Origin of the sequence: Rugosimonospora acidiphila (genome assembly GCF_039543385.1) — a bacterium.
GTDB lineage: Bacteria > Actinomycetota > Actinomycetes > Mycobacteriales > Micromonosporaceae > Rugosimonospora > Rugosimonospora acidiphila.
Window position 1 is genome coordinate 1 of sequence record NZ_BAABJQ010000009.1, and the last position, 115,343, is coordinate 115,343.

At 71.8% G+C, this 115,343-nt stretch carries 90 protein-coding genes, 2 pseudogenes and 1 riboswitch (1 of these 93 running past the window's edge); of the genes and pseudogenes, 41 read left to right on the forward strand and 51 right to left on the reverse strand.

Annotated elements, in window-relative coordinates; translation table 11 throughout:
* Nucleotides 1-144 precede the first annotated feature (144 nt).
* A complete protein-coding gene (locus ABEA87_RS17080) occupies nucleotides 145-1,227 on the reverse strand; it encodes an aldo/keto reductase (protein WP_345630681.1) in 1,083 nt (360 codons plus the stop codon).
* 129 nt (nucleotides 1,228-1,356) lie between these two features.
* Here ABEA87_RS17080 and ABEA87_RS17085 point away from each other — a divergent pair, with 129 nt between their 5' ends.
* From ABEA87_RS17085 to ABEA87_RS17100, 4 genes are all read left to right on the forward strand, one after another.
* Complete coding sequence (locus ABEA87_RS17085; RefSeq protein ID WP_345630683.1) at nucleotides 1,357-2,292, forward strand: AraC family transcriptional regulator; 936 nt, start codon at nucleotides 1,357-1,359, stop codon at nucleotides 2,290-2,292.
* Nucleotides 2,293-2,468: 176 nt separating this feature from the next.
* Complete coding sequence (locus tag ABEA87_RS17090) at nucleotides 2,469-4,010, forward strand: Na+/H+ antiporter (protein WP_345630685.1); 1,542 nt, start codon at nucleotides 2,469-2,471, stop codon at nucleotides 4,008-4,010.
* A 352-nt stretch (nucleotides 4,011-4,362) separates the two neighbouring features.
* On the forward strand, nucleotides 4,363-5,232 hold the full coding sequence (locus tag ABEA87_RS17095; protein ID WP_345630687.1) for an SDR family NAD(P)-dependent oxidoreductase: 870 nt from the start codon (nucleotides 4,363-4,365) through the stop codon (nucleotides 5,230-5,232).
* 45 nt (nucleotides 5,233-5,277) lie between these two features.
* Nucleotides 5,278-5,607 (forward strand): YbaB/EbfC family nucleoid-associated protein, encoded by a 330-nt coding sequence (locus ABEA87_RS17100; RefSeq protein WP_345630688.1) that lies wholly within the window; start codon nucleotides 5,278-5,280, stop codon nucleotides 5,605-5,607.
* A 61-nt stretch (nucleotides 5,608-5,668) separates the two neighbouring features.
* On the opposite strand, the gene kdpA is transcribed toward ABEA87_RS17100, so the two are convergent.
* The 4 genes from kdpA to ABEA87_RS17120 all read right to left on the reverse strand — a co-directional run bounded on the left by kdpA (nucleotide 5,669) and on the right by ABEA87_RS17120 (nucleotide 10,966).
* Nucleotides 5,669-7,324, reverse strand: coding sequence for a potassium-transporting ATPase subunit KdpA (gene kdpA, locus ABEA87_RS17105; protein ID WP_345630689.1), 1,656 nt, complete (start codon nucleotides 7,322-7,324; stop codon nucleotides 5,669-5,671).
* A 295-nt stretch (nucleotides 7,325-7,619) separates the two neighbouring features.
* Entirely contained in the window at nucleotides 7,620-8,453 is an 834-nt protein-coding gene (locus ABEA87_RS17110; protein ID WP_345630690.1) for an SDR family NAD(P)-dependent oxidoreductase, read from the reverse strand.
* 561 nt (nucleotides 8,454-9,014) lie between these two features.
* Nucleotides 9,015-10,229, reverse strand: a complete 1,215-nt coding sequence (locus tag ABEA87_RS17115; protein ID WP_345630692.1) for an ROK family protein — start codon at nucleotides 10,227-10,229, stop codon at nucleotides 9,015-9,017.
* A 98-nt stretch (nucleotides 10,230-10,327) separates the two neighbouring features.
* Nucleotides 10,328-10,966, reverse strand: a complete 639-nt coding sequence (locus ABEA87_RS17120) for a TetR/AcrR family transcriptional regulator (RefSeq protein ID WP_345630693.1) — start codon at nucleotides 10,964-10,966, stop codon at nucleotides 10,328-10,330.
* 85 nt (nucleotides 10,967-11,051) lie between these two features.
* Between ABEA87_RS17120 and ABEA87_RS17125 the strand changes: the two genes are divergently transcribed.
* A complete protein-coding gene (locus ABEA87_RS17125) occupies nucleotides 11,052-12,080 on the forward strand; it encodes an SDR family oxidoreductase (RefSeq protein ID WP_345630695.1) in 1,029 nt (342 codons plus the stop codon).
* Nucleotides 12,081-12,086: 6 nt separating this feature from the next.
* Here the strand turns inward: ABEA87_RS17125 and ABEA87_RS17130 are convergent, their stop codons facing one another.
* From ABEA87_RS17130 to ABEA87_RS17140, 3 genes are read right to left on the reverse strand one after another with little or no spacing between them, the layout of a single operon-like run.
* Nucleotides 12,087-13,862 (reverse strand): ABC transporter permease, encoded by a 1,776-nt coding sequence (locus ABEA87_RS17130; RefSeq protein ID WP_345630696.1) that lies wholly within the window; start codon nucleotides 13,860-13,862, stop codon nucleotides 12,087-12,089.
* Nucleotide 13,863: 1 nt separating this feature from the next.
* Nucleotides 13,864-14,628 (reverse strand): ABC transporter ATP-binding protein, encoded by a 765-nt coding sequence (locus ABEA87_RS17135; RefSeq protein WP_345630698.1) that lies wholly within the window; start codon nucleotides 14,626-14,628, stop codon nucleotides 13,864-13,866.
* Nucleotides 14,625-15,149: a PadR family transcriptional regulator gene (locus ABEA87_RS17140; protein WP_345630700.1), complete on the reverse strand. Its 525-nt coding sequence runs from the start codon at nucleotides 15,147-15,149 to the stop codon at nucleotides 14,625-14,627. The genes ABEA87_RS17135 and ABEA87_RS17140 overlap by 4 nt, the downstream gene beginning before the upstream one ends.
* A 96-nt stretch (nucleotides 15,150-15,245) precedes the next feature.
* Between ABEA87_RS17140 and ABEA87_RS17145 the strand changes: the two genes are divergently transcribed.
* The 8 genes from ABEA87_RS17145 (at nucleotide 15,246) to ABEA87_RS17180 (ending at nucleotide 24,000) form a co-directional block, all read left to right on the forward strand.
* Complete coding sequence (locus tag ABEA87_RS17145; RefSeq protein ID WP_345630702.1) at nucleotides 15,246-15,560, forward strand: MmyB family transcriptional regulator; 315 nt, start codon at nucleotides 15,246-15,248, stop codon at nucleotides 15,558-15,560.
* A gap of 573 nt (nucleotides 15,561-16,133) precedes the next feature.
* Complete coding sequence (locus tag ABEA87_RS17150; protein WP_345630704.1) at nucleotides 16,134-18,785, forward strand: M14 family zinc carboxypeptidase; 2,652 nt, start codon at nucleotides 16,134-16,136, stop codon at nucleotides 18,783-18,785.
* Between the two features lie 132 nt (nucleotides 18,786-18,917).
* Nucleotides 18,918-20,165, forward strand: a complete 1,248-nt coding sequence (locus tag ABEA87_RS17155; RefSeq protein WP_345630705.1) for a threonine synthase — start codon at nucleotides 18,918-18,920, stop codon at nucleotides 20,163-20,165.
* The gene (locus ABEA87_RS17160; RefSeq protein WP_345630706.1) at nucleotides 20,162-20,935 is read left to right on the forward strand and encodes an amino acid ABC transporter ATP-binding protein; all 774 of its coding nucleotides are present in this window, start codon (nucleotides 20,162-20,164) and stop codon (nucleotides 20,933-20,935) included. Before ABEA87_RS17155 ends, ABEA87_RS17160 begins: the two co-directional genes overlap by 4 nt.
* A gap of 32 nt (nucleotides 20,936-20,967) precedes the next feature.
* Complete coding sequence (locus ABEA87_RS17165; protein ID WP_345630708.1) at nucleotides 20,968-21,897, forward strand: transporter substrate-binding domain-containing protein; 930 nt, start codon at nucleotides 20,968-20,970, stop codon at nucleotides 21,895-21,897.
* Between the two features lie 4 nt (nucleotides 21,898-21,901).
* Nucleotides 21,902-22,582 carry an amino acid ABC transporter permease gene (locus ABEA87_RS17170; RefSeq protein ID WP_345630710.1) on the forward strand — a complete coding sequence of 227 codons (681 nt, stop codon included), beginning with the start codon at nucleotides 21,902-21,904 and terminating at the stop codon, nucleotides 22,580-22,582.
* Nucleotides 22,582-23,238, forward strand: coding sequence for an amino acid ABC transporter permease (locus ABEA87_RS17175; protein ID WP_345630711.1), 657 nt, complete (start codon nucleotides 22,582-22,584; stop codon nucleotides 23,236-23,238). Before ABEA87_RS17170 ends, ABEA87_RS17175 begins: the two co-directional genes overlap by 1 nt.
* A 90-nt stretch (nucleotides 23,239-23,328) precedes the next feature.
* Nucleotides 23,329-24,000 carry a GntR family transcriptional regulator gene (locus ABEA87_RS17180; protein ID WP_345630713.1) on the forward strand — a complete coding sequence of 224 codons (672 nt, stop codon included), beginning with the start codon at nucleotides 23,329-23,331 and terminating at the stop codon, nucleotides 23,998-24,000.
* Nucleotides 24,001-24,290: 290 nt separating this feature from the next.
* Here ABEA87_RS17180 and ABEA87_RS17185 read toward each other — a convergent pair whose 3' ends face one another.
* Nucleotides 24,291-24,701, reverse strand: coding sequence for a hypothetical protein (locus ABEA87_RS17185; protein ID WP_345630714.1), 411 nt, complete (start codon nucleotides 24,699-24,701; stop codon nucleotides 24,291-24,293).
* Between the two features lie 168 nt (nucleotides 24,702-24,869).
* A pseudogene (locus ABEA87_RS17190) lies at nucleotides 24,870-25,076 on the reverse strand (CocE/NonD family hydrolase C-terminal non-catalytic domain-containing protein); the annotation flags it as partial.
* Between the two features lie 180 nt (nucleotides 25,077-25,256).
* On the opposite strand from ABEA87_RS17190, the gene ABEA87_RS17195 reads away from it, so the two are divergent.
* Nucleotides 25,257-26,279, forward strand: coding sequence for a DUF4331 family protein (locus ABEA87_RS17195; protein WP_345630716.1), 1,023 nt, complete (start codon nucleotides 25,257-25,259; stop codon nucleotides 26,277-26,279).
* Here ABEA87_RS17195 and ABEA87_RS17200 read toward each other — a convergent pair.
* Nucleotides 26,261-26,983 carry a TetR/AcrR family transcriptional regulator gene (locus tag ABEA87_RS17200; protein WP_345630718.1) on the reverse strand — a complete coding sequence of 241 codons (723 nt, stop codon included), beginning with the start codon at nucleotides 26,981-26,983 and terminating at the stop codon, nucleotides 26,261-26,263. The genes ABEA87_RS17195 and ABEA87_RS17200 overlap by 19 nt on opposite strands.
* Before the next feature lie 94 nt (nucleotides 26,984-27,077).
* On the opposite strand from ABEA87_RS17200, the gene ABEA87_RS17205 reads away from it, so the two are divergent.
* Complete coding sequence (locus tag ABEA87_RS17205; protein WP_345630720.1) at nucleotides 27,078-27,761, forward strand: NAD(P)-dependent oxidoreductase; 684 nt, start codon at nucleotides 27,078-27,080, stop codon at nucleotides 27,759-27,761.
* Nucleotides 27,762-27,788: 27 nt separating this feature from the next.
* Here ABEA87_RS17205 and ABEA87_RS17210 read toward each other — a convergent pair whose 3' ends face one another.
* From ABEA87_RS17210 to ABEA87_RS17220, 3 genes are all read right to left on the reverse strand, one after another.
* Nucleotides 27,789-28,625: an SAM-dependent methyltransferase gene (locus ABEA87_RS17210; protein ID WP_345631037.1), complete on the reverse strand. Its 837-nt coding sequence runs from the start codon at nucleotides 28,623-28,625 to the stop codon at nucleotides 27,789-27,791.
* Nucleotides 28,626-28,831: 206 nt separating this feature from the next.
* The gene (locus tag ABEA87_RS17215) at nucleotides 28,832-29,656 is read right to left on the reverse strand and encodes a methyltransferase domain-containing protein (RefSeq protein WP_345630722.1); all 825 of its coding nucleotides are present in this window, start codon (nucleotides 29,654-29,656) and stop codon (nucleotides 28,832-28,834) included.
* Between the two features lie 93 nt (nucleotides 29,657-29,749).
* A complete protein-coding gene (locus tag ABEA87_RS17220) occupies nucleotides 29,750-31,678 on the reverse strand; it encodes an adenylate/guanylate cyclase domain-containing protein (RefSeq protein ID WP_345630724.1) in 1,929 nt (642 codons plus the stop codon).
* A 308-nt stretch (nucleotides 31,679-31,986) separates the two neighbouring features.
* On the opposite strand from ABEA87_RS17220, the gene ABEA87_RS17225 reads away from it, so the two are divergent.
* Both ABEA87_RS17225 and ABEA87_RS17230 read left to right on the forward strand, forming a co-directional pair.
* Entirely contained in the window at nucleotides 31,987-35,097 is a 3,111-nt protein-coding gene (locus ABEA87_RS17225; RefSeq protein WP_345630726.1) for a helix-turn-helix transcriptional regulator, read from the forward strand.
* 167 nt (nucleotides 35,098-35,264) lie between these two features.
* Nucleotides 35,265-36,032, forward strand: coding sequence for a DUF5995 family protein (locus tag ABEA87_RS17230; RefSeq protein ID WP_345630728.1), 768 nt, complete (start codon nucleotides 35,265-35,267; stop codon nucleotides 36,030-36,032).
* Nucleotides 36,033-36,038: 6 nt separating this feature from the next.
* On the opposite strand, the gene ABEA87_RS17235 is transcribed toward ABEA87_RS17230, so the two are convergent.
* The 4 genes from ABEA87_RS17235 to ABEA87_RS17250 form a co-directional block, all read right to left on the reverse strand.
* Complete coding sequence (locus ABEA87_RS17235) at nucleotides 36,039-37,034, reverse strand: DMT family transporter (protein ID WP_345630730.1); 996 nt, start codon at nucleotides 37,032-37,034, stop codon at nucleotides 36,039-36,041.
* A 369-nt stretch (nucleotides 37,035-37,403) separates the two neighbouring features.
* Nucleotides 37,404-38,540, reverse strand: coding sequence for a toprim domain-containing protein (locus ABEA87_RS17240; protein ID WP_345630732.1), 1,137 nt, complete (start codon nucleotides 38,538-38,540; stop codon nucleotides 37,404-37,406).
* A gap of 67 nt (nucleotides 38,541-38,607) precedes the next feature.
* Nucleotides 38,608-39,657: a zinc-dependent alcohol dehydrogenase family protein gene (locus tag ABEA87_RS17245; protein ID WP_345630734.1), complete on the reverse strand. Its 1,050-nt coding sequence runs from the start codon at nucleotides 39,655-39,657 to the stop codon at nucleotides 38,608-38,610.
* A gap of 313 nt (nucleotides 39,658-39,970) precedes the next feature.
* Nucleotides 39,971-40,645: a TenA family protein gene (locus ABEA87_RS17250; RefSeq protein WP_345630735.1), complete on the reverse strand. Its 675-nt coding sequence runs from the start codon at nucleotides 40,643-40,645 to the stop codon at nucleotides 39,971-39,973.
* 236 nt (nucleotides 40,646-40,881) lie between these two features.
* On the opposite strand from ABEA87_RS17250, the gene ABEA87_RS17255 reads away from it, so the two are divergent.
* Nucleotides 40,882-41,439: a phosphatase PAP2 family protein gene (locus ABEA87_RS17255; RefSeq protein ID WP_345630737.1), complete on the forward strand. Its 558-nt coding sequence runs from the start codon at nucleotides 40,882-40,884 to the stop codon at nucleotides 41,437-41,439.
* A 42-nt stretch (nucleotides 41,440-41,481) separates the two neighbouring features.
* Here ABEA87_RS17255 and ABEA87_RS17260 read toward each other — a convergent pair whose 3' ends face one another.
* Nucleotides 41,482-42,933 carry an aminotransferase class V-fold PLP-dependent enzyme gene (locus ABEA87_RS17260; RefSeq protein ID WP_345630739.1) on the reverse strand — a complete coding sequence of 484 codons (1,452 nt, stop codon included), beginning with the start codon at nucleotides 42,931-42,933 and terminating at the stop codon, nucleotides 41,482-41,484.
* A gap of 32 nt (nucleotides 42,934-42,965) precedes the next feature.
* Nucleotides 42,966-43,083: riboswitch (SAM riboswitch) on the reverse strand.
* Nucleotides 43,084-43,414: 331 nt separating this feature from the next.
* Between ABEA87_RS17260 and ABEA87_RS17265 the strand changes: the two genes are divergently transcribed.
* The 6 genes from ABEA87_RS17265 (at nucleotide 43,415) to ABEA87_RS17290 (ending at nucleotide 49,452) form a co-directional block, all read left to right on the forward strand.
* A complete protein-coding gene (locus ABEA87_RS17265) occupies nucleotides 43,415-44,140 on the forward strand; it encodes a DUF1684 domain-containing protein (protein ID WP_345630740.1) in 726 nt (241 codons plus the stop codon).
* 66 nt (nucleotides 44,141-44,206) lie between these two features.
* On the forward strand, nucleotides 44,207-45,715 hold the full coding sequence (locus ABEA87_RS17270; RefSeq protein ID WP_345630741.1) for an ABC transporter substrate-binding protein: 1,509 nt from the start codon (nucleotides 44,207-44,209) through the stop codon (nucleotides 45,713-45,715).
* Nucleotides 45,716-45,781: 66 nt separating this feature from the next.
* A complete protein-coding gene (locus ABEA87_RS17275; RefSeq protein WP_345630742.1) occupies nucleotides 45,782-46,747 on the forward strand; it encodes an ABC transporter permease in 966 nt (321 codons plus the stop codon).
* The gene (locus ABEA87_RS17280; protein WP_345630743.1) at nucleotides 46,744-47,601 is read left to right on the forward strand and encodes an ABC transporter permease; all 858 of its coding nucleotides are present in this window, start codon (nucleotides 46,744-46,746) and stop codon (nucleotides 47,599-47,601) included. The genes ABEA87_RS17275 and ABEA87_RS17280 overlap by 4 nt, the downstream gene beginning before the upstream one ends.
* Nucleotides 47,602-47,704: 103 nt before the next feature.
* Nucleotides 47,705-48,517: an ABC transporter ATP-binding protein gene (locus tag ABEA87_RS17285; protein WP_345630745.1), complete on the forward strand. Its 813-nt coding sequence runs from the start codon at nucleotides 47,705-47,707 to the stop codon at nucleotides 48,515-48,517.
* A complete protein-coding gene (locus ABEA87_RS17290; RefSeq protein WP_345630747.1) occupies nucleotides 48,517-49,452 on the forward strand; it encodes an ABC transporter ATP-binding protein in 936 nt (311 codons plus the stop codon). Before ABEA87_RS17285 ends, ABEA87_RS17290 begins: the two co-directional genes overlap by 1 nt.
* Nucleotides 49,453-49,537: 85 nt before the next feature.
* Here the strand turns inward: ABEA87_RS17290 and ABEA87_RS17295 are convergent, their stop codons facing one another.
* Complete coding sequence (locus tag ABEA87_RS17295; protein WP_345630748.1) at nucleotides 49,538-50,500, reverse strand: DUF2332 domain-containing protein; 963 nt, start codon at nucleotides 50,498-50,500, stop codon at nucleotides 49,538-49,540.
* A gap of 278 nt (nucleotides 50,501-50,778) precedes the next feature.
* Nucleotides 50,779-51,747 carry a carbohydrate kinase family protein gene (locus ABEA87_RS17300; RefSeq protein ID WP_345630749.1) on the reverse strand — a complete coding sequence of 323 codons (969 nt, stop codon included), beginning with the start codon at nucleotides 51,745-51,747 and terminating at the stop codon, nucleotides 50,779-50,781.
* Between the two features lie 99 nt (nucleotides 51,748-51,846).
* Here ABEA87_RS17300 and ABEA87_RS17305 point away from each other — a divergent pair, with 99 nt between their 5' ends.
* A complete protein-coding gene (locus ABEA87_RS17305; protein WP_345630751.1) occupies nucleotides 51,847-52,722 on the forward strand; it encodes a GNAT family N-acetyltransferase in 876 nt (291 codons plus the stop codon).
* 156 nt (nucleotides 52,723-52,878) lie between these two features.
* Complete coding sequence (locus ABEA87_RS17310; protein ID WP_345630753.1) at nucleotides 52,879-54,702, forward strand: RICIN domain-containing protein; 1,824 nt, start codon at nucleotides 52,879-52,881, stop codon at nucleotides 54,700-54,702.
* Between the two features lie 108 nt (nucleotides 54,703-54,810).
* On the opposite strand, the gene ABEA87_RS17315 is transcribed toward ABEA87_RS17310, so the two are convergent.
* The 3 genes from ABEA87_RS17315 to ABEA87_RS17325 form a co-directional block, all read right to left on the reverse strand.
* Complete coding sequence (locus ABEA87_RS17315; RefSeq protein WP_345630755.1) at nucleotides 54,811-57,084, reverse strand: sigma-70 family RNA polymerase sigma factor; 2,274 nt, start codon at nucleotides 57,082-57,084, stop codon at nucleotides 54,811-54,813.
* A 91-nt stretch (nucleotides 57,085-57,175) separates the two neighbouring features.
* Nucleotides 57,176-57,589 (reverse strand): hypothetical protein, encoded by a 414-nt coding sequence (locus ABEA87_RS17320; protein ID WP_345630756.1) that lies wholly within the window; start codon nucleotides 57,587-57,589, stop codon nucleotides 57,176-57,178.
* Nucleotides 57,590-57,678: 89 nt separating this feature from the next.
* Nucleotides 57,679-57,828: a hypothetical protein gene (locus ABEA87_RS17325; RefSeq protein ID WP_345630758.1), complete on the reverse strand. Its 150-nt coding sequence runs from the start codon at nucleotides 57,826-57,828 to the stop codon at nucleotides 57,679-57,681.
* A gap of 58 nt (nucleotides 57,829-57,886) precedes the next feature.
* On the opposite strand from ABEA87_RS17325, the gene ABEA87_RS17330 reads away from it, so the two are divergent.
* From ABEA87_RS17330 to ABEA87_RS17340, 3 genes are all read left to right on the forward strand, one after another.
* Complete coding sequence (locus tag ABEA87_RS17330) at nucleotides 57,887-58,660, forward strand: class I SAM-dependent methyltransferase (RefSeq protein ID WP_345630760.1); 774 nt, start codon at nucleotides 57,887-57,889, stop codon at nucleotides 58,658-58,660.
* Nucleotides 58,661-58,793: 133 nt separating this feature from the next.
* Complete coding sequence (locus ABEA87_RS17335; protein ID WP_345630762.1) at nucleotides 58,794-59,486, forward strand: hemerythrin domain-containing protein; 693 nt, start codon at nucleotides 58,794-58,796, stop codon at nucleotides 59,484-59,486.
* Nucleotides 59,483-60,142, forward strand: a complete 660-nt coding sequence (locus ABEA87_RS17340) for a TetR/AcrR family transcriptional regulator (protein WP_345630763.1) — start codon at nucleotides 59,483-59,485, stop codon at nucleotides 60,140-60,142. The genes ABEA87_RS17335 and ABEA87_RS17340 overlap by 4 nt, the downstream gene beginning before the upstream one ends.
* Before the next feature lie 37 nt (nucleotides 60,143-60,179).
* Here the strand turns inward: ABEA87_RS17340 and ABEA87_RS17345 are convergent, their stop codons facing one another.
* Nucleotides 60,180-61,211, reverse strand: coding sequence for a nitronate monooxygenase (locus ABEA87_RS17345; RefSeq protein ID WP_345630765.1), 1,032 nt, complete (start codon nucleotides 61,209-61,211; stop codon nucleotides 60,180-60,182).
* A 356-nt stretch (nucleotides 61,212-61,567) separates the two neighbouring features.
* On the opposite strand from ABEA87_RS17345, the gene ABEA87_RS17350 reads away from it, so the two are divergent.
* Entirely contained in the window at nucleotides 61,568-67,819 is a 6,252-nt protein-coding gene (locus ABEA87_RS17350) for an RHS repeat-associated core domain-containing protein (protein ID WP_345630767.1), read from the forward strand.
* A gap of 368 nt (nucleotides 67,820-68,187) precedes the next feature.
* Nucleotides 68,188-72,534, forward strand: coding sequence for a LamG-like jellyroll fold domain-containing protein (locus tag ABEA87_RS17355; RefSeq protein WP_345630769.1), 4,347 nt, complete (start codon nucleotides 68,188-68,190; stop codon nucleotides 72,532-72,534).
* Nucleotides 72,535-72,600: 66 nt separating this feature from the next.
* Here the strand turns inward: ABEA87_RS17355 and ABEA87_RS17360 are convergent, their stop codons facing one another.
* Complete coding sequence (locus tag ABEA87_RS17360) at nucleotides 72,601-72,993, reverse strand: PH domain-containing protein (protein ID WP_345631038.1); 393 nt, start codon at nucleotides 72,991-72,993, stop codon at nucleotides 72,601-72,603.
* Nucleotides 72,994-73,116: 123 nt separating this feature from the next.
* Entirely contained in the window at nucleotides 73,117-74,778 is a 1,662-nt protein-coding gene (locus tag ABEA87_RS17365) for an FAD-binding oxidoreductase (RefSeq protein WP_345630770.1), read from the reverse strand.
* A 273-nt stretch (nucleotides 74,779-75,051) separates the two neighbouring features.
* Between ABEA87_RS17365 and ABEA87_RS17370 the strand changes: the two genes are divergently transcribed.
* Nucleotides 75,052-75,606: a GNAT family N-acetyltransferase gene (locus tag ABEA87_RS17370; protein WP_345631039.1), complete on the forward strand. Its 555-nt coding sequence runs from the start codon at nucleotides 75,052-75,054 to the stop codon at nucleotides 75,604-75,606.
* A 28-nt stretch (nucleotides 75,607-75,634) separates the two neighbouring features.
* On the opposite strand, the gene ABEA87_RS17375 is transcribed toward ABEA87_RS17370, so the two are convergent.
* Both ABEA87_RS17375 and ABEA87_RS17380 read right to left on the reverse strand, forming a co-directional pair.
* Complete coding sequence (locus ABEA87_RS17375; protein ID WP_345630772.1) at nucleotides 75,635-76,405, reverse strand: hypothetical protein; 771 nt, start codon at nucleotides 76,403-76,405, stop codon at nucleotides 75,635-75,637.
* A 225-nt stretch (nucleotides 76,406-76,630) separates the two neighbouring features.
* Nucleotides 76,631-77,299: a hypothetical protein gene (locus ABEA87_RS17380; protein ID WP_345630774.1), complete on the reverse strand. Its 669-nt coding sequence runs from the start codon at nucleotides 77,297-77,299 to the stop codon at nucleotides 76,631-76,633.
* Between the two features lie 333 nt (nucleotides 77,300-77,632).
* On the opposite strand from ABEA87_RS17380, the gene ABEA87_RS17385 reads away from it, so the two are divergent.
* Nucleotides 77,633-78,706 carry an asparaginase gene (locus tag ABEA87_RS17385; protein ID WP_345630776.1) on the forward strand — a complete coding sequence of 358 codons (1,074 nt, stop codon included), beginning with the start codon at nucleotides 77,633-77,635 and terminating at the stop codon, nucleotides 78,704-78,706.
* 41 nt (nucleotides 78,707-78,747) lie between these two features.
* Here the strand turns inward: ABEA87_RS17385 and ABEA87_RS17390 are convergent, their stop codons facing one another.
* Nucleotides 78,748-80,286 carry an MFS transporter gene (locus tag ABEA87_RS17390; protein ID WP_345630777.1) on the reverse strand — a complete coding sequence of 513 codons (1,539 nt, stop codon included), beginning with the start codon at nucleotides 80,284-80,286 and terminating at the stop codon, nucleotides 78,748-78,750.
* A 296-nt stretch (nucleotides 80,287-80,582) separates the two neighbouring features.
* Nucleotides 80,583-81,551 (reverse strand): NADP-dependent oxidoreductase, encoded by a 969-nt coding sequence (locus tag ABEA87_RS17395; protein WP_345630779.1) that lies wholly within the window; start codon nucleotides 81,549-81,551, stop codon nucleotides 80,583-80,585.
* A gap of 93 nt (nucleotides 81,552-81,644) precedes the next feature.
* Here ABEA87_RS17395 and ABEA87_RS17400 point away from each other — a divergent pair, with 93 nt between their 5' ends.
* A complete protein-coding gene (locus tag ABEA87_RS17400) occupies nucleotides 81,645-82,265 on the forward strand; it encodes a TetR/AcrR family transcriptional regulator (RefSeq protein ID WP_345630781.1) in 621 nt (206 codons plus the stop codon).
* 48 nt (nucleotides 82,266-82,313) lie between these two features.
* On the opposite strand, the gene ABEA87_RS17405 is transcribed toward ABEA87_RS17400, so the two are convergent.
* From ABEA87_RS17405 to ABEA87_RS17430, 6 genes are all read right to left on the reverse strand, one after another.
* Complete coding sequence (locus ABEA87_RS17405) at nucleotides 82,314-84,344, reverse strand: beta-galactosidase (protein WP_345630783.1); 2,031 nt, start codon at nucleotides 84,342-84,344, stop codon at nucleotides 82,314-82,316.
* Between the two features lie 8 nt (nucleotides 84,345-84,352).
* Entirely contained in the window at nucleotides 84,353-85,060 is a 708-nt protein-coding gene (locus ABEA87_RS17410; RefSeq protein ID WP_345630785.1) for a DUF624 domain-containing protein, read from the reverse strand.
* A gap of 90 nt (nucleotides 85,061-85,150) precedes the next feature.
* Complete coding sequence (locus ABEA87_RS17415; protein WP_345630786.1) at nucleotides 85,151-86,812, reverse strand: ABC transporter substrate-binding protein; 1,662 nt, start codon at nucleotides 86,810-86,812, stop codon at nucleotides 85,151-85,153.
* 42 nt (nucleotides 86,813-86,854) lie between these two features.
* Nucleotides 86,855-87,784: a carbohydrate ABC transporter permease gene (locus ABEA87_RS17420; RefSeq protein ID WP_345630788.1), complete on the reverse strand. Its 930-nt coding sequence runs from the start codon at nucleotides 87,782-87,784 to the stop codon at nucleotides 86,855-86,857.
* The gene (locus ABEA87_RS17425; protein WP_345630789.1) at nucleotides 87,781-88,698 is read right to left on the reverse strand and encodes an ABC transporter permease; all 918 of its coding nucleotides are present in this window, start codon (nucleotides 88,696-88,698) and stop codon (nucleotides 87,781-87,783) included. The genes ABEA87_RS17420 and ABEA87_RS17425 overlap by 4 nt, the downstream gene beginning before the upstream one ends.
* Nucleotides 88,699-89,392: 694 nt before the next feature.
* Nucleotides 89,393-89,923, reverse strand: a complete 531-nt coding sequence (locus ABEA87_RS17430) for a GNAT family N-acetyltransferase (RefSeq protein WP_345630791.1) — start codon at nucleotides 89,921-89,923, stop codon at nucleotides 89,393-89,395.
* A gap of 450 nt (nucleotides 89,924-90,373) precedes the next feature.
* Between ABEA87_RS17430 and ABEA87_RS17435 the strand changes: the two genes are divergently transcribed.
* On the forward strand, nucleotides 90,374-91,405 hold the full coding sequence (locus ABEA87_RS17435; protein ID WP_345630793.1) for an ABC transporter substrate-binding protein: 1,032 nt from the start codon (nucleotides 90,374-90,376) through the stop codon (nucleotides 91,403-91,405).
* 50 nt (nucleotides 91,406-91,455) lie between these two features.
* Here ABEA87_RS17435 and ABEA87_RS17440 read toward each other — a convergent pair whose 3' ends face one another.
* The 5 genes from ABEA87_RS17440 to ABEA87_RS17460 form a co-directional block, all read right to left on the reverse strand.
* Entirely contained in the window at nucleotides 91,456-91,869 is a 414-nt protein-coding gene (locus ABEA87_RS17440) for a hypothetical protein (RefSeq protein WP_345630794.1), read from the reverse strand.
* Nucleotides 91,866-92,300, reverse strand: a complete 435-nt coding sequence (locus ABEA87_RS17445; protein ID WP_345630795.1) for a MarR family winged helix-turn-helix transcriptional regulator — start codon at nucleotides 92,298-92,300, stop codon at nucleotides 91,866-91,868. The genes ABEA87_RS17440 and ABEA87_RS17445 overlap by 4 nt, the downstream gene beginning before the upstream one ends.
* 134 nt (nucleotides 92,301-92,434) lie before the next feature.
* Nucleotides 92,435-93,838 (reverse strand): nickel pincer cofactor-dependent isomerase, group 22, encoded by a 1,404-nt coding sequence (locus ABEA87_RS17450; RefSeq protein WP_345630796.1) that lies wholly within the window; start codon nucleotides 93,836-93,838, stop codon nucleotides 92,435-92,437.
* On the reverse strand, nucleotides 93,835-94,713 hold the full coding sequence (locus tag ABEA87_RS17455; RefSeq protein ID WP_345630797.1) for an NAD(P)-dependent oxidoreductase: 879 nt from the start codon (nucleotides 94,711-94,713) through the stop codon (nucleotides 93,835-93,837). The genes ABEA87_RS17450 and ABEA87_RS17455 overlap by 4 nt, the downstream gene beginning before the upstream one ends.
* Nucleotides 94,714-94,715: 2 nt before the next feature.
* A complete protein-coding gene (locus ABEA87_RS17460) occupies nucleotides 94,716-96,212 on the reverse strand; it encodes a four-carbon acid sugar kinase family protein (RefSeq protein ID WP_345630799.1) in 1,497 nt (498 codons plus the stop codon).
* 99 nt (nucleotides 96,213-96,311) lie between these two features.
* On the opposite strand from ABEA87_RS17460, the gene denD reads away from it, so the two are divergent.
* Nucleotides 96,312-97,283: a D-erythronate dehydrogenase gene (gene denD / locus ABEA87_RS17465; RefSeq protein ID WP_345630800.1), complete on the forward strand. Its 972-nt coding sequence runs from the start codon at nucleotides 96,312-96,314 to the stop codon at nucleotides 97,281-97,283.
* A gap of 62 nt (nucleotides 97,284-97,345) precedes the next feature.
* On the opposite strand, the gene ABEA87_RS17470 is transcribed toward denD, so the two are convergent.
* Nucleotides 97,346-98,380, reverse strand: a complete 1,035-nt coding sequence (locus tag ABEA87_RS17470) for a LuxR C-terminal-related transcriptional regulator (RefSeq protein WP_345630802.1) — start codon at nucleotides 98,378-98,380, stop codon at nucleotides 97,346-97,348.
* Nucleotides 98,381-98,549: 169 nt separating this feature from the next.
* Here ABEA87_RS17470 and ABEA87_RS17475 point away from each other — a divergent pair, with 169 nt between their 5' ends.
* On the forward strand, nucleotides 98,550-99,533 hold the full coding sequence (locus ABEA87_RS17475; RefSeq protein ID WP_345630804.1) for a helix-turn-helix domain-containing protein: 984 nt from the start codon (nucleotides 98,550-98,552) through the stop codon (nucleotides 99,531-99,533).
* A 99-nt stretch (nucleotides 99,534-99,632) separates the two neighbouring features.
* Here ABEA87_RS17475 and ABEA87_RS17480 read toward each other — a convergent pair whose 3' ends face one another.
* Entirely contained in the window at nucleotides 99,633-103,934 is a 4,302-nt protein-coding gene (locus tag ABEA87_RS17480) for a carboxypeptidase regulatory-like domain-containing protein (RefSeq protein WP_345630806.1), read from the reverse strand.
* A gap of 436 nt (nucleotides 103,935-104,370) precedes the next feature.
* Here ABEA87_RS17480 and ABEA87_RS17485 point away from each other — a divergent pair, with 436 nt between their 5' ends.
* Both ABEA87_RS17485 and ABEA87_RS17490 read left to right on the forward strand, forming a co-directional pair.
* Entirely contained in the window at nucleotides 104,371-108,531 is a 4,161-nt protein-coding gene (locus ABEA87_RS17485; RefSeq protein ID WP_345630807.1) for a carboxypeptidase regulatory-like domain-containing protein, read from the forward strand.
* Nucleotides 108,532-108,644: 113 nt separating this feature from the next.
* On the forward strand, nucleotides 108,645-109,448 hold the full coding sequence (locus ABEA87_RS17490) for an Fpg/Nei family DNA glycosylase (RefSeq protein ID WP_345630809.1): 804 nt from the start codon (nucleotides 108,645-108,647) through the stop codon (nucleotides 109,446-109,448).
* A 7-nt stretch (nucleotides 109,449-109,455) separates the two neighbouring features.
* Here the strand turns inward: ABEA87_RS17490 and ABEA87_RS17495 are convergent.
* The 3 genes and pseudogenes from ABEA87_RS17495 to ABEA87_RS17505 form a co-directional block, all read right to left on the reverse strand.
* A pseudogene (locus tag ABEA87_RS17495) lies at nucleotides 109,456-110,322 on the reverse strand (haloalkane dehalogenase); the annotation flags it as partial.
* Nucleotides 110,323-110,350: 28 nt separating this feature from the next.
* Nucleotides 110,351-110,743 carry a pyridoxamine 5'-phosphate oxidase family protein gene (locus tag ABEA87_RS17500; RefSeq protein ID WP_345630811.1) on the reverse strand — a complete coding sequence of 131 codons (393 nt, stop codon included), beginning with the start codon at nucleotides 110,741-110,743 and terminating at the stop codon, nucleotides 110,351-110,353.
* Nucleotides 110,740-111,561, reverse strand: a complete 822-nt coding sequence (locus tag ABEA87_RS17505) for an NAD(P)H-binding protein (RefSeq protein WP_345630813.1) — start codon at nucleotides 111,559-111,561, stop codon at nucleotides 110,740-110,742. Before ABEA87_RS17505 ends, ABEA87_RS17500 begins: the two co-directional genes overlap by 4 nt.
* A 117-nt stretch (nucleotides 111,562-111,678) precedes the next feature.
* Between ABEA87_RS17505 and ABEA87_RS17510 the strand changes: the two genes are divergently transcribed.
* Nucleotides 111,679-112,068: a winged helix-turn-helix transcriptional regulator gene (locus ABEA87_RS17510; RefSeq protein ID WP_345630815.1), complete on the forward strand. Its 390-nt coding sequence runs from the start codon at nucleotides 111,679-111,681 to the stop codon at nucleotides 112,066-112,068.
* A gap of 147 nt (nucleotides 112,069-112,215) precedes the next feature.
* Nucleotides 112,216-112,824 carry a glycogen debranching N-terminal domain-containing protein gene (locus ABEA87_RS17515; RefSeq protein ID WP_345630816.1) on the forward strand — a complete coding sequence of 203 codons (609 nt, stop codon included), beginning with the start codon at nucleotides 112,216-112,218 and terminating at the stop codon, nucleotides 112,822-112,824.
* Between the two features lie 12 nt (nucleotides 112,825-112,836).
* Here the strand turns inward: ABEA87_RS17515 and ABEA87_RS17520 are convergent, their stop codons facing one another.
* The 4 genes from ABEA87_RS17520 to ABEA87_RS17535 all read right to left on the reverse strand — a co-directional run.
* Complete coding sequence (locus ABEA87_RS17520) at nucleotides 112,837-114,009, reverse strand: zinc-dependent alcohol dehydrogenase (RefSeq protein WP_345630818.1); 1,173 nt, start codon at nucleotides 114,007-114,009, stop codon at nucleotides 112,837-112,839.
* Nucleotides 114,006-114,641 carry an SRPBCC family protein gene (locus tag ABEA87_RS17525; protein ID WP_345630820.1) on the reverse strand — a complete coding sequence of 212 codons (636 nt, stop codon included), beginning with the start codon at nucleotides 114,639-114,641 and terminating at the stop codon, nucleotides 114,006-114,008. The genes ABEA87_RS17520 and ABEA87_RS17525 overlap by 4 nt, the downstream gene beginning before the upstream one ends.
* Before the next feature lie 219 nt (nucleotides 114,642-114,860).
* Entirely contained in the window at nucleotides 114,861-115,058 is a 198-nt protein-coding gene (locus tag ABEA87_RS17530) for a ferredoxin (RefSeq protein WP_345630822.1), read from the reverse strand.
* 8 nt (nucleotides 115,059-115,066) lie between these two features.
* Nucleotides 115,067-115,343, reverse strand: partial view of a cytochrome P450 gene (locus ABEA87_RS17535; protein ID WP_345630824.1) — the end only. Its footprint extends 914 nt past the window's final position; the window shows 277 of its 1,191 coding nt (coding positions 915-1,191); its start codon lies off the right edge, out of view; the stop codon is at nucleotides 115,067-115,069.

Consider the following 115,343-nt stretch of genomic DNA (forward strand, 5'->3'; position numbering starts at 1 on the left):
ATCGGCCGGTGAGCCGAGACGGCGGCGCCGGCCGGACTCGTCCGACCCGCACCGCCACATCCAAGCGCGATCCCGCGCCTGAGCGCGATCCCGCGCCTGAGCGCGATCCCGTATCCGAGCGCGGATCCCGCGCCCGGGCGGCGGTCAGTACCGCTGGTCGCTGGCGGTCAGCAGGGGCAGCACCGAGGTGCGCACCCCGTCGACGGTGGCACCGGCGAAGCCGAGCGACGGGGCCAGCATCCGGTTGTTCTCCGCGGGGAAGTTGAGGGCCGGCGCCGACACCTCGTCAAGCGCCGCGATCTGCTCCTCGGCCAGGCGCACATCGAGCGAGGCGAGGTTGGCCCGGAACTGGTCCAGCCGGCGCGCGCCGATCAGCGTCGAGGTGACCCCCGGCCGCTGCCGTACCCAGGCCAGCGCGACCGCCGCGGGGGTGGCCTCGACCTCCCGGGCGACCCGCTCCAGCACGTCGATGACGTCGTAGTCGCGCTCGGTCGGCCCGCCGACCAGCTCGGCGCGCCGGGTGTCCACCGCGCCCGCCCGCGAGCGCGAGTACTTCCCGGACAGCAGGCCGCTCTTGAGCGGACTCCACGGCAGGACACCGATGCCGTGCTCCCGAGCCATCGGGATCAGCTCGCCCTCGCTGGTGCGCTCCAGGAGGGAGTACTCGGCCTGCAGCCCGATCACCGGCGCCCAGCCGCGGAACCGCGCCAGCAGCTGCGCCTCGGCGACCTTCCAGGCCGGCAGGTCGGAGACCCCGACGTAACGGATCTTTCCGGCCGTGACCAGGTCGTCGAGGGCCCGCATGGTCTCCTCGATCGGTGCCGTCCGGTCCCAGTTGTGCAGCCAGTAGACGTCGACGTAGTCCGTCCGCAGCCGTCGCAGCGAGTTTTCCAGGGCGGCCACGAGCGACTTGCGCCCGGCGCCGCCGCCGTTGGGGTCACCCGGGAAGAGGTTGGCGAAGAACTTGGTACCGATGATCACCCGGTCCCGCAGCCCGGGCCGTGCCGCGAACCAGTCGCCAATGATCTTTTCGGAGTGGCCATTGGTGTAGATGTTCGCGGTGTCGATGACGTTGCCGCCCCGGTCGAGGTACTCGGCGATCATCGCCTCGGACTCCTCGACCGAAGCCCCCCAGCCGTGGTCCTCGCCGAACGTCATGGTACCCAAGGTCAACGGGCTGACCCGCAGGCCGGACCGGCCGAGACTGACATACGAATCCAGAGACATGCTCCACATGCCTTTCTTTCCTGAGAGTTTTCGCGCTCTTCCAGTACATCCGCCGGGGCGGCGGCGCGGTAGGCGAGAAGTTCCAAGCTCTTGCACGATCCTTCCAACGCAGGCAGAATTGGTACCGCTATGGATCAGCTCGACGAACATCCCGCCCTGGCGGAGCTGCGGTCGCTCATCGCCCGGCACGCCGAGGGCCGCTATCGGCGGACCCGCCTGCCCGGGCTGATGATCATGGCGTCGCCGGCGCCCACCGAGCCGCTGTCCGCGGTGTCCCAGCCGTCGTTCGCGATCGTCGCCCAGGGCGTGAAGCGCACGATCCTCTCCGACCGGGTCTTCGACTACGGCCCCGGGCAGTACGCGGTGATCTCGCTCGACCTGCCGGTGACCGGCCACGTCCTGCGCGCCGGACCGGGCCAGCCGTTTCTCGGCATGGGCCTGACCCTGAACCCCGCCTCGATCGCGGCCCTGCTGCTGGGGCCCGGTGCCGGCACCGGCACCGCCACCACCACCGGCGCCGCCGACAGCACCGCCGGGATCGCGGTCAGCGACGCCGGCGGCGACCTGCTGGAGTCGAGCGTCCGGCTGCTGCGCCTGCTCGACCGCCCGGAGGACATTCCGGTGCTGGCGGCCTCCATCGAACGGGAGATTCTCTGGCGCCTGATCACCGGTGACCAGGGCGCCACCATCCGCCAGATCGGCCTGGCCGACAGCCGCCTCTCCCAGATCGCCCGGGCGATCCGTCACATCCGGTCCGGCTACGCGCAGCCGCTGCGCATCGAGGACCTGGCGAGGGTCGCCAGCATGAGTGTCACCTCGTTCCACCGGCACTTCCGGGCGGTCACCGCGATGAGTCCACTGCAGTTCCTCAAGCAGATCAGGCTTCAGGAGGCCCGCACCCGCCTGGTCATCGACGCCAGCGACGTGGCGGCGGTGGGCAGGTCCGTCGGGTACGACAGCCCGAGCCAGTTCAGCCGGGAGTACCGTCGCCTGTTCGGCGCGCCGCCGCGCCAGGACGCGACCCGACTCCAGTCCCTGCCGGCCAGGGACCCGAGCATGGTCTGACGCGCCAGATCGCGTCCTGCCCGCCACCCGTCCCGCGCCATCGCAGAGACCGTCAAGAACTCGTCGAAACCGCAGGCCAGCGGCTAAAGTGTCAGCGGCGCGCCGGGAAGTCTGGTCGGCACGGATCCCTCTTGATAGACGGATCTCGACGGGTCTAGTGCGTGGAAAGGGTCCCGGTGCGCGGAGTCGAGGTCATCCTGCTGCTGGTCGTGCTGGCCACGGCGGTCGCGGCGTCCGCCCGGCGGCTCCGGGTGCCGGCACCCTCGCTGCTGGTGGTCGCCGGGCTGCTGGTCGCCTTCCTGCCCGGCGTACCGGCGGTCCAGCTCGCCCCCACCACGGTCAGCCTGGTGGTGCTACCGCCGCTGCTGTACGCCGCCGGTCAGGACCTGTCCTGGCGCGAACTGCGGCCGGTGTGGCGGCCGGTCACCATCCTCGTAGTGGGCCTGGTGCTCGCCTCCGCCGCCGCGGTCGGCCTGGTGGCCACCGCCCTCGCGGGCCTGCCGGCGTCGATGGCGTTCGTGCTGGGCGCGGTGCTGGCCAGCACCGACCCGGTCGCGGTCAGCGCGCTGGGCCGGCGGCTGTCGCTGCCGGCCCGGCTCAACGCCCTGATCCAGGCCGAGAGCCTGTTCAACGACGCGACCAGCCTGGTGCTGTTCCGGGTGGCGATCGCCGCCGCGGTGGCCGGTGGCTCGGTGTCAGTGGCGCGGGGCGTGGGTCAGTTCGCGCTGCTGGCCGGCGGCGGCGTACTGATCGGGGCGCTGGTGGCCGGCGGGGTCGGGCTGATCCGCCGGCGCACCGAGGATCCCGTGCTGGAGACGGTGGTAGCGCTGATCACCCCGTACGCCGGGTACGTCATCGCGGAGGCGCTGCACGTCTCGGGCGTCACGGCCGTCGTGGTGGCCAGTGTGATCCTGGCCGGCCAGGCCACCCGGCTGACCAACGCGCAGATCCGGCTGCAACTGCACGCGGTGTACGACACGGTGGTGTTCGTACTCGAGAGCGTGGTGTTCGGCCTCATCGGGCTGCAACTGCCGACCCTGATCCGGGCGGGGAACGGGCGCACCTGGACCTGGCTGCTCCAGGCGGCGGCGATCGCCGCCACCCTGCTGGCCATCCGGGCGCTGTGGGTGTTCCCGCTGTCGCTGGCCATCGGGGCCCGACGCGGCGCGCCGGCCTCCTGGCGGGTGCCGGCCGTGGTGTCCTGGGCCGGGGCGCGGGGCGTGCTGCCGCTGGCCGCCGCCCTGTCCATCCCGCTGACGACCGGGCACGGCGCCCCGCTGGCCGGCCGCGACCATGTCCTGCTGCTGACCACCGCGGTCATCGTGGCCACCCTGGTGGTGCAGGGATTCACCCTGGGCCCGCTGGTGCGCCGCTCCGGCATCGCCATGCCCGCCCACCACACCCGCGGCGAGGAGACGACCGCCCGGACGGCCATGTCCCGTGCCGCGCTGACCTACCTCGACCAGGTGGAGGATCAGGAGGCCGCACCGGCCGTCGCGGTGGCCCAGCTGCGCCAGATCCAGCAGTCCCGGCTGGAGGCGCTGGAGCACGGGACCGACACGCCCGGACAGCCGGCGCTGCGGCAGCTGCGCCGCGACCTGATCGCCGTCGAGGCGGCCGAACTGACCCGGCTGTACGAGGACGGGACGATCGGCGCGCAGACCTGGCGGCGGCTGCAGCGCCGCCTCGACCTGGAGGAGACGAGCCTCGGGGATTGACGCCGGTCTCCGCAATCCATCACGGGTGCGGCATAAAATCCTTATAGTTATTGAACTTCAGGGCTTGTGTCCCGGTGGCCGACCCCGTTGACTGGACGCATGACAGGTGCGCGGGCGTCATTCGCCCCCGACCTCGGCGGCGAATGTCGACTCTGCCGGGGCGGTCGTTTCCTGCTGCCTCCCGATCGGGTCTGACTCGCACCGGCCCCGTCGCGGGCCGGCCGCCCGGGCACCGTGCGGCCTCGGCCGCGCCAGCGCCCAGTCCCCCGCTCATCGACCCTTGCCCCTCGACGGTGGTCGCGTCGCCCGACGGCATGCGCCACCGCGTGGCACCCTCCTTTGTGGACCGAATATGCACACCAGAGCACGCTCCGACCGGGTCGCCGTCGTCACCGGCGCCAGTCACGGCATCGGGTACCAGATCGCACATACCCTGGCCACCTCCGGAAACACCGTGATCGTGCACGCCCGTACCCGCGCGGAGGCCCATCAGGCCGTCGCGCACCTGGTGAACGACGGCGCCGATGCACTGGCACTGCAACCGGTCGTCGCCGACTTCGGCCGCTTCGCCGAGGTGCGGGCCATGGCGCAGCGGATCCGCGCCACGCACCGGCACGTCGACCTGCTGGTCAACAACGCGGCCACGGTCGGCGGCACGCACCGGCGGCTGACCGACGACGGGTACGAGCTGACCTTCCAGGTCAACTACCTCGCCCACTACCTGCTGACCCGGCTGCTGTGGCCGCAGCTGAGCCAGGCCCCGCACGGCCGCGTGGTCAACGTCTCCTCCGCCCTGCATCGCAACGGGTACCTGACCTGGAACGACCTGGACAAGACGGCGCGCTACGCGTCCGTCGCGGCGTACGCCCAGTCGAAGCTGGCGCTGACCATGCTCAGCCGGGCGCTGGCCAGCCGCGACCCGCACCCCGCGGGTGCCATCGACACGGTCAGCGTGCACCCCGGCGTCATCGCCACCGGCACCATGCGCAGCATCTACGGCAGGTACGGCGCACCGGTCTGCGACGGCGCCGATCCGGTGCTGTACCTGTGCGACGCGGGCAACGAGGTCGTCAACGGCGCGTACTACGAGGGCAGGATGCTGGCCACGCCGGCCGCCCTGGTGTACGACCACGCCTGCGTCGACCGGCTCTGGCGGCTGTCCGCCCAACTGACCGGCCTGGGCGGCACGGCCCCTTCCAGCTACGCCCATTCCATCTCCTGAGCGGCCCGCGCAAGCGGCAGCCACTCGCAGAAAGGCACTCTCCTCATGACACCCGCACCACTACCCGAGAACGAGTCGGCGACCCGTTGGGTCGGGCAACGCACCGGTACCGCCTCCGCGCGCCGCGCGTTCGAGGCGACGCGCGACGAGCAGGCGGCGCGGCGGCCGGCCGAGAGCCGGACCACCACCAGCGACCCGCACGGATACGTCACCGCCACCATCGGCGCCGACGGTCGGCTCGATGGACTGACCATCAACCCACACGCGATGTATGACCTCACCGCGGCGGAACTGGCGAAGGCGTGTACGGCGGCGGTCAACGCCGCCTGGGCACGGCGATCGGGGCTGCCACCCCGCTTCTCCGACCCGAACTGACGTTTCGCCACGCACCGCGGGCCAGGCCGACCGGCCTGGCCCGCGGTGTTCGTACCCGGTTCTAGTGCAGCCCTTCGGCCACCGGACCCAACGCCAGCACGAGCACGAAGTCCAGCGCCGAGAAGATGAGCACGCACACGGTCAGGAGGCCGATGAACAGCGGCTTGTGCGAGGGCAGGGTTCCCGAGGTGACCACGCCCCGTCGCTGCCGGGCCAGGCTGCCGGCCAGTCCGAGCACGAACACGATCGGCAGGTAGCGGCCCAGCAGCATCGCCACCGCCAGGACCACGTTGTAGTACGGGGTGTTGCCGGTGAACCCGGCGAACGCGCTGCCATTGCTGTTCGCGCTGCTGGTCAGGGCGTAGGCGGTCTCCGTCAGGCCGTGCGCGCCCGGGTTGCCGATGCTGGCCCGCCCGGTGGGCAGCGCGATCGACAGCGCGGTACCGATGAGGATCAGGGCCGGCGCGGTCAGGATGTACAGGGACACCAGCTTGATCTCGCGTGCCTGGATGCGCTTGCGGAGGTACTCCGGGGTCCGGCCGATCATGAGCCCGCCCAGGAACACCGCCAGCAACGCCAGCACGATCAGCGCGTACAGCCCACTGCCGGTGCCGCCCGGACTCACCTCGCCCAGCATCATCGTGGCCAGCAGCAGCCCGCCGCCGATGCTGGTGAAGCTGTCGTAGCTGGAGTTGCCGGCGCCGTCCGCGCTGCTGGTGGCGGAGGCGCCGAACAACGCGCTGCCGGGTACCCCGATCCGGGTCTCGGTGCCCTCGGTGGCGGCGCCCACCGCGGTCGGGACCGTGTTGTGGTGCAGCACCTCCGCGGTGGTGGTGCCGGCGACCGACGCGACGAACAGCACCCCGGCGACGGCCAGCAGCGCCCAGCCCTGCCGGCGGTCGCCCACCATCCGACCGAAGGTACGGATGAACGCCGCGGGGATCAGCAGCATGAGCACGATCTCGAAGAGGTTCGTCAGCGCGGTGGGATTCTCGAACGGGTGCGCGCTGCTGGCGTTGAACGCCCCGCCGCCGTCGCCCGACATCAGCTTGATGGGTTCCCACGAGGCGATCGGGCCACCGAGGATCGACTGCCGCGCACCGGCGAGCGTGGTGTGCGCCTGCCAGGATCCGAGGTCCTGCACCACCCCGAGGGCGATCAGCACGACGGCCGACACCGCGGCCATCGGCAGCAGGATCCGCAGGCTGCCGCGGACGAGGTCGACCCAGAAGTTCCCGAGCCGATCGGCGCGGTGGCGCGCCAGGCCCCGAATGAGCGCCACGCCGACCGCGAGCCCGACGGCCGAGCTGGCGAACGCCTCGGTGCCCAGGCCGGTGGCCAGCGCCAGGTGCCCCAGCGTCGACTCGCCGGCATAGTTCTGCCAGCTGGTATTGGTGGTGAAGCTGACGGCGGTGTTGAAGGCCAGCGCCGCCGGCATGCCCGGGTGCCCCAGGCCCAGCGGCAGCCGGCCCTGCAGCCGCAGGATCGCGTACAGCACCAGCACCCCGGCCAACGAGAACGCCAGCACCGACCGCAGGTAGGCACCCCAGCGCTGTTCGGAGTCCGGGTCGATGCCGCAGACCCGGTACACGAGCCGTTCGACGCGCCAGTGCCGCGCTCCGGTGTAGACCCTGGCCATGTAGTCGCCCAGCGGCACGTGGAGCACACCCACGAAGGCCAGCACCGCGGCGATCTGCAGCCACGCAGCGACGCCCATGTCGTTTCACTCCTACCGTTGCGGATGGTTCGATCGGACCCGAGAGGACTCACCGGAACCGAGACCCACAGTGAAGCGGTCGGGCGGGTCGGCCGACAGGGTCTGTGACAGAAAAACAACGGCGGACGGGCGCGCTTTTTATGGCGCTCGCGCGATGCGGTCGCTAAAACGGCGGGGCCGGTGGGAAGACTCCCACCGGCCCCACCGGGTCAGTGCCCCGTGCCCGGTCGCTTGCCGTGATTGGCCTTCTTCTTGCGCCGAGCGTTCTTCTTCCGGGAAGACTTGGACATCGTCGTTACGCCGCCCTCGATGCCAGAAACCGATCCTGGCCTAGTAGTTGGTAGGTGAGTTTCCACAGCCGGACCACGGCGGAGTCGTTGTTCACCAGGGCGGCCGGCGTGGCCGGCACGGACCCCTCGTAGTACTCGCCGTTGGCCAGCTCGACGCCGGGCGAGGCCAGCCGCGCCAGCACGGCCGCGGCCTCGTCGACCGGGGCGCCGACCCGGCTGTAGACCGGCAGCAGGCCGGATCGCACGATGCCGGGATGCACGCTCACGGCCGTCACGCCGTCCTGGGTGAGGGCCAGGGCCCGGGCGAACATGGTCAGCGCGAGCTTGGACTGGGCGTAGGCGGCCAGCGGGGTGTAATGCCGCCGGCGCTGCGGGTCCGACCAGTTGATGTTGGCGGTGCGGTGCAGGATCGACGAGACCGCCACCACCCGGCCCCCGGCCGCGCGCAGCCGCCCGGCCAGCAGCCGGGTCAGCAGGTACGGTGCGAGGTAGTTGACCTGAAAGGTCAGCTCGTTGCCTTCGGCGGTCACGGTGCGGCTGCCCGGCCCGGCGATCGCGGCGTTGTTGACCAGCACGTCGAGGTGGTCGAACCCGGTGGACACGTCGCGGGCCATCGCCGCCACGTCGGCGAGCTGGCGGAAGTCGGCCGCCACCGGCTGGACCCGCCCGGGGTCGGCGCCGGCGGCGATCAGATCGCGGGCGGCCCGCTCGGCATCGGCGATGGTCGGGCCGTGCACGATGACCGTCGCGCCGTCGCAGGCCAGGTTCCTGGCGGTCGCGTACCCGATGCCGCTGGTGGCACCGGTGATGAGGATGGTGGGAGACACAGGTTCAGGCATCGCTTCTTCCAGCGGGCAATGCTCCGCCACGGCGGAGGCAGGGCGCACCCGGGTCGGGTGCGGGGACATCGGCCGGTACGGCCGGATCGGGACGCCGCGCGGATCGTGGCCCGGCGCCCCAGGCCCGTCCGGGCCGGCGCGTCGAGCCGCGTTATTCGCTGAATCCGCGGCCGCCGAGGAATGACGCCGAGGAATGAGGCGTCACGGTCTGGGCGGCCACCCGTCGACGGGGTCGGGCGAGCCATCGCTCGCGACGGTCGCGCTCAGGCGGCGGCGGCCGGTCCCGGCGGTTCGTCTTCGTGACGCTGGCCGGGGTGCGTGACCACCGGCGCGAGGCGGAGCGCGGCACGTTCCCGCGGCTCACGAGCAACCCTGGTCACGGTAATCCATTACACGGACCGGGATCGGGAATGTCCAGGCGCCGCCGCGATTATTGACGAACTCTCGACGCCCGCCGGGCCCGAACCACCCCGCCAGGCCCGAACCACGCCGCCAGGCCCGAACCACCCCGCCAGGCGCGAACCACGGCGCCGGACACCGAGCTGCGCCGGTGGGCGCGGGTCACGCCGGCAGTCCGGCCAGCACCTCCAGGGGGCGCTCCAGCAGATCGGCGAAGGCGAGTTCGGCCGCGCCGATCAGCGTGGTGTCGTCGCCGAGCGCCGAGACCGCCAGCCGCACCCGCTCCCGGGAGACCGCCAGCACGTTCGCCCCGATGCGCTGGCGGATCTGGGCCGCCGCGCCGGGGTACACCTCGCGCAGCATGCCGCCGAAGACCACCAGGCCCGGGTTGAACAGGTTGATCAGATTCGCCACCCCGATGCCGAGCCAGTCGCCGATGCGGCCCAGCGCCGCACGGGCGACCGGGTCGCCGCGATCGGCCGCGTCCACCACGCCGCGGATCGCGGCGCGCCCGATCGAGGAGGGCGAACAGTGGGCCGCGTCGAGCAGCGCCCGCTCGCCGGCCTCCGCCTCCAGGCAGCCGCGCGACCCGCAGCCGCAGGGCCGCCCGTCGTACGGGTTGACCAGCATGTGCCCCAGTTCGCAGCCGTACCCGGCGTCCCCGTCCAGCAGCTTGCCGCCGACGATGATGCCGCCGCCCACGCCCACGTCCCCATGCAGATAGATCAGGTTCTGCACCCCGACGCCCGCCCCGCGCTCGTGCTCGGCCAGGGCGCCCAGGTGGGCCTCGTTGCCCACCGAGACCGGCCGGCCGAGGCCCAGTTCGCGGCCGAGTTCGATGCCGAACGCCTGGTCCACCCAGCCCATGTCCGGCCCGAACCGCACCATCCCGTCGGCGCGCCGGATCATCCCGCAGTACGACGCGCCGACCCCGACGCACACCGAGCCGGGCGGCGCCGTGACGTGCACCCGGCGTCCCAGCCCGGCGAGTGCGGCCACCACGCTGTCGAGGTCCACGCCGGCCCGCGGCCGGACCGCCTCGCCGCGGTCGAGCACCACGCCGCCCAGCCCGACCCGGGCGGCCACCAGCCGGTCCACGGCGACGTCGAAGGCGAGGACGTACACCCGGTCGGACCGCGGCCGGACCACCAGTGACGGCCGGCCCGGGTGTCCGGTGTCGGTCGGCAGCGCCTCGCTGACCAGGCCGGCCGAGGCCAGCTCCGAGGTGAGCGCCATGATGGTGCTGCGGTTGAGGCCCATCCGGTCGGCCAGCGCCGCGCGGGAGATCGGGCCGGTCAGGTGCACGTGGCGCAGCAGACTGCCGAGATTGTGCCGGTGGGGCGACTCGGCCTTGAGTATCGTCCGGCTGTCCCGCATCACGTAGACCCTGGTGGTTGGCAGATCTTGTCAGCTGGAGGCGTGTCGTTAGCTGGAAGCGTGTCGATGTAAAGCTACGTCACGCGCCCGGGCCCGAGCTACCGCGTGTCGGGATCGCGGCCCGGCGGCACCGGCGGATCCGTCGCCGCACCGGGCGCGAGCAGCTGCCGGAACAGGGGTTCGAGGATGGCCGCCAGATCGTCCGGGTCGGCGTGCGCCAGCGCGGACAGCCCGATCATCTGGCGCATGACCTGCACGCCGGCCACCATAGCCAGCAGTATTCCGGCCCGCTCGCCCGCGAGGTCTCCGCCCAGCGTTTCGGTCAGCGTTCGGTGGTAGTGCCGCTCGATCTGTTCGCGCCCGATCTCGGCGGCCCGCTCGCTCGACGACGAGTGCAGCATGATCAGGAAGCCGTCGAGCGGCGTCGCGCCCGCCTTCGTGATGTCCACGAGAATGCCGGCGATCCGCGCCGCGAAGTCCGGGGATTCGAGATTCGTCCGGGTCAGGATCTCCGGCTCGGCCATGTAGGAGGCGATCGCCTCGGCGAACAGCCGCTCCTTCGATCCGAAGTACCGGTTGACCATCATCGCGGTCACCCCGGCGCCGGCCGCGATCTCGCGCACCCCGGCGCCGTCGTAGCCGGCCCGCGCGAAGGCCCGCCGGGCCGACGCGAGGATGGCCGCCCGGGTGGCCGAGGCGTCCCGCCGCCGCGCCGCGGGCATGCCCGGGTCCGTCATCGTTCCTCCTGCTCGCCCGCTAAGTATACAGCCGTAGACAATCCCGTTCGGGAACGGCTAGTCTACAGCCGTATACCACCCTGAGATGAGGCGGAACGTGACCGAAACCGTGCTGGTCACCGGCGGGACCGGGTTTGTCGCCGGCTGGTGCGTCGTCGAGTTGCTGGAGCGCGGGTACGCGGTGCGCACGACCGTCCGCGATCCGGCGAAACGGGAGGCGGTTCGCCGGGCGACCGGCGGCGGCGACCGGTTGACCTTCGCCACCGCGGACCTGACCGGCGACGACGGGTGGGACGCGGCCATGGCCGGCTGCGACTACGTGCTGCACGTCGCCTCCCCGCTGGGCGCCGACGGCCACGGCGGGCCGGACGCGCTGACCGGCCCGGCACGCGACGGGACGCTGCGGGTGCTCCGCGCCGCCACCCGTGCCGGCGTCCGGCGCGTGGTGATGACCTCCTCGACCGCGGCGGCGACGCCGAGGCTGGCCAGCGGGGTCAGCGACGAGACCGTGTGGACGGACCCCGACGACCCCAACCTCACCGCGTACCGGCGCTCCAAGGTGCTCGCCGAGCGGGCCGCCTGGGACTTCATGGACGCCTATAACGGCGGTACGACGCTGTCCACCGTCCTGCCGGTCGCGGTGTTCGGGCCGCTGCTCTCGCCCGGCAACGCGAGTTCGGTCGACGTCATCGCGCGGCTGCTGGCCGGGCGGCCGCCGGTGGTGCCCCGCTTCGGGTTCGCCATCGTCGACGTGCGGGACCTCGCCGACCTGCACCTCCGCGCGATGACCTCGCCGGCCGCCGCGGGCGAGCGCTTCATCGGCGCGGGCGAGTTCCGCTGGCTGTCCGAGATCGCCGAGACGCTGCGGTCCCGGCTCGGCGACCGGGCGGCCAGGGTGCCGACCCGCGGCGTACCCGATGTCGCGGTGCGGGCGCTCGCCCGGTTTGTTCCCGCGCTGCGTACGCTCACCCCGCTGCTCGGTCGCGAGCTGGCGTTCAGTTCGGCGAAGGCCCGGCGAGTGCTCGGCTTCTCGCCGCGCCCGGCCGCCGAGACGGTGGTCGACTGTGCCGAGAGCCTCGATGCCGCACCGCTGGCGGCCGGCCGCCCGGCGTGAGCGCCGTCAGGCCGCCACCGACCGGAGGGTGTCCGCCACCGGGCGCCGCGCGGCGAGCATCGCCGGGACGGTGGTGAGCGTGCTGATCGCGAGCAGGATGCCCAACCCCAGGGCGAGGAACCAGAACCCGGGCGGATGCAGGATGTTCGGCGGGCTGATGCTCTCGTAGAGTTCGATGCCGGCCGGGATGCCGACGACGACGCCGGGCAGCGCGGGGAGCAGCTGCGCCAGCGCCAGGCCCATGGCGGCCTGTCCGGGCGTCGCGCCGAGCGTGCGGGCGACGGCCAGCGGCTGCCGGGCGTCGAGGACCGCGGTCCAGGTGTTCACGACGGCGTTGATGAGCGCGAGCACGCACAGCACACCGGCGACGATGAACGCGGCCTGAAAGGTGCGCGTGTTTTCCGGATCGGAGAGCTGCGCACCGCCGAGGTCGACCTGCTTGTCCTGCGCCTCGAGCATGAGCACGGCGGCGAGCGTGGTGGTGGTGATCAGCGTGTTCACCATGGCGAGCCGGGCGCGGCGGGGCCGGCGGGCGTTGATGCGTACCCCGATCATCAGGGCGGTGGGCAGCCGGCGGGACAGCCAGACGCGCCACCGGCGGCGCCGGGGTGGCGCGGCGGCGTCGGCCAGCGCGTGGACGGTGTCGGTCGTCGCGGCCCGGATCACGGGCCCCAGGGCCGCCGCGACGGCGATCACGAGGGCGAGGGCCGTCGCGACGAGCACGGTGGTCAGCGCGGGCGGATGGGCGCCGACCGAGCCGACGAGCCCGGCGCCGGGGCTGGTCAGTGCGGGTGCGGCGAACCAGCCGACGGCCAGGCCGATGCCGGCGGCGGCCAAGCCGATCACGAGGTACTCGACGAGGTGCACCACGGCGACCATGGCCGGCCCGGCACCGACCGCCTTGAGCAGCCCCAGCCGCCGGCGCTGGCCGATGACCCGGGCCGCGACGATGCCGGCGACGCTGGCCACCGCGAGGGCGGTGAGCAGCCAGCTACCGACCAGCATGGCCTTGCGCGCCTTGGCGACCACCTCGCCGTCCGTCTCGGCGATCGCCGTCCAGCTCGTCATCGCGATGCCGTCCCTGATCTGGTGGCGGAACGTGGTGCTCGCCCGCGGGTCGGCGAACCTCAGGTTCAGCGTGTACGACAGCGGCTGGGTGCCGGCCACCGCGCCGATCTGGCCACGGTCGACCCAGACCAGGCCGCCGGAGTCGCTCAGGATGCTGCCCGGCTCGTGCCAGTCGACGCGCGGGTAGGCGGGCCGGGCGGCGGTGACCGCGGTGCCGACCACGCGCAGCGCGTGGCCGCCGATGCTGACCGGGTCGCCGAGGCGCACGCCGAGGGCTTCGGCGAAGGTGCGTTCGACGACCACGCCGCCGGGGCGTACCCAGGTGCCACTGGTCACCGCCGGCTGGTCGAGCGCCGCCGGAGCCTGGTCGCGGCCCTCCACCACCGCGTTCACCGTCCTGCCGCGAGAGGTCAGCCTCAGGAAGGCGAGCGGGAACGGTCCACTGTGGGCGGTGACGCCGGCCTCGGTGGCCAGCGGAGTGAGTGTGGCCAGGGACTCCGGGCCGCCCCCCACCGGTTCCGCCACCACGTCCGGGCCCGCGGTGGTGGCCCGGGTCTGCTGGTACGGCCGGTCGGCGACCCCGGACAGGGCCAGCCCGAGGGTCAGCGTGCCGGTCGCGGCGCTGATGGCCAGCAGCAGCAGTATGATCTCGGTCGGCCGGCGGCGCAGGTCCCGCACCAGCAGCCGGCACACCAGCAGCAGTCGACCGGCCACCTCAGCGCCCCCCGCCGTAGACCGTGCCGCTGCCGTAGACGGTGCCGGTGGCGTAGCCGGTGCCGCCGGCGGAACCTACGAGCCGGCTGTCGTCGGCGAACGCCCCGTCGCGCATGGAGATCATCCGGTCGGCGACCGCCGCGATGCGGGCGTCGTGGGTGACCACCACGAGGGTCTGCCCCGCGGCGCGCAACTCCTCGAACAGCCGCAGCACCTCCACGGTGGCGGCGCTGTCCAGGTTGCCGGTGGGCTCGTCGGCCAGCAGGATCAGCGGTTCGTTGCTCAGCGCGCGGGCGATGGCGACCCGCTGGCGCTGGCCGCCGGACAGCGCCGAGGGCAGGTGCCCGGCCCGATCGGCGACCCCGACCCGGTCGAGCAGGTGCAGGGCGCGCCTGCGGGCCCGGCGCGGTGACTGTCCGGCCAGCAGCGCGGCCAGCTCGACGTTCTCCACCGCGGTCAGCTCGTCCATGAGGTGGAACGACTGGAAGACGAACCCGATGTGATCGCGCCGCAGCCGGGCCAGCGCGCGTTCGCTCATGGCGTCGATCCGGTGGTCGGCCAGCCAGATCTCGCCGCCGGTCGGGCGTTGCAGCCCGCCGAGCAGGTGCAGCAGGGTGGACTTGCCGCAGCCGCTGGGTCCCATGACCGCGACCGTCTGCCCGGCGGGTACCTCCAGGTCGATCTCGTCGACCGCGCGGACCAACGCGCCGTCCCGGCCGTACCGCATGGTCAGCGCCCGCGCCGCCAGTATCGTCGATCCGGTCACGCCCCGGCCTTCCGCTCGGTCCACATGCGTTCGCAGGCCTCCAACCACTCCAGGTCGGCCCGCAGCCGCAGGACGACACCCTCCAGCAACAATCCGGCGACCGGGTCGACCGACCGGTCCATCGCGGCCCGCTGGGCGTCGCGCAGCCGGCGCAGCACCTCCCGCCGCTGCGCGTCGACCAGGGCCACGGGATCGGCCAGCCGGGCGGCCGCGGCGGCCACCAGCTTGAGATGGAACTCCGTGAGATCCGGCTTCGGCCAGCCCACCTCGGTCAGCCAGGCGGCGACCCGCTGCTGGCCCGCCGGGGTCAGCGCGTAGACCCTCCGGTCGGGCCGGTCCGGCAGGCCATCGGCCCGCTCCGAGGTCACCAGGCCGGCCTTGGCCAGCCGGGTCAGCGTCACGTAGATCTGGCCGGCGTTCATCGCGTCGCCGAGCGGGCCGAGCGCGCCACGCACCCGGCCGCGCAGTTCGTACCCGTGCGCCGGCTCCTTCGCCAGCATGGCCAGCACCACGTCCTGCACCCCGGCACACCCCTCACGTCGACCCGACTATAGATAACGGCTAGCTATAGGAGTGTCAAATCGACGGAAGGGATAAGACTGCGCCGCTACGCCCGGGTGCTACCGCGGGCGACCAGCGCGCTCGCGGCCGACCAGCTCGCCGAGCTGCGCGCCAGGGCCGTGCAGGACAACGGCGGGCAGGCCGGCCGGCTGGTCGAGACGCTGCGCGCCCGCAGCCGCGAGTTCGAGCAGTTGCGGCAGGAACAGCGGGTGGCGATCTGCCGGTCCGGCACGAAGACCCTGCTGCATCCCCGCATCGGCACGGTCGACCTGCAGTGCCAGATCCTGCGGCACGAGGGCGTGGGGCAGTTGCTGGCCGCCTTCACCGCCCCCGCCGGCAGTTCCGAGGCCGCACGGCTGCGCGAGCTGTGAACGCGAGTCCGCGCGAGCTGTGAGCGCGGCGCCCCGAGCTGATCGCTCCGCCAGCCGCCCAGCCCGCACCGCCACGGTTCGACACTTGTCCGACCGGAGTACCCCACCCGTTCGACATTCGCCCCTACCGATTCGCTCCGCCCCTGGTGAGCGTGCGGGGCGTCGCGGTCGACGCCCCTGACCTCTACGAACAGCAACAGGTTTTTAACATTAAATCTAAATTAGATTGTTGCATCGAGCCTCGTCAACCTGGTAAACCCTTGTGAGGCAAGGCTCCCGAGACGGGGTTTCTACCTTGATCGATGCAACCTGCTCCCCCTGTGATGCTCGCTCGCCACCGCGCGGCGAGCTGCCCAACCCGGTGAAGGCGACGAGTCACCGCGCCCAGTAAGGCGCGCACAGCAGTACCCCAACGGCAGAAACGACGCGGCCGCAGCGCCGCGCCGCCATGTCGTGCTGTCCAAACACGCGACGCACCGCGGAGGCCCGCAGGCCGCTCCGCGGCAGATGACGGCCGTCCAGAACGGCCGTGGGAGGCGATGTCGGCAGATGTCCAACAGCGACAGATCAGGCTTGTCCCGCAGGACGCTCCTCAAGACTACCGCTGCGGCCGGTGCCGCGGCGGGCGTGGCCACGGTCGTCGACCCAGATGGCGCCGCCGCGGCCCCGGCGACCACCGCGAAGACCGGCGCGGCCGCGCAGGCCGCCGCCAAGGCCGGCGCCATCCCGACCCCGGAGCAGTACTTCGGCTTCCAGATCGGATCCGACGGCCACCTCGCGACCTGGGACAAGATGGTCCCCTACTTCCAACTGGTCGCCTCGAAGAGCAACCGCTTCGTCTACGAAGAGGTTGGCAAGACCACGCTGGGCAACCCGTATGTGCTGCTGACCATCAGCTCGCCGAAGAACCTGGCGAACCTCGACAACCTGATCGCGGCCAACAGCAAGCTGGCCGACCCGCGCGGACTGTCCCCGACCGACGCCCAGACGCTGGCCCAGACCGGCGTGGCGTTCTACTACGTGCAGGCGGGTATCCACTCGACCGAGGTCGGCAACTCGCAGGCCACCATCGAGTGGGTCTACCGGCTGGCCACCGAGCAGTCGGACTACATGAGCTCGCTGCTGGACAACCTCGTCATCCTGATGGTGCCGTGCCAGAACCCGGACGGGCTGGTGCTCGTCAACGACTACTTCGTGTCCACCGCCGGCACGAACTACTCGCGCACCTACCCGGACCTGTACCACCACTACTGCGGCCACGACGACAACCGTGACTGGTTCATGCTCACGCAGGTCGAGAGCCACATGAACGTGCAGATCCAGAACAAGTACCACCCGCAGGTGTTCCAGGACTCGCACCAGGCCGGCTCCTCCGCGCCGCGCATGTTCACGCCGCCGTACCTGTCGCCGTACGACATCAACATCGACCCGATCACGGTGCAGCAGACCGACGTGGTGGGTCTGGCGATGCAGCGCGGCATGACCGCCGCCGGCATGAAGGGCGTCGGTTGGGGCGCGGAGTACGACTACTGGACCCCCTCGCGGCAGTACTGCGTCTACCACGGCGCGGTGCGCATCCTCACCGAGGCGGCCAGCTGCTCCAACCTGGCGTACCCGCTGGTGAGCAACAACCCGATCGGTCAGCAGACCACCGACATCAACTTCATCGAGCCGTACGACCAGAAGACCTGGACGCTGCGCCAGATCGTGGACTACGTCTCGGTGGCGTTCTACTCGGGCCTCGAGACCGTCGCCCACGACACCTACAACTGGCTCTACAACTTCTACCGCATCGGCACCAAGGCGGTCACCCGTACCAGCCCGTACGCCTACGTCATCCCGGCCGGCCAGCGCGACCCGCAGGCCGTGCGCGACACGCTGGAGATCTTCAACCTCGGCGCGGTCGAGATCAAGCAGGCGCAGGCGGCGTTCAGCGCGGGCGGCAAGCAGTACCCGGCCGGCTCGTACATCATCTACCTCGACCAGCCCTACGGCGGGTTCGCCAAGACGCTGCTCGAGGTGCAGGACTACCCCCTGCTGCTGCAGTACCCGGGCGGGCCGCCGCAGACGCCGTACGACGTCACCGCGCAGACCCTGCCGATGCTGCTGGGCTTCCAGGCCGACGCGATCCCCAGCTCGTTCTCGGTCAGCACCAAGGCGGTGTCCACCGTCAAGGCGGAGCCGGTCACCATGCCGGACGCGCCGGCGTCCGGCGGCGCGTACGCGGTGGGACCGGAGTCCTACGGCGTGTACCAGATCGTCTCCAAGCTGCAGAAGCAGGGCATCCCCACGTTCCGCGCGGCGGAGCAGTTCACCGACGGCGGGCGTACCTTCCCGGCCGGCACGTTCGTCCTCCCGCCGACCGCCGCGGCGCGGCAGGTGCTGCAGAACCAGTCGAAGAACACCGGCATTCCGGTGTCGGCGATCGGGGCGGTGCCGGCCGTGTCCGGCGTCCAGCTCAAGGCGGGCACGAAGATCGGTCTGCTCAAGCCGCCGGACAACCTGCCCTCGGGCTGGCTGATGTACATCTTCGACCAGTACGGCGTGAAGTACTCCATCGTCGAGGCGAAGGACTACAAGAACCTCTCCGGCAAGTTCGACGCCATCGTCATGCCGCAGGGCGTGAGCAAGAACTCCATCACCAACGGGCTGAACGCGAACAACTACCCGGCGGACGACTGGAGCTGGGCCTTCGGGGTGGGCGACGCCGGCTGGACCGCGCTGCACGACTTCGTCACCAACGGCGGCACGCTGGTGGCCTACGGCAGCGGCAGCACCACGGCACAGTCGCTGTTCTCCCTGCCCATCAGCTCCATCCTGCCCAACGACTCGACCAAGTTCTACTGCCCCGGTTCGCTGCTGAGCCAGGAGCTTGACCCCAACAACCCGGTCGCCTGGGGCATGGACCCGAACCACCCGGTGTGGTTCAACGAGGACCGCGCGTACCAGCTGACCTCCACCACGACCTACCCGGTCGAGGTGGTGGCCAAGTACCCGGACAGCGGCGACCAGTTGCAGAGCGGGTGGCTGATCGGCGGGCAGTACCTCAACGGCGCGGTCAACGGTCTGTCGTGGACGGTCGGCAAGGGGTACGTCGTCACGTTCGGCAGTGAGATCGGGTTCCGTACCTGGAACCGCGGCGAAGAGAAGATGATCTTCAACGCCATGTACTACGGGCCGTCGGCCAAGCTCACCGCGGCCCAGTTCCAGCGTCTCGGCCAGTAAGACAAACCGACCACCCGCGGCGGGGCGCGCAAGCCTCCGACCGGTCTGGCTCGGCGCGTCTAGCGCCGCGCCGCGACCCAGACCGGTCGCCGCCGCGGGTGGTGGCGTTTCAACCCGAACAGGAGGCACCGGTTGTACCCCGACGACGGGAGCTGGACCAGCGCGCTGACCCACCTGGAGTGTGGCAGGTGCGCGGAGCGCTACGACGCCGACGAGCCGCAGAACGTGTGCCGGTGCGGTTCGCCGCTGCTGGCCCGGTATGACCTGGACCGGGTCCGGTCGGCGGTCCGGCCGGCGGATGTCGCGTCGCGCGGCACGGATCTGTGGCGGTACCGGGAGCTGCTCCCGGTACGGGATCCCGGCAAGGTGGTCACCCTCGGCGAGGGGATGACCCCGATCGTGCCGCTGCCGGAGTACGGCCGCCGGGTCGGGGTGCCGAGCCTGCTGGCCAAGGACGAGGGGCTGCTGCCGACCGGCAGCTTCAAGGCCCGGGGCGCCGCGGTCGGCGTGTCCAGGGCGCACGAGTTGGGGGTGGGCCGGCTGACGCTGCCCACGAACGGCAACGCCGGCGCCGCCTGGGCGACGTACGCGGCCCGGGCCGGCATGGACTGCCTGGTCGTCATGCCGCGGGACGCGCCGTGGGTCACCCGCAAGGAGTGCCTGGCGAGCGGCGCCCGGGTGTACATGGTCGACGGGCTCATCGGCGACGCGGGGCGCATCGCCGGCCAGGCCGTACAGGATGGGTGGTTCTCCGCCGCCACCCTGCGCGAGCCGTACCGCATCGAGGGCAAGAAGACGATGGGTCTGGAGATAGCCGAGCAGTTCGGCTGGCGGGTACCGGACGTCGTGGTGTACCCCACCGGCGGTGGGGTCGGCCTGATCGGCATCCGCAAGGCCCTCGACGAGCTGGCGGCGTTGGGTTGGATAGCGGGGCGGCTCCCCCGGTTCGTCGCCGTGCAATCCACCGGCTGTGCGCCGATCGTGCGGGCCTTCGAGTCCGGCGCCGAGACGGCACAGCCTTGGCCGGCCGACCAGGCACGCACGGTCGCGTTCGGCATCAACGTCGCCAGCGCGCTCGGCGATTTCCTGATCCTGTCGGCGCTGCGGGACAGCAAGGGCACCGCGGTCGCCGTGGACGATCAGGAAATCCTTGAGGAACAGCTGGCCTGCGCCGCCTCCGATGGCGTTCTGATGTGCCCGGAGGGCGCGGCCACGCTGGCCGCCGTGCGCCGGCTGCGCGCCGAGGGCTGGCTGGAAGGCAACGAGGAGGTGCTGGTGCTCAACACGGGCAGCGCCCTGAAGTACGCGGACAGCCTGCGGGTCGCCGACCCGCCGGAGCTCGCCCGCGACGCCGATCTGCCGGCCGAGGCGGCGCTATGACCACCCCGCAGACCGTGGACGGCTCGACCGCGCAGGACACCGCGATGGTCGAGCTGCGCGGAATCCACAAGGCATTCGGCAGCGTCGAGGTCCTCAAGGGAGTGGACCTGACCGTCGCCCGCGGCGAGGTCCTGGTCATCATCGGCCCGTCCGGAGGCGGCAAGAGCACCCTGCTGCGCTGCGTCAACCTGCTGGAGCCGGTCAGCCAGGGCCAGGTGCTGCTGGAGTCGGAGGACCTGACCCGCCCCGGCGTCGATCTCAACCGGGTGCGCAGGCGCATCGGCATGGTCTTCCAACAGTTCAACCTCTTCCCGCACCTGTCCGCTCTCGACAACCTCACGCTGGCGCCCCGCAAGCTGCTGGGCACGCCCCGGGCCGAGGCGGAGACGCGGGCGCGCGCGCTGCTGGCCCGAGTCGGTCTGGCCGACAAGGCCGGCAACTACCCGCGCCAGCTGTCCGGCGGCCAGCAGCAGCGGGTGGCCATCGCCCGCGCCCTGATGATGGACCCGCACGTGATGCTGTTCGACGAGGTCACCTCCGCGCTGGACCCGGAGCTGGTCAGCGAGGTCCTCGACGTGATGCGCGACCTGGCCCGCTCCGGAATGACGATGTTGTGCGTCACCCACGAGATGGGTTTCGCCCGCGAACTCGGCGACCGCCTCGTCTTCATTGACGGCGGCGTGATCGCCGAACAGGGGCGGCCGGCCGATGTGCTGGACCACCCGACACACGAACGCACCCGCCAATTCCTGCACAAGGTTCTGAGATAACCCGCGGTCGCGCGGTGGAAGGAAGTTCAGCGATGAGACTGAGATTTGGCATCTTTGTGAGCGCGGCGATGGCACTGGTCCTCGCCGCCGGCTGCTCATCCTCGGGCGACGACTCGACCTCCGGCTCCTCGGGCGGCTCGTCGGGCGCCGCCGCCGCCGGGAATCCCGTCGACGTGGGCGTCGCCCTGCCCGACGAGGTGAAGAGCAAGGGCAAGCTGGCGGTCGGGGTCAAATGCGACTACCCGCCGTTCGGGTACATCGACGAGGCGTCCAAGAACGCGGGCTTCGAAATCGACATCGCGCACCAACTGGCGAACATCGCCTTCGGCGACCCGAACGCACTGACCCTGACCTGTGTCACCGGCTCCAACCGGGTGTCCTTCCTGACGTCCAACCGCATCGACCTCATCGAGGCGACGATGAACTACACGGCGGAACGGGCGCAGACCATCGACTTCACCACGCCGTACTTCGACAGCGGAGTGAAGCTGCTGGTACCCAAGGCCTCGTCGGTCACGTCGTTCGACCAGTTGGCCGGCAAGAATGTCATCACCATCACCGGCGCCACCGCGAGCCTCTGGCTCACCCAGTGCATGAAGAACGTCAAGCAGACGCTGTTCACCGAGACCAGCCAGGCGCTGACCGCGCTCACCCAGAAGCGCGGCGTGGCCTTCGCTCAGGACGACACCCTGCTGCTCGATCTGGCGTCGAAGAACCCCACCCTGAAGGTGGTCGGCGACGCCAAGGCGGACAGCCCGTGGGGCATGGGGGTGCGCAAGGGCGACACGGCGATGCTCGACTGGACCAACGCGGCGCTGAAGCACCTGCAGGACAGCGACTTCTTCTGGACCGACTTCCAGAAGACGGTCACGGACAAGTCGGTGCAGGACCAGTTCGCCAAGTACGTGCCGCGGCCGGGTAACAGCCTCAGCTACCCCAGCGGCTCGACCATGCAGTGTTGAGCCGATGATCCTCGCCTCCGGGTATCACTTCCAACCCGACTTCATCTTTCACCACCTCGGTGACCTCGGTACCGGCCTGCTGCGGACGCTGGCGATCAGCGCCATCGGCATGGCCGGTGCCCTGGCCGTCGGCGTGGTACTCGGCGCCCTGGCGGCGCTGAGGGTTCCGGTCGTACGGCAACTGATCACCGTGTACGTCGAGGTGTTCCGTAACACCCCGCTGCTGGTGCAGATCTTCTTCCTGTTCTTCGCGCTGCCCGAGACCGGGCTGCAGCTCAGCGGCTTCACCGTGGGCTGGCTGTCGCTGCTGCTGTGGGGCGGCGCGTACAACGTCGAGAACTTCAGGGCGGGCTTCGAGGCCGTCGAGGGCGGGTACGTCGAGGCGTGCCGCGCCCTGGGCTTCCCTCGAATGGCCGCCTTCCGTCAGGTGGCGCTGCCGCTGGGCAGCCGCATCGCGCTGCCCTCGGTCACCAACATCCTCATCTCGGTCTTCAAGAACTCGTCCTTCATGATCGCGATCAGCTACCCGGAGCTGACCGAGACCGCCGTCAACCTCGTCGCCGTCACGTTCCGGGTGTTCGAGATGTTCCTCGCGATCGGCATCATCTACCTCGGGCTGGTCTGGCTCATGTCGCTGGGCACCCAGGCCATCGAGCGTCGCTTCGCCATACCGGGAGGTCACTGATGCCCGCGTGGGTGTCTCCGGTCGCCAGCTACCTCGCCGGCGGGCTGCGCACCACCGCGCTGCTGGCAGTGGTCAGCATCGTCGCCAGCGTGGTGGTGGGCATCCTGCTCGGCACCCTGCTGACCCTGCCGAGCCGGGCGGTACGCGCCGTGGTGCGGGTCTACGTCGAGATCTGGCGCGGCCTGCCCATCATCATCATCCTGTTCTTCATCTTCTTCGTGCTGCCCATCATCGGCATCCGGGTCGACACCTTCGTCGCCGCGGCGGTCGGGTTGAGCCTGTGGGGCAGCGCCAACATGGCCGAGGTGGTCCGCGGTGCCGTGCAGTCGGTTCCGCGCGGGCAGGCGGAGGCCGCCTCGGCGCTGGGCTTCTCCTGGCCGAGCCGGATGATCCACGTCATCCTGCCGCAGGCCGCCCGGCGGGCGCTGCCGCCGCTGATCGGACTGGTCGTCAACCTCACCCAACAGACCTCACTCGCCGCCGTCATCGGTCTGCTGGACATCCTGGAGGCCAGCCAGCGCTCCATCGAACGGCTCACCCTGGCCGGCGGCGGTGGCCACGCCGTACCGATCCTGACCGCGGTACTTCTCGTCTTCTTCATCATCTGCCTTCCGCTGACCCTGCTGTCCCGCTGGTTCGAACGGCGACTCCAATGAATATTCACCGGTGCGTCGTGCCCCCATCGTCGGCAGAACAGGAGCCATACTCGTCCCATCAATTTCCGCGAGAAGGGTGTCCCAGAGACCATGACCGTCCAGCGCCGCACCCTGCTGAGCGCTGCCTACGACAACCTGCGGGCCGCGGTCCTCGACGGCTCCCTGGCACCCGGCTCCCGCGTCACCGTGCGCCCCCTGGCCGAACAGCTCGGGCTCAGTCCCACGCCGATCAAGACGGCGCTGGCCGCGCTGGAGCGCGAGGGCTTCCTCGTCGCCGTCCCGCACCGCGGCTACTTCGTGCCCGAGGTGAGCACCGAGGACCTGCTGGAGCTGTACGAGCTGCGTGAGGCGGTCGACGGGATCGCCGCACGCCGGGCCGCCGGGGCAACCAACCACGCGCAGATCGCCACCCAGCTGCGCCGCCTGCTGGCCCGGCAGCGCAAGGCCATCCAGGCGAACAACCTGCACTCCTACGGCGATCTGGACCTCATGTTCCACCGCCTCATCTGGGAGGGCTCCGGCAGCCGGCGACTGATCCCCATCGCCGAGAACCTGATCGCCCAGGTGCGCCTGGGCAACCGGTACTCGGCCCAGGCACCCGGCCGGCTGCCGGTCGCCATCGAGGAGCATGAGGCGATCCTGGAAGCGATCAGCGAGGGCGACGCGCGCACCGCCGAGCGGCACATCCGGCGCCACGTCCGCGAGGCCGGCCTGGCGCTGCGGCGCTACCTGGGCTCGCCCGACAGATCGGATCGCGCGTGACACCCGCCTCGCCCGGCCCTGGGCAGGCCAGGCCACGCTGGGGTAGTTGACGGTTCCGGCCTGACCGCGCCGGCTCGCGCCCCTCTCCGGTTGCCTGACCACGCGCCTGCCGGCCAGCGTTCAGATCCTCCCACGGTCTTCGGGAGCGAGACGCGCAGACCGGACGCGGACCCATCGGATCCGGGCCGCCCGCACGGTCAATCAGGTTGGTAGGGATTCATGGGGCCGGGAAGACGCGAAAACGGTGGCGGGCGCGACGCCCACCACCGTTGTCCGGGGTTTGATGATGCCTAGGCGGCCTGCCGGGTCGAGCCTGTTCCGACCTCCACCGGGCTGTTCTTGACCACCAACTCGTGCACCACCCGCTCGGTGGTCACCTCGTGGGCGGCCAGGTCGGCCAGGGCCACCGCCGCCAGCGCGGCCGCGTCGGCGAACACCAGCCAGGTCAGGGCCGTACCCGAGAAGGTCAGCGCGGCGATCAGCGACCACAGGCCCGCCACCGCGACGATGCCGTGGCCCACCTTCCAGCCGACCTGACGGGCCAGGATGGCGCTGAGCCCGGCGACCACGGTGAGCCCCGTGGCGACGGCGAACGCCAGGTGACCCGCGCTCACCGATGAGAACGCGAACGACGACACCATCAGAAACACACCGCCGGCCAGGAACAGCGTGTCAAGAGCGAATCGCGGGGTCATCTTCATGACAATGCACCTCCTCGACGTCACCTCATCGTGACGCCGGTTGTGATGAGGCGGGTCGTGGCGGGCATTGCCCCGGGACGGCTCGTCGGATCCGGCCTCGTTCACCCGATCCACCGGCAAGAACCTGATGACCCCACGATTCGATGCCCGATCGACGTGTCTCGCTGCTCACACTCCTCGATGGATCGCCCCGGCGTCGCCGGGGCCGTCCCCGGCAGGCAGCACCGGAAGCACCACGCGGGACCCGGCGCCGAGGTGGACCCGGTTGGTGGCCACCACCCTGCGCCGGTCGCCCACCTCCGGCTCGCCGGTGTTGGCGTTCACGTCGAAGCGCGGGAAGTTGCTCGACGACACGTCCAGCCGCAGCCGGTGCCCGGCCCGGAACGAGCACCGCCCTGGCGCCGCCGGCCCGCACCGGTCAGGTCGCTACTTCCGGGACCGAATCCCCTGAAACCGTCCCGAGGCCGTGCGCTGGAAACCATCGATAGCCTGCGCCGCGCGCCGGGTACCGCCTAGCGTTGGCCTCAGGAGGCTTGTCCCTGAAGGAGTCCACCGATGTCCCACCACCTCGACACCCCGCTCGCGGCCCAGAACGGCCAGCTGTACATCGACGATCTGTACGTCTTCAACGGCGACCGCGGCACCGTGTTCATCATGGACGTCAACAGCTCGGTGACCGGGGATGACATCCAGCACGGCTTCCATCCGGAGGCACGGTACGAGTTCAGGGTGCACCTCGACGGCGCCGCCCTCGAGGAGCTGACCTACCGGGTGGCCTTCAGCCCGCCTGATGTCGAGGGGCAGCAGGCGTTTTCGCTGTACGCCCTGGTCGGCTCCGAGGCGCGCGCGGACGACGCCGCCGGCACCCTGCTGGTCGAGGGGCGCACCGGCGACCTGGCCAGCAACAACGGCGTACGCATCTGGGCCGGCCGGGTCGCCGATCCGTTCTACGTCGACCTCGACCAGCTCGCCGTCATCGACGCCGCGCTGAGCAACGGCGCCAAGGTGGACGCCTCGAAGTGGCGGCCGGAGAACGCGAAGAACAGCTTCGCCGGCAAGACCGTGCAGTCGATCGTCATCGAGGTCGCCGAGCAGGACGAGCCGCTGACGCCGGGCACCCACCTCGGGGTGTGGTGCACCACCAAGCTGGCCACCGACGCGGGCGGGTGGCGGACCATCAACCGGGCCGGCCACCCCATGATGTGGCCGATCTTCTGGCCGAAGGACACGGACTTCTCCGACCCGGCCAACGCCAGGCACCCGTCGGACGACCTGAGCGCCGAGGGCGACGGCTTCGCCTCGCTGATCGCCCGCGTCGTCGCCGCGAACGGCACCTCCGGCGATCCCGAGGGGCACGGCCGGGCCGTCGTCGGGCGCATCTTCCCCGACGTGCTGCCGTTCGAGGTCGGCTCGGCGGCCGGGTACGGCTTCGCCGTCCACAATGGACGCACTCTGTCGGACAACGTGGCCGAGGCGATGTTCTCCCTGGTGCTCAACGCAGGTGTGACCACCGGCCTGACGGCCGTGGTGACCGCGCAGGCCCGGGACACCAAATTCCCCTACGTCGTACCGGCCTGATCTCCGAGGCCGAGCGACGCGGCCAGATCCAGCAGTTCGGCGCGGTACAGCTTCTCCGGGCTGGTCGTCTGCGCGCGCAGGTGTCCGTAGACCTCCAGCGCGACCAGTCCGTGCATCCGTCCCCAGAGCCGCAACGCGAGCGCGACGGCCTCGGCCGGAAGTTCCGGGAATGCCTCGCGAATCGAGTCGGACAGGGCCGGCGCGAAGTCGGACCAGCGATGGCCGGCGGAGGGCTGCCCGGCCCGGACGTGCGGCCAGGCGGCGGAGACGAGTTCGGCGAGCCCGATGCACGCACGGTGCGCGGCCTCGGGAGCCGCGCCGCCCTCCGGGACCCGGTAGCCGGTCACCGGGTCGCCGTAGACGAGCCGGAACCCGGCGGGATTGCCGATTGCCCAGACCCGGAACGCCTCGCCCCAGGCGAGTAGCCGGCCGGCCGCGTCGCTGCGCGGGTACGCGTTCCGCGCCGCCTCCATGGTGTCCACCAGCGACGTGTACACGTCGTTGATCAACGCCGTGATCAGATCGTCCCGGGTCGGGTAGTAGCCGTAGATCGCGCCCGCGGTCATCCCCATCTCGCGGGCGATGGCGCGCAGCGAGACGGCATCCGGGCCGCCGCCGGCCAGCAGCCGCAGGGCGACCCGCTTGATCTCGCTTGCCGTCTCGGCACGCAGCCGTTCACGCCGGCTCGGGGTCGCACTGGTCACGTTGACAGGATACCGCGTTCACTATGTAATCGCCGTACACGAACTAAACGGCGTGTAGTTAATGAGCGCCGTTCAAACTTTGGGGAGAGCGAACGTGAGGGTCGGGATTTTCGGTGCCAGCGGCGTCATCGGCAGCCGGGTGGCCGCCGAGGCGGCGGGGCGCGGGCACCAGGTGACGGGCTTCACCCGCGACGCGTCGCGGGTGCCGCGCGACGAGGCGGCCATCCAGTGGCAGGTCGCCGACGTGCTGGACGCGGCAAGCGTCGCGCGGTGTCTGGCCGGCATCGACGTAGTGGTGAACGCCATCAACACGGGGCGGGACATTCCCGAGACCATCGCCAACGCCGACGTGCTGCCGAGCGCCGCCGACGCGTTGCTGACGGCGCTGCGGGAGTACCCCGCGGTCAGGCTGATCGTCGTCGGCGGGGCGGGCAGCCTGGAGGTGCGGCCCGGGCAGCAGATCGTCGACATCGACGGCTTCGCCGAGGGGCTGCCCGACACGCTCGGTGTTCCGCCCGAGTACGTCAGGGTCGTGCGGGCGCACCGGGAGGCGCTCAACCGGTACCGGACGTCCAACCGGAAGTGGACCTACCTCAGCCCGTCCGCCGGCTTGATCACCCCCGGCGAGCGGACCGGCCGGTTCCGCGTCGGTGGCGACCAGCTCCTGGTGACGGCCGACGGGACCAGCGCCATCAGCGCCGAGGACCTGGCCGTGGCAATTCTCGACGAGGTGGAGTCGCCGCGATTCGTCCAGCGCCGGTTCACCGTGGGGTACTGATCGGGCCCGGCGCGGCCCGCCTCGTGGCTACTCCTTGCGGCCGAGCCCGGCCCACTCCCCGCAGCGGGTCGCGTCGCCACCGAACGGATCGGGCAGGGCGCGCTCCGGGTCGGGCCACTGGTACAGCCAGACCACGCCGGGGGCGACCAGTTCGAGGCCGGCGAAGAACCGCACCATCTTCGACTTGGTGCGCGACGCGGCCGACGTGGTGGTCCGCTGCCGGTACACGTCGATCACGGCCTGGGTCTGCGCGCCGCTGGGCGCGAAGCTCTCGGCGGCGGCGGCCGAGATGGCCAGGTAGCTGCCCGGCGGCAGCGCGTCGACCAGCCGCCCGACCACCTCGTACGCCTTGGCGTCGTCGGGCACGAAGTGCAGGACGGCGGCCAGCAGCAGCGCGATCGGCTGCTCGAAGTCGAGCAGCTCGCGCACCTGGGGGTGCTCGAGGATGCGCTGCGGGTCGCACAGGTCGGCCCGGATCGCGATGGCCAGGTCGTTGCCCTCGAGAATCTCCAGGCTCTCCGCCACGGCGACCGGATCGATGTCGACGTAGACGACCCGGGCATCCGGCACCTCGGCCTGCACGATCTCGTGGACGTTGCCCACGGTCGGGATGCCGGAGCCGATGTCGAGGAACTGGCGCACTCCGGCGCCGGCCAGGTGCCGCACCACGCGATGGAGGAAGGCACGATTCTCACGGGCCACGGCCGGGAACAACGGGAACTGCGCGATGATCCGCTCCGCCGCCTCGCGGTCGGCCGGGAAGTTGTGGACACCGCCGAGGTAATAGTCGTACATCCGTGCGGCGGTGGCTGGTTTTCGTTGCCTGCCCTGCTCGGCCTGCCCAACCTGCCCGACCGTGTCCATCGTGCCGCTCACCCCACCTGTCGTCGCCGACGTTGGCCCCGATCGCGCGTGCCCGCCGGGCCGGCCCTCGTAGACCGCGTCGCACCCGGCAGCCAATCATGTTCCTCTCTGCAATGGCTTCCGGATAGATGCGGATTCGTTTCTTGAGCCGATCGCGACGCTTGCCGGCAATTCGGGGCAAGTCAGTTCAGGCGCGGGTGAGCCGGTCAGTTCGGACGGGTCCCGACCACTACCCAGATGGTCAGCGCCGCGAGGAATTCCCCACGCGCGGCGGCCGCCTCGACGGCGGTGAACCATTCATCGTGAATATCGTCGGGAATTATTCCGATCCTACCCGCCAATTGCGGGTCGAACATCGGCAGTACCGAAATGGACGCACCGGGGGTGGCGAAATAACACGTCACCGGCATCGCCTCGATGTCCACCGCACCCGCGCGGGTCAAACGGCGCCGCAGCGTGCGCCCGATGCCGGGCTGCTCGCGCATCACCCGACCGTACAGGTGCGCCTTGAACAACGTCACCAGGTGGTCCGGAAGCCCGTCGACGGTCATCGACTCCCAGTCGGTGTCGACGAGGCAGACCCGGCCGCCCGGCCTGGTCACCCGGACCAGTTCGGCGACCGCGCGATCGGGGTCCGGGACGTGCTGTAGGACCCTTTCGCAGCGTACGCCGTCGAAGTGGGAGTCGGGGAAGTCGAGCGCGGAGATGTCGCCCTCGATGTAGCTGACCTTACTGCCGTCGTGCCGGTCGACCGCCGCCGTCAGGGTCGCCGCGGACAGATCCAACGCGACCACCTCGCCCGGTTCGACCTCGCCGGCCAACTGGCGGGCGACCTCGCCGGCGCCGCATCCGGCATCCAGCAGCCGCTGTCCGGGCGCCGGGCGCAATGCCTCCCGCGCCACCTGACGGACGCGTTGAATTTCCGGCACCACCGCCATCGCCTCCAGAGCCGCCAGCAATAACGCCACGAACTCCGGTGGTCTTTTATCGATGTCGGAAAATGGAGTGAGAGCGGCGGGGTCCGACGTCATCAAACCATTGTGGCGGCACATTCTGACTTCTCCTCGGGAATTGTGAGCGCCGGTCGCTCATCCGACACGCGGGGGAACATCGACCACCGTCGGCTATCCGGAGCGGGGCGGTGGGCGGGCCGCCTCGCACACCCGCCGGCCCGAGCCGCCGCGGTTGGCCGGTGCCGCGGTGGCGCCGCGGTTGGCCGGTGCCACCGTGCCGCGGCGGTTGGCCGGTCGTCCGCCGGCGCGGCGGGCGGGACGGGTCGCGGCCCGTGCCGCCCGGCCGTTCGCGGCGCTCGGGCGCGCGGGCCGGGTGGCGTCGGACATGGCCCGCCAGGCGGCCTCGCGGTACGGGGTGCCGTCGCGGTGCAGCACGTGGGACAGGCGCAGCACGGCCAGCCAGTGCCGGACCCGCCGCCCGGCCAGGGTGGAACACCGGGCGCGCGGGTGCGCGTCGAACCACTCGGCCGCGCGACGGTGGTACTCGGCCCGCGCCCGACGGGTCAGCCGGGCGTACGCGACCGCGCGCACGGCCGGGTCCACGAAGGCGTACCGGGGCCCGGACTCCCCCGCCGACTCGACCAGCAGGCCGGCGCCGCGCAGCCGGGCGAGGACTCCGCGCAGCTGATCGTCGTCCAGGCCGAGCAGGGACGCGAGCGCACCGGCCGGCACCACGGCACCGAGCACCGCGGCGGCGAGCACCGCCCGGCGGTCGCCGCGGCGCAGCCAGTCGAGCCGGGCAGAGACGGCGGCCCGGACCGGCTCGGGTACCGGCAGGCAGCCGGCGCCCCCCACCGGCAGGCCTCGCTCGGCCACCACGCGGACGTAGGACTCGGCGTACATCGGGTTGCCCGGTACCACCGGCAGCAGCCGGCGGGCGAGGGCGATCGGCAGGCCCGCCCGGCGCAGCAGGTGGCGCAGCAGCCGGCCGGTGTCCGCGTCGTCGAGGGCGCGCAGGACGATCCGGCACTCGGGGACGAGCCCGTCCGGTTCGGCGCGGTCACCCGCGTCACCCCTGGACGCGTCGGTCAGGGAGGTCAGGACCACCGCCAGCGGTGAGCTGCGCGCCACCGCGGTGGCGCGCAGCTCACGCAGGAACCGGACGACGGCCGCGCCGGCCCGGTGCCGGTCCTCGACCACGAGCACGGTGGGCCGGTGCGTCGCGGCCAGCCGGGAACCCTGCCGGACCAGGTCGAGCAGGGCCCGATCCGGGCCCCCGCCGGGCAGGCAGCGGGCGACGAGCCAGTCGACCCCGTCGGCCGCGCCGATGCCCGGGTACCGGGACAGCTCCCGCACCAGGCGGGACCGGCCGGAACCGGCGGCACCGGTGACCGACACCAGCTGCGGTACCCCCTGGTGGACGGCGCGGGCGACGGCGCGCGCGGCGACGGCCAGTTCGGCGGCGCGCCCGATCAGCGGCGTCTCGTCGTCCGGCGCGGTCTCGACCGGTCCGGACAGCGGTCGCCAGACCTCCAGCGGTTCGGTCCGGCCCGCCACGGCGACGGCGTCCAGCCGCTCGTACCGCACCAGCGCCCGGGTCTGCCGCTCGGTGCCGGCGGTGACCACCACCGTGTCCGGTGCCGCGAAGGCCTGCAGCCGGGCCGCCATGTTGACGACGTTCCCGCTGACCAGGCACTGGCCGCCGGCGGCGGTCGTGGCGAGGTCCACCAACGCTTCACCGGTGGCGATGCCGACCCGCACCCGGATCGGCCGCCCGTCCGGCAGCGTCAGGCGCCCGACCACCTCGGGCAGCCGCAGCCCGGCCCGGACCGCGCGGTACGCGTCGTACCCGTCGGAGACCGGCATGCCGAAGACCGCCATGACGGCGTCCCCGACGTACTTCTCCACGACGCCGCCCCACCGCCGCACCACCTCGGACACGGTGGCGAAGTAGCTGATCTGCACCGCCCGGACATCCTCCGGGTCGATCCCGCCGGCCATCCGGGTGAAGCCCACCATGTCGACGAACAGCACACTGACGATCCGCCGTTCCTCCACGTTGGTCGAGATGAGCGGGGGTACCGGCGGTTCCTCAGCCACGGCACAATGTCGACATGTTGTACCTGCTGTTGACAAAGAGCGGACACGGACCCCGGCGGTCAGGCGTGACCGGCGGTGGCCGGCCATCGCGAGACCGCTAGTCCAGGGTCGGCGCCACGCACTCCCAGCTGCGGGAAGATTCATGATCGCCTCCTGCCCCGGACGGTGGTTTCGGGCCTGTCTGAGCGGATGGGTAACACGCTCCCAGCCGCGGGTCCGCCGGGCATCGGTACAACTACGTATGTCGGGAACTCGCACTGTTTATGTCAGAGAACGCATTGACATCACCAGCCGAACATGCAATGGCCATGACCGCCGATCCGACTGACGTGCCGCTGGTCGGTCGCGGGCGGGATCTGAAGATCCTGCGCGACGCCCTGCGGGAGGTCGAACAGCGTGACGCCGCGGCCGTGTTCATGGTCGGCGACAGCGGGGTCGGCAAGACCCGGCTGCTGGAGGCCGCCACCGCTGCGCTGCGCGAGGCCGGCGCCGTGGTGCTCTCCGGCGCCTGCCTGGACATCGGTGACGCGTCGCCGCTGCACCCGCTGCGCCAGGCGCTGCGCCGCTACGCCTCCGCCGGAGTGGCCGAGGCCGCGAGCCAGGCGCGCGGCGCGGGCGCGTCCGGCGGCGCCGAGGCCGCGGCGGCCGCCACTGCGGCGGCCACGGTGGCGGTGCGCGACCTGATGGAGGTGCTGGACGGCGAGGCGTTCAGCCCGGACGGCGCCGGTGCCCTGCTGGAGCGGGTGTCGCGCGGGCTGGCGGCGGTGGCCGGGGATCGGGTGCTCGTGCTGATCGTCGACGACCTGCAGTGGGCCGACCGCAGCACCCGGCAGCTGCTGCTGTACCTGCTGGCCGGGCTCGGCGGCGTGCGGCTGCTGGTGCTCGGCGCCCTGCGGGCCGAGACCATGCAGGGCACCGGCCCGCTGCGCCAGATGCTGTCCGAGCTGCGCCGGCTGCGGTCCGTGCGGGTACTGGAGCTGGGCCCGCTGGACCGGTCCGAGACCGAGCGGCTGGCCGCGGCCGTCGCGGGCCGGCCGCTGGACCCGGCCTCGCTGGAGCTGATCTGGGTGCGCAGCGGCGGCAACCCGTTCTTCGTGGAGGAGCTGGCGCGCGGCGCGCGTGACGGCCGGGTCGAGCTGTCCGAGACCCTGCGCGAGATAGTCCTGTCCCGGGTCGGCGCGCTGCCCGAGCCGGCGCGCACCGTCATCACCGCGGTGGCCGCCGCCGTCGAGCCGGTCGAGCACGCGCTGCTGGCGGCGGTCGTCAGGCTCGACGAGGAGCGGCTGATCGAGGCCGTACGCACCGCCGTGGACAAGCGGATCCTGGTGGCCGGCGAGGACGGCTACCGGTTCCACCACCGGCTCATCCGGGACGTGCTGGTGCCCCGGCTGCTGCCGGGCGAACGGGTCGGCTGGCACCGCAGGTACGCCGAGGCGCTGTCCGAGCTGCCCGGCGGGCAGATGCGCAACGCCCGGCTGGCCCACCACTGGCGGATGGCCGGGGAGCGGGCGCGGGCGCTGAGCGCGGCGGTGGCGGCGGCCGAGGAGGCCGAACGGTTGCACGGCTTCGCCGAGGCGTTCGAGCACTGGAGCGCGGCGCTGGAGCTGGCCGACGAGCTGAGCCCCGAGGCGCGGGCCGACGTCAAGGTGACCATGCTGTGGCAGCGGGCGGCCGAGGCGGCGCACAAGTGCGGGGAGCACGAGCAGGCACTGCACCTGCTGCGCCGGCCCGATGCGTACGGCGCCCACCCGGCCTCCTGCCGGCTGCACATCCGGCTGGCCCGCTACCTGGCCGCGCTCGGCCGGCTCACCGAGGCCGAGGTGGAGTACGAGCGCGCCCTGGCCGACGGCACCCGCACGGCGCAGGACACCGCCATCGCCGCCGCGCACAGCGCGGAGCTGCTGCTGCAACTCGGCCGGTACGCGGAGGCCGGGCGCCGGGCCGCCAGGGCGCTGGAGGCGGCGCGGGGCGTCGAGGACTCCGCCTCCTCGCTGGTACTCGCCGGCGCCGTGCTGGGCTTCAGCCAGGCGTACCTCGACGATCCCGCGACCGGACTGGCCACGGTGCGCGAGGCGCTGGCGACCGCCGAGCGCCTCGGCGGCCCGGTCGATGTCGCCCGCGCATACCTGCACCTGGCCGAGCTGCTGACCGGGCCGCTCAACGAGCTGCGCGAGGGTGTGTCGGTGGCCAGGCGCGGCGCCGACCGCGTCGAGCACCTCGGCCTGGGCCGCACGTACGGCACCCGACTGCTGTCCGTGGAGGCCAACGGGCTGTTCCGGCTGGGCGAGTGGTCCGCGGCGGAGGACGTGCTCACCGCGGCGCTGCGGCACCGGCCCGCTGGCGCGGACGCCGTCGAACTGCTGCTGGCCCGCTGCCGCATCCGGGTCGGTCGCGGCGACCTGGACGCCGCCGAGCGCGACCTCGAGGCGACCGACACGCTGCTGGCCGCCGGCGGCGGGGCCCGGCACGTGCTGCCGCTGCTCACGCTGCGCGCCGGCCTGACCATGTGGCGTGGCCGCCCCGATCTGGCCCGCGAGGCGGTGCAGCGCGGGCTCGACCTGGCCGAGAGCCGCTCCGACGACGTGTGGTTGCAGGCACCGCTGGTCTGGCACGGGCTGCGCGCCGAGGCCGAGGCGCGCAGCAGCGGCGTCGACGAACCCGACGAGAACGCGATCCGCCGCCTGCGTCACATGGCCGAGCGGATCAGCAGCGACAGCGCCACGGCCGCCAAGCCGGTACGGGAAGCGGTCATCGGCTACCGGGAACTGTGCTCCGCCGAGATCAACCGGGTCGAGGGGCGGTCCGACCCGGCCGCGTGGGAGCGCGCCGCCGCGGTCTGGGAACGCAACAACCACCCGTACCCCGCCGCGTACGCGAGGCTGCGCCAGGCCGAGGCGCTGTTCGGGCAGCGTACCCGCAACGCCGAGGCCACCCGGGTGCTGCAGAGCGCGTACCACACCGCCGTGCACCTGGGCGCCGGCCCGTTCATCGAGGAGATCAGGGGGCTGGCGCAGCGCGCCCGGACCACCCTCAACGAGCCGGCCACGGTCGGCGGCAACGGCACGGTGGGCGGCAACGGCACGGTGGGCGGCAACGGCACGGTCGGCGGCAACGGCTCGGTCGGCGGCAACGGCACGGCCGGGGGCGCGGCGCCCGGCACCGCCGAGCGTCCACCGAACGGGCGGGCGGCGCCGGTCGGTACCCGCCAGCGGGCCGACGAACTGGCCGTGCTGACCGATCGCGAACGGCAGGTGCTCGCCCGGGTCGCCGAGGGCGACACCAACCGGAAGATCGCGGAGTCCCTGTACATCAGCCCGCGCACCGTGGGCGTGCACATCTCCCACATCCTCGACAAGCTCGGCATCCGCAGCAGGGTCCAGGCCACGGCCATCTACCAGCGCAATCAGCGCGCCGGGTGAGGGTGCGCGACGGGCCGGACGGGGCCCGGCCGGTCGGGTAGCCGACCGACCCGCTACGGGTTGCCGACATCGATCGATATTGGGATGCCGAGATCGGCCCGGCGCTGAGATCCTGCACCGTGAGCCGTCTGGGGGGATCGCGCCGGAAACGAAGGGGAGGGATTTTCATGACCGAGCGGGCATGGGAAATGGTGCAGGGAGAGATCGCCGAGGTCGCGTCCCGTACCCCACACGAGGTCGCCGAGGTCGTCGCCCAACTGAGCGACCTGCAGATCCTGCTGGACAAGGCGACCCCGGACGACGACGAGAACCCGGTGGCTGCCTTCAACCACCTGTACTGGACGATCACCAGCACGATCCTCGACCACCTCAACCAGGGTGCGTTCCGCGATCCCGAGTTCCTGACCGTGCTGGACGTGGAGTTCGCCAAGCGCTACTTCAACGCGATCCGCCTGTGGGGCCGGTCGGCGGCCCAGACGCCGGAGGCGTGGAAGGTGCTGTTCCGGCAGATCGACAACAAGGGCATCCGGTCGTTGCCCGCCGCGATCGCCGGGGTCAACGCGCACGTGAACTACGACCTGCCGTTCGCCGTGGTGCGGACCTGGGAACTGCTGGGCACCGACTACTCCTCGGAGCCGCAGCACCAGGACTACCTGCACGTCAACGAGATCTTCTACGAGAAGATCCCGCAGCTGCGACGCGGGTACCTGAGCACCTGGCAGCTGGTCATCGACCGGCTCAACGGCCCGCTCGACGACTGGTACGAGGACCGGGCGGTCGAGATCGCGCGGGACATCGCCTGGATGGACGCGAAGCGGCTGTGGGCGATGCGCGGGAGCCCGGAGCGGATCGGCCGGGCGGGCACCTCGCTCGATCACCACACGGCCCTGATCGGCTGGGCGCTGCTCTCCCCGCTGTGCGCGATGCTCCAGTAGGCCGGCTCAGCCGCTGGCGCCGGCCGGGGGCTCCGGCTGGCGCCGGCGGAACGCGATCACCACGACGACGGAGACGATGGTCAGCGCCACGCCGATGAACGTGCCCGGGCCCGGGTGGGCACCCTCCTCCGGGGCGAACTCGTCCAGGATCACCGCCACGACCAACTGCCCGACGATGGTCGCCAGGGCGAGCAGGAGCACCCCGATGTAGCGCACCACCGTAATGGTGATCGCGACGAAGGCCACCCCGAGCGGGCCACCCAGGTAGGCCGGCCACGGCGTGGGCGATCCGGAGGGCAACCCCCGCAGCGCGATGTCGATGCCGAACACGGGCAGCAGCACGACGGTGCCGACCAGGAAGTTGATCGTGGTGGCGGACATAGTGCTGCCGCTCGCCACCCGTACGCGTCCGTTCAGCGCCTGGTGGAACGGCGTACCGATGCCGGCGAGCGCGGGCAGGACGATCAGGCCTATCGACCGCAGACCGTGCAGCTCACCGCTGACGGACGCGATCACCGCCACGATCGCGAGGGCGGCACCGACCAGCCGTACCCCGGTGATCGACCGGCGGCCGGCCGGCCCGATGCCGAGCCGGTCGACCAGCAGGCTGGACACCGACTGCCCGGCGACCGCCGCGATGGTGAACACCGCCACGCCCAGCGCGGCGACCGCCTCGCCCTGGCTGAGAATCGTGTACGCGCCGGCGATGCCGCCGAGGTAATACCACGCCGGCAGCCGGTGCGTGCGCACCTCCCGGACGATCGCCCGCGCCCTCCGGCGGATCGCCACCCCGATCATGATCAGAGCGCTGAACACCAGGCTGCTGCCGAAGCTGATGAAGCTCACCGCCACGCCGTCGTGCACCCGGTGGCCGAAGTCCCCGTTGATCCTGGACTGGACGGCCAGCACCGCGCCCGCGAGCGCGGAGAGCACGCAGCCGGAGAGGTAGTGATGCGGCTCTACCGGATGCGGGGAACGGTCGGGTACCTTGGGCCGGCTCATCGCCCTCATCATCACCCGGCGCCCCCGTCGGAGGCTGGCGAATCACGCCCCGCGGGTACCGGAGGGGGACTACCGGACCGGCGGGCGGCGGGCGCGGCGGCTCGGGCATACTTCCGCTGCGACGAGGCACGCCGCCGGCACCACGACGACGGCAGGAGCGAACGTGACCGGCTGGCTCAGTACGGTGATCGCCGGCGTCGCGCTGGTCGTCTCCCTCGCCACCGCGCTGGATACCTACCTGCGCCAGCGGCGCGCGTCGCCACCGTGACCGCATACTTCCACTGGAACCGGGAACTGTCCAGGGTCGACCTCGGCGGCCAGGCCATCGGGGTGGGCCATGTGACCGACGCCGATCGGCCGGTGCCCGAGTCACCCCTCGGTCGGGTACACCGCCTCGAACATCGTCAGCGGGTTGACGCCCAGTCCGGCGGTCACCTCCGCGAACAGCCGCGCGGCGTGCAGCGGCTCCTGCTCGGCCACCTCGGCGAGCAGCGGCGCCAGGGCGCGCGCCGCGTCCAGCCGCAGCGCCGCCGACTCGGATGCCGGATCCCTGCCCAACCGGGCCAGTTCGGCCAGCCGCTCGCGCAGCCGGGCCAGGTGCGGGGCGAGGCGGTGTCGCAGGACCACGTCGACCAGGGGCACCCGTACCCGGCCAAACAGCGCCAGGGCGTCGGCCGGGCCGGCGGCCACCAGGGCGGCCGGGTCCGATCCGGGCGGGAACACCATCGCCTCGACCGGCCCCGGCCAGTCGCGCAGCAGGCGGTAGGCGCGGTCGGTGGCGATCGCGCCCGCCGGGTCGGGATCGAACGCGCAGATCAGCGGGGTGCCCGGCTCCACCGCCGAGGCCAGCAGCGCGACCTGTGCGGCGGTCAGCGCGGTGCCGCACGGCGCCACGGCACAGTAGTGCCACGCGGCGAGGTCGCGCGCCGACGAAGATCGGGCCAGCGAGGATCGGGCGCGGGCCACCGCCACCACGTCGGCCGGCCCCTCCACCAGCATCACCGCCGCCGGTCGGGTCCCGCCGTCGAACTGCTCGGCCAGGCCGTACAGCAGCTCGCTCTTGCGGTAGATGGCGGTGGTCACGGTGTTGCGGTACTTGGGGATGCCGGGCCGGCCGGACAGGTCGCGGCCGATGAAGGCCACCACGTTGCCGTCCCCGTCGCGGATCGGGAACACCACCCGGTCGCGGAACGCGTCGATGAGCCGGCCGTCGCGGGCGGTGGTGATCAGCCCGGCCGCGGCCAGCTCGGCGTTCGTGAAGCCCGTGGCGCGCAGCCGCTCGCGCAGGTCGGTCCAGCCCGGCGGGGCGTACCCGATGGTCCACGGCAGCGCCTGCGCGCAGGCCGCGGGAATGCCCCGGCTCTCCAGGTACGCCGTCGCCCTCGGCTGCCCGATCAGCCGGTGGCGGTAGAAGTCGTGGGCGGCCCGGTGCGCGGCCAGCAGCCGCTGCCGGCCGACCCGCTCCTCGCCGCCGGCACCCGCCGGCCACGCCCGCACACCGTCCATGGTGCCACCGCCGGGCGGTGGCCGCGGGCGTGCCCGATCGGATCGGGCACGCCCGCGACGCGCGGGTTCAGGGGCGCACGAGCGACTTGATGGCCCGCCGGGAGTCCATCGCCTCGTACGCCTCGACCACCTCGTCCAGCGGCAGCTCGAGGTCGAAGACGCGGCCCGGGTCGATGGTGCCGTCGAGCACCTCGCCGAGCAACTCCGGCAGGTAGGTGCGGACCGGGGCCACGCCGCCCGCGATGTTGACGTTGCTGCCGAACAGCTGGCCGATCGGCAGCTCCGCGCCGCCGACCGGCGCGCCGACGTAGCCGACGAACCCGCCGGGGCGGGTGGCGTCGATGGCCTGCTGCATCGCCTCCTTGGTGCCGACGCACTCGAGCACGGCGTCCGCGCCGGTGCCGCCGAGCAGCTCGGTGAGCCGGGCCACGCCCTCGGCGCCGCGCTCGGCGATGATGTCGGTCGCGCCGAATTCCAGGGCCAGCTTCTGGCGGGCAACGTGCCGGGAGAACACGACGACGCGCTGCGCGCCGAGCCGCTTCGACGCGAGGACCGCACACAGCCCGACCGCCCCGTCGCCGACCACCGCGACCGTGCTGCCCGGGCCGACGTGCGCGGCCACGGCCGCGTGGTGGCCGGTGCCCATCACGTCCGAGAGGGTCAGCAGGCTCGGCACCATCGCCGGGTCGGGCATCTCCGGGGTGGCCACCAGCGTGCCGTCCGCGACGGCCACCCGTACGAACTCGCCCTGTCCGCCGTCGACGAGCAGGCCGTCGCGGTCCGGTGCGCCCCAGGCTCCGCCGTTGCGGCAGGAGGTGGTGATGCCGTTGCGGCAGTCGACACAGGTGCCGTCGCTGAGCACGAACGGGGCGATGACGAAGTCGCCGGGGCGCACGGTGGTCACCTCGGCGCCGGTCTCCTCCACCACGCCCACGAACTCGTGCCCCATCCGCCGCGGCGCGGACAGCCGCCGCACGCCGCGGTACGGCCACAGGTCCGAACCGCAGACACACGCGGCCACGACCCGGACCACCGCGTCGGTCGGCCGCTGGATCCGGGGGTCGTCGACGTTCTCGAGCCGCACGTCGCGGGGGTTGTGGATGACGGTCGCGCGCATGAGCTCTCCCCTTGTGGAAGTCGGTTGTTCGGTTTCAGCCTACGTGCGACCCGACTCGCGTTCGCCAACCGGGCGCGGCGGGGCGAGCGCGCTCACCCCGGTCGCGGCAGAAGGCTGCTCGCCCGGTCGCCTACCCGGTCGTCGGGGCGAGCAGCCCCTCGAAGGCGATCTCGAAGAACGGGTCGAAGGCCTCGGCCGACCGCTGGGCGCGGGCGCTGATCAGCTCGGTGCGTGAGCCGCGCCCATTCCCACCGGCGCGGCGGTGAACACCGACGGTTACCCCTCCACCCGTTACGGCCTTGTCATCAACGCGTCACGGTGCCGGCCGTTCCAACCGGTACGCGGCGTCCCAGAACGCCCACTCGTACCGTGCCGAGGCCACGAAATGTGCGCGGGCACGCTGTTCGGCCTCCGCCGACAGCTGGGCACCGACCCGGTCGACCAGCGCGACGACCTCCCGGATCGCCTCGGCGAAGGGGCCCGCGGCGTAGGAGTCGACCCACTCCCGGTACAGCGGCTGGGTTATCACGCGGTCGGCCAGGTCGGTGCCGAGGCGCCCGTAGATGACATAGCAGGGCAGGACGGCGGCCAGCCCGTCGAGGAACGTTCCGCCGCGCGCCACCGCCAGCAGATGGTCGAGGTACGCCCGGGTGGTCGGCAGGGGTCCGGCGACGGCGACCGGGTCCACCGCGACGGTCGGTAGCGTCGTGGCGCGCAGGGCCAGCTCCACCTCGATGGTATTCGCGGCGTGCCGGGCGAGCATGGCGACGTCGGCGGAGGTCGGCGCCTTCGCCCCGACGAGCATCAGCGCCCGGGCATACTCGCGCAGGTAGTGGGCGTCCTGCGCGAGATAGTGGCCGAACCGCTCCGGCCCCAGCGTGCCGTCGACCAGCCCGGTGATGAACGGGTGAGCGGTGATTTGCGCGTAGATCGCCGAACAGTCGCTCCACAGCCGCGTGCTCAACGGTGTCTGGTTCGGCCCGGTCACCCGACAGAACCTACGCGACCGCCCGAACGGGTCACCACCGGATGTGGTCGTCCCCATAGGGGCGCCCGCGAGCAGGGTAAACTGTGTGGCGTGAACAGCAGGGCGTCGGTCGGTGGAGTGCTCCACCGCGACGAATTGGCCACCCTCAGCCCGTTGTGAACGGTGGCCTTCGGACTGAGCCTCCCATCCGGACGCGAAGGCCCGCGGCTGTCGGCTCGATCCGGGTAGCTCGGGTCGTGACGGAAGTCCTGTCGCCCGTCCCGCTCGTGGCCGCCATGGAGCTGTTGTTGGGGTGGCTCGGCGGGAGCACCCATGCGGCCGGACTGCTCTTCGGCGGGGTCACCATCCTGATCACCATCGCTCCGCCGTATGCCTTCGTACTTCACGGCGTTCGCCGCGGCCGATTCACCGACCGCCACCTCGGTGACCGGCGCCAGCGCCTGATCCCCCTTCTGATGGCCATGGCCGCGACGGGAATCGGCATTTTCATTCTCGTGCGGCTCGGCGCGCCGAGGCTGGTCCTTGCCGGCGCCGGGACCGTTGGGCTGGGGCTGCTGGTGGGTGCCGCCATCAATCACTTCTGGAAGATGTCGGGTCACACGGCCGCCGCGGCCGCGGTACTCGTCATCTGCGCCGAAGTCGGCCACGGCTGGTCGCTGCTCGCGGTCCCCGTGATCGCCCTGATCGGATGGTCACGGGTGCGGCTCGGAGATCACACCGTCGCCCAGGTGGTGGTCGGCGCCGCCGTGGGCGCCCTGATCGCGGCCGTGGCCATGCCGATACTGGCGGGTTGACGATTCCGGCCGGCCGGTGGATCGGCCGGCCGAGCGGGTGCGTCAGCCGGCCAGGTCGCTCAGCCCGGCGAGCAGCCGGTCGATGTGCTCGGGCGTGGTGCCCAGCCCGATGCTGGCCCGCACCGCGCTGCCGCCCAGCGGCCTGCCCAGCCGGGCCGACGCCTCGGCCAGCAGCCGCCGCCCCAGCGGGTGCGCGCAGAACAGCCCGTCGCGCACCCCTATCCCGTACCGGTCGGCCAGGTGCTCGGACACCTCCGACGCCGGTACGCCCGCCACGGCGAAGCTGACGATCCCGACCCGCTCGTGGTCGGCGGAGAAGGTACGCAGCTCGGCGACGTGCGGCAGGGCCTCGATGCCGGAACGCAGCCGGTGCAGCAGCGCCTGCTCCCGCGCGTCGATGGCGCCCCGGTCGGCGGCCGCTATCCGCTCGCAGGCGGTGCCCAGCGCGACGGCGCCGAGCAGGTTGGGCGAGCCGGCCTCGTGCCGCGCCGGGCCGGCGTGCCAGCGCACGTCGTGGGTCGCGTCGCCGACGTACTCGGTCGCTCCCCCACCGGCCAGGTACGGCTCGGCCGCGTCCAGCCAGTCGGCCCGGCCGGCGAGCACGCCCACGCCGAACGGCGCGTACAGCTTGTGCCCGGACAACGCCACATAGTCCACTGTGGACTCGCTGAGCGACACCGGCCGGTGCACGGCCAGTTGAGCGGCGTCCACGACGATCCGCGCCCCGTACCGGTGCGCCACCTCGGCCAGCCGCTCGATCGGCCACACCTCGCCCGTCACGTTCGAGGCGCCGGTCACCGCGACCAGGACCGGGGTGTCTCGCTCGAGCACGGCCAGCGCGGAGGCGAGCGCCCGGATGGCGTCGTCGGGCGATTCGGGCACCGGCAACCGGACGGACCGGGGCCAGGGCAACAGGTTGGCGTGGTGCTCGCCGGCCCAGCCGACCACCATGGTCTGCTCGGGCAGCGCGCGGGCCAGCAGGTTCAGGGCGTCGGTGGTGTTGCGGGTGAAGATGACGTGGTCGTCGGGCCGGGCACCGAGGAAGTCCGCGATGGTCTCGCGGGCCCGCTCGTAGGCGAAGGTGCAGCGGCGGGACGCGGCCCCGGCGCCCCGGTGCACGCTGGCGTGCCAGGGCAGCAGTTCGTTGACCGCGTCGGCGACCGCGACCAGGCAGGGGGCGGTGGCGGCGTAGTCGAGGTTGGTGTAGTCGACGGTGCGGCCGTCGGGCAGCGTCACCGGCAGCCGGTCGCCCAGCACGGCGAGACCGGGCAGGGCGGCGGCCTCCTGCGGCGATTCGGGCTCACCCAGCGATCGGGCCTGACGCGGCGATCCGGCCTCGGGCGGCGATCCGGGCTCGGGCGTTGCCGGGGCCGGGATGGCGGCGCCGGGCGACACGGTGGTGGGCGGCAGAACCACCGGCGACACCACCCGCGACCCGGCGGTGGGTGGCGCGAGGGCGGGCGACGCGACGGAATCGGACAGGGTCACCGACATGAGAGTCCTCCTGCGTGCAGGACCCCGGGGAGGGTCCGCGCTTGCCGTGCGGCGGTCGCCGCCGGCCTGGTCCTCACCCGGGGCACCCCACCGCGAACAACGAGGGTTGCCGGCCAGCAAGCCGGGGCTTGAACGCTGGCACTCATGACCTGTCAGCAAGGCTAGCGCCGCCGGTCGAGGGCCGGCGGTCGGGGGGTGCGAGCGGCGGCCGCGCTGACTCGTTGATCACACCGAGCCGGCGGCAAACGTTACCGTTACGCCCGTGAATATCCGATAAGTCAGGCGAAACCTCCGGCGGAACGGCCGCGGCCAGGCCGGCCCGAGCCGGACGCCGCGGGGAGAAAGCCGACCGTCGCTGTAGGGTATTGGGCGATCACCTACGCGGTCGTTACATCACGGACGGTGGTCGGCAAGCCGGGCACACCGCCCGGACAGGACTTCCGGGCCTCAGGCCCGGCACAGACGAAGTGAGAGTTCGAGCATGCCCGCACTCGCCGCGGCCCGCACGATCGAGGCTGCTCGTGCCGGTTGGGACGCCTGGCGGGCCTCCCGGCTGGCCGCGGTCGTCCAGCCCACCGGCAATCTCGCGCTGATCGAGACCCGGTGGTTCGAGGCCGACACGAGCCAGTCGCCCCAGGAGGCGCTGGTGGGTGCCGCCCCGAGCGTGACCGCCACCACGCTGTCCCGCCTGAACATCGACACCGGCGAGCCGGAGCGCGGCATCCGCCTGTGGGACGCGAACTCTCCGGCCATCCAGCACTTCGTCACCATTGACGCCTTCGGCTTCAACCCGGACTGGGTGATCGAGGCCGGCTACGCCACACTGCCCGGGGCGCATTCGGTGCCCTTCGAGCACCTCAAGGACAACGGCGGCACTCGCGACCTCGCGGTACCCGGCGAGATCAGCTTCTCGCTCGACGGCACCGACTACGTCCTGCACGCGTTCGACGACGAGGGCACCCTGCTGCTCGTCTTCGGCGACCCGACCAACGGCCGCGAGACCTACGGCGCCGGCCGGTTCCTGGTGGTACCGCACGAACCCGGTAACGACCGGGTGGTTCTCGACTTCAACCGGGCCTTCGTCCCGCCCTGTGGGTTCTCCCCCCATTACAACTGTCCATTGCCGCCGCGGCAGAACCGCTTCGGCATGCCGGTCGAGGCCGGCGAGAAGCAGGCAGTCTTCCGCGACGGCTACCACCCGTACTGACCCCACTGACGCAAGTCAGAAGCCCACCCCTCATCCGGCCGCTCGGGTCGGCAACAGGAGAACCCCGTGAACAAGAAGGCGGTGGCGCTGTTCGGCGCCGCCATGGCAACCGTGCTCGCGCTCGCCGCGTGCGGCACCAACGCGAACGGCGGCTCGTCGACCGGCGGGACCGACACGAACGCGACCATCAACGTCGGCTCGCTCTACGAGCCGCAGAACCTGGACGACACCGCCGGCGGCGGTCAGGGAGTCACCGAGGCCCTCAACGGCAACGTGTACGAGAGCCTGTTCAAGCTCAACGACGACGGTTCGGTGTCCAACCTGCTCGCGACGGGCTACCAGGTCAGCTCCGACGGGCTGACCTACACCATCCACCTGCGCACGGGCGTCAAGTTCCACTCGGGCAAGGCGCTCACCTCGGCCGACGTGAAGTACAGCATCCAGAAGGTGCTCGCGCCGAACTCGCAGTCCGCGCGCAAGAGCAGCTTCACCGCGGTGAAGGACATCACCACCCCGGACGACAGCACGGTGGTGGTCACCCTGACCAGCCGGTCCATCTCGTTCGTCTACAACCTCAGCTACGTCTGGATCTTCAACGACCAGGCGAAGAACCTCACCACCAGCGAGGACGGCACCGGCCCGTACCAGGTGGGCACGTGGAAGCGCGGCTCGACGCTGACCCTCAAGCGCTTCGCCGGGTACTGGGGCACGCCGGCCACCAACGCGGAGGTGGTGTTCCACTACTTCACCGACGCGACGGCGCTGAACAACGCGCTGCTGACCAACGCCGTGGACGTGGTCACCAGCGAGCAGAGCCCGGACGCGCTGAGCCAGTTCACCAGCAACAAGAACTACAAGGTGAACAACGGGCACTCGACCACCAAGCTGCTGCTGGCGTTCAACGACCGGGTCGCCCCGTTCAACAACACGCTGGTGCGTAAGGCGATCACCTCGGCCATCGACAACAAGAAGCTGCTGCAGTCGATCTGGGGCAACTACGGCACGCTGATCGGCTCGATGGTGCCGCCGACCGACCCGTGGTACGAGGACCTCACCAACGTGAACCCGTACAACGTGAGCCTGGCCAAGCAGGAGCTGACCCAGGCGGGGTACCCCAACGGCTTCACCTTCACCCTGGACACGCCGAACTACGACCCGCACCCGACGGCCGCCACGTTCATCAAGGCGGAGCTGGCGAAGGTCGGCATCACCGTGAACATCAACATCATCACGGCGGACCAGTGGTACACGAAGGTGTACCAGAACCACGACTTCGTGGCGACGATGCAGGAGCACGTCAACGACCGCGACGTGGTCTGGTACGGCGACCCGACGTTCTACTGGGGGTACAACAACCCGCAGGTGACCGAGTGGGTCAAGCAGGCTGAGCAGTCCACCACGACGGCACAGCAGACGGCCCTGCTCAAGAAGGTCAACGAGCAGATCGCCAAGGACGCGGCCAGCGACTGGCTGTACCTGTACCCGCAGATCGTGGTCGCCAACACGGACCTGTCCGGGTACCCGATCAACGGTTTGAACTCGCAGTTCTACGTGTACGACATCAAGAAGAGCTGAGCCCACCCGGGCGCCTCCCGCCGCCGCCACCAGCGGCGGGAAGCGCCCGGGCCGGAAGGATGTCTGTTGCTCCACTACCTGCTGCGGCGCGTGGCGTTCCTGATCGTCACGCTCTTTCTCGCCACCGTCGTGCTGTTCCTGCTGCTGCGCCTGCTGCCCGGCGACCCGGCGAACTCGCTGCTGTCGGTCGGCGCCACCCCGCAGCAGATCGCCGCCGCGCGCCACGAGATCGGCACCGACCGGCCGCTGCCGCAGCAGTTCGTGACCTGGCTCGGGCAGGTGGCCACGCTGAACCTGGGCCACTCATTCGTCAGCACCCTGCCGGTCGGCTCGCAGATCACGTCCCGGTTGGTGGTGACCGTTCCGCTGACGCTGCTGGCCTTCGCGCTGGCGATCGTCATCTCGGTACCGGTCGGCTTCCTCGCGGCGTACAAGTCGCGCCGCTGGTACGGTGCGGTGCTCGGCGGCGTGTCCCAGCTGGGGCTCGCGGTACCGGTCTTCTGGCTCGGCATGCTGCTGGTCGTCATCTTCGCGCTGAAGCTCCGGGTGTCGCCATCCGGCGGCTTCCCGGCCGACGACTGGGCCAATCCCGGCGCCGCGCTCAATGACCTGGTCCTGCCGGTGCTCACCATCGCGCTGGTGATGTCCGCCTCGCTGATCCGCTACGTGCGCTCCGCGACCCTGGACGTGCTGGACAGCGACTACCTGCGTACCGCCCGGGCACTGGGCTCCTCGTTCGTCTCGGCGATGTGGCGCCACGGAGTGCGCAACGCGTCGGTGCCGGTCGTCTCGATCCTGGGCATCGAACTGGCCACCACGTTCCTGGGTGCGGTGGTGGTGGAGAGCGTGTTCTCCCTGCCCGGCCTGGGCAGCCTGCTGGTGCAGGGGATCTCGGAACACGACTATCCGGTCATCCAGGGCGTGCTGCTGGTCAGCACGTTCGCGGTACTGGTGATCGGGTTCCTCGCCGACCTCACCCAGCGCCTCATCGATCCCCGCCTCCGGGCGCCGCACCCGGGAGCGGCCCGGTGACCAGCGCGGCCATTGAAACTCCGCAGCGCGTGACCGCGCGCCGGCGGCGACCGGTCACCCTCGTGGTCGGCTGCGTGCTGGCCGGGCTGATCGTCGTCGTCGCGCTGCTTTCGCTGTTCTGGCTGCCGTACTCGACCTCGGACCTGTCCGGCGGGCGGCTGGCCGGGCCGAGCGCCGCGCATCTGCTGGGCACCGACAAGCTCGGCCGCGACCTGCTCACCCAGCTGATGGTCGGCGCGCGCATCGCGCTGGAGGTCGGGTGCGGCGCGGTCGTGCTGGGCGGCATCCTCGGCGTCGCCGCCGGGCTGGCGGCCGGCTTCGCGACCCGCTGGCTGGACGACACGATCGCGGCGACCCTGGACATCCTCATCGCGTTCCCGGTGCTGTTGCTGGCCATGCTGCTGGTGGCCGCCCGCGGCGCGTCCCTGGCCACGGCGATCGTCGCCATCGGGCTGGGCTCCGCGGCGATCGTGGCGCGGCTGACCCGGGTACTGGTCAAGCGGATCCTGGGCCAGGACTACGTCACCGCCGCGCGGACCTCGGGCACCTCGTGGCCGCGCATCGTGGCCGAGCACGTGCTGCCCAATATCTGGCCGACCCTGGTGGTCAACCTCGCCCTGCAACTGGGCGTGGCGGTACTCGCCGAGGCCAGCCTGTCCTACCTCGGGCTCGGCACGCCGCCGCCCAACGAGTCGTGGGGGCGCATGCTCCAGGAGGCTCAGGCCACCGTGCTGACCGCGCCGCTGGGCGCGATCGCGCCCGGGGTGCTGCTGATCATGCTGGTGGTCGGGGTCAACCTGATCGCCGACGGCCTGCGGGACGTCGCCGACCCGACCCGGAGGCGGTCGCGATGACAGGGCGGACCGCGATGACAGCGCGGGTCTCGACGACAGCGCGGGTCTCGACGACAGGGCGGGTCGCGATGGGGCGACGGGTCACGATGAGGAGGCGATCGCGGTGAGCCTGCTGGAGGTCGCCGGGCTGTCCATCCACGCGCCGGACGGCCGACCCCTCGTGCGCGACCTGTCCTTCTCCGTCGAGGCCGGCGACCGGCTGGGGCTGATCGGCGAGTCCGGCTCCGGCAAGTCACTGACCTCGCTGGCCATCATGGGGCTGCTGCCGCCGGGGATGACCGCCTCCGGTCGCGTGGTGCTCGACGCGCCCGGACTGCCCCGCACCGACGTCATCGGGGCGCCCTCGCGACGGCTCAACCAGCTGCGCGGCCCGGCCGCCAGCGTGGTGTTCCAGGAACCACTGACCGCGCTGGACCCGTTGATGCGGGTGGGGCGGCAGGTCGCCGAGCCGCTGCGACGCTGGCGCGGGCTGCGCGGGGCGGCGCTGCGCGAGGCCGTACTGGCGGCGCTGTCCGAGGTACGGCTGGACGAGCCGGAGCGCATCTCCCGGGCGTACCCGCACGAGATCTCTGGTGGGCAGCGGCAACGGGTGGCCATCGCCATGGCGCTGGCCTGCCAACCGGCGCTGCTCATCGCGGACGAGCCGACCACCGCGCTGGACGTGTCGGTCCAGGCGGAGGTGCTGTCCCTGCTGGCCGGCCTGATCTTGGCGCGCGGGATGTCGCTGCTGTTCATCACGCACGACCTCGCGGTGGTGGCCTCCGTGACGGATCGGGTGCTGGTGCTGCGCGACGGCGCCGAGGTGGAGTCGGGCACGGTACGCGACATCGTGACCGCGCCCCGCGACCCGTACACCCGGGACCTGGTGGACAGCGCCCGGGCCTTCGACGAGGCGCTGCCCGGAAGGAGGTCGTGATGGCCGCCACGAACCCCGCCGCCACGAACCCAGCGGCCACCACGAACGCCGCCACCACGAACGCCGCCACCGGCCCGATCCTGGCCGCGCGCGCCGTGAACTTCGCGTACCCACACGCGGCGCCGGTGCTCAAGGACGTGACGTTCTCGGTCACGCCCGGGCGCAGCATGGCGCTGGTCGGCGAGTCGGGTGCCGGCAAGACCACCCTGCTGCGCCTGCTGCTCGGGCTGACCCGGCCAAGCGCCGGCGCCATCCTGTTCGACGGCGCGGACCTCGACCTTCGCGACCGCGACCGGCGCCGGGAGTTCCGGCGGGGCGTGCAGACGGTGTTCCAGGACCCGTACTCGTCGCTGGACCCGCGCCAGAGAGTCAGCCGGATCGTCGGGGAGCCGCTGCGCTCCCTGGGCCTGCCGGGCGCCGGTGACACGGGCCGGACCGCGACGGGCGGGGCATCGAGGGACGGGGCATCGAGGGACGGGGCCGCGACGGGCGGGGCTGGGTCGCGCGCCGACCGGAAGGCGGAGGTCCGGCGCCGGGTCGCCGAGGCGCTGCACTCCGTCGGGCTGCCCGCCGACGCGGCCGACCGGTACCCGCACGAATTCTCCGGTGGGCAGCGCCAGCGCATAGCGATCGCCCGGGCCATCGTCTGCGAGCCGCGGGTGCTGCTGGCCGACGAGCCGGTCAGCGCGCTGGACGTCACCACCCGGGTGCGCATCGTCGACCTGCTCGCCGAGCTGAAGCGAGAGCGCGGGCTGACCGTGGTGATGGTGTCGCACGATCTCGGGGTGGTCGCCACGCTGTGCGAGGACATCGCCGTGCTGGAGCGCGGCCGGGTCGTGGAGCAGGGGCGCACCGACGAGGTACTCGGCTCCCCCACCCACCCGTACACCCGGCGCCTGGTGGACAGCGCTCCCCGGCTGCCGTCCCTGGACTGACCCGAGCGAGGCGCGGCCCGGCACAGCGGCAACGGTCAGGGGTGACGGTCAGCCGGCGATGGTGGACCCGGAGCCGGGTCCAGGGTCAAGCGTTCGCGGCTGACCCGATCGGCGCGCCGAACCAGGCCAGCCCCTGCCCGTGCGGCCGGGTCCAGGCCAGCGGGGCGCCGTCCAGCGCCAGCACGTTGTGCAGCGTGTCGTCCGGCGGCACCGGCAGCGTTCCGTACCCGACGACCCCCGGCGCCTCGATCGCTATCCAGTGCCCGGGCAGCCCGCGCACCACCTCGACGAACGCCTCCCGGCGGGGTGCCGGCACCTGGTACAGCGCCGAGGAGTGGAACACCACCAGGGTCGCGCCGGCGGGTGCCCGCGCGGCCAACTCCGGCAGGTCGTCCACCAGGTCGCCGCGTACCAGCAGCGGAGGCTCGGCCGCGGCCACGGCCGCCGCGGCGCGCAGCCGGGCCCGGCGGTGCTCGTGCTCCGGCCAGATCAGGGCGTCCAGCCAGGCGAGGTCGTCCGGGTCGGTCACCCGCAATGGATTGAGGTCCAGGCCGGCCCGCCACACCACCTCGGGTACCCGGTCCGGCGGCGCGATCCCGCTGGCCGCGCATTCGAGCACCGGCCCACCGGCGCCGACCGTGTGGTCGCCGTACCGGTAGGAGTACCGGTCGGGGTACAGGCACAGCCCGGCGGAGGCGCCAACCTCCAGCAGCGCGAGCGGCTGGGGCAGCGCGGCGAGCACCGGCAGCAGCAGGGCGCACCGGCCGGCCTCGTTGGTCTGGGTGGCCCGGGTGCGCATCCGCGCCTCGATCTCGGGCCAGTTCGCCACCGCGTACTCGCGGAACGCGTCCGGGTCGCCGATCGGGCCGCCGAGCAGCCGGACGACGCCGAAGAGCAGGTTCGGCTGGCGCTTGCCGGGCGGCAGCGTGTCGAGCAGTGCGAGCAGGTCGGCGTCCCGGGAGACGGCCAGCGACAGCAGCTCGTACGCGGGCGACACGCCGCGCGCCTCACACGTGGCGAACTCAACGTAAGTCTCGGCGATCGTCATATCGATATGGTCGCGCCGCGCCACCGGCCCGCGAAACGTGGGCCTGGTCTCACCGCCGTGGGCGTCGTAGTGATTCACGCATTCACGATTTGAAGATAGTGCATCGATCCGGACCCCTTCCGGATGCGCACGCGAAATCGAGGTTCAATGCGACTCATTCGTGCCGTCATCGCGTGCGTGCTGGCGGTCGGCGTTGGGATGTCGATCCCGCACCGACGGGAGTCGTTTAGCAGACCGGTGCCGTGGTCGAGCCGCCCCGCCCGGTCGCTGCCGGGGCCCTACCCGCCGGTGCGGTCGAAGCCGACCTCGTCACGCCACGGGGGGTTCGCGCCGGGGCGCGAGCAGGCGACCGCCGCCACGGTGGACGCCTCGTCGAGCAGGGCCCCGATCGTGTCCGCGGAGCCGGCGATGCCCGGCAGGTCGGCCGGCCCGGCCACGCCCCGGCGGCACAGGCCGCGCAGCAGGCCGCTGATGAACGCGTCGCCGGCGCCGATCGTGTCGACGACGGCCGGGCCGGGCCGGATCGGCCGGGCGACCGGCGCCCCGGTCGGGCGGAAGGCGACGCTGCCGCGGTCCGCCAGGGTGATCACGACCAGCGCCGGGCCGGCCGCCAGCCAGCGCGCCGCGACGTCCGCCGCGGCTGCGCCCGGGTACAACCAGGCGAGGTCGTCGGCGCTCGCCTTGACCAGGTGGGCGACGCCGACCGCCGATTCCACGTCGGCCCGGGCGCGATCCGGGTCGGATTGCAGCAGGGGCCGGACGTTCGGGTCGTAGCTGACCAGCACGTCACCCCGGTCGCGCAGCCGGGCGACGAACCGGTGCACCGGTCCCGAACCGGGCGGCGTCCAGGACACCAGGGATCCAAAATGGACGATCGAATGTCCGACGGCCACCGCGTCGAGTTCCGCGTCCGTCCAGCCGAAGTTGGCGGTACCGTCGACCTGGAAATGGTACGTCGCCGCGCCGTCCCGCAGCCGCACCAGGGCGACCGTGGTGGGTTGGTCGGTGACCACCGCGGCGGACAGGTCGACGTGCGAACGCTCCGCGTGCTCGCGCAGCAGCATGCCGAACGGATCCGTGGACAGCCGGGCGAGCAGCCCGGTGCGCACGCCCAGCCGGGCCAGGCCAATCGCGACGTTGTACGGGCCGCCGCCCGCGTGCGCCTGGTACGGCGAGTCCCCGCCATCGACCAGGTCGATGAGCGCCTCGCCGAGCACGACCACCTCGGGCCGGAGTTCGTGACTCACCACAGCCGATCCACCATCACAGCCGATCCACCACCACAGCCGATCCACCACTCGCGGTTACGGGCCCGCCCGGGACCGCTCTTGGTAAGGTACCCGCTCGTGACCGCCGCCATCACCCGCCGCGACTATAGCGGCGTCGCCGACCTCGCCCCGCTACTGCGGTTCACCCAATACAACTGGACGCCGGACAGCCGCTGGCACCTCGGCGACATCGCCTGGGAGTTCAGCTTCGCACCGGGCGGCGGGCCGCACGAGCGGATGGCGTTCTGGGAGCGCAACGGCGAGATCGTCGGGTTCGGTTGGCTGACCCTGCCGGCGACCCTGGCGCTGATGGTCGACCCGCGGCTCGCCGACGGGCTGGTCGACGAGGTGGTGGACTGGGCCACCGGACTGGCCGGGCAGCCGGTCGCGGTGGGCGTGCTGGAGACCGAGGCGGCCCTGATCGCGCCGCTGGTGCGCGCGGGCCGCACGGCCAGCCTGCCCGACCATTTCTTCCTCAACCTGCAGCGCGAACTGTCCGACCTGCCGCCGGTGCCGGAGTTGCCGGCCGGGTTCACGGTGCGCCCGCTGGCCGACGATGAGCTGCCGGCGCGGGCGGCCCTGCACCGGACGGTCTGGAACCCGCGGCTGACCGACGAGGTGTACGCGGGCCTGGCCTCGCGCTGGCCGTACCGCCGGGAGTTCGACCGGGTGGCCGTGGCGCCCAACGGCGAACTGGCGGCGTACATCCTCGGCTGGTACGACGACGTCAACCGGGTCGGCGAGTTCGAACCGGTCGGCACGCTGCCCGAGTACCGGCGCCTGGGGCTGTCCCGGGCCCTGGGCATCTCGCTGCTGCACGCGTGGCGGGACGCCGGGGGCCGGCGGGCGCTGGTCTACGCCCGCGGCGACGACGGGTACCCGGTGCCCCGCCAGGTCTACGCCGCCCTGGGCTTCCGGGTGCACGGCCGGATCGTGCGGTACCGGCTGCCCTAGGACCAGGGCTTTAGTCGGGACGTCAAACTTTTTCCTCCGGTAGCCGTAATCCGCCCACCTTCCACGCCGTCTACTACCCGGCGGCGCGGCGCGCGCGGCCCCGCCGGCCGCGCGGATCGTGGCCGCGGACCCTCGGCGTACCAGAAGGAAGAGGCGATGTCTCGAACACAAGCGACGCGGTCCCGAACGAGGCTCTGGGGCCTGGCCGCGGCGGTCGCCACGGTCGCGGCCGCCTCGGCGGCGGTGGTGGTGTCGGCCCTGCCCTCCGAGGCGGCCAGCGCCCCGACCAACGGCGGCGTGTACCAGCTCGCGGCCGGCGCGAGCGGCAAGTGCGTCGAGGTGCCGTCCGGCTCGACGGCCAGCGGTGCCCTGCTGCAACAGGCGGCGTGCGCGGCGGGGGCCACCCGCCAGCAGTGGCGCGTGGTCTCGGTGGGCTCCGGGGTCGCCAACCTGGTCAACGTCAACAGCGGGATGTGCGTCGACGTGCCGTCCGGCTCCACCACCTCCGGCCTGCGCCTGCAGCAGTGGGGCTGCGGCAGCGGCCAGACCAACCAGCAATGGACCTTCACCGCGTCCGGCGCCGCGCCCGGCAAGTACCGGGTCGGAAGCGTCGGGACCGGCCTGTGCGTCAGCGATCTGGACGGCTCGACGGCCGGCAACAACCCGATCGTCCAGGAGACCTGCTCCGACATCTCCCGGATGCAGTGGTCGTTCAACCTCGTCTCGGGCCCGACGGGCGGCCCGACGACCGGACCCACCAGTTCGCCGCCGAGCGGCCCGGTCGTCGCGTTCCCGGGCGCGGTGGGCTACGGCGCCTCCGCCACCGGTGGCCGGGGCGACGCCGTGTACCACGTGACCAACCTCAACGACTCGGGCGCCGGCTCGTTCCGGGACGCGGTCAGCGCGTCCAACCGGACCATCGTGTTCGACGTCGGCGGGTACATCAGCCTGTCCTCACCGGTCTCGGCGAAGAGCAACCTGACCATCGCCGGTCAGACCGCACCGGGCGGCGGCATCGGCATCATGAGCCGCGAGGTGTCCTTCGACGGCGCGAGCAACGACATCGTGCGCGACGTGCGGTTCCGCCAGGGCGACCTGGACCCGGACTCGTCCAAGAGCGGCATCAACCTGCTCGACACGACGAAGATGATTTTCGACCACGTGTCCATCGAGTTCGCCCAGTGGAACAACATCGACAGCGTGGGCGCCACGAACATCACGGTACAGAACTCGATCGACTCCGACCCGATCGGGCAGCAGTTCGCCGCGCACACCGAAACCGGGCCGTATACCTGGTACAACGACCTGTTCGCCAACTCGCACAACCGGTGCCCGCTGGCGAAGGCGAACACCGAGTACATCAACAACGTGGTGTACGACTACCAGGCCGGGTACACGGCCGGCAACTCCAGTGGCCACTTCACCCACGACTTCGTCGGCAACTACTTCATCACTGGGCCGCGCACCACCAGCGCGGGCAACGCGTATTACCAGATGGGCAACCAGGCGGTCTACAACAGCGGCAACCTGCTGGACAGCAACCGGGACGGCAGCCTCAACGGCTCCACGCTCGGGCTGGGCGGCGGCGCGACCGCCCTGGCCGGCCCGTGGTCGCCGCTGACCTCCGGCATCCCGACGACCAGCGCCGCCAGCGCGTACGCCAACGTGGTGGCGCACTCCGGCGCGCTGCCGCGCGACCAGGTGGACACCAAGGTGATGGCCGACGTCACGTCGCTGGGCGGCGCCGGCGACCTGTGGAGCCACCAGACCGCGACCGGGCTGGGCAACGACGGGTACGGCACCATCAGCGGCGCGACGGCGCCGACCGACACCGACCGGGACGGCATGCCCGACTCCTGGGAGACCCGGCACGGCCTGAACCCGAACAGCGCCTCGGACGCCACCGGCGACCTCGACCACACCGGGTACACCAACCTGGAGAAGTACATCGACGGCCTGCTCGACGGCCGCTACCCGTAACGGCCGACCCGGTCCCCCGACCGGCCCGCGCGGGAGGTAGCGGAATCATGGTGGCTTTCCCCCTTCGTGAGGGCGGAAAGCCACCATGATCTGAGAATCGACACCAGGTCAGCTCATCGGTGCGCCGATCGCCGGGTCCTTCGTGTTGGTCAGGAATGTCGTGGCCGGCAGCGAGCCGTCCGGCCGCCGGGCCGCCCGCGCGCCGGCCGGGTCGGTGCTCCGCAGGGCGGACACGCTCCAGCCGGACTGGTTCCAGGAGTTGCCGCTGGCGGTGACCGCGTCGCCCAGCATCACGTCGCCCGCGCCGGTCGCGCTGCCCGTGCTGCCCGCGTTGGCCAGTGACAGGTTGCCCCGCAGCGTCGAGGACGAGTGCGTGAAGGCGAATCCCGCGCTGCCGTTGTGGTACGCGGTGTCGATGCTCAGCGTCAGCCGGCCCGCGTTGCCGTTCTCGGAGAAGCCGTAGCTGGCGTTGTCCCACGCGGCGCTGCCGGTGACGGTGTGGTCGACAGAGGCGGCCGGGTCGCCGCCGCCGAGCTTGAAACCGTCGCCGTCGCCGGTGAAGCCCGCGATGCCCCAGCGGTTGACCCCGTTGCCGTACGACCAGACGTCCTCGACCGTGACCGGGCTGGTGAACTCGGTGAAGTCCACGCCGTCGTCGGCGTTGTCGAACGTGCGGCAGCGGCGCACCACGTTCCCGGTGCCCGAGCCGAACTTGAGGTCCAGACCGTCGGCGTTCTCGCCGTGCGTGGCGTCGTCGTGGTTGCCGTAGAAGTCGCTGTCCAGCACCTGGTTGTCGGTGGTGCTGTCTCCGCGCAGGATCAGTGCCGAGTCACCGCTGTCGTGAATGGACAGTCGGGTGAAGATGTCGGAGCGGCACGACTCGCAGACGTACGGGTGGCTCGGCGCGTCCTTGATCTCCAGACCCCGTACGGTCCAGTAGCTGGCCTGCTGGGTGACGTACCACTTGTCGGCCGGGATGCCGGTCGCGTCGATGACCGGGTGCTCGTCGCGGTAGTTGCTCAGCACGATGCGGCGCGCCGAGGTGCCGCTCGTGGTGATGGTGACCGGCACGGTCGGCCGGTACAGCCCGCCCCGCAGCGCTATCGTCTGCCCGGGGCGCACCACGGAGACGGCCTTGGACAGGGTGGCGTACGGGTGCGCGATGCTCCCGTCGCCGCCGTCGCTTCCCCCGGTCGCGACGAAGATGTCGGCGCTCGTGACCCCGCTGACCGGTGCCGTCACGGTCGCGGACGGCGTGGCCGAAGGGGGCGAGACGGAGGGGCTGGCGGACGCCGGACTCGCGGTCGCGCTCGTCGGGCCGGCCGCGGCGGGCACGGTCACCGGTGGCGGGGCCGCGATGGCCGGCGCCGGGTCCGGACCCGGCTGGTAGAACACCGCGTACACCAGTACGGCCGCGGCGGCGGCCAGCGCGGTGGCGCCGACGGCGGCGTGCTTGGCGCTCAGGTGTCGCAGCAGCCGGCGGGCCGCCCCGGCGGCCGGCGCGGCCAGCGCGGGTCCCGCGCCGTGGCCGGCGCCCACCAGCGCCGACAGCCTGCCCGCCAAGGCGTGCGGGACCGGCAGCAGCGCGATGCCGGGCAGCAACCGTTCGACGGGCGCGAGGTCGCGGCCCCACTGGCCGCACAGCTCGCAGTCGCGCACGTGCCTGCCCAGCCGGCGCAGCCAGCGTGGGTCGTACCGGCCGTCCGGGCCGTCCGGGCCGTCCAGACCGGGCAGGCCGCCCCGATCCCGCCCGCCGGGCCGGCCGCGCGCCGCCGCGACCAGCCCAGGGCAGCGCGGGTCGGCCCGCCAGGCCACCAGCACCGCGCGGGCCAGGTCGAGCTGGGCCCGGGCCCGGTGGATGCGCACCGCCGCGTGCGGCGCGCGCAGCGCGAGGGCCGCGGCCACCTCCGCGCGGGTCAGCGAGCCGGCGAGCTCCTGCCACCACAGCGCGATGACCCGCTGGCTGTCCCGGTCCAGCAGCCGGGTCGCCTCGACCAGCGCCCGGCGCTGCCCGGACAGGCCCAGCCGGACGATGGTCGCCTCGGCGAAGTCGTCGATCGGGTGGGCGGCCTCCGCCCGGTCGTCCAGCGGCCGGTGCCGGGCCAGGGCCGCGCCGCGCGTGCGGCCCAGCTCGTGGATCTGCCGGTACGCGATGGAGATGAGCCAGGACCGGAACCGCTCCGGCTCGCGCAGGCCCGCGAGCCCCTGGATGGCGTTGAGCATGGTCTGCTGGACCACGTCGTCGGTATCCGGATGGCCGTTCAGTGCCCGCCCGACGACGTTGTACACCAGCGGCAGGTACGCGCCGAGCAGCGTCTCCAGCGCCCGGCGGTCGCCGGCCTGGGCCGCGCGGACGAGTGCGGCGCCGGGCGTGGTCTCCACGGTGCCTCGTCCCTCCGCGTGCCAGCCACCATGATCCGCTTCGCGGACAGCGACATCCTTCCATATGTCGCCGGGCGGGGACAACCGGTCGCTACGGCTGCTGGGGCGCGCCGGCGGGCGTTTCGGGTCGGCCCGGCGCGGGCGCGCCGGGCGCCGGGCTACCGGAGCGCAGCGCCAGCACGAAGGTCACGATCAGCACCGGCAGCACCGTCACGTGGTAGGCGATGTCGCCGAACTGGTGCCCGCGCAGGGTGCTGTTGAGGCCCACCAGGAACCCGAAGATGGCGAAGCCGACCGTGGCCAGCGCGGTGGCGCGCCACCGCGCCCCCCTCCGGTGGACCACCAGTGCCCCGACCGCGAGCACCACGCAGATGATCGCCTCCGGTATGCCCGCGCCGGTGGACCCGTGGGTCAGGTGTATCGAGGACGCGGCCGCCAGGCTCGCGGCCTCCAGGGTCATCAGTATCGCGATGGCCCGTGGTCGCGGGCCGCTCATGCTCGCCATGAGCCCAGGCTGCCAGCCCGGCGGCGCGCCGTCGTCCGCCACGCGGCGGCTGCCGCGATAACCCGTCGGGCGTACCCGCGCCCGCCCGGCTACGTCCATGGGAGGTGCCCGGGGACGACCGCCCGGGGTCGTCGGGCCCGGGTACCGAGCCGGCGCAGCACCGGGTCCCTGAACTCCAGCACCGTGGGCTGGTCGATCTCGAACAGACCTTCGCCGCCCGTCCGGTGGCCGGATTCCATCGACCGGCGCCTACTGTTCCACGCCCCGCGCCGCCCGTGGAAGGTACCGTCTGACGGTGTGGCGTTCGACGAGCTATACGACCGCGAGACCCTGACCACCCGCGAGTACGCCAACCCCGACCGGCTCGGCGCCCGGATGGCCCTGTACGAGTATCGCGACCCGCCGCACGACATCGTCGGCTCCGCCGTGCGCCTGCTGCGTGACGCGCCCGGCCCGGTGCTGGACGTGGGCTGCGGACCCGGGCACTACTGCGCCGCGCTTCGCGCCGACCGGCCCGACCGCCCCGTCTTCGGCGCCGACCTGTCCATGGGCATGCTGGCGGCGACCGGCCCGCCGGCACTGGCCGCCGACGCGGCGGCGCTGCCCGTGCGCGCCGGGTTCTGCGGGGCCGTGCTCGCGATGCACATGCTCTACCACGTACCCGAGCCGGAGGCGGCCGTGGCGGAGCTGGCGCGGGTACGGGCGCCGGGCGGCACGGTACTGCTGTCCACCAACGCGCCCGACGACAAGCGGCGGGTACGCGACCTGCACGCCGAGGTGGTGCGCGAGCTGACCGGAGGGCCGGTGGTGCGCGACGTGTCCCGCCGGTTCGACCTCGACCACGGCGAGCGGGTGGCCCGCCGGCACTTCCGAACGGTCGAGCGGCTCGACTTCCGTGGCACGATCGCGGCGCCCGATCCCGAGCCGGTGATGCGCTGGCTGGGCTCGATGTCCACCGTCGACCTGACGCCGGCCGTGCTCGACGAGGTACGCGCCCGGATCGCCGCGACCATCACGCGTGAGGGCGCATACCGGTTCGGTGTCCACTCGGGCTTCCTCGTCTGCCGGTGACGCCCGGCGACGCGTCGACAAACCCCTCCCCGATCGTCGGCGGGTGGCCCATCCGGCAAATTCAGTTGAACGCCATTGTAGTCAAGACAGTGTTGTTCTACCCTTTCGTCAGGACGACGAGGGGAGCGGCGCCATGCCGACGGATTCCGAACCGGCGGACACCCGGATGATGGGCATCGTGCACGACGCGCTGCGCCGCGATCTGGAGCGCACGCACACCGTGGTCACCGCCCAGCCATACCCGCGCGGCCGGCAGCGCGAGGCGCTCGGGCAGCACGTGGTGTGGCTGATGGATTTCCTGCACGCCCACCACACCGGCGAGGACGAGGGGCTCTGGCCACTGGTCCGCGAGCGCGACCCGCAGGCGGGCCCGCTGCTCGACTCGCTGGACGCCGAGCACCGGCGGATAGCGCCCGCGGCCGAGGCTCTGGCCGCGGCGGGCCGGCGCTACGCGGCCACCGCCGGCGACGACGCCCGGGCGGACCTCGTCGTGGCGCTGGACTCGCTGATGCCCGTGCTCGTGCCGCACCTGCGGCGCGAGGTCGACGAGGCCATGCCGGTGGTGGTGGCGAGCATCAGCCGGGCCGACTGGCACGCCTGGGACCAGAAGTACAATGTCAAGTCGAAATCTCTCCTCCAGCTCGGCCTGGAGGGGCACTGGCTGCTCGACGGCATCGATCCCGAGGGGTACAAGGTAGTCGTGCACGTGGTTCCGGCCATACCCCGGTTCATCCTGGTGCACGGGTTCGCCCGCGCCTACCGGCGCCGGGCCGCCGCGCGGTGGCATCCCGAGCCGCCCCCAGCGGTCGCGGCGGCGCGCGTATGACCGCCGACCAGACGAGCACCGACCAGACGAGCACCGACCAGAAGCCGGCGCGCCGCCCCTACCGGTCGCCGCGCCGCGAGCAGCAGGCCGCCGAGACCAGGGCGGCCGTCCTCGCCGCGGCCGGCGACCTGTTCGCGGCGCGCGGCTTCGCCGGCACCGGGATGCGCGACATCGCCAAGGCCGCGGGCGTGTCGGTCGAGACGCTCTACGCCGGCTTCCGGTCCAAGGGCGAACTGCTGACGCTGGCGCTGGACGCCGCACTGGTCGGTGACGCCGAGGCGGTCCCGCTGGTCGAGCGGCCCGCGTTCCAGGCGCTGTCATCCGGATCCCGCGACGAGCGGATCGCCGCCGCGGCGGGGCTGGTCACCGCCATCCACCGCCGCTCGTCCGGGATCCATCTCGCGCTGCGGGAAGCGGCGGCGTCGGACCCCGACCTGGCCCGGCACCTGCGCGAGGACGAGCAGCGGCGGCGCATCGACATCGGGCGCGGCGCCACGCTCGTGGCCGGCCGGGAGCTGAGCCCGCGGGAGCACGACGGGCTGTGGGCGGTGCTCTCCGTCGAGGTGTACCAGATGCTCACCGGGCAGGCCGGCTGGACCTGGCAGCAGTACGAGGACTGGGCCGCCGACACGATCCGGCGCACGCTGGACGAGTAGCCCACCGGCGAGGGCGTGGGTTCTCGGCGGGCGCCGATCAGAGGCGCGCGGCCAGCCGGGTGAGGATCTCGGTGGCCGGCCCCTCGGTGGCGTGCCGGTAACCGGTGCCGGCCCACAGGTGCACGCGCTCGGGATCGCCGGCCGCCGCGGCGGCCCTGCGCATGGCGGCGGTGAGGTGGTGCAGCGCCGGGTACCCGTACGGGGCGAGGCCGCCGTACCGGTCGGTGAACGCGTTGCGTAGCGCGCGGGCGGGCCGTCCGGTGAACGCGTGGGTGAGCACCGTACCGGTGCGCCCCGGATCGGCGAGCGCGGCCCGGTGCGTCGCCGAGTTACCCGCCTCGTCGCTGCGCAGCAGGACGGTGCCGACGGCCACGGCGTCCGCCCCGGCCCGGATGGCCGCCGCCACGCCGTCGGGGGTGGCCAGCCCGCCGGCCGCGATCACCGGCAGGTCCACCGCGTGCCGGACCGCCGCGACGAGGTCGGTGATCGGGGTCTCGGCGAGCGGGCGGGTTGGGGTCAGGGTGCCGGAGTGTCCCCCGGCGGCCGCGGACTGTACCGCCAGCGCGTCCACTCCGGCCTCGGCGGCGGCCCGGGCCTCCTCGACGGTGGTGACGGTCTGCACCAGCAGCGCGCCGGTGCGGCGCAGCGCGGCCAGGTCGTCGCGGTTCGGAATGCCGAAGGTGAAGCTGACCACCGGGACCGGTGCGGCGCGCAGCACGTCGAGCTTGTCGTGCCAACGGTCGTCGTCCTCGACCGGCGCGCCCGGATCGGGGGCGATGCCGTACCGCCGCGCCTCGACGGCGATCAGCTCGGCGTACCGGCGGAACGCCGCGCGGTCGACCGGCACCGGATTGGGCGCGAAGAGGTTCACCCCGAACGGTACGGACGCACCGGCGACGGTGTCGATGTCGTCCGCCAGCGCCTGTGGGGTCTTGTACCCGGCGGCCACGAACCCGAGGCTGCCCGCGCGGGCGGCGGCGGTGACCAACGCCGGGGTGCCGGCACCACCGGCCATCGGCGCCGCGATCACCGGGGTGGACAGCCCCAGGGCGACGGCGAGTGTGGACATGACGATCAACCTCCGGTGCCCGCCAGTCTACCCGGGCGAACGTCTACCCGAGCGCGCGTCTACCCCGGGCGAACGGCGAGGCGGCGGCGGGAAGACCCACCGCCGCCCTCATCCACCAAGTTCCCACCTGCCCCGACGGTACCGTCGCCCAGGCCCGCACGCCCAGGCCGCCGGCGCGCCATTCGGCCTGGGCCGAAAGGAATTGAGGCACCCGAAGGTGGAGGTGATACTGCGTTCGCCGTGGCGTCGGACCAGGGCATCGGATGCGGTGTGGGGGCTACATGTCCGCTTGGTTATCACGTTTGGTGTTCAGAGGCCTGACGGCGGCCGGAGCCGCCGTCGCTCTGGTCGTCTCCATGTTGGTGGGGCTGCCGACCCTTCCGGCCGCGGCCGCGCCCACCAACCACGCGCCCAAGGCGCAGCAGCAGACCCCGGTCCCGGTGCGGGCGGCCACCCCCCGCCCGGCACGACCGGTCGACGCCGCGAGCGCGCACGCGCTGCGCGCGGTGCCCTCGGTGAGCTGGCCCACGGCGGGTACCGCACGGGTGGCGGTCACCGCGTCCACCGCCCGGGCCGGAACGCTCCCGGTGTGGGTCGGCGCGGCCCAGCCGGCCGGGGCCACCTCGGCCTCCGCGGCCGGGGCCAGGACGGCCGGCGCCAAGACGGCCCAGCCGGCTGGAACTACATCGGCCCAGGCCGGGGCCGCACAGGGTTCGGCAGGCCAGCAGGGATCGGCGGGCGTTCGCGGCTCGATGAGCGTGCAGGTGCTCGCGCACGACGCGGCGGCGACGGCCGGACTCGCCGGCCTGATGTTCAAGCTGCACCGCACCGACGCGACGGCGGCGATGGCCGCCACGGTGTCGGTGGACTATTCGTCGTTCCGTAACGCCTACGGTGGCGACTGGGCGCAGCGCCTCCAGGTGGTGAAGCTGCCCGCCTGCGCGGCCACCACGCCCACGGTGCCGTCGTGCCGCACCGGCACGATGCTGCCCTCGACCAACGACGCGACCACCGGCCGGGTGTCCGCCCAGGTATCCGCCTCCGGATCGGACTCGCTGTTCGCGGTGGCCGCCTCGCCATCCGGCGACGCCGGCACCTACAAGGCCACCGCGCTGTCGGACGCCGGTACCTGGCAGGTGGCGACCGAGGGCGGCGAATTCTCCTGGTCGTACCCGATGACGGTGCCGTCGGTACCCGGTGGGCTGGAGCCCACGGTGTCCGCCGACTACGCATCGTCCTCAGTGGACGGACAGACCGCCACCACCAACAATCAGCCGTCCTGGCTCGGTGAGGGCTGGAACCTCGAAGAGGGCTTCATCACCCGCGGGTACGAGTCCTGCGTGGACGCCAACCCCGGCACTCCGGCCAACCAGACCGGCGACCAGTGCTGGGGGACCGACAACGCCTCCCTGATGCTCAACGGGCTGTCGACCCCGCTGGTGAAGGTCTCCAACGACACCTGGCACCCGCAAGATGACAACGGTGAGACCGTCCAGCACCTGACCAGCACCACCAACGACAACGGAGACAACAACGGCGAGTACTGGGTGGTCACCACCACCGACGGCACCAGGTACTACTTCGGCATGAACCACCTGCCCGGCTGGACCGGCGACGACACCGCCACCCAGTCGGTGTTGACCGCGCCGGTGTTCGGCTCCGATCCGGAGAACCCGTCGACCACCGCGTTCGCCGACTCCGCGCAGACTCAGGCATACCGCTGGAACCTGGACTACGTGGTGGATCCGCATGGCGACGCTATCGCCTACTACTACACGCCGGAGACCAACGCGTACGGCGAACTGCTGGGCAAGAAGGTCGTCTCCTACGTGCGCGGCGGCACCCTGCAGCGCATCGACTACGGGCTGCGCTCCGACAGCGTGTACTCGACCCCGGCCGCCGCCCAGGTAGTGTTCGGGATCGCCGACCGGTGCGTCACCTCGGGAGCCGCGTGCGACACGCACAACGCGGCGAACTGGCCGGACGTGCCCTGGGACCAGGCGTGCGCCGCCACGGCCACGTCATGCGGCACCAACATATCCCCCACCTTCTGGTCGACCAAGCGGCTGTCCACGGTCACCACCCAGGTGCGCAATGGCACCGCCTATACGCCGGTGGACCGGTGGACGCTCACGCAGTCCTACCCGGACCCGGGCGACACGTCCGGCGACGCGATGTGGCTGAACAGCATCCAGCGCACCGGTCTGGTGGGCGGCAGCACGTCGACCCCGGCGGTGACGTTCCACGGCATCACCTACCCGAACCGGATCAACACCCCGGGCGACGGCATAGTGCCGATGGACAAGTACCGGATCACCTCGATCGACAACGAGTCCGGCGGCGTGCTGGACGTCGCGTACGACGCACCCGACTGTGACCCGGCCAAGTTCCCGACCCCGGACACGAACACCACCCGGTGCTTCCCGCAGATCTGGACCCCGCCGGACAACGCGAACCAGCGCACGGACTGGTTCGCCAAGTACGTCGTCGGGCAGATCAGCGAGGAGGACACGGTCGGCGGCAACCCCGACGAGGTCACCACCTACGAGTACCCGAAGAACGGCGGCGCCTGGCACTACACCGACAACGCGCTGGTCCCGGCGTCCCGGCGCACCTGGTCGACCTGGCGCGGGTACCAGAACGTCCAGGTGATCGACGGCGATCCGCTCGACCCGAACAGCGCACAGTCCGAAGTGGACTACACCTACTACCGGGGCATGGACGGCGACAAGCTGACCAGCGGTACCCGGTCGGCCAGCGTCACGGACTCACAGGGCAGCGTGCACCCGGACGCGAACCAGTTGTCGGGTCAGCAGCTGGAGGAGGTGACCCGCAACGGGGTGGACGGTCCGGTGGTCACCGACGAGATCACCACACCGTGGCAGAACGGACCGACCGCCACCCAGGGTTCGCTGAGCGCGTACATGGTGGAGACCGGCAAGGATGTCACCCGCACCGCGCTGTCGGCCGGCGGCTGGCGAACCACCGAGACGGACACCACCTTCAACACCCACGACCTCCCTACCAAGGTATCGGACCTGGGTGACACCGGTACCGCCGCCGACGACCAGTGCGTCACCACCAGCTACGCGACGGTGAGCACGAGCAACCTGGTGGACCTGCCCGCCGACGTCGCCACGGTCGGCGCCACCTGCGGCACCGCCCTGTCCTTCCCGGCCGACGCCATCTCCGACGAGACGCACACCTACAACAGCGCGGGCGACGCGCTGACCACCGGTGAGGTCGACTCGTACTCCGGCACCACGCCGCACTACGTCACCACCGACACCTTCACCTACGACGCGTATGGCCGAGTGCTGACCAGCACGGATCCGCTGGGCAACGAAATCAGGGACAGCTACGGCGCGCCGGTCGCCGGCAGTCCCGCGCCGACCAGCGAGACCGACGCGACCAACGCGCTGGGGAAGATCACCACTACGGTCGACTCGGTGGCGTTCGACCAGCCCGTCAAGACCATCGACCCGGCGGGGAACACCACCACCCTGACCTATGACGCACTGGGCCGGCTGACCCAGGTCTGGAACCCCGACCGGCCGGCCACGAGCAGCCCGAGCCAGAAGTTCGGGTACTCCGTCAGCACCTCGGCGGCCAGCTGGCAGAGCACCTCCGCCCTGGACGCCAACGGCAACTACCAGACCAGCTACACCCTCTACGACGGGTTCATGCGCCAGCGGCAGACCCAGGTGCCGGCGCACAACAACACCACCAGCTCCACCGCGATCTGGCGCGAACTCACCGACACCTTCTACGACTCGCAGGGGCAGGTCACCCGGGAAAACTCCGCGTACATCAACGCGGCGGCGCCGTCGGGCACCCTGGCGGTCAGCACCGACCCCACGCTGATCCCGCACGCCACTCTCACCGAGCACGACGGGGCGCAGCGCGCGGTGGTCGTCTCCGAACTGGAGAACGGCAACCTGGCCACCGACGCCGCGGGCAACCCGTGGAAGACCATCACCGCGTACGGCGGCGACCACACCGATGTCACCCCACCGGTGGGCACCACACCCACCACCACGTACACCGACGCCCGAGGCAACACCACCCAACTGCGCCAATACCACGGCAGCACGCCGACCGGGTCGTTCGACACGACCAGCTACACCTACACCCGCGCCGGCCAGCAGGCCACCATCACCGACGCGGCCGGCGACAGCTGGACCTACGGGTACGACGTACGCGGCGACCAGACCAGTGCCTCCGACCCGGACAAGGGCACGTCGACGTCCACCTACGACGTGGACGGGAACCTGCTGAGCAGCACCGACGCACGTGGCCAGACCCTGGCCTACACGTACGACGCGCTCAATCGCAAGACCGGGCAGTACGACGGCAGCACCGCCGGCACCCTGCTGGCATCCTGGGCCTACGACCCGAACCTGGGCTTCACCAGCTCCGCCAGCACCTTCACGGGCGGCGCCGAATACAGCCAGACCATCGACGCGGTGGACGCGGACGGGCGCCCCACCAAGCAGTCCGTCGTCATCCCGGACACCCAGAAGGGCCTTTCCGGCACGTACACGACGACCACCACCTACAAGCCGGACGGCAGCCCCAACACGGTGACCACCCCGGCCCTGGGCAACCTGCCCAGCGAGGCGCTCAGCTACACCTACGACTACCTGGGCGCGGCGGTCAGCATGTCGGGGCTGGCCTTCTACGTCACCAACACGCTCTACGGGCAGGACAACCAGGTCGAGCAGCTGCAGTTCGGTCCGGACACGAAGGCGGCCTGGGAGACGCTCACCCGCGACATCCCGACCGACCGGCTGACCACCATCGGGGTGCAGACCCTGCACAGCGACGGCAACGTGGACACCCAGCGGTACGGGTACGACCTGTCCGGCACCATCACGTCGGAGACCGACCAGATGCCTGGCCAGGCCACCGACAACCAGTGCTTCGGCTACGACTACCTGCAACGATTGACCCAGGCCTGGACCACCACCGCGACGGCCTGCGGCACGCCCGGCGCGGCGCTCGGCGGACCGGCCGCCTACTGGCAGACCTACAGCTACAACCTGCTCGGCGACCGCACCCAACAGGTGCAGCACGCCACCACCGCGGGCGGCACCGACACCACCACCGACTACGGCTACGCGACCGCCGGCCACGCCCACGCGCTGTCCAGCGTCACCACCACCAGCCCGGCCGGCACGAAGACCGCCGGCTACGCCTACAACGCCACCGGCGACACGACCGGCCGGCCGGGCCCCGACGGCGGCGCGCAGACCCTGACCTGGAACCAGAACGACCAGACCAGCCAGGTCACCGAGGGCACCAGCACCGCCAGCTACCTCTACGCCGCCGACGGCAGCCGGCTGATCGCCCACGACGCCAGCGGCACCACCCTCTACCTGCCCAGCGGTGAGGTCCACGTCGGCACCGGCGGTAACGGCGCCACCGGCACCCGCTACTACACCTACGACAACCTGACCGTCGCGCGGCGCGTCGGCGCCACCGTCACGTACCTGGTCTCCGACTCCCAGGGCACCACCAACCTGGAGATCGACTCGGGGACGCTGGCCGTGACGAAGCGGCGCTTCGACCCGTTCGGCAACCCCCGTGGCGGTACCGCCTTCCCGGGCGACCGGGGCTTCATCGGCGGCACCCGGGACACCACGACCGGGCTGACCCACCTCGGTGCCCGCGACTACGACCCTTCGCTCGGGCGGTTCACCTCCGTCGACCCCATCCTCGTGCCGAGTGAGCCGGCCGACTTCGACCCGTACGTCTACTCCCAGGACAACCCCGCGACGATGAGCGACCCCAGCGGGCAACTCCCCGGGATGTCCGGCTGCATCAGCAACGGCAATGGCGACTGCGTACCCGAGAAAGACCTGCCTCCCCAGCTGACCCATCCGAAGCCGCCGGCGAAACCGACCGGCGGATCGGGGTCATCGGGTGGCTACGGCAACCTGATCTGTTCGATCCTCCCGAAGTACTGCGGCTACTCGACCGACCGCTGCGGAGGGTTGTATCCGTGCGGCTCACCGTATGCGCCCCCGAAGGTACAGCGCCCGCCGGTGCCGATCAAGAGCTACGACAACAGCCACATCCCCAGCCCGAAGCCCCGGCCCGCGCCATCCCTCATAAGCCGCCTCGGCGGTGGCATCTCCTCGTTGCTCTCGTCGGGATGGAACCATGTGAAGAAGGGTTTCAAGAACTACTCCGACTGGATCGGCAACCATCCGGCAATCATGACGGGTCTCGGACTCGGACTGGCCGTGTTGTCGACCGCCTTCTCCTTCGGGTTGGCCGCCCCCGCCATTCTCGCGCTGGACACCGAACTTGTCGCGGGCGAGGTCACCGCGGCGGGCGTCGCCGTGGACGTCGCGTCATTCGGCGACGACTGCACCCAAGGTTGTACGGGCAACGACGTGGCCGCCCTCGCGACGGACGCCGCGGGGTTCGGGTACGCGCCGGCGTTCGTGAGGGCGATGGGGGCCGGCGGCGCGGCCCTCCTCGTGCCGAAGCTGACGGAATGGGCGAGCAGAGTCGGTGAGCGGATCAGCGCGACGCTGGGGCTCGGGACCACCGTGGGCCTGAGCTTCTACCCGTCGCCCAGCGACCCGAAGGGGCACTGACCAACCAGGGCGTGCCTCGCATCACCTCGGTGCGGCGAGGCACGCCCAGAACCGGGGCCCCCGGCCCTGGCCCTCTCCCCCGGCTCCGAGTTCGTCGATCCCCGCGAGGCCCGTCGGCCGACGATCCGTGGGAGGGGGCGTGGCGCTGCTGGCGTCTGTGTCATGAGACCTGTTTGGCTCAGGTGGACGGCGCGGAGCCGACCGATCGCGGTCGGCAATGGCTGCCGCCGGGCCACCGCACGGTCACCGTCCGATCGTGGCCGGGCACCATTCGGCGCAGGGCGAATGGTGTTGAGCCTGGCTCGGAAGCGGGCGATGCTGCCGACGCCGAGGTATCGGATCTCGGCCCGAAGTCGTGTGGGGACTGAATGTCTATCCGGTTACCGCGCCTTGCCGGTGCGCTCGCTGTTGTCGTGGCCGTCGGGTCACTCGCCATTCCCGGGTACGGCTGGCTGTCCGCCGCCCCACCCGGCAGAGCCGGGGCGGCGGCCCAGGCCAACTCAGCCACCCAAGCCAACCCAGCCACTCAGGCCGGCTCAGCCACTCAGGCCGGGTCGGCACAGCAGGACACCTCGGCCGGCGCCGCACCGGCCACGGCCACGGCCGTCTCCGCGGCCGACGCCGCCTCCCGCGAGGCGGTGTCCACCAAGCGGCCGGTGGTGGTCGACGCGATGACCACCGCCACCGGCCAGACCACCGCGCAGCCGGACGGCACCTTCACGCTGGACGAGCACGCCCAGCCGGTACGGGTGCGCAGCGGCGGCACGTGGGTGCCGGTCGACACCACCCTGCGCACCTCGGCCACCGGGGTCTCGACGGTGGCCACCACGCTGCCGTTGACCCTGGGCGCGGCCGGGAGCACGAAACTGGCCACGCTGAGCGTCGGCGGCGGGAGCCTCACGCTGTCCTGGCCGGCCCCGCTGCCCGCGCCCCGGTTGTCCGGCGCCACGGCCACCTATCCGGGCGTGCTGCCCGGCGTGGACCTGCGGGTGACCGCGGCGGACTCGGGCTTCTCCGAGCAGCTGGTGGTCTCGTCCCGGCAGGCTGCCGCCAATCGCGCCCTGCGGCGGGTCAGCTTCGGCGTGGCGACCAGCGGCGGCCTGCGACTGGTGTCCACACCGGACGGCGGGCTGACCGTGCTCGACGCGCACAACACCGCCGTGCTCGGCTCGGACCCGGCGCTGATGTGGGACTCGACCGTGACGGACCCGGCCGGCGGAACCGCCGGACCCGAGGGAACCACCGGGCACCAGGCGAGGGTGGGCACCAGCACCGGTGCGGGCTCGGTGACGCTGTCGCCGGACCTGTCGTTCCTCGACTCGGCCGGCACGGTGTACCCGGTGACGATCGACCCCGACTTCTCCCCCGCGCGTACAGTGTGGGACAAGGTGTTCCTCGGCTTCCCGAACCAGACGTACTTCATCGGCGGCATCGACGGCGCCGAGGCCAAGGTCGGTGCCTGCTACGTCCCATCCGGGGAGTGCAACGGGCTCGGGGTGGCCCGCTCCTACTTCCAGTTCAGCGTCGCCAGCCTGCACAGCAACGGCGGCCTGGTCAAGCACGCGGAGTTCAACGTCGCCGAGACCTTCGGCTCGTCCTGCTCGGCACGCGACATCGAGCTGGAGTCGACCGGTTCGATCAACAACGGCACGACCTGGAACAACCAGCCCAGCGGCAGCGTCCTGGCCACCAAGTCCATGGGGTGCACGCCCACCACATTCGGGTACGACGTCAGCACGATGTGGCCCAACACCACGGTGTCGCAGACCGGCGTCACCTTCATGCTGCGGGCCAGCGACGAGAACGACCAGCTGGCGTGGCGGAAGTTCGCCAACAACCCGAGCCTGGTCATCACCTACAACCGCAGGCCGGCCACGCCGAGCTCGCTGACCACGGCGGGCAAGGCGTGCTCGACGACGTCCGGGGCCCAGGTGCTCAACCCGCAGTTGCAGGCCAACGGGGTGCGGACGGTCGCGCTGGGCGCGAAGGCGACCGACCCGGACGGGCAGAATGTAAAGCTGACCTTCACCTGGTTCGCCGGGAGCACCCAGCTCGGCTCGGTCACGTCACCGCTGAAGGCCTCCGGGACGGCGTACACCGCGCAGATTCCCGCCTCGGCCCTGACCGACGGGCGGGTCATCAGCTGGCATGCGCAGGCGTCCGACGGCACGGATTCGGGCGGGGTCTCGGCGACATGCTTCTTCACGGTCGACGAGACGGCACCGTCGGTGCTGCCCAGCATCGCCTCCACCGACTACCCGGGGTCCACCGACCCGACCTGCCCGGGAGCGTTCAACGGCGGGATCGGGCAGACCGGCAGCTTCACCCTCGGGCCCAACGGCACCGGCACGAGCACCACCACCACGTCGGACATCGCAGGCTACTTCTACGGTCTGGACGCCCCGGCGCTGTTCGTGGCGGCGCCCACCCCGGGCGGGTCGGTGAGCGTGCCGATCACCCCGAAGTCGTTCGGCCCCAACCATCTGGTCGTGTTCAGCGTGGACAAGGCGAACAACGTCAGCCCGCAGACGACCTACTGTTTCAAGGTGGACACCGGCAAGGACGCGGTGCACCACTGGTCGCTGGACGGCGCGCTCAACCAGGCCAATACCCTGGACTCGCCGGGTGACGGCGTGGCACCCCTGGACGCGACGATGGCCGGGCTGAACCAGGGAGGGTCCTGGACGGCCGGCCGGGTCGGCGGGGCCGCACAATTCAACGGCTCGCTGACCGACTACATCCAGGCGGCCCCGGGCAAGGCGATCGACACCAGCAAGAGCTTCGCGGTGTCGGCCTGGGTCCGGGTGGACAAGCTGGGCAACTTCCCGACCGCCGTGTCGATGGACGGGGTACACGCGCCCGGCTTCCAACTGCAGGCGCAGCCGGACGGCCACTGGGCGTTCGTGATGTTCGAGTCGGACACCAACGGCGGCGGCTTCAACTACCGGTTGAACTCCAACGCCACCGTGGCCGTCGGGCAGTGGACCCAGCTGGTCGGCAGCTACGACGCGGGCAATCACCAGATGGCCCTGTACGTCAACGGGGTGCTCGACCGGACGCTCGCCCACACCAGCACGTGGTCGGCGGCCGGGCCGGTGACCATCGGTCGGTCGATGTTCGACGGCGCACCCTCGGATCCGTTCAACGGCGCCGTCGACGACGTGCGGCTGTTCGACCACGTGGTGGAGCCCGCCGGCGACGTCTCCGACGACACGCTGACCAACGCGGCGAACCTCGCGTCGCTGCCACTGCAGCCCGAGGCCTGGTACAACTTCGAGGAGGGCACCGGCTCGGTGGCCGCCGACGCGACGGGCAACTGGAACCCGGCCACCATCTCGGGCGGGGCGTCCCGCGCCGAAGTCGATCCGCAGGACCAGTCGCGCCTGGGCAGTGACGCGCTGCAACTGGACGGCTCGACCGGGTTCGCGGCGACCAGCGCCCCGGTGGTGCGCACCGATCAGAGCTTCACGGTGTCGGCCTGGGTGAACCTGCCCGACCTCGGTGACACGCCGATGACGATCGTCAGCGAGGACGGCGCGCAGACCAGCGACTTCGCGCTGCAGTACCGGGACGACGGCGGCACGCCCAGCTTCGGGGTGCAGGTGGCCGGATCGGATGTGGCCGCGCCGACGGAAACCCTGGTGACCGGTGGCAATGCGGTCGCGGGGGTATGGACCAACGTGGCGGCCACGTACAACGCCGCGACCGGCGACGTGCACCTGTTCGTCAACGGGCAGAAGGTCGGCCAGTCGGCCACCCCGGTGACGAAGAACTGGTCCGCGACCGGCCCGCTGGAGGTCGGGCGCGGCAAGGCGGCGGGTTCCCCGGCGCAGTACTTCGCCGGGCAGATCGACAACGTGCAGGCGTTCGCCGGAGCCGAGACCGGCACGGACGCCGCCGACGCGACGTTCCTGGCGGCACCCGGCCCGCAGACGCCGTACGCGGGAGAGCTGACGCGGTGGGAGAGCACGGACACCTCCGCGCACATCAGCTCCGCGACCGGCGCGGTGCCGTTCGGGTTCGAGTTCGAGGGGCCGATCGGTGCCCTGGCGCCGGCCGGCGCCCCGGACACCTCGGAGATCTACGCCTGCCTGATCGGCGGGATCGACGAGTTCACCTCCAAGGATCCCGGGTGTGAGGGGCAGACGGTGCTGGGGCCGATCGGGCTGGTGTACAACCAGGCGCAGGACACCACTGCGGCCGTTCCGCTGTACCGGTGCGACTGGATCTCCGGCGGCACCAACTTCCACTTCGACTCCAACGATCCGAAGTGCGAGGGCAAGTCGGTCGAAGGCCTGGCGGGATACCTGCGGCCGTTGATGAACCTGGTGCGTTACCAGGCCACGGACACCGGCCAGTCGTGGACCTCCCCGGTGGGCGGGCTCCCGGTCGGCTACGTGCGGCAGGACAACCTGGGGGTACCGGGCGAGCCGGCGTACGTGAGCACGGCTCCGATGCCCGGCTCCACCTCGCTGTTCATGTGCCAGAACGGTACCGGCGAGTACCTGTCCACGGACGGCACGTGCGGCGGCGACACGCTGCTGGCCGCGACCGGCTTCGTCTGGACCAGCCAGCCGGCCGACGCGCCGTCGGCGCCGCTGTACTCCTGCGTCGACGACGCGACGCAGCAGCGCTTCTCGTCGCTGGACTCGGGATGTGAGCAGCTGTCCACGACCGCGCCGACCGTCCTGGGCTGGGTCGAGACGCAACTGTGAGGGTACGGGCGGTCGCGCGGACCGGTGAACATCGGTTCGCGCGACCGCCCGTAGGAGCTTCGACGGTCAGTCGCCGACGATGCGGTTCAGGATCTCGTTGTGCACGTGCTGGGCCTTCTCGCTGCCCCGGAACTCGACCTCGTAGGTCAGCGTGCCGACGTGGATGCCGATCGTGCCGCTGGAGAAGAACGAGCCGGCGAAGGACTTGTTGCTCAGCACGCTGACGCTGTGGATCCGCGAGTACGGCACGCTGGTCACGGCCAGCTTCTCCCCCACGAACGACTTATCCTGAATGATCACCCGCCGGTCGGTCAGGCCAAGGAACCCGGTACCGATGCCGTGCGCGTCGTACACCGCGAGCAGGTTCTCGCCCGCCACCAGGCCGGCCTGGATCTGCTCCAGTTGGTCCTGCCGGTCAAACGGGACGCTGTCCGGCGCGGCCGCCGGCTCACTTGTGATAGTCACGCTTCTCCGATCAACCCGTGGGATGTGCTTCGACGATCGCGCGCAAGTCTGCCATCGCGCCCCGGGCACCGCCGCACCCTCCTCGCCCCGGTGCCCCACCGGGGGCGCCGGCCCCGCTCAGGCGGGCGGCTCGACCGCCAGCGCGTGCCGGAACACGTCGCGCGGGTCCCAGCGTGCCTTCACCTGGCGCAGCCGGGGGTAGTTGTCCTTGTAGTAGAGCGTGCTCCAGGGCACGCCGGAGGTGTTCCACGCCGGATCGGCCAGGTCGGCGTCGGCGTAATTGATGTAGGAGCCGTCGCTGACCTCGTTCGGTACCGGCACCCCGCCGGTGGCCGCGTACACGTCGCGGTAGAAGTCGCGGACCCAGGCGAGGTTGTCCGCGTCGTCGGCCTCGTCGTACCAGACCGACTGGTACACCGCCTTCATGACCACGTCCCGCTGGGCGACCGCGGTCGCCCCCGGCGCGACGGCGCGGACCTGGCCGCCGTACCCGATCATGAGCATGCCGCAGTTGGAGTTGCCGGCGGAGTTCGTCAGGTTGCGGTAGATGGCGGACAGTTGGGCGTCGGTGAACGAGCGGCGCAGGTAGCCCGCCTTGATCTTGTACCGGCGGCTGATCACGTCGCCCGGCTCGCCGAGGCCGGGGAAGGTCGTCGCGTGCATCCACGGCATGGTCCGCCGCTCGTTCAGGACGGGCGTCAGCCCGGTGCCGGCGCTCACCGCGCACACGAGATCGGTGACCAGGTCGTTCACGTTCGGGATGCCCACGTCGGTCTGCACGACCAGCTGGAACTGGCCGGCGGTGCGGTGCGCCGGCATGAGCAGCGCGTACAGGCCGGCGTTGGGCGAGCCGGGCGCGCTGTTGCGCTCGTGCCAGGTGCCGAAGTTGCGCAGCAGGGTGGTGAACGCCTGCTCGGTCATCGCGTCGTCCCACTGCCAGATGACCAGGCACTCCAGCATGTCGGTAGGCGCGGCGGGCAGCAGCCGGGACGGCTCGCCGTCGGTGGCGTCCGGCGAGCGCAGCCAGTACTTGGTCACCACCCCGAAGTTGCCGCCCCCGCCGCCGGTGTGCGCCCACCACAGGTCGTGGTTCGGGTCGTCCGGTTCCCGGGTGGCCACCACGGCGCGAGCCGTACCGCCCGGGTCGACCACCACCACCTCCACGCCGTACAGGTGGTCCACCACCGAGCCGTACCGGCGCGACAGCGGCCCGTACCCCCCGCCGGCGAAGTGCCCGCCCGCGCCCACCTCGGGGCAGCCGCCCGCCGGGACCGTGACGCCCCAGCCCTTGAGCAGGGTGCGGTAGACCTGGCCGAGCGTGGCGCCCGGCTGCACCACGAACGCGCGCCGCCCCGCGTCGTAGCCGACCGCGTCCATCGGCGACAGGTCCAGCAGCATCCGCACCGCCGGGTCGGCGGTGAAGTTCTCGAAGCAGTGCCCGCCGCTGCGCACCGCCACCCGCCGGCCGGAGCGCACCGCGTCGGACACCGCCTTTACCACCTGGTCGGTCGACCCGACCACGCGCACCTCATCGGGCCGGCCCACGAACCGGAAGTTGTTGCCACGCAACAGGTTGTCGTACCGCGGATCCCCTGGCCGGATCGTCACCGGCCCCAGCCGCCCAGGCACCGCCTCCTGAGGCGATCCGGCGGCCTGGGCCGATCCGGCGGCCTGAGCCGGCACGGCGCCGATCGCGCCCGCCACGCCGGCGCCGGCGACCGCCGCCGCTCCGGCGAGAATCCCGCGGCGACTCACGTGGTCGCGTTCTGGCTTGCTCACTGCGGTCCCCCAATCCGGCCCGGCCGCCGCGGCCGGGACTGGCTCAACGGTCGCAGTCAGGGTTCGCCAGCGCATGGACCGGCCGGCCGGTCCAACGGCTGAGCCCGGCGATCGGCCGGACGGTGGAGCCACTCCACCGATCGGTGGGCTGTCCCGCGACCGGCGCGGGCGACGCCGCGCGGGACAGCCATGACGGCGGCGCTCGTGAGACGATCCGCTGCGGATGACGCGTGACGTCGACGCTAGTGCGGGGGGAACATGTCTTCGGTGTCTCTGAGCGACGTGTCGCTGGGCGACGACGGTGCGCGGCTGCGCCCGCTCGAGCCGTGGCGGGACGAGGAGTTTCTGACCCACATGGATCGGGGCCGGGAGTTCATCGGGCGGTACATCGCGCTGCCCGACGCCGTCACCGACCTGGCGTCGAGCCGCGAGTTCCTCCAGTCGTACGCGGACAAGGTCGCCGCCGACCGGGGCGGCGTCTACGGCATCTGGGCGGATGGCACGCTGGTCGGCGGTGTCCTGTTCAGGACGATGGACGTCGGGCGGGGCACCGCCGAGGCGGGCTGCTGGTTGGAGCCGGCGGCGGTGGGCCGGGGCCTGGTGACCAGGGCGGCGCGCGTGATCATCGACTGGGCCATCGAGGAGCGCGGCATCCACCGCGTGGAGTGGGTGGTCTCGTCGGCGAACCAGGCCAGTATCGCCGTGGCCCAGCGCCTGGGGATGACCAAGGAGGGCGTGCTGCGGGAGAGCTACCCGTACCGGGGCCGGCGGCACGACATGGAGATGTGGTCGGTCCTCGCTCCGGAATGGCGGGCGGCCCGGGCCTGACCGAGCCGAACGCGCCGGGTTGGACTCCTCAGCCCTTGACGCGCTCCGGATCGGCGCCACGGCCCCTGGCCCACAGCAGTGCGGCGTTCGCGCGCACCGCCCGGTGGTACGGCGTCAGCTCGTCACCCGCCCAGTACACCTCGATGTCCGAGGAGCCGTCCCCCAGGGTGTCCACTATCCAGCTGCGGATCCGCGCCTCCAGGTCCCAGGCGAGCGTGTCGGGCGCCACCTCGACCAGGAAGACCCGCCGTGCGTCGCGCGGCGGCCCGGCCGGGCCGAACCGCCAGGCGCGCCACAGCCCGATCACGCATTCGTGGTCGGGCACCTCCATCACCACCGCCTCGTCCACCAGGTCGGTCAGCTCCTCGGCCAGGTCGGCGAGGGACGCCAGCGAATCCGGCAGGTCGGTCAGGTCCGCACCGCAGCCGCTGAGGTCCAGGCTGGCGGGGATGCGCGATCCGCCCGAGGCCAACGCGCCGGCCGGCACCGGGGCGAACCGGTGGTCCGTGGCCGGGATGTCCTCCGCGACGGCCACCAGGTCCGCGCCTGCCAGATCGCGCTCGCCGACCATCATCTGCAGCAGCTCGAGGTTGGCCGGCCGCAGCGAGATCCCGAGCGTCGCCGCCGATCCCGCCACGGTGTCCGGGATTATCGCCAGATCTCCATCGACCAGCGCGGTGCGCAGATAAGTGAGCAGGTCGTCCGGGACCCTCCCGGCCAGCTCCAGCAGCAACTCGTGGATGCCCGCGAAGAAGTGCCACAACAGGTCGTCCAGATCGCCCCGATTACCGATTTTCATGCCAGCGCTCCCCCATGCCAGCGCTCCCCCATGCCAGCGCTCCCCCGACGTGGATGACGCGCCCGCGCCGTGACGGTGCGGGCGCGTCATCGCCCATGCCTGAAGGCTACTTGTCCTTGACCACCAGCTGGGTCCGGCCCGATCCGACCCGGCAGTGGTCAGCCCCGGACACGTTGGTGCCGGCCCGCAACCTCGTGGGCCGGCGCCAACGCGGGGTCGACGGGGTCAGCCGGTGACCGTCGCCGTGGCGGAGCCACCGAAGTTGCTCGTGACGGTGATCTGCCGCGGGTTGTCCAACCAGTTCCGCTCGTCCGAGTAGCTGCCGCCGCCGTTGTTGGTCAGGGCGAAGCCCAGCGAGACGGTGAGTACGGCGTTGGGGTTGCTGCTGGTTGCCTGGATCTTCAGGTGACCGGTCTTCCACTGGGCCAGGGTGATGCGCACGGTGTCCTTGGCCGGCGGGGTGCCCGGCGTGACCGTGATCGTCGCTGTCACCGTGGTGGTGCCGAACGCGCTGGCGGTCACCGTCACCGTGGTGGCCGCGGTCACCGCCTGGGTGGCGACCGGGAACGCCGTGCTGGACTGGCCGGGGCGCACGACCGCCTCCGTCGGTACCGTCAGCACGGCCGGGTCGCTGCTGCTCAGGTTCACGACGGCACCCTGCGACGCGCTCGCCACGAAGGTCGCCGTACCGGTGGAGGCACCACCGCCGACGACGGTGGCCGGCGCGAAGGTGACCGATCGCAGGTTGGGGGCGGTGGTCTGGTTCCCGCCGCCGCCACCGCCGCCACCGCCACCCTTGGCGAACGCGGGGGCGGCGAGGAGGACACCGAGGAGTGCGGGGACCACGGCGGCGAGCCGCAGCAGCCGCCTGGACCGGGACGTTGCGTGGGACATCCTGACCTCACGTCGGACGGTGAATAGGTGGACACCCTCTGCCACGCACCCGGTCGCGATTTGGTTCGCCGGAACGGCGGTGACGCGCTCGCGCCGTGACCGGCACGGGCGCGTCACCGCCTAGGTCTGGTGGTTACTTGCCCTTCACCACCAGGTGGGTCCGGCCCGACCCGACCGTGTAGTGGTGACCTGCGAGCACCACCGAGGCCGCGGCGTGCCGGGCGCGTGGTCGGCCGGGTGCCGGGCCGGTGCCGCCGCGTTCCGGCCAACCTCGCCTCGGCCGATAAACTTGATCACGGTCGCCGTGGTAGCGCCGATGGAGGGAGAACCGCCGTGCCGTCAACCACCCCAGGATCGCCGCCCAGGGTCACCCTGTTCGGGTTGGGCGGCACCATCGCCATGACCGGCACCGGCGGCGTCGTGCCCAGCCTCAGCGCCGAGCAGCTGGTCGCCGCGGTTCCCGGGCTGGCCGGGGCCGGCGTCGAGCTGGACGTGGTCAGCTTCCGCTCGCGGCCCGGCGCCGCCGTCACCTTCGCCGACCTCACCGAGCTGGCCGGCGCCGTGCGCGAAAGCCTGGCGGCCGGCACCCAGGGCGTGGTGGTCACCCAGGGCACCGACACCATCGAGGAGACCGCGTACCTGCTCGACCTGCTGCGCACCGGTACCGCGCCGATCGTCGTCACCGGCGCCATGCGCAACCCCACCCTGGCCGGTGCCGACGGGCCGGCCAACCTGCTGGCCGCCGTCCAGGTCGCCGCCAGCCCGCACGCGGCCGGGCTGGGCTGCCTGGTGGTGTTCGCCGACGAGATTCACGCCGCCGGCCGCGTACGCAAGAGCCACGCCACCAGCCCCGGCACGTTCGTCTCACCGACCGGCGGCCCACTCGGGTACGTCGTCGAGGGCTCCCCGGTCATCGTCAACCGCCCGGCCCGCCGGTACACGATCGGGGCGGCTCCGGGCCAGCCGACCGCGCTCCCCCGCGAACCGGTTGGGGATGCTCACCCCCGCCACAACCCGGCTCCGGCTGCGCTCCCCCGGGTCGGCCTGTACACCGCCACGCTTGGCGACGACGCCGCCCTGCTGCCCCGGTTCACCGAGGACCTGGACGGGCTCGTGGTCGCCGGGTTCGGTGCTGGACACGTACCGGACACCTGGGTGCCCGCCCTCACCGAGGCCGCCGCGCGCATCCCCGTCGTGCTGGCCTCCCGCACCGGCGCCGGCCCCGTCCTGTCCGGCACCTACGGCTTCCCCGGCTCCGAACGCGACCTGCTGTCCAGGGGCCTGATCCGGGCCGGGTTCCTCGACTCCGTCAAGGCCCGCATCCTGCTGCACTGCCTGCTGGCCGCCGGCACCGACCGGGCCGGCATCGCCGCCGCCTTCGCCACTGTGGACGGCCTCGGCGGATAGCCGCCGGCCGCTGCGGTGGCCGGCCGGGCACGATCGGCGGATCAGGTGTGCACCACCCGGGTCTCCTCGCCGGGGTCGCGCAGCCCGGCGGGTATCGAGGCGGGCAGCAGCAGCACCGTGACCAGGGCGCCCACCAGGAACAGTCCGGTGGACCACCAGAACGCCGTGACGTAGCCGTGTACCGAGGCCAGTGCCGTGTTGTGGGTGGTGGAGGTCCGGCCGATCAGGAAGCGGGCGGTGGCCGTGGCGGCCAGCGTGTTGAGCACGGCCACGCCGATCGAGCCGCCGACCTGCTGCACGGTGTTGAAGGTGGCCGAGGCGACCCCGGCGTCCTCGGACAGCACGCCGAGGGTGGCGATGCTGGAGCTGGTGGAGAAGACCAGGCCGAGCCCGACGCCGAGCACGATCATGCTGGGCAGCAGGACCGGAAAATACCCGCTGGTCAGGCTGATGCGGGTCAGCAGGAACACGCCCGCCGCGCCCAGCAGCATGCCGACCGGCACGGTCGCCTTCGGCGAGACGCGGCGCACCAGCGCCGGGCCCAGCACGGCCGCCACCAGCACCAGCACCAGTGGTAGCGGCAGGAAGGCCAGGCCGGTGCGCACCGCGCTGTAGCCGAGGATCTGTTGCAGGTACAGGCTGAGGAACAGGAAGACGCCGAGCATGGCACCGGTGGCCAGCAGGATGCCCAGGTAGCCGCCGCCCCGGGTACGATCGACCAGCACGCGCAGCGGCAGCAACGGGTTGGACACCCGGGCCTGCAGGGTCACGAACGCGATCAGCAGCACGGCGCCCACGGCCAGGAAGCCCACGGTGATCACCGAGGTCCAGCCGTCCCGGGGCACGTTCGCGAACCCGTACACGATCGCGAACAGCCCACCGCACACCGTGGCGGTACCGGGAATGTCGATGCGGGCGTGCGAGGCCGCGGGTCCACGCCCCGGCAGCAGCGCGATCGCGCCACCGGCCGCCGGGATGGCCGCCACGATGTTGATGTACATGGTCCAGCGCCAGGACAGGTACTCGGTCAGTACGCCGCCGAGCAGCAGGCCGATCGTGGCGCCGCCGACGGCGATGGCGCCGAAGATGCCGAAGGCCCGGGCGCGCTCCCGCCCCCGGGAGAACGTGGTGGTCAGCACCGCGAGCGCGGCCGGCGCCAGGAACGCGGCGAACAGGCCCTGCACCGCCCGGCAGGTCACCAGCCACATGAAGTTGCGGGAGGCGCCGCCTACCGCCGACGCGATGGCGAACCCGATCAGGCCGATGACCAGAACGTTCTTGCGCCCCAGCCGGTCGGCCAGCCGCCCGCTGATCAGCAGCAGGCTGCCGAACGCGAGCGTGTACGCCGTGATGATCCACTGCCGGTCGCCGGCGGAGAAGTGCAGCGCCTGCTGCGCCGACGGCAGGGCGATGTTCATCACGGTGTTGTCCAGCGCGATCATCATCTGGGCCAGGCCCACGACCCCGAGGATCCACCAGCGCCGGGAATCCAGCTGGTCCTTGGCCTCGGTGGGCGACACCCTGGCTCTCGACTCGGACGCACGGCCGGCCGCGCTCCGGTTGGTCTCCGATGAGCTCATGAACGCCTTCCGCCGGGTCGTCCGCGAATCGTCCGGCGCCGGTCGCTCGGCGGCGCCGAAGGCCCTCGGAACTCATGGCGCCTGTTTGTTCCGTTCGGACCCCGGGACGCAGTTGCCCAGGAACCGCCCGGAGAAACACCTCACCGGCCCGGGCGAGGACGGGGAATCGGACGGCGGGCGCACCACGTACCTTCGGCGGAACCGGCGGACAAGGGGTCACGAGGGACCCACCCAGCCGCCGGTTCGACCCGAGCTCTGCCGCTACCCGGGCGTTGCCGATAGCGCGCCCAGCACCCTCAGACCGTGACGACGAGCTTGCCGGTGGTGTGCCGCCTGGCGAAGTCGACGCATGCCCGCACGCCCTCGTCGAGGGTGTATCGGCGGCCGATCGTCGCCGGCAGTTCCCCGCGGACCGCCAACTCGCCGACCTCACGCATGCCGCCGAAGGTACCCTCCATGTCCAGCACGAACTGCAGGCCGACGTCGTCGCGGCCGAGCCACTCCTGTTGCGGTACGGGATAGGTGATCGTGAGAAGTCGCCCACCCGGGCGGACGGCGGCCGCCACGCCGGTGAGCCGATCGCTGGGCAGGGTCAGGTTGAGGGCGACGTCAACGCCTGCGGGGTAAGCGGATTCGGCGTACCCGATGGTCTCGTCAGCGCCGAGAGCCCGCAGGATGCCAGCATCGGCGGCGGTCGCGGTGGCGATGACCCGGGCCTTCGCGCCGGCGAGCAACGCGACCACGGCGGTACCGACGCCTCCGGTGGCGCCGACGACCAACACGGTCTCGCCCGGCTGCACCTTGGCGCTGGCCATCAGGGCGCGTGCGGTCAGGCCGACGGTGGGCAGAGCGGCGGCCCGTTCGACGTCGAGGCCGGCCGGGCGGCGCGCCAGGAACGGGGTGTCGGCTTCGAAGACCGCGTACTCGGCCAGCGATCCGGTGCTCAACGACGGCCGGGTCGCGCCGGCCATCGCGCGCAACGCGCGGGGCACGGCCTGGCCGAATATTTCGTCGCCGACCTGGTAGTCGGTCACGCCGGAGCCGATCTCGGTGACCGTGCCGGCGAAGTCGTTGCCGGGTACGTGCGGGAACGCCAGCGGCACGGTGTCGCGGAAGTCGCCGCTCGGTAGACGGATGTCCGCCGGGTTGATGGAGACGGCGGCGATCCGGACCTGGATCTGCCCCGGCCCCGGCCGGGGTGCCGGTATCTCGGCCACCGTGTACCGCTCGGGCGGCCCGTACCCGGTCGCCACAGCTGCCTTCATGAGACTGCCCCCTAAACGGACCGCGCGGTCAGGTTTTCCGGTGCTGAACGTAGCAATAAGCGGACCGGGCGGTCAACTTGCTAGGGTGGTCACGTGACCTCGACCCGTCCGCTGCGTGCCGATGCCAGCCGCAACCGGCAATCGCTGCTGGCCGCCGCGGCGGACGAGTTCGCCGAGCGGGGCTTGAACGCCTCGGTCGCCGATATCGCCCGCCGCGCCGGCGTCGGCAAGGGCACGGTCTTCCGGCACTTCCCCACGAAGGACGACCTGCTCGCCGCGATCGTCCTCGACCGGATCGACGCGCTCAACGCGGTCGGCGAACGGCTGCTCGACGCGGCGGATCCGGGCGCGGCGCTATCGGAGTTCCTCACCGTCGCCGCCGAGCAGCGCCAACAACGCGACCTGTCGTTCCTGCAGGAGGCCGGCGAGCTGAACGCGGAGGTCACCAGGGTCCGCGCGCAGCTGTTCCAGACCGTGCACAGGCTGGTCGATCGGGCCCGCGAGCACGGCGCCGTGCGGGCCGACATCACCGGCGCGGACGTCATCCTGCTGATGTGCGCACCGAACTACGTCACCAGCTACGTGCCGGATGCCTCACCCGATCTGTGGCAGCGGTACCTGGCCATCATCTTCGACGGTCTGCGCCCGGAAGGCGCCCACCCGCTGCCCCACCCACCGCCGATGAGCCTCGACGCGACACATACGCCGGACTGACGGCGCCCGTCGCGCGTGGTCCGCCCCGGTTGTCGCCGGCGGCCGGCCTCAGGTGGCGGCCGGCTGCCTCTGGCGCTCGGTCCGGATCACCGCGACGGCCAGCGGGTCCAGCGACACGTGGTCCCCGACCGCCACGCCGGTCAGCAGGTCCACGCCCGGCGCCGGGACGGCGACGCGGGCCGTACGGGTGTCGGAGTGGTTGAGCAGGAACAGGAATTCGGCGTGCTCGTTGCCGCGCCGGGCCGCCTCCACGAAGTCCGGGGCGGCCTCCACGAGCGGGGCGACCCCGGCGTCGCGTACCGTCGCCAGCACCGTGTCGTGCAGCGTCGCCGGGGGCAACCGGGTGCCGACGTAGACGACCCGCCCCGAGCCGAACGGGTTCTGGATGACCGCGGGCCGGCCGCTCAGTGAGCCCGAGGCATACCAGGCAACGGCCCGGGCTGACTCGGGGTGGATGCTCTCCTGCCACCAGTCACAGACCGACGTCGTCCCGTCGGCGAACCTCACCTCGAACGTCTCGCCGTCGCGCGCCGGCCAGTACTCGTCGATGTACGCGCCGATCAGGCCGCGGAACGCGCCAGGGTAGGCCGGCTGGCGCACCTGGTTGTGCGGGTCGACGACGCCGCAGAAGTACGAGCACAGCAGCGTGCCGCCGGCCGCGACGAAGCGTTCCAGGCGCGCCACGAAGCCGTCGCTGACCAGGTGCGCGCCGGCCACCACCAGCACCCGGTACCGGCTCAGGTCGGAGTCGAACGAGACCACGTCGGCCGCGAAATGCCCCTCCAGCAGCGGCCGGTAGTGGTCGGTCACCATGCCCGGATAGTCGAAGTCGTTGCGGGGCAGGCCGTACGCCGTCTCAAGCCCCCACCAGGCGTCCCAGTCGAACAGCACGGCGATTTCGGCCCGCGAACCCGACCCGAGCGCCTCGGCGATCCTTGGCAGTTCGGCGCCGAGCGCCTCGACCTCCCGCCAGGTGCGCGCGCCGGTGCCCGAGTGCGGCAGCATCGCGGAGTGGAACCGCTCGTGGCCGCCCCGGCTGGCGCGCCACTGGAAGTACATGACGCTGTCGGCGCCGTGCGCGATCGCCTGGTACGACCCGAGGCGCATCCGCCCCGGCGGCTTGACGTTGTTGACCCGCCACTGCGACACGGCGCTGGCCGCCTGCTCCATGAGGATCCACGGCTGACCGCGCAGCGAGCGCATGAGGTCGAAGTTGAGCGCGGCGGCGACGCGTGAGTCGTCCCGCCCCGGGTCCGGGTAGATGTCCAGCGCCACCGCGTCCTGTTCGGCGGCCCACCGCCAGTAGTCGGCGTGCCGGTAGAAGCGCATGAAGTTGGTCAGCACCGGCAGGTCGTCGCGGTACGAGCGGACGATGTCGCGCTCGGAGATGAAACACTCGCGTAGCGCGTCCGAGGCGAAGCGCTGGAAGTCCAGGCGCCGGGCCGGGTTGGACCACGACCGGGGCAGCTCGGGCGGGGCCACCTGATCCCAGGAGGTGTACCGCTGGCTCCAGAACCGGGTGTACCAGGCGTCGTTGAGCGCGTCGAGGTCGTCGCCGTACCGGCGGCGCAGCCAGTCCCGAAAGGCGGCGGCGGCTCCCGGCGTGTACGCGATGGGCCCGTACTCGTTGCTGATGTGCCACATGGCCAGCGCGGGATGGCCGGAGTACCGCTCGGCCAGGGCGGTGGTGATCCGGGCGGCGTGCTGCCGGTAGCGGGGGGACGTGGGGTCGTAGTGCAGCCGGTTGCCGAAGCCGAAGGTCTTGCCGTCCTCCATCACCGGAAGCACCTCGGGGTGCCCGTGGGACAGCCAGACCGGTGGCGCGGCGGTGGGCGTGGCGAGGTCGACGGCGATGCCGCCGGCGTGCAGCAGGTCCATGACCTCGTCCAGCCAGCCGAACTCGAAGCGCCCCGGCTCCGGTTCCAGCGACGCCCAGGCGAACACGCCGAGCGTGACGAGGTTGACCCCGGCCCGCCGCATCAGCGCGACGTCCTCGTCCCACACCGCCCGGTCCCACTGCTCGGGGTTGTAGTCACCGCCGAAGGCGAAGCCGCGCAGCCGCGCGCGGAGGCCGGCCATCCGGGCGTTCACCGGCCGCCCGCCCCCTCGGTGGTGAATCGCTCGTGGACCTCGGCGACCATCGCGCGGCCGTCGCGCAGCAGCGCCAGGGCGAACACCGAACTCAGCAGCAGGGTCACCGCCTCCGAGGACGCGGCGGTCAGGCCGCCCGCGACGACTAGCAGGCACGCGTTGGCCAGCGTGCCCGTCGGCCGGCGCACGAGGAAGTATCCCGCCAGCCGGATCACGTCGAGCGTCCGGAACGCGAACAACGACGTGATGACCAGCGCGTTGGCGGCCGACAGCGCCACCGCCACGGCCACCAGCACCAGCGGCACCGCCCACCAGGAGGGCACGCCGGCCGCCCCGAGATGGGTGAGGTTCACCGCGACGACGGTCAGTACCACCAGCAGCGGTACCCAGATCCGCAGGGCGTCGGCGACGTTGCGCCGGTACCCGCGCCAGAACGCCACCGCCGGCCGTAGGTCGGTCAGGTCCGACCCACGGTGCCACAGCGCGTACAGCGCGGCGGAGACCGCCGGGCCGAGCGGCAGGGCGCACGCCGCGGCCAGCGGAACGTTGCTGGCGTCGCGGTCGAGCAGGACGAGCAGGACCAGCCCGGGCGCGGTGGTGACCACCAGCAACGCCTCGACGACCAGCAGCGTGTAGACCAGCGCGGCGGCCCGCGCGAGCGGGCCCTCGCCGAACTGCCGGCGGGCACCGGCCGTGTCACTCATGACGTCGCTCCCCGTCCGTCGCCGGATCCCAGTCGGGCCGGCCCGGCCGCGCCCGGCGGAGTTGCCGGGTGCGCGGCCGGGGCGCCGCGCTCAGCCGTGGTTCTTCTTGTACCGCGTGTAGGCGCCGTTGATGGTGTCAACGTACTGAGTGGCGTTCTTGGCCTCGAGCTCTTTCGCGTAGGTGTCCCACTCGCTCAGCGGCCGCTGGCCGAGGATGAACTTGAGCGTCTGCTGGTTGACGTAGTCCGTGATGGCCGTCTCCCACAGCGTCGTCTGTTCGCGCTCGTCGGCCGACAGCGGGTGCGTCGGCTCCAGCGGCAGCGTCTTGCACTCCGCCATCGCCTTCTGGAACTCCAACTCCTCCGGGGGGAACTGCGAGTCGAGCAGCGTGGTGCTGCCGCCGTAGACGAACACCCCGTTGAAGAAGCCGTACTCGACCTGGAGGTTCTTCTTGCCCGTCGGGTTCAGGCCGGCCCAGGTCACGTCGGGGGCGAGCTTGAAGGAGCCGTCGTCGATGCTGCCGGTGTAGGTCGTCCCCTCGATGCCCCACTTGGCGAACAGCTTGCCGGCGTCGGAGTAGAACAGCCAGTCGACGAACTGCATGATGGCGACGAAGTTCTTGCTGTCGCGCGCCTTCGCCGAAATCATGACGCCGCTCTCGGTCCGCACACCCCGCTTGACGTTGCCCAGCGGCCCGGTCGGCCGCGGAATCTTCATCACCGTCGCACCCGGGATCCCCGCGATGTCCTTACGCACGGTGTTGATCAGCTCCTGGGCGTTGGTGCTGACCACGAACGCCTTGCCGTTGGCGAACTTCTGCCGCGCGGCGTCGTCGCTCTGGGTGAAGCTCTCCGGGTCGATCAGCTTCTCGCTGACCAGCGTGTTGAGGAACTGGAGCATCTGTTTGTACTGGTCCATGGTGCCGGTGAGGACGAACTTGCCGGCGCTCGCGTCCCAGGTGGTGGTGCGGTAGTCCCAGCCGGCCCACGGCCCGTAGGCCGAGCCGAGCATCGCCAGCAGGTTGTTGGCGCCGGGGCCGGGCGGGGTGGTGCTCCACCGGTCGGACAGCGGGTAGACATCGGGGTGCGCCGCCTTCATGGCCCGCAGCATGGCGTGCACGTCGTCCCAGGTCTTGGGCACCTCAAGGTTGAGCGCCTTGAGGATGTCGGTGCGCACCGCCAGCGAGTAGTCCAGCCACACATCTTCGTGCAGGCCGGGCAGCAGATAATACTTGCCGTCCTCCTCGCGGTTCTGGTCCAGGTCGCCTTGCAGGTTCCACTTCTCGATCTGCGCGGCGAAGTTCGGCATCAGGTCGACGTAGTCGCTGACCGGGAGGACGGCGCCACTGGCGATGTAGTCCTCCTCCTGCGGGTGGTACGTCTTCGGAATGATCAGCGGCGCGTTGCCGGCGCTGATCATCACGCTGCGCTTCTGGTTGTAGTCGGACAGCGGGATCACCGTCGGGTTGAAGCTGACGTTGGTCCGCTTGGCCAGCTCGGTGAGGAAAAGCCAGTTCTTGTTGTACGGGTAGTTCGGGTTACTCAGCATCATGATGGGGAAGGTGAGCGGCTTGGTGGCCTTGAACTGGTCACCGACGCCGTACTTCTCCATCGCGCCTTCCCGCTTGCCGGAGAGGTCCTTGTCCTTCTTGGAATCGCTGTCGTCGCTGCCGCAGCCTGACAGCCCCAGTGCGGCGGCGCCCGCGGCGGCGCCGGCCGCGGCGAGCAGTTGCCGCCGGGAGAGCTGGTGCATGGGAACTCCTTGTCGGGGGTGGGTACGAAGGTGCGCCGGGCGTCAACCCTTGACCGCGCCGAGCGTGACTCCGGAGACGAAGTAGCGCTGGATGAAGGGGTAGACGAGCATGATGGGCAGGACCGTGAGCACGATGGTCACCGCCTGGATGTTGGCCCCGATCTGCAGCGCCGAGTCGCTGGACGCCGTCTCGTTCGCCCCGGTGGTGGCGCCGGCGATCAGGTTGCGCAGATACACGGTGACCGGAAAAAGGTCAGCGCGGTCCATGTACAGGAAGCCGGAGAACCACGAGTTCCAGAAGGCGACCGCGTAGAACAGGATCATCGTGGCGATGACCGCCTTGGACAGCGGCAGCACGATGCGCAGCAGGGTGCGATAGGTGTCCAGGCCGTCGACGGCGGCGGCCTCCTCCAGCTCCTCCGGCATGCCCTCGAAGAACGCCTTCATCACCAGCAGGTTGAACACGCTGATGGCGTTGGGCAGCACGATGGCCCACAGGGTGTTGCGCAGGTGCAGGCCGTTGACCAGCACGTAGTTCGGGATCAGGCCGCCGTTGAAGAACATGGTGAACACGGCGATCCCGATCAGCGCGCCCCGGCCCCGCAGGTGCTTCTTCGACAGCACGTACGCGTAACAGGTGGTCAGCACCATCGAGACGAGGGTGGCGGTCACCGTGTAGATCACGGTGTTCCGGTAGTTCGTCCAGAACATCGAGTCGGACATCACGTGCCCGTACGTGGTCAGGTTGAAGCCCCGCGGCCAGAGGTTGACCTTCCCGGCCCGGATGTAGTGCTCCGCGCTGAACGAGTCAGCCAGGATGTTGACGAACGGGTACAGGGTCAGCACCACGACGCCGGTCAGAATGACGGCGTTGACCGCCTGGAAGACGCGGGCCCCGCGGGACGGTCGCGGCCCCCGCGGCCCCGACAGCCGCCCGACCCGTGGTCGGTCCTCGCGTGCGTCCACCGTCACCACAGGCTCGCCCCGACCGCGCGCCGCGAGAGAAAGTTCGTCGACATCACCAGGGTCACCCCGATCACGGACTCGAACAGCCCGATGGCGGCCGCGTAGCTGAAGCTGCCCGACACCACGCCCACCCGGTACAGGTAGGTGGAGATGACATCCGCCGTCGGGTAGGTCAAGGGGTTGTACAGCAACAGAATCTTCTCGAACCCGATCGTCAGGAACGTGCCGGTGTTGAGGATCAGCAGCGTCATCATGGTCGGCCGGATGCCCGGCAGGGTGATGTGCCAGGTCTGGCGCCACCGGTTCGCTCCGTCGATCCGGGCCGCCTCGTACAGGTTGTCGTCGATAGTGGTCAGCGCGGCGAGGTAGAGGATCGTGCCCCAGCCGACGGTCTGCCAGACCTCGGAGGACACGTAGATGGTCCGGAACCAGCCGGGTTGCTGCAGGAACGGGATCGGGTCGTGGCCGAACAGCCGTAACGCCTGGTTGACCACGCCCGCGTCCACGTCGAGCAGCTGCACGATGATGCCGGCCACCACCACGATGGACAGGAAGTGCGGCAGGTAGGAGATGGTCTGGACGAAGCGCTTGAGCCACCGGGTCCGCACCTCGTTGAGCAGCAGGGCGAGCACGATCGGCAGCGGGAAGGTGAACAGCAGGGTCAGCCCGCCGAGGATCAGCGTGTTGGTGAACACGTGCCAGAACGTGGGGTCGCCCAGGAACAGCCGGAAGTAGTGCAGGCCCACCCATTCGTCGCCGAAGATGCTGCCACCGGGGCTGTACCGGCGGAAGGCGATGATGTTGCCGAGCATCGGCAGGTACCGGAAGATGGCGAAGAACAGCAGCGGCACGACCGCCAGCGAGTACAGCTGCCAGTCCCGGCGCAGCGTCTGGCGCCAGGTGCGGCGCCGCCCGCGCACGGTGCGGGAGGCGCGCGGCGTCGTCGCGCTCGCATCCCGCCCTCCCGGCGGTAACCGCAAAGGTTCAGGTGCGCCCGCGCTCGGTCCCGCCTCGACTGGCACCCGACCTGCCATGCCACCCCTTCGCATCCGTTCGGCGGCGTCACCCGCCCGCGAGCCCGAAGACTCGTCGGGGCACCTCCCGCAACATTCGGGAGATGTTCCGATACATATGGCGGAAACCTAAGCGCGTCCGGCGGACCATGTCAAGGTCTCCCCGCGCCCGGGGCCTCGTAGTATAGTCAGTGGTCACTGCGTATTTGACCAGCGAAAACACCGTTTCGGCGGCATGCTGGAAGTGGTTGATAACAAGAGCGCAGCGAAATTTTCGGATATTGTCGGAGGGCTTTCGGCGCCCCGATTCCGCGCCGCAAGGTCGACCCGGTGCGCGGCGCCGACGGGCGCGCCTTGGCACGGCGCGGGAAGCGCGTGGTCAGTAGCGCTGGTGTCAGTAGCGCGATGGCAGTAGCCGACGTCAACAGCGCTGACGTCAGTGGCGCGTGTCAACAGCGCTGACGTCGGCAGCGCGAGGTCAGCAGTGCGTCGTCGGTGTCTGGCCGGGCAGCCGATCGCGGGCGTTGGGTCTCTTGCCGGCGGCTTTGCCACGGTCGCACACGAGCGCCACGCGTGCCCATGCCGCCTCGAGCACCACTGCCTACAGAGTGATCCAGTAGCGGCGCTTGACGCCCGCGTCGGTGGTGCGGACGTCCTCCAGGACGCCACCGTTGCGCTCGATGCTGCGCGCCGATCCGACATTGTCGTCGTCGCACGTGACGAGTACCCGATCCAGACCGAACGCACGGGCCTCGAGCAGAACCGCACCGAGGGCCCAGGTGGCCAAGCCACGTCTCCGGGCGGAGGGCCGGATGCTATAGCCGATGTGCCCGCCGACATCGAGCAGGAAGGCATTCAGATAGTGCCTGAGATCGATGGCTCCCAGGTAGCTGTCGCCCTCGACGATCCACCAGTGGGTGGCGTGGACACGCCCTTCTCCCACGGCAACTGACCTGTCCGACTGCTGCCGCAGTTGCCCGACCCACGCCGCGAAAACCTCGGGGCTGTCGAGGTCGGCTACGGGTGCCAGACGCAAGCCGGTTCCGTCCTGGTGGGCACCTGGAGGCCACTCATCACGGGCCGCGAGCCATGAGGATTGGAGCCGACCTGTGGGTGTGATCAGTTCAGGCATGCGCGCGACGATAACACTCGGCCGTCCCCGGCAATCAGGCGTTTCGCGCTGCCCCGATGAGACCGCGATTGAGCAATGGGCGCGTGCCGCGCCGGCGTGCACATCGATAATCACACGCGTGTCCTTTGTCCGCGGGGCTGCCGCCCGGGTACGGCGGCACGGCACCGTGTGCACTGCATACCGGGCCCGATGTTCACCGCGGACAGCCCGCTGACCGGTGCCCCATCGCGGTCGACTCCGGCGAATCGCTGGTTGCCGGCCCTCACCGATCGGCCGAGCCGTCGACCGGTCTGGCTCGGCACCTCTGGCGCCGCGCGGCGACCCCGACCGGTCGCACCCTAACCCGACCGGTCGCACCCTAAACTGTCCAAGGTCACGATCGAGAATTGTGATTGTATGAATATGCATCATTGTGATGGTTAACTCAGGTCGATCGGAGGGAGCACGTTCATGGGGGTAACGAAACGCTCACCGGTACGGGGGGTGGCGGCCCTGGCCATGCTGCTCGTGGCGGCGGTCGCCGGATGCTCGTCGAAGTCCGACGACACCGCGAGCCAAGCCAAGACGCCCGACAAGGTCGTCTATATCACTGGCTTCGGCAGCTTCGGGCGAGACGCGTACATCTGGGTTGCCAAGCAGAAGGGCTACTTCAAGGCCGCGAACATCGACGTGCAGATCGAGCCGGGCAACGGCTCGAACAACGAGCGTGAGCTGGCCGCAGGGAAGGCACAGTTCAGCGCCATCGACCTGTCGGCCGCCATCCTGCAGATCAGCAAGGCCCCGTCACCGCTGGGCATCCGGGCGATCGCGGCCATCCAACAGAACTCGATGTCCGCCATCATGGCGCTGCCCGGCTCGGGCATCGCCCGCCCGCAGGACCTGGCGGGCAAGACGATCGCCGTGACCCCGGGTGGCGTCGAGGAGCTGCTGTTCCCGAACTACGCCAAGCTGGCCGGCTTCGACGGCTCGAAGGTGAAGTTCGTCAGCTCCTCCGCCGCCCAGCTGCCGCAGATGCTGGCCACCAGCCAGGTCAACGCCATCTCGCAGTTCGTCGTCGGGCAGCCCACCGTGCAGGCGGTGGTGAAGAGCAAGTCGCTGACCGTGCTGCCGTACAGCGACTACATCAAGGACCTGTACGGCAACGCGCTGTTCACCACCACCTCACTGATCAAGAGCAATCCGGACCTGGTCAAGCGGTTCCGTGACGCGCTGTTGAAGGGGCTCAACGACTCCCTGGCCGATCCCGACGGGGCCGGCAAAATCCTGCAACAGAACGTACCCACCGCCAACGCCACCAGCGCGGCCGCCGAGCTGAGCCTGATGAAGCAGTACGTGCAGGGCACGGCGGGCGCGACGGTCGGTGGGCTGACCCCCGACCGGGTCGGGCAGATGGTGGACACGCTGCACGACGCCGGTGCGATCCAGAAGACGGTCGACGCCGACACGATCGTCGACTTCGACCTGGTACCCAAGCAGGGCTGACCCGCGCGACCGGCGCCTTTCGTCCGCAGTGGACGGAGGGCGCCGCGCCCTCAGGCGTCGAACTGGGTCCGCCAGGGGAACGGGGCGAGGTCGGGTTCCACCCAACCGGTCCGGGCCCGGTCGCCGGCCAGCGTGGACGACCGGTAGAAGCGGGTGAGCAGCCGCTTGTCCAGCAGCACCGCGTGCTGCTCGGCGAAGGTGTCGAAGTCGGCGGTGTCCGAGTGTTCGGCGTGATGGCCGACCAACTCCACCCAGGCCCGGCTGACCGTGACGTGATACTTCTGCGGCCTGCCCGCGTAGCGGGCGGTGCTCCGGATGCCCTCGCTGACCAGCGCCACCGCCTCGACGGTGCCGTACCGCCGGACGGCCAGCCAGGTCAGCTGCACGTGCTGGCGGTGCCCGAAGCGATCCGCGTGCGCCATCACCTGCGACATCAGGTCCTGGAACGCGCTCGCCCCGGTCACGACGCCCCCGCCACCAGCGCGCGCAGCACCTCGTGGAAGCCGGCCAGCGTCGCGGCCGGCAACTCGCCCAGCGCGCGGCGCTCCAGGTCGGCGAGGGCCTGGTGGATGGCCTCCGCCGCGACCCGGCCGGACTCGGTCAGCTCGACCAGGACCGAGCGCCGGTCGCCGGCGAGGGCGCCCCGGGTGATGTGCCCCCGGCGTTCGAGCCGGTCGAGCACGCTGGTCAGCGTCGTCGGCCGGGTGCCGGCCCGCGCGGCCAGTTGGGAGACGGTGCGGCCCGGGCCGTCGGCGAGATTCGCCAGGGCGTTGATCTCGGACGCGGTCAGGTCGAGGTCGACCAGTTCGCTGGTGAGCCGGTGCAGGGTCGCGTGGGTGGCGCGCTGCAGCGCCAGCAGTGCGGACCGGTCCGGCGTCGCGTTATCGGTTACCACGATTTCGGATAGTACGAGATCGTCGCAACGATGGCAATGGATGCGGAAGGTAGTGGATACGGGAGGGCGATGGATACGGGAGGGCGATGGATACGGGAGGGCGATGGCTGCGCGGCCCGATGGGGTGGCACGGCTCAGGCGTGGGGTAGGAACCCGGCCGGGAGGGCTCCGTGCGCGTCGAACGGCAACGCGAACGGCTCGCCCGCGTCCGGTTCCACGCCGTCGTCGAGCCCGGACCACAGCGCCTCGCTGACCGCGCACACCTGGGTGTGCAGCGTGTCCCGGATCCAGACCAGCCTCGGCCGGCGGGCCGCCTCCGGGCCGCAGACGGCCAGCGCGGCGACGATGGCGTCCCGGTCCGTCGGCAGCACCACCGGCAGCCGGCCACGCCGCAGCCCCGCCCAGCCGGCGGTCATCACGTTGAGGTAGAAGGCGTCCAGGTCGATCCCCGACACCAGCCTGGCCGGTACGAAGTCGGCCAGCCCCACACCGATCGCGTTGCCGTGGGACGCCTCGGTGAGGTTCAGCGCCACCACCGCCCGCACCGGTGCCGGGTCCGGCTCGGCCAGCCCCGGTACCAGCCAGCGCCCGATCACGTTGGGATCCATCCCGGTACCGCTGATGTCCTTGCCCATCCGCGACACCACGAGCACGTCGATGCCGCCCTCGACCGGCAGCCGGGGCAGCGAGCGTCGAGCCAGCTCCAGCAGTTCCCGTTCGCCGGCCCGGCCGATGTCCCCCGGCACCAGGCCGCGCACCACCAGCGTCTCGTCGAACTCGTCCTCCACCACGGCCAGCGCGCCCAGCAGGTACCGGTCGGCCAGGTACCGGCCCACCGCGGGCATCGTCTCGCGCAGCCCCTCGATCCCCCGGCCGTGCAGTTCCTGCGCGCCGGCCTGCTTGCCCAGCCCGATGGCGGCCAGCTTCGCCGCCCCGCTCTCGATGCCGCCCCGGAAGTCGGTGTGCGGCTTGACCCGGGCCACCAGGAACGCCCGACCCGCCCGGGCCACGTACCGGTCGAGGTGCACCGGCACGCCGTCGACCTCACCCACCACCTCGGTGTCCATGCCGGCCCGCACCGGTACGCCCAGCCGCTGCTCGGTGATGCCGTACCCGGCCAGCACCGCGGCCTGTCCCTCGGCGGTACCGCCGCCGTGGCTGCCCATCGCGGGCACGATGAACGGCGCGAAGCCGGCCCGGCGCAGCTCGTCCACTGCCGCCGCCACCAGCTCCGCCAGGTGCGCGATGCCCCGGCTGCCCACGGCCACCGCGACCGGCGCACCGTCGCCCGCCGCGCCACTCTCCGCCGCACCGATCCCCGCCGCACCGCGCCGCGGCCCGCCAATCCCCGCCGCGCCGCCGATGGCGCGGCGCACCTCGGCCCGCGCCACGCCGTCGAGGTCGGCGATCCGCGACGGGGCACCCCGCCGCCGCACCAACCGCATGCTGGGCAGCCGCACCCGGGCGCCCACCCGCGCGACCAGGTCGCTGCGCCGTGGGTCGGAGGTCCAGCCCGCGCGGTCCGGCCCGGAGGTCATGCCACACCACCGCCGCGGGCGATTTCGATCAGGACCGAGTCATCCCGGCGGCCCAGGCCGGCCCGGGCGCCCGCCTCGTAGCGGCGCTGCGCCGCGCCGGCCAGCGGCGCCTCGAACCCGTGCGCCCGCGCGGTCCGCAGGACCAGGTCCATGTCCTTGACGAACACGTCCAGCGCGCTGCGCACGTCGTCGTGGGTCTCGGCCAGCATCCGTTCGCCCCGGTCGTCCAGCATGAACGAGGCCGCCGCGCCGTGCCGCACGGTCTCCCAGCAGGCTCGCGCGTCCAGGCCGGCCGCCTCGGCGAAGGCCAGCGCCTCGGCCGCCGCGGCGATGTGCACCCCGCAGAGCAGCTGGTTGACCAGCTTCATCCGCTGGCCGTCGCCGGGCGCCGGCCCGACCGTCGGCGCCTGCCGGGCCAGCGCGTCCAGCAGCGGCGCCAGCGCGGCGAGTGGGGCCGGCGCGCCGCTCGCCATGATGAGCAGGTCGCCGGTGGCGGCCCGCCCAGTACCGCCCGACACCGGCGCGTCGATCAGCTCCACGCCCAGCGCCGCCAGTCGCCGCGCCCAGTCGACGACCGCCTCCGGCCCGACGGTCGCCATCAGCGCCACGACGGCGTCGGGCGCCAGCGACGCGGCGGCGCCCCGCTCGCCGAACAGCACCTCCTCGACCTGCGCCGGGGTGGCCACCATGACGACCACCGCCTCGGCGCCGGTCACCGCCGCCCGGGCCGAGGCGGCCGCGGACCCGCCCGCCGCCGCCAGCGCCGACATCCGCGCCGGGTCGAGGTCGTACCCGCTGACCTCGTGCCCGGCGCGCGACAGGCACGCCGCCATCGGGCCGCCCATGGCGCCGAGCCCCAGCCAACCGACTCGCATCCCTACCCACCCGCCTCTGCGCTCATCCGTGCCACCACGTCCGCCAGCGCCCGCTCGTCGCCGACGTTGCCGGCGAACACGACGTACGGCCGGCCGACCGCCCGTTCACGCGCCGACACCGGCCGGTACAGCGAGACCATGCCCTCGAAGAGTTGCCCGGCCACCTCGGCGCGGCGGATGCCCAGCCCGCTGACGGCCACGTCGTGCGAGGTGATGCCGCCCTTGGCCAGCACCCACGACGGGCCGGCCGCCAGCGCCCGGCGCACCACGTCCGCCACGGCCGCGGATACCCTCCGCGCGATGCTCAGGCCGGCGTCGCCGATCGCGCCGCCGACCAGGGTGCGGCTGGTCAGCAGCAGGACGTCGGAGCGGCTCAGCCCCTCGGTCACCCGGGCCGCGGCCCGCGCCACGTACGCCGCCGGATCGCCGGATGCCAGCAGCTCCGGCACGTCCAGCTCGACCGGGATGACGTCGCACCGGGAGCGCAGGGCCTCGACCTGCCGGCTGGTCTGCCCGACGTGCGACCCGACCACGATCAGGCCGTGCCCGCCCGGGTGGCCGCCGGGCCAGATCTGCGCCCCGGTCAGCGCCGGCTTGGGCTCCTGGCCGTCCAGGGCACGTACGAACGACGGTCCGGTGCGGTAGAGCAGCGATTTGCCGGTCGCCTCGACGTTCAGCGCGGCCAGCGCGACCGTCTCCAGGTCGGCGTAGTCCAGCGCGTTGACCACCACCAGGTCGCCGGGGCCGACGCCGTCCAGCAGCTCGGCCACCCGGTCGGGTCCGCCGCGACGGATGTCGGTCAGGCCGATGGAGTGGACCCGGTGCTCCGCGACGGCGCCCCGGCCGGCCGCCACGAGGAACTCGCGCAGGTTCGACGTGCCGTACCCGAATGTCGCGTCCCGCGCGAACTCGGTCTCGCTCACCGGCACGAAGCGCTCGCCGATCCGGGCCCAGTGCACGTCCCCCGCGGTGACCCGGCCGGCCTCCAGGTAGGTCGGCACGAACAGCACCGCGTCGTGGCCGCGCCCCACCGCCGCGCGGCGGGCCCGATCCAGCGCCCCGATCTCGGCCAGCACGTGCCCGCGCAGCGTGGAGTCGCTGCGGCTGACCAGGTCGATCGGTCGTCCGGCCCGGGCGGCGAGGGCAAGCAGGTCGCCCGCCACCGACTCGGCCAGCGCCACCGCGTCGGGCTCGGCGAGACTGCGGGTGTTGGTCAGCACGAACGCGGTGGGCGCCGGGCCCGCCAGGGCCCGCTCGGACTCGGCCGGGTCGGGCACGGTCACCACCTGGACGCCGTGCACCGACTGCGATCCGGTCGGGTCGTCGTCCAACACCCCGATCATCCGGCCGGCCTGGACCCTCAGCGCCCGGATGCGGGCGCGCAGGTCGGCACCGTCGGGCACCGGCGGCACCTCGCCCCAGGGAAGGCGTTCGGGCTGCTCACCCGAGCCGCGGCCCGGCTCGGCCGGGCTGTCCCGCAGCGCCCGTGCGTCCGTCATCGAATCCCCTTCCAAGATCTAGACTCGGAATCGGTCGTCAGGCGTTCGACGCGTAGCGATGAAGCAGATTATAGGCTGCATTCCTATCAAGGAGGACCTGTGAACATCGTCATCACCGGCGGCTCCGGCTTCCTCGGTGCGCGCCTGGCCCGGACGATCCTGGCGAAAGGATCGCTCGCCCGCGACGGCGCGCCGCCCACCCCGGTCGACCGGCTCACCCTGCTGGACCGGGTCGCGCCGCCGCCCGACCTGGCCGCCGATCCACGGGTACGCACGGTGCGCGGTGAGCTGGTCGACTCGCTGGACGCGCTGGCCGGCGCCCACCTCGTGTTCCATCTGGCCGCCGCGGTCAGCGCGGAGTGCGAGGCCGACTTCGACCTGGGCATCGAGGCCAACCTGCGGGCCGGGTACGCGCTGTTCGAGGCGTGCCGGTCGCTGCCCGAGCGGGTCACCCTGGTGTTCGCCAGTTCGCTGGCGGTATACGGGCAGTGGCCGGGCCGGCCGCTACCCGAGGTGGTCACCGACGCCACCCTGCCAACCCCGCGCACCAGCTACGGCACCCAGAAGTTCATCCTCGAACAGCTGCTGACCGACTACACCCGCAAGGGCTTCATCGACGGCCGGCCGGTGCGGCTGATGACGGTCAGCGTGCGGCCGGGCCGGCCCAACGGTGCCGCCTCCGGCTTCCTGTCCGGCATCATCCGCGAGCCGCTGGCCGGGCAGCGCGCCGTCTGCCCGGTGCCGGCACCCACCGCGGTCGCGCTGTCCTCCCCGGCGCGCACCATCGAGGGCCTGCTGCGGGTGGCCGCGGTGTCCATGGAGGACTTCGGCGCACCGGTGGCGATGAACCTTCCGGCGGTGCGTACCACCGTGGCCGACATGGTGGCCGCGCTCGCGGAGGTGGCCGGCAAGCGGGCCGCCGACCTCATCGACTGGGCGCCCGACCCCGACATCGAGGCCATCGTGACGAGCTGGCCCGCGCGCTTCGACACCGCGCGGGCGCACCGGCTGGGCCTGGCCGCCGATCCGGACTTCGCGTCGATCGTGCGGGCGTTCGTCGAGGATCGATAGGCTCGGTGGCGCGACCAGGCCGCCAGCCGCCGGGGAAAGGTTCCCGACCGTGCGGTGGGATGTCAATCCGAAATGACCGGCGCCTGCTCGGGGTTGGCCAGGGCGCTGCCCACCCAGCCTCGCTCGCGGGCCAGCAGCGCCGCCTGGAACCGGGTGCGGGCGCCCAGCATGGCCATCGTCGCGGTAACGTGCTTCTGCACCGTGCGCCGACTCATGCCGGTCACCCGCGCGATGGACTCGTCCTTCAGCCCGGCCGACATCAGCAGCAGCACCTGCTGGGCCCGCTCGCTCAGCTCATCGGGCGGCCCGCCGTCGCGCAGGGACTGCAGCGGCACCGCGCGCTCCCAGATGCTCTCGAACAGCGCGATGAGCGCGTCCAGCAGTGGCGACGGGTGAACCACCAGCGCGCCCAGGCCGGGCTCGTCCACCTTCAGCGGTACGAAGCCGGCACGCCCGTCGAACAGCGCCAGCTTCATGGGCACGTTGGCGACGGCGCGCGCCTGCTCGCCCATGGCGAGGCTGTGCTCGGCGACGGCCAGCGTGAGCGACTCGTCCAGCGCCCCGCTCTCGTAGACCGACCGGGACCGTACCCCTCGCCGGATGCCCGCGCCCTCGGCCCGCAGGACGTCGTTGGGGTCGTCGACCGCCACGTACGGCGGCTTCGTCAGCGAGTCGAACTGGAACTTCGCCGTGTGCACCAGGTGCATGAAGTACCGCATCGACCGCTCGCGCCCGACGATCACCTCGACCAGGTCGGCGGCCGTGCCGTCGGAGGCCGCCTCGCGGTACTGGTCCTGCAGCTCCTTGGCGACCACCCGGATCTGGGCCAGCTCCTCGCGCCTGCGGGTCACCAGGGTCTCCAGGGCCAACTCCGGAGGGCTGGCGCTGTAACCAGGCGGGCGGGTCGGTACCCGCGTGACCAGCGCCTTGTCCTCCAGCACCCGCAGCAGGTCCCGGGCCGCGCGCACCGACAGACCCAGCGCCTCGGCGACCTCGCGGGCGGTGCGGCTGTGCCCCTCCCGAACCAGGTACCGGTACGCCTGTTCGTGGGGCGGGCTCACGCCGACGGCACCGAGCTGGTTGTTGGGTTGGGACACGGTCAGCCAACCCGCCGTCTGACGCTCATCGCTGTCCGACCGTATCAGCGAACGTTCACCCGATGGGTTCCCGGCCGGGATTGAGATCGATGCCACGTCACGGGCCCGGTGCACCCCGGCGATCTCGGCGGCGATACTGGCGGCCGGCGGGATGGTCGCGGAGGTGCGCGTGCTTGAGGTTCTCGGTGTCGACGTCTGGGGAGAGAGCGCCTATCTCTGCCTCGTCGACGGCCCGGCCCTGACCGTCGAGGAGCTGGCCAGCCGCACCGGCATCGACCAGGACAACCTGAAGGGTGCGCTCATCCGGTTGGAGGACCGCGGCCTGGTCTCCCGGATGCCGGGGCGCCCCACCCGGTACCGGGCGCTGCCGCCGGAGCACGCGCTGGAGGTGCTGCTGCTCGCCCGGGAACGGGACATCCACCGGGTCCGGGCCCTGGCCCAGCACCTGGCCGAACGGCACCGCAAGGCGCAGGTCGGCCGGGACTCGGCCTCGCTGATAGAGGTGATCACCGGGCCGGACGGCGTGGCGCGGTGCGGGCAGCAGCTGTTCCGCCGGGCCGAGCGGGAGATCCGGGGCATCGACGCGCCGCCCTACGCCAAGGCCAGCAACGGCGAGCGGGTCAACTCCAGCCTGAACATCGGCGGGCGGCGGGTGCGCAGCCGGTTCATCCACGCCCACGACGCGCTGCGGGTGGCCGGTGGCGTGCGGCGCATCGAGGGCGACATCGCCGCGGGCGAGGAGGTGCGGTTCCTGCCGCAGACGCCGATGAAGATGATCCTGGCCGACGACCAGGCCGGCCTGATCCCGCTGCTGGCCACCCCGCAGGTGCTCGACTCCTGCATCCTGGTGTACCCGTCGGCGCTGCTGGACGCCCTGTCCACGCTGTTCGAGACGCTGTGGCAGCATGCCCAGCCCTACATCCCCGAGCAGACCGGGCAGCCGGACGACGACGCGCTGCCCGAGGAGGATCGCCGGATCATCGCCCTGCTCGCGATGGGGCTGTCCGACGAGGCGATCGCCCGGCAACTGGGCATCGGCCACCGCACCATCCAGCGACGGGTACAGGCGCTGCTGGCCCGGTTGGGCGCGACCAGCAGATTCCAGGCCGGCATCCTGGCCGCCAGCCGCGGCTGGTGGCGGCCGGAAACGTGACGACGGCCCATGGCCCGGACACGTTGCGGCCGGCGGCGCGGGCCGGCCGCGCGGTGCGGCCGGCCCGTGACGCTTCATCGGTGAGGATCACCCCTCGGCTCAGCGCGCCGCCAGGCTGAAGTCGGCGGCGACCACGCCACCCTTGACCAACTTCACCGTCCTGGTGTCCGGCTGGTAGCCGGTCGCGGCGACGATCACCGTCAGCGGATTGTCCTTGGTCGGCAGCCAGAGCCGGTACGCGCCCTGGTCGTCGGTGGTCAACGTGGTGTCGCCGTTCTTGGTGTCGACCTGCACCACCGCGCCGGACAGCGGCATCTGGGTGCCGTCCGCCGACCTGCCGGTGACCGTTCCGGTCAGTTCGCCCCAGCCGGCGGGGGCCGTGATGGTCATGGTGATCGGCACGGTCAGCGAGCCGTACGGCGTGTCGCTGTCGATGAGCAGGCTCGCATGGTGGTCGCCGGTGTCGGCCGATCCCATCGCGGTGGCGTCGAGCGTCACCTTGACGGCCGCCGACTTGCCGGCCCCGATGGTGACCGTCGTGACGTTCTCGGACAGCCACGGCACGTCGGCGTGCGGCGCGTCGTAGCCGGGCAGCTTCTGCGCCGTGGCCTCGGGCACGCTGTAGCCGTTCAACCCGCCCAGCACGTACCAGCCGATGGCGCCGGCCGCCTCCATCACCGGGCTGGCCAGGTTCGGCATCGCCGACCAGGCGTCGGTGGCGGGATCGTAGGCGTACGCCTCATTGGTCATCGATCCGGCGGACAGCACGTCGCCGCCCGCGGACAGCAGCCGGCCGTCGGCCGCAGTGGCGGCGGCCCCCCAGAAGTCGACCGGCGCATCCGCGATCCGCGTCCACTTGCCGCTGGTCGAGTCCAGCTTGTACCCGGTCGCGGTGTCGGTGCCGACCGCGTCGGCCGGCTCGTCCGCGCCGCCGGCGCAGTACAGCACGCCGTCGACCGTGGCGCACGAGGGGAACGAGACCGGGGCAGGGTACGGCGGGCCCGCCGACCAGGTGTCCGACGCCGGGTCGTAGACCTGCACGGTGTTGTACCCGCAGCCGTCCCAGTCGCAGCCGCCGATCACGTACAGCTTGTCGCCGAGCACCGCCGAGCCCTCGTCGCCGTACGCCACCGGCGCGTCGGCGATCTGCGACCAGGCGTTCGTCGCCGGGTCGTAGACCTCGCCACCCTTGATGGGATTGCCGGCCGAGTCCCGGCCACCAGTCACGTAGAGCTTGCCCCGGATCACGCCGTACGCCGCCCCGAACCGCTTGGTGGTGGCGCTGGCCAGGGTGGTCCAGCTCGCGCTGGCCGGGTCGTACGAGTAGAACGCGTTGCTCCACTGGCCGCCGGGCGCTTCGCCCAGCCCGGCATAGAGCACCCCGCCCGCCACGGCCGCGATCCCGCCGTACGTGCCGGTCGGCAGGTCGGTCAGCGGCTGCCACGCCTGCCCGGCCGGCGCGGCACCGGCCCGCGCGGTACCCGTCGGCGCGGTACCCGTCGGCGCGGTACCCGTCGGCGCCGGGCTCGCGGCGACTGACGACGCGGTCAGCGGGGTCACACCGGCCTTCACCCGCTGCCGGGCGGCCCCGGCCGCCGGACTCGGCGCGCCGCCGAGCGCCTGTTCCCCGAGCGTGACGGTGGCCGGCGAACCACCGGTGTTCGTGACGGTGAGGTTGACCGTCTTCGTGCCGCCCCAGGGCACGCTGCCGGCGACGGCGCTCTCGTTGGCCCTCAGCTGCGCGGGGTGCAGCGCGAAGTCGGCCGCCGTGACCGCGTTCGAGGCGACGGGCACCTTGGCGGTGACCGCCGGGTACCCGAAGCCGGGCAGCCCGGCGGTGAACTGCTGCTTGCCGGTGCGGCCGGAGAACAGCCAGTAGAGCCCGTTGGGCAGCGCGGAGTCGCCGGGGGTGGCGACGGCGTGCCCCGAGTCGGTGGGCACCGCGACGCCGCTGACCGTCGCGCCGAGGACCCCGGCGCCGGTGTTGGCGTCGGTCACCTGGCCGACCAGCAGACCGCCGGTCAGCGTCTGCAGGGCCCGCGTGCCGATCGCGACGTCGTCCAGCTGCCAGGTGCCGGTCAGCGCACCGGTGAAATGGAAACGCACCCGGACCGACGGCTTGCCCGCGAACTGGTCCAGCGGCACCACTTCGTGCGCCGGCCCGTTGATGACGTCGGTGTGGTGCCACACAGTGGTCCACGTCTGGCCGTCATCGGTGCTCACGTCGACGTCCGCGGTCGGGTCGTCCAGCCGGTACGTCGAGGGCAGCGCGGTGTCGAAGTCCAGCTCGGGCGTCTTCTCCGCGCTGAAGTCGTAGCTGGGGCTGATGAGTTCGGTGTCGGCCGGCAGCCAGCCGAGGGCGTAGTCGTCCACGATGGCGAAGTGGCCGTTGCCGCCGGTCTGGTTGCCGCGGTTGAGCGGGTCGTCGAACTGCCAGCCGCCGGCCGACGTGTTGTTCTTGACCGTCCAGCCGTCCGGCGTCGTGCTGGTGTCGAAGCTCTGCTGCGCGCCGCCGTGGTAGGTGATGGCGTAGCCGGGCGCCAGCGCGCCGGTGGTGGACACCGGCAGCCGCAGGTCGGCCTCGACGCCGGACTCGCCGACCGAAACGTCGGCGCTGGCCGGCTGGTAGCCGGGGTACAGGGCGGTGGCGTGCAGGGTGTAGGTGTGGTCCATCGGCACCTTGACCGAGTAGGCGCCGGTGGCCGGGTCGGTGAACGCGGTGCCGGGCACCCCGTCGACCGTCACCTTCGCGTAGACGCCCCAGTCGTGGCCGCCGCCGTCGCGCACGGTGCCGGAGATGGTCTGCGTGGGCACCGGGGTCAGCGCGACGTCCCGGGTCACCGAGGCGCCGTCGGCCAGCTCGACCGAGCCGAGGTCCTGGTCGGCGTAGCCGAACGCGGCGACCGACAGCGGGTACGAGCCGACCGGCACGACCAGCTGGTAGGCGCCGCCGGAGTCGGTGGTGGCGTGGTACGCGCCCAGCGTCACCGAGGCACCGGCCACCGCCCTGCCGGTGGACGCGTCGGTCACCGTACCGGCGAGCGTGGCGTGCGGGCCGGGCCGGAACGCGGACAGGCCCTGCGGGGTACCCAGGCCGGTCGGCCCGTCGTACCCGGGGCCGGCCACGCACTCGTACCGCGGGGTGCACTGCGGCGTGGTGCCGAAGCCACACAATGAGCTGTCCGCGCAGCTGGCATTGTCGCCGACGGTCACGTCGTTGAGCGCGCCGGGGCTCAGGTACGGGTAGGAGGCCGGGTAGCTGCCGGCCACCGGGGTGCCCGCGTCGGCGTACACGCCCGCGATGATGGGCGACGCGGCGCTCGTACCGCCGTAGACGTTCCAGCCGGCGTCGGAGTAGCTGTTGTAGACGGCCACGCCAGTGGCCGGGTCGGAGACGGCGGACACGTCCGCGACCGAGCGGCCGGGGCAGTCCGGGTCGGTCTGGAACGACGGCTTCGGCTCGACCGCCGAGCAGCCGGAGCCGGGCGCGCCCCACCGGGGACCGTCCGACGTGTTCGCCACGCTGTTCCACACCGTTTCCGACCAGCCGCGGGCGCTGCCGTCCCGGGTCAGCGCGGTGCCGCCGACCGAGGTGACGTACGGCGAGGAGGCCGGGTAGCTGACCCCGTACCCGTCATCGCCCGAGCTGGCCACGATCGCCGTGCCGGGGTGGTCGTAGTAGGCCTCGTCGTAGGCGAGCGAGCTGGGGTCCTCGCCGTACCCGCCGTAGGAGTTGGACACGTACTTCGCGCCCAGGGCGACGGCGGTGTTGACCGCGGTGCCGAGGCTGTCGGTGTCGGGGTTGTCCGCCTCGACGAGCAGGATGTGCGCGGCCGGCGCGATGGCCGACACCATGTCGAGGTCCAGCGAGATCTCGCCGGCCCAGCCGTCGTCGGCCGCCGGATAGGCCGCGCCGCCCCGCTGGTCCACCTTCCGGAAGCACCCACTCGCGGCGTCACAGGCGGGCAGCCCGAACTGCTGGCGGTAGACCGCCAGGTCGGACTCGGCGTTCGGGTCGTCGAAGGCGTCCACGATCGCGACCGTCTCGCCGGCACCGCCGTCGGCCGGCAGCCCGTATGCGGAGTGCAGGTCCGCCGGGCCGTACCCGTCGGGCGGGGTGGTGGCCGCACCGTCGCGCGCCTGGAGCCCGGCCCCCTGCTTCAGGTCGGTGCGCCGCAGCGCGAAGCAGGTGAACTGGCCCGGCTTCGGCGGGCCGCACAGCGCCTGGGTGGCCACCTGGGCGCCGGTCGCCGGCGCGGCAGTGGCCGCGTCCTGCGGTACCTGCGTGACGAGCGTGGCGAGCAGCAGCGCGGCGGCCGCCGCGAGCAGGCGAATCGCCGACGACTGACCTGGGTCGCGGCGCGGCGCCAGACGCGCCGAGCCAGATCGGTCGGACGCCATGCCGCGCGAGGGTAAGGGTCGTCGAAGGTGCACCGGCGCTCCAGTCGTAGCCGTGGGGGTTCACGCCGGGCGGGCAGCTCCACGCTGAGCCGTTCTGCGATCCGCCGGCAAGAGAAGGTTCATCAGCGGGCCACGGGAAATCAACGCGGCCGGGTGGCGGTTTTCCGCCGTGACGTATTCACGCCTCGCCACGGCCGCGACGTTCGCCCGGGTACACCTCGCCTCCGCACGGCCGGACGGAGCGTTCATGTCGACGCTGCGCAAATGAGTCGCTTCCCATGTTGGCCCTTCCGATTACGTTGACACATTTAAGTTTGCCTACGCATGGTGGGGAAACGGCAAACGAAGATCGTCTGTCCTCGGCCCCGACAAGGGGCCGTGGTCGCAACGAGGGTGGAGGACCTTGATGCACCTACCCAGACAGGGACGGACCCCGGTGCGCGCCAGAACCTGGCTGCTGACCGGGGCTCTCGTCATGGCCACCGCCGTGCTCGGCCTGCCGGCCGCGGCGAACGCCGCCCCCGCCAAGGGTGGCGCGGCCACCCCGGCCGGTACCGCCTCGGCGAAACAGAACGTCGTGGCGGTGTGCGGCACTCCGAAGAAGGGCCAGTCGGCGTGCTTCGCGTTGCGCCGCACCGACCTCGCGCCGACCCGCGGCCTGCGGCCCGCCGACGCCACGCCGCAGGGCTACGGCCCATCCGACCTGCGCAGCGCGTACACCCTGCCGGCGAACGGCGGCGCCGGCGCGACGATCGCGATCGTCGACGCCTTCGACGACCCGAACGCCGAGTCCGACCTCGCCGTGTACCGCCAGCAGTTCGGGCTGCCCGCCTGTGACGCCGCGAGTGGGTGCTTCCGCAAGGTGGACCAGCGCGGTGGCACCGACTACCCGACCCCCAACGGTGACTGGTCCGGCGAGATCTCGCTGGACCTGGACATGGTCTCCGCCATCGCACCGCAGGCGCACATCGTGCTGGTCGAGGCGGACACCAACAACAACACCGACCTGTACGCCGCCGAGGACGAGGCGGTCGCCACCGGTGCCAAGTATGTGTCCAACAGCTGGGGCAGCGGCTACGACAGCACCCCGGGCAGCGGTGAGGACCCGACCGAGACCACCGCGTCGGACCCGTACTTCAACCACCCCGGCGTCGCCATCGTGGCCAGCACGGGCGACCTCGGCTACGGGGTCGCCTACCCGGCCGCCTCGCAGTACGTGACCTCGGTCGGCGGCACCGCGCTGACCCGGGCCGACAACACGCGCGGTTGGTCGGAGTCGGTGTGGAACAACTCCTTCGGCGCCCCCGGCAGCGGCTGCTCGCTGTACGAACCGAAGCCGTCCTTCCAGACGGACACCGGCTGCGCCAACCGGGCCGAGGCGGACGTGTCCGCGGTCGCCGACCCGGCCACCGGCGTTGCCGTGTACCAAACGTACGGCAACACCGGCTGGAGCGTGTACGGCGGCACCAGCGCCGCGGCGCCCATCATCACGTCGACGTTCGCCGACGCGGGCACCCCGGTCGCCGGCACGTACCCGAACTCCTACCCGTACGCGGCCACCGGCGCGCTCAACGACGTCACCACTGGAAACAACGGCACCTGCTCCCCCGCGTACCTGTGCACCGCCGGCCCGGGCTACGACGGCCCGACCGGTCTGGGCACCCCGAACGGGACGGGGGCGTTCTCGACCGGGCCGCACGGCGAGGTGACCGGCACGGTGACCGACGCCGGCACCGGCGCCGGGATAGCCGGCGCCACCGTGGCCGCCGGTGACACCACCACTACCACCGACGCTCAGGGCCACTACGACCTGCACCTACCGGTCGGCAGCTACGACGTGACGGCCAACGGCTACGGGTACTCCGACGCCACTGTCACCGGCGTCGCCGTGGCCGACGGCGCGCAGGTGACGGAGGACTTCTCGCTGACCGCCGTGCCGCACGCCACCGTCAGCGGCACGGTCACCGACGGCTCCGGCCACGGCTGGCCGCTGTACGCGAAGGTGACCGCCGACGGGGTGCCGGGCGGTGGCGTGTTCACTGACCCGTCCACCGGGCACTACAGCATGGACCTGCCGCAGGGCCAGACCTACCAGCTGAAGGCCACCCCCGTCTACACCGGGTACGAGACCGGCGGCACCAGCGTCACCCTGGGCACCACCGACGCGCAGGCCAACATGGACGTGCCGGTCGACGCGCTGGCCTGTGACGCACCCGGGTACCAGTTGCACTACGCCGGCACCACGCAGTCGTTCGACGCCACCACGGCACCGGACGGCTGGACGGTCGACAACGGCACCGGCACGGCCGGCTGGGTGTTCACCGACGACGGCAACCGCGGCAACTTGACGGGCGGCAGCGGCGGCTTCGCCATGGTGGACAGCGACCACGATGGTTCGAGCAAGACTGAGAACACCACGCTGACCGCACCGGCCGCCGACTTCACCGGCGTCAGCAGCCCGACGGTCAGCTTCGACACCGACTACAACTCCTTCAACGGCCAGACCGCCGACGTAGACGTCAGCGTCGACGGCGGCACGACGTGGAGCAACGTCTGGCACCATGGCAGCGACGCGCTGCGAGAGGCGCACGTCGACATTCCGCTGCCGCAGGCGGCCGGGAAGTCCTCGGTGCTGATCCGGTTCCACTTCACCGGCAGCTTCGGCTGGTGGTGGGAGCTGGACAACGTGTTCGTCGGGGCCCGGACCTGCGACCCGACGACCCCGGGTGGCATCGTCTTCGGCCAGGTCACCGACGCCAACACCGGCAAGGGCCTGGTCGGGGCGAAGGTGACCTCGGTGGACCAGGCCGGGGTCGGCGGCACCACCGCGGCGACCCCGGACGACACCAACCTCGGCGACGGCTTCTACTGGCTGTTCTCGCCGGCCACCGGCACGCACCAGTTCACCGCGACGGACGGTCGCTACACGACTGCCACCGGCACGGTGAAGGTGTCGGCGAACTACGCCACCCGGGCGGACTTCGCGCTGAAGGCCGGCCAGGTGACGGTGAGCCCGTCGAGCATCGCCAAGACGGTCGCCTGGGGCGGCACCGCCAGCGCCACGGTGACCCTGAAGAACACCGGTACCGAGCCCGCCACGGTGAACCTCGGCGAGCAGTCCGGCGCCTCCACGCTGATGACCGCCGGCGGCGCGCCGGTCCAGAAGGTCAACGGCAGCTACTCGCCGCACGCGCTGAGGGCGGACGGCAAGTCGCTGGCGCCGGCGGCCAAGGCGGCACCCGCCGACGGCACACCGTCGGACGCGCCGTGGACCGCGATCGCCGACTACCCGACCCCTATCCAGGACAACGTGGCGGCGGTCAACGACGGCAAGCTCTACTCGGCGTTCGGCTTCACCGGTGACGGTGACACGTCGGCCATGTACGTCTACGACCCGGACAGCGGCGCCTGGAGCCCGCTGGCCAGCGCCGCGGACACCCGGGAGAAGCCGGCCGCCGCGTTCATCAACGGGAAGTTCTACGCCGCCGGTGGCTGGGACGCCAACGGCAACGCGGACCCGAAGCTGGAGATCTACGACCCGGCCACGAACGGATGGTCGACCGGCGCACCGGACCCCAAGCCGTACGCGGGTTCCGGCACCGCGGTGCTCGACGGCAAGCTGTACGTGGTCGGCGGCTGCACCAGCACGTGCGGCAGTACGGACGTGGAGGTCTACGACCCGGTGAGCGACACCTGGTCGCCGGCCGCCGCGTACCCGGAGCAGGTGTCCTGGGAGTCTTGCGGCGCGCTGGGCGCGAAGGTGTACTGCGCCGGCGGCACCACCAACAGCGGGGCCGGCAGCTCGCACGCCTACGCGTACGACCCGGGGACCGACTCGTGGTCGCCGGTGGCGGGCCTGCCCATGGATCTGTGGGGTTCGGACTACACCGCCGCCAACGGAATGCTGCTGGTCTCCGGCGGCGTGACCAACAACAGCGCCACGGTCACCAACCAGGGGTTCGCGTACGACCCGAGCAGCGACTCGTGGACCGCGCTGCCCAACGCGAACAACGCTCTGTACCGTGGCGGCAGCGCGTGCGGCTTCTACCAGATCGGGGGCAACCCGGGTGGAGCGTTCGCACCGCCGCTGCCGATCGACTCGGTGCTGCCCGGCTTCGCCGACTGCGGTGGGGCCAGCGACGTGCCGTGGCTGTCGGAGAGCACGACCAGCGTTACGCTGGCGCCCGGTAAGAGCGCGAAGGTCACGGTGACGGTGAACGCCGCCGACGCGTCTATCACCCAACCGGGCACATACACCGCAAACGTCGCGGTCAGCACCGACACGCCGTACTCGACGGCCGGCGTGGCGGTCTCCATGACGGTGAATCCGCCCAAGACTTGGGGCAAGATCACCGGCTCCGTCACCTCGGCCGCGGACGGTTCCACCCTGGCGGGCGCGACGGTCCAGATCGACAGCTGGGCCACGAGCTACACCCTGAAAACCGACAAGAACGGCCAGTACGCGCTCTGGTTGGACACCCGTAACAACCCGTTGCAGGTGATCGTCGCCAAGGACGGGTACCAGCCGCAGGTGGGCACCGTGAAGATCACCAAGGGTGCCACCACCACGGCCAGCTTCGCCCTCAAGAAGGACTGAGGGCTCAAGAAGGACTGAGGGCTCAAGAAGGACTGAGGGCTCCCGGTCGGCCGGGCCGGGGAGGGGCGGTGCGCCCCTCCCCGGCCTCCGCATTCCGGGAGTTAGGCTGGAGTGTGCCCGAAGGTCATACCCTCCACCGCCTCGCCGAGCGGCACCGCACCATGTACGCCGGCAAGCGGGTCACCGCCAGCAGCCCCCAGGGCCGGTTCGCCACGGGAGCCGCCGCCGTCTCCGGGTCCGTGCTGCGCGACACCGAGGCGTACGGCAAGCACCTGTTCCACCATTACGACGGGCGTTCGGTGCACATCCACCTCGGGCTGTACGGGGCGTTCACCGAGGGGACCGGTGCGGCACCCGACCCGGTGGGGCAGGTCCGGCTGCGGCTGTCCACCCGGCGCCACTGGCTGGACCTGCGCGGCGCGTCGGCGTGCGAGCTGCTGACCCTGGCCGAGGTGGACGCGCTGCGCGACCGGCTGGGCGCCGATCCGCTGCGCGACGACGCCGATCCGGCCGCCGCGTACGCCCGCATCGGGGGCCGGGACACGCCGCTCGCCGCCCTGTTGATGGATCAGTCCATTGTGGCCGGTGCCGGACTGGTCTACGTGTCCGAGGTGCTGTTCCGGGCCGGGATCGCGCCGACGGCGCCCGGTCGCCGGTTGACCCCGGAGGCGTTCACGCGGCTGTGGACCGACCTCGTGGCGCTGATGAAGGAGGGTGTGCGGCTCGGGCGGATCGACACCGTCCACAGTCGACACCTGCCGGAGGCGATGGGCCGGGCGCCCCGGATGGACCGGCACGGCGGCGAGGTGTACGTGTACCGGCGCCACGGACAGCCGTGCCTGGTCTGCGGCGGCGAGGTGCTGCGTGCCGGGCTGGCCGGCCGGAACTCGTACTGGTGCCCGACCTGCCAGCCCTAGCACCGTCTCAGCGCAGGCCGTGCCGGTCCAACCAGGCGGAGATGGCCGAGGCTACCGCCTCCGGCTCGTCCTCGGGCGCGTGGTGGCCGGCGGGCACCCCGAACTTCTCGACCTCCAGACCGGCGATGGTGGTCACACACCAGTCGAGCTGCTCCGGGGTCATCATGCTGCCCGGCCCGGGCTCGAAGGTGAGCAGGAGCTTGGGCACGTCGGGGCTTTCCGCCAGCCACCGGTCGTAGCGTTCGATCCGGGCGACGACGTCGGCCGGCTCACCGTCCAGCGGCATCGCCCTCGCCCACCGCAACAGCGGCAGGCGGCTGCCCCGGTCCGGGTACGGCCGGCGGTAGGCGTCGAGGTCCGCCTCGTCCAACTGCCGAACCACGGTGGCGGGCAGCAGTTCGATAAACGCGTTGTCGTCCAGCATCATCTTCTCGCCCACGCCGGGAGTCTTGATCGCCCGGAACAGGGCATGCGCGCCCTCGGGAAACTCCTCCCAGGTCATCGGCTTCAGGATGGTCTCGGTGAAGGCGACGGCGCGGACCCGTTCGGGGTGGCGGGCCGCCCAGTCGAAGGCCAGCGCCCCGCCCCAGTCGTGCCCGACCAGAACCACCCGGTCGAGGCCGAGGGAGTCGAACCAGGCGTCGAGGTACCGCGCGTGGTCGTCGAACGTGTAGGAGATGCCCGGCTTGCCCGACTCCCCCATCCCGATCAGATCCGGCGCGAGCCGCCGACCGGGATCGCCGACCGCCGGCAGCACCCGCCGCCAGAGGTGGGAGGAGGTGGGGTTGCCGTGCAGGAAGACGATCGGCGCACCGGCACCGACCTCCCGGTGGAACATCGTCGAATCGAGTACGTGCCGGATGGGCATCGCGGTCTCCGTTGAATGGTGTGATGGTCTGTGGTCAGATGTTGAGGCTCATCGCGCGGTCCACCGAGATCTCGATGGCTATCCGGCCGGGCGGTTCCGGGGGTGGCGCCCCGTAGCGGGCGGCGTACCGGCGGGCGGCCTCGTACACCCGCTCCGGCGCTCCCGATATCGTGGCCCCACCCTCCAGCGTGACCCAGCGGAACCCGACCGCCTGGCACAACGCCACCCGGCCGCCCGGGCGGGCCAGCACGTTGCGGGCCTTGCGCGACGAGGCCACCGTCAGGACCCGGGCCAGTTGCCCCACGCGGTCCCAGGTGAACCGGACGGCCACCACGTGAGGTGAGCCGTCCGGTCGCAGCGTGGTCAGCGTGGCGAGACGGGGCTCGGCCAGGAACGCCTCGACCCCGGGTGGCAGCGGCGGCCTCACCGGAAGGCGTCGACGTGGCGCCCCAGCCAGTCGGCGAAGCTGCGCGGGGCGCAGCCGAGGACCCGCTCGACGTCCGGGCTGATCCGCTGCTCGGCATCGGTCGGCTCGCCGAGGATGGCCAGGGTGCCCTCGACCACGGGCTCCGGCATGAACCGCAGCATCTGTGCGCGGGCCTCGTCGCGGGACTGTTCGACGAACCGGACCGGCTCACCGAGCGCGACCCCGATCGCCTCGGCCCGCTGCCGGGGCGTGGTCAGCGCCGGCCCGGTCAGCTCGTACACCCGGCCCGCGTGGCCCTCGCCGCACAGGGCTACGGCCGCGACGTCGGCGATGTCGGCCGGGTCGATGGACGGCAGCCCGACGTCGCCGAACGGTGCGGCCACCGTGCGCTGTGCCCGCACCCCCGGCGCCCAGGCGTACGCGTTGGAGTCGAACCCGCCCGGCCGAAGTACCGTCCAGGCCAGCTCCGACCCGGTGACCGCCTCCTCGAACGCGCCCGCGTGGCGGTAGGACTCCGGCCGCGTACCGGCGCCCTGCGTGGACAGCAGCACCACCCGCCGCACCCCGCCGGCCTTGGCGGCGTCGAGGATGCCGTGCGCGTCGTCGCCCGCCACGAGCAGGAACAGCGCGTCGGCGCCGTCGAGCACCGGCCGCAGCGTCTGCGGATCGGCCAGATCGGCGGCCCGGCTGACGACGCCCTCCGGCAGTCCGTCGATCGGCCTACGCCCCACGGCGGTCACCGTCTCGCCGGCCGCCACCAGGGCATCGACCAGCGGTCGGCCCACGTTTCCGGCCGCCCCCATCACCACAATCATCATCAAACTCCTTCGATGGAGCGCCGGATCCCGGCGCGCCGCCCGGCGGCGGCCCGACGAAGCTAACACCCTGGGTATAGTAGGTACCTACAGGAAAGTGACTACCCGGAAGGACACCACATGGCGGCGACTCAGGTCGAGAAGCACGGGCCGGTCGACCCGGAGCAGGCCTGCCCGATCGCCCCGGTGGTGGACATCGTGTTCAGCCGCTGGACCACCCCGATCCTGTGGGCCCTCAACGAGTTCGGCCGGCAGCGGTTCGTCGAACTGGAGCGGTCGATCTCCTCGATCACGCCGAAGGTCCTGACCCAGCGGCTACGCCAGCTCGAACGCGACGGGCTGGTCGTGCGCACCTACCACCCCGAGGTGCCGCCCCGGGTGGAGTACGAGATCAGCGACCTCGGCCGCAGCCTCGCCCCGCTGTTCGCGAGCCTCTCCCAGTGGGCCACCACCAACCTCGACAGGGTGGACCAGGCCCGCCGCGACTACGACGCCAGGCCCTCGCGGTAGGCGCGGGGATCGCCAGAATCCCATACATCACCCGCTGGGAGTGATGCCCGCGCGTCGCGGCGCGTGTGATGCTGGGCTGGTCTGATCTCCGCAAGGCCGGGGCTACCCGAGCCAGGGGCGGCGGCCGACTTAAAGGGGGCGAGGGCAGTGGGACAGCCACCGGTCGAGGTGGTCAACGCGACGACGTCCGTGGTCAGCGATGCCCGCGGCGACATCGAGACCACCGGCACGGAGCCGCTGGGGCTTTTCGAGGCCGATACCCGGTTCCTGTCCAGATGGGTGCTGAGCATCGACGGCCAGCGCCCCACCCTGCTGTCCAACGACGTCCCGCGCTACTTCGAGGCCGAATTCCTGCTGGTGCCCGAGGAGGCGGCGGGCGGCAGCAGGCTGCGGGTCACCCGCAACCGCACGCTCTCCCAGGGGCTGCGCGAGACGGTGCTGCTCTCCCATCAGGGCGACACACCCGTGGAGGTGACGGTCCGCGTGGACGCGGACGCCGACTTCGCCGTACGGTCCGAGGCCGGCGGCGCACCGGCGCACCACGGCATCGCGTACCGCAGAATCGAGCGCGATACCCTCATCCTCGGCCTCGACGGCGACGGCTCCCACCGCCAGACGGCGATCAGCGCGAGCGCGCCGGCCGAACTCGACCAGAACGGGCTCACCTTCCGCGTCCACCTCGAACCGCGGCGAGACTGGTCGGTGGAGCTACTCGTGTCCCTGGCCGACGGCACGGCCTCCGCCGCAAGGCGGTGAGGCGAGCGCGGGTCAGGGGCGCAGCACCACCTTGGTGAGCTCCTCGCGCTTGTGCTTGTGCAGCTCGAATCCGCGCGGCGCCTCGTCCAGGCTCATCCGGTGGGTCACCACGAAGCTCGGGTCGATGTCGCCTTTGCGGATGCGTTCGTAGAGCGGGCGCAGGTACCGCTGCACGTGGCACTGTCCACTGCGGATGGTCAGCGACCGGTTCATCACCGTACCCATCGGAAACTTGTCGATGAACCCGAGGTACGCGCCGATGACCGATACGATGCCGCCGCTGCGGCAGGCCAGGATGGCCTCCCGCAACGCGTGCGGGCGGTCCGTCTCCAGCCGGGTGGCCTGCTTCACCCGGTCGTAGGCGTTGAGCGGGCCGACCGAGTGGTGCGCCTCCGAGCCGACCGCGTCGATGCACGCGTCCGGCCCACGCCCCGCGGTCAGCTCCCGCAACGCGTCCAGCACATCGGTCTGTTCGTAGTTGAGGATCTCCGCGCCGGCCTTGTCCCGGGCCATCCGCAGCCGGTACGGGTACCGGTCGATCGCGATGACCCGTTCGGCGCCGAGCAGGTACGCGCTGGCGATGGCGAACTGTCCCACCGGCCCGGCGCCCCAGACCGCGATCACGTCACCCGGCCTGATCTCGCACAGCTCGGCGCCCATGAAGCCGGTCGGGAGGATGTCGGACAGGAACAGCAGCTTCTCGTCGGGCAGGTCGTCGTCCACCTTCAGCGGCCCCACATCCGCGAACGGCACCCGGACGTACTGCGCCTGGCCGCCGGCGTAGCCGCCCAGCATGTGCGAGTACCCGTAGATCCCGGCCGGCGAGTGACCCATGATCTTCTCGGCGATCAGGGCATTGGGGTTGGAGTTCTCGCAGACCGAGTACATCCCGTGCGCGCACGCGCTGCAGTTCCCGCAGGCGATGGGGAACGGCACCACCACCCGATCGCCGGCCCTCAGGTTGTCCACCGCCGGACCGACCTCGACCACCTCGCCCATGAACTCGTGACCGAGGACGTCTCCGCGCCTCATCGTCGGCACGTACCCGTTGTAGAGGTGCAGGTCCGATCCGCAGATGCTGGTCGACGTGACCTTGACGATGGCGTCCCGGTCGTTGAGGATCCGCGGGTCGGGCACCTCCCGGATCTCGACGGAGTTGCGCCCCATCCAGCAGTTGGCCTTCATCGGACTTCCCTCCGGCCGGTTCCCTGTCGCGGCCTGCCGGGTCGCTGCGCCAGCTGCCGGCGGGCGTTCAAGCCGTCCGGGCTCGCGTCCGACCGGGTCACCTCGCCGGTCTCGATGACCTGCTTGAACCGTCGCAGATCGTCGCGGGCCTGCTGGTACGGGTGCTCACCGAACAGCTTGGCCACCGCCGCGCCGAGCCGTCCCGCCGGCGGCGAGAAGTCCAGCTCGACCCGGACCTCGGTGCCGCGTCCCCCCGGGGCCGGCGCGAAGCTGACCTGGCCCGAGTTCTTGACGTCCGCGCCGTCCACGCTGCGCCACGCGATCAGTTGCCGCGGCCGGTCCTCGACCAACTCGGCGTCCCACTCGACGCTGCGGCGGCCGGGAGCCCTCGCGGTCCAGTGCGAGCCGCCCTGCCCGGTCGCCCGCACCGACTCGAGGTGGTACATGAAGCTGGGCAGGTTCTCCAGGTCGCGCCAGAACCGGTACGCCTCCTCCGGCGCCCGGTCCACGGTCACCGAGGCCCGTACCCGCAGCGCCTCGCGCCGCCGGCCCCGGGCCCGGATCACGCCGAGCGCGGCGACCGCCCCCAGCCCCAGGCTGGCGACCCCCAACGGTCGGATGAGCCGGCCCACCGCCCCACCGTCGTTTCTGCCCATCGTTTCGCGGCCCCGCCCTCGTTGGCCGGCTTCGCGCGGCGAGCCGGGTCGACGGTGGCCGTACCCCGTAATTCCCGCGCCACTCGCGCTCCGCCGGCCCCCGAACGTAACCGGCCGGCCGCCCCCTCATCCGGAGGCGGCCGGCCGGTTACGTGACGGCGGATGGGGCGGCTGCCTCACTTCACAAGGACTGCCTCACTCCACAAGGGACAGTGCCTGGCTCGGGCAGATGTCCACCGCCTCCCGCACCCGCGCCGAAACCTCCGAATCCAACGGCTCGTCGCGCAGGAGCACGACGGTGCCGTCCTGCTCGTCCTGGTCGAATGTCGTCGGGTCGGTCAGCACGCACTGGCCGGCCCCCACGCACCGACTGGTATCCGCGACCACACGCATGACGCCCCCTATCCCTCGACGGTGTCCCAGGTGACGGGGAGTTCATACAGGCCGTAGATGGCGGCGTCGTCCTTGAACGGCAGCTCATCGACGCTCGCCGCCAGCCGCAGCCCCGGCACCCGGCGGAACAGTGTATCGAAGACGATCTGCAGCTCCAGGCGGGCCAGGTTCTGGCCCAGGCACTGGTGCGGCCCGAAGCCGAACGCGACGTGGTGCCGCGCGCCGCGGTCGAAGTCCAGCCGGTCGCCGTCCTCGAAGGCCGCCGGGTCGCGGTTGGCGGTGTTG

Coding starts and splice junctions, on each gene's coding strand:
- ABEA87_RS17080 (WP_345630681.1), bottom strand. CDS start 1,227: ATGTCTCTGGATTCGTATGTCAGTCTCGGCCGGTCCGGCCTGCGGGTC.
- ABEA87_RS17085 (WP_345630683.1), top strand. CDS start 1,357: ATGGATCAGCTCGACGAACATCCCGCCCTGGCGGAGCTGCGGTCGCTC.
- ABEA87_RS17095 (WP_345630687.1), top strand. CDS start 4,363: ATGCACACCAGAGCACGCTCCGACCGGGTCGCCGTCGTCACCGGCGCC.
- ABEA87_RS17100 (WP_345630688.1), top strand. CDS start 5,278: ATGACACCCGCACCACTACCCGAGAACGAGTCGGCGACCCGTTGGGTC.
- kdpA (WP_345630689.1), bottom strand. CDS start 7,324: ATGGGCGTCGCTGCGTGGCTGCAGATCGCCGCGGTGCTGGCCTTCGTG.
- ABEA87_RS17110 (WP_345630690.1), bottom strand. CDS start 8,453: ATGCCTGAACCTGTGTCTCCCACCATCCTCATCACCGGTGCCACCAGC.
- ABEA87_RS17115 (WP_345630692.1), bottom strand. CDS start 10,229: ATGCGGGACAGCCGGACGATACTCAAGGCCGAGTCGCCCCACCGGCAC.
- ABEA87_RS17120 (WP_345630693.1), bottom strand. CDS start 10,966: ATGACGGACCCGGGCATGCCCGCGGCGCGGCGGCGGGACGCCTCGGCC.
- ABEA87_RS17125 (WP_345630695.1), top strand. CDS start 11,052: ATGAGGCGGAACGTGACCGAAACCGTGCTGGTCACCGGCGGGACCGGG.
- ABEA87_RS17160 (WP_345630706.1), top strand. CDS start 20,162: ATGACCACCCCGCAGACCGTGGACGGCTCGACCGCGCAGGACACCGCG.
- ABEA87_RS17165 (WP_345630708.1), top strand. CDS start 20,968: ATGAGACTGAGATTTGGCATCTTTGTGAGCGCGGCGATGGCACTGGTC.
- ABEA87_RS17170 (WP_345630710.1), top strand. CDS start 21,902: ATGATCCTCGCCTCCGGGTATCACTTCCAACCCGACTTCATCTTTCAC.
- ABEA87_RS17175 (WP_345630711.1), top strand. CDS start 22,582: ATGCCCGCGTGGGTGTCTCCGGTCGCCAGCTACCTCGCCGGCGGGCTG.
- ABEA87_RS17180 (WP_345630713.1), top strand. CDS start 23,329: ATGACCGTCCAGCGCCGCACCCTGCTGAGCGCTGCCTACGACAACCTG.
- ABEA87_RS17185 (WP_345630714.1), bottom strand. CDS start 24,701: ATGAAGATGACCCCGCGATTCGCTCTTGACACGCTGTTCCTGGCCGGC.
- ABEA87_RS17195 (WP_345630716.1), top strand. CDS start 25,257: ATGTCCCACCACCTCGACACCCCGCTCGCGGCCCAGAACGGCCAGCTG.
- ABEA87_RS17210 (WP_345631037.1), bottom strand. CDS start 28,625: ATGGACACGGTCGGGCAGGTTGGGCAGGCCGAGCAGGGCAGGCAACGA.
- ABEA87_RS17215 (WP_345630722.1), bottom strand. CDS start 29,656: ATGACGTCGGACCCCGCCGCTCTCACTCCATTTTCCGACATCGATAAA.
- ABEA87_RS17225 (WP_345630726.1), top strand. CDS start 31,987: ATGACCGCCGATCCGACTGACGTGCCGCTGGTCGGTCGCGGGCGGGAT.
- ABEA87_RS17230 (WP_345630728.1), top strand. CDS start 35,265: ATGACCGAGCGGGCATGGGAAATGGTGCAGGGAGAGATCGCCGAGGTC.
- ABEA87_RS17235 (WP_345630730.1), bottom strand. CDS start 37,034: ATGAGCCGGCCCAAGGTACCCGACCGTTCCCCGCATCCGGTAGAGCCG.
- ABEA87_RS17240 (WP_345630732.1), bottom strand. CDS start 38,540: ATGGACGGTGTGCGGGCGTGGCCGGCGGGTGCCGGCGGCGAGGAGCGG.
- ABEA87_RS17245 (WP_345630734.1), bottom strand. CDS start 39,657: ATGCGCGCGACCGTCATCCACAACCCCCGCGACGTGCGGCTCGAGAAC.
- ABEA87_RS17260 (WP_345630739.1), bottom strand. CDS start 42,933: ATGTCGGTGACCCTGTCCGATTCCGTCGCGTCGCCCGCCCTCGCGCCA.
- ABEA87_RS17265 (WP_345630740.1), top strand. CDS start 43,415: ATGCCCGCACTCGCCGCGGCCCGCACGATCGAGGCTGCTCGTGCCGGT.
- ABEA87_RS17290 (WP_345630747.1), top strand. CDS start 48,517: ATGGCCGCCACGAACCCCGCCGCCACGAACCCAGCGGCCACCACGAAC.
- ABEA87_RS17295 (WP_345630748.1), bottom strand. CDS start 50,500: ATGACGATCGCCGAGACTTACGTTGAGTTCGCCACGTGTGAGGCGCGC.
- ABEA87_RS17310 (WP_345630753.1), top strand. CDS start 52,879: ATGTCTCGAACACAAGCGACGCGGTCCCGAACGAGGCTCTGGGGCCTG.
- ABEA87_RS17320 (WP_345630756.1), bottom strand. CDS start 57,589: ATGGCGAGCATGAGCGGCCCGCGACCACGGGCCATCGCGATACTGATG.
- ABEA87_RS17325 (WP_345630758.1), bottom strand. CDS start 57,828: ATGGAATCCGGCCACCGGACGGGCGGCGAAGGTCTGTTCGAGATCGAC.
- ABEA87_RS17335 (WP_345630762.1), top strand. CDS start 58,794: ATGCCGACGGATTCCGAACCGGCGGACACCCGGATGATGGGCATCGTG.
- ABEA87_RS17340 (WP_345630763.1), top strand. CDS start 59,483: ATGACCGCCGACCAGACGAGCACCGACCAGACGAGCACCGACCAGAAG.
- ABEA87_RS17345 (WP_345630765.1), bottom strand. CDS start 61,211: ATGTCCACACTCGCCGTCGCCCTGGGGCTGTCCACCCCGGTGATCGCG.
- ABEA87_RS17350 (WP_345630767.1), top strand. CDS start 61,568: ATGTTGGTGGGGCTGCCGACCCTTCCGGCCGCGGCCGCGCCCACCAAC.
- ABEA87_RS17355 (WP_345630769.1), top strand. CDS start 68,188: ATGTCTATCCGGTTACCGCGCCTTGCCGGTGCGCTCGCTGTTGTCGTG.
- ABEA87_RS17375 (WP_345630772.1), bottom strand. CDS start 76,405: ATGAAAATCGGTAATCGGGGCGATCTGGACGACCTGTTGTGGCACTTC.
- ABEA87_RS17380 (WP_345630774.1), bottom strand. CDS start 77,299: ATGTCCCACGCAACGTCCCGGTCCAGGCGGCTGCTGCGGCTCGCCGCC.
- ABEA87_RS17390 (WP_345630777.1), bottom strand. CDS start 80,286: ATGAGCTCATCGGAGACCAACCGGAGCGCGGCCGGCCGTGCGTCCGAG.
- ABEA87_RS17395 (WP_345630779.1), bottom strand. CDS start 81,551: ATGAAGGCAGCTGTGGCGACCGGGTACGGGCCGCCCGAGCGGTACACG.
- ABEA87_RS17405 (WP_345630783.1), bottom strand. CDS start 84,344: ATGGCCGGCCTCCGCGCGCGGCTGCGCGGCTTCGCCTTCGGCGGTGAC.
- ABEA87_RS17410 (WP_345630785.1), bottom strand. CDS start 85,060: ATGAGTGACACGGCCGGTGCCCGCCGGCAGTTCGGCGAGGGCCCGCTC.
- ABEA87_RS17415 (WP_345630786.1), bottom strand. CDS start 86,812: ATGCACCAGCTCTCCCGGCGGCAACTGCTCGCCGCGGCCGGCGCCGCC.
- ABEA87_RS17430 (WP_345630791.1), bottom strand. CDS start 89,923: ATGCCTGAACTGATCACACCCACAGGTCGGCTCCAATCCTCATGGCTC.
- ABEA87_RS17435 (WP_345630793.1), top strand. CDS start 90,374: ATGGGGGTAACGAAACGCTCACCGGTACGGGGGGTGGCGGCCCTGGCC.
- ABEA87_RS17450 (WP_345630796.1), bottom strand. CDS start 93,838: ATGACCTCCGGGCCGGACCGCGCGGGCTGGACCTCCGACCCACGGCGC.
- ABEA87_RS17455 (WP_345630797.1), bottom strand. CDS start 94,713: ATGCGAGTCGGTTGGCTGGGGCTCGGCGCCATGGGCGGCCCGATGGCG.
- ABEA87_RS17460 (WP_345630799.1), bottom strand. CDS start 96,212: ATGACGGACGCACGGGCGCTGCGGGACAGCCCGGCCGAGCCGGGCCGC.
- ABEA87_RS17480 (WP_345630806.1), bottom strand. CDS start 103,934: ATGGCGTCCGACCGATCTGGCTCGGCGCGTCTGGCGCCGCGCCGCGAC.
- ABEA87_RS17505 (WP_345630813.1), bottom strand. CDS start 111,561: ATGATGATTGTGGTGATGGGGGCGGCCGGAAACGTGGGCCGACCGCTG.
- ABEA87_RS17510 (WP_345630815.1), top strand. CDS start 111,679: ATGGCGGCGACTCAGGTCGAGAAGCACGGGCCGGTCGACCCGGAGCAG.
- ABEA87_RS17520 (WP_345630818.1), bottom strand. CDS start 114,009: ATGAAGGCCAACTGCTGGATGGGGCGCAACTCCGTCGAGATCCGGGAG.
- ABEA87_RS17530 (WP_345630822.1), bottom strand. CDS start 115,058: ATGCGTGTGGTCGCGGATACCAGTCGGTGCGTGGGGGCCGGCCAGTGC.